Source organism: Lysinibacillus sp. GW247-5R2A, assembly GCF_059424475.1.
Genome location: NZ_JBWKZL010000013.1, coordinates 1 through 115,343, shown reverse-complemented (window position 1 = coordinate 115,343; position 115,343 = coordinate 1). Strand labels below are relative to the sequence as shown.

104 protein-coding genes, 2 pseudogenes, 3 riboswitches and 1 other annotated feature (1 of these 110 running past the window's edge) are annotated in these 115,343 nt (G+C 38.4%); of the genes and pseudogenes, 24 read left to right on the top strand and 82 right to left on the bottom strand.

From position 1 onward, the window contains the following. The 19 genes from AC07YC_RS19130 to AC07YC_RS19040 form a co-directional block, all read right to left on the bottom strand. Positions 1–561, bottom strand: partial view of a stage II sporulation protein R gene (locus tag AC07YC_RS19130; protein WP_494920158.1) — the 5' portion only. 30 nt of this gene lie to the left of the window's left edge; the window shows 561 of its 591 coding nt (coding positions 1–561); it begins with the start codon at positions 559–561; its stop codon lies beyond the left edge, outside the window. A gap of 44 nt (positions 562–605) precedes the next feature. Beyond that, complete coding sequence (gene prmC / locus AC07YC_RS19125; RefSeq protein WP_494920157.1) at positions 606–1,466, bottom strand: peptide chain release factor N(5)-glutamine methyltransferase; 861 nt, start codon at positions 1,464–1,466, stop codon at positions 606–608. Continuing rightward, positions 1,453–2,529 carry a peptide chain release factor 1 gene (gene prfA / locus AC07YC_RS19120; protein ID WP_008180577.1) on the bottom strand — a complete coding sequence of 359 codons (1,077 nt, stop codon included), beginning with the start codon at positions 2,527–2,529 and terminating at the stop codon, positions 1,453–1,455. Before prfA ends, prmC begins: the two co-directional genes overlap by 14 nt. Before the next feature lie 170 nt (positions 2,530–2,699). Next, positions 2,700–3,272, bottom strand: coding sequence for a thymidine kinase (locus tag AC07YC_RS19115; protein WP_025114779.1), 573 nt, complete (start codon positions 3,270–3,272; stop codon positions 2,700–2,702). Between the two features lie 116 nt (positions 3,273–3,388). Beyond that, positions 3,389–3,592: a 50S ribosomal protein L31 gene (gene rpmE, locus AC07YC_RS19110; protein ID WP_004269457.1), complete on the bottom strand. Its 204-nt coding sequence runs from the start codon at positions 3,590–3,592 to the stop codon at positions 3,389–3,391. Positions 3,593–3,774: 182 nt separating this feature from the next. Continuing rightward, positions 3,775–4,824, bottom strand: coding sequence for an NAD(P)/FAD-dependent oxidoreductase (locus tag AC07YC_RS19105; RefSeq protein ID WP_336636975.1), 1,050 nt, complete (start codon positions 4,822–4,824; stop codon positions 3,775–3,777). Between the two features lie 92 nt (positions 4,825–4,916). Continuing rightward, positions 4,917–5,951: a FecCD family ABC transporter permease gene (locus AC07YC_RS19100; protein WP_494920156.1), complete on the bottom strand. Its 1,035-nt coding sequence runs from the start codon at positions 5,949–5,951 to the stop codon at positions 4,917–4,919. Next, on the bottom strand, positions 5,948–7,000 hold the full coding sequence (locus AC07YC_RS19095; RefSeq protein WP_036145242.1) for a FecCD family ABC transporter permease: 1,053 nt from the start codon (positions 6,998–7,000) through the stop codon (positions 5,948–5,950). Before AC07YC_RS19095 ends, AC07YC_RS19100 begins: the two co-directional genes overlap by 4 nt. A 46-nt stretch (positions 7,001–7,046) precedes the next feature. Next, positions 7,047–7,841 carry an ABC transporter ATP-binding protein gene (locus AC07YC_RS19090; protein ID WP_336636973.1) on the bottom strand — a complete coding sequence of 265 codons (795 nt, stop codon included), beginning with the start codon at positions 7,839–7,841 and terminating at the stop codon, positions 7,047–7,049. Between the two features lie 41 nt (positions 7,842–7,882). Continuing rightward, positions 7,883–9,607, bottom strand: a complete 1,725-nt coding sequence (locus AC07YC_RS19085; protein ID WP_336636972.1) for an ABC transporter ATP-binding protein — start codon at positions 9,605–9,607, stop codon at positions 7,883–7,885. A 44-nt stretch (positions 9,608–9,651) separates the two neighbouring features. Further along, a complete protein-coding gene (locus AC07YC_RS19080) occupies positions 9,652–11,553 on the bottom strand; it encodes an AraC family transcriptional regulator (RefSeq protein ID WP_494920155.1) in 1,902 nt (633 codons plus the stop codon). Positions 11,554–11,812: 259 nt separating this feature from the next. Then, positions 11,813–12,619: a hypothetical protein gene (locus tag AC07YC_RS19075; protein ID WP_494920154.1), complete on the bottom strand. Its 807-nt coding sequence runs from the start codon at positions 12,617–12,619 to the stop codon at positions 11,813–11,815. An 11-nt stretch (positions 12,620–12,630) separates the two neighbouring features. Next, positions 12,631–13,983: a TcaA 3rd/4th domain-containing protein gene (locus AC07YC_RS19070; protein WP_494920153.1), complete on the bottom strand. Its 1,353-nt coding sequence runs from the start codon at positions 13,981–13,983 to the stop codon at positions 12,631–12,633. A gap of 226 nt (positions 13,984–14,209) precedes the next feature. Then, positions 14,210–15,493, bottom strand: a complete 1,284-nt coding sequence (rho, locus tag AC07YC_RS19065; protein ID WP_328204728.1) for a transcription termination factor Rho — start codon at positions 15,491–15,493, stop codon at positions 14,210–14,212. A 233-nt stretch (positions 15,494–15,726) separates the two neighbouring features. Then, positions 15,727–16,683: a class II fructose-bisphosphatase gene (gene glpX, locus AC07YC_RS19060; RefSeq protein ID WP_336636633.1), complete on the bottom strand. Its 957-nt coding sequence runs from the start codon at positions 16,681–16,683 to the stop codon at positions 15,727–15,729. 94 nt (positions 16,684–16,777) lie between these two features. Beyond that, positions 16,778–18,064: a UDP-N-acetylglucosamine 1-carboxyvinyltransferase gene (murA, locus tag AC07YC_RS19055; RefSeq protein WP_336636632.1), complete on the bottom strand. Its 1,287-nt coding sequence runs from the start codon at positions 18,062–18,064 to the stop codon at positions 16,778–16,780. A gap of 63 nt (positions 18,065–18,127) precedes the next feature. Continuing rightward, positions 18,128–18,778: a fructose-6-phosphate aldolase gene (gene fsa / locus AC07YC_RS19050; RefSeq protein ID WP_004269447.1), complete on the bottom strand. Its 651-nt coding sequence runs from the start codon at positions 18,776–18,778 to the stop codon at positions 18,128–18,130. 149 nt (positions 18,779–18,927) lie between these two features. Then, the gene (locus AC07YC_RS19045) at positions 18,928–19,782 is read right to left on the bottom strand and encodes a class II fructose-bisphosphate aldolase (protein WP_025114789.1); all 855 of its coding nucleotides are present in this window, start codon (positions 19,780–19,782) and stop codon (positions 18,928–18,930) included. A 229-nt stretch (positions 19,783–20,011) separates the two neighbouring features. Continuing rightward, on the bottom strand, positions 20,012–20,371 hold the full coding sequence (locus tag AC07YC_RS19040) for a response regulator (protein WP_008179021.1): 360 nt from the start codon (positions 20,369–20,371) through the stop codon (positions 20,012–20,014). Between the two features lie 155 nt (positions 20,372–20,526). On the opposite strand from AC07YC_RS19040, the gene AC07YC_RS19035 reads away from it, so the two are divergent. Beyond that, positions 20,527–21,057 carry a DUF2529 family protein gene (locus AC07YC_RS19035; protein ID WP_336636630.1) on the top strand — a complete coding sequence of 177 codons (531 nt, stop codon included), beginning with the start codon at positions 20,527–20,529 and terminating at the stop codon, positions 21,055–21,057. 50 nt (positions 21,058–21,107) lie between these two features. Here the strand turns inward: AC07YC_RS19035 and pyrG are convergent, their stop codons facing one another. The 22 genes from pyrG to speB all read right to left on the bottom strand — a co-directional run bounded on the left by pyrG (position 21,108) and on the right by speB (position 47,702). Then, entirely contained in the window at positions 21,108–22,700 is a 1,593-nt protein-coding gene (pyrG, locus tag AC07YC_RS19030) for a CTP synthase (protein WP_336636629.1), read from the bottom strand. Between the two features lie 442 nt (positions 22,701–23,142). Then, positions 23,143–23,694, bottom strand: coding sequence for a DNA-directed RNA polymerase subunit delta (gene rpoE, locus AC07YC_RS19025; protein WP_196244031.1), 552 nt, complete (start codon positions 23,692–23,694; stop codon positions 23,143–23,145). A 153-nt stretch (positions 23,695–23,847) separates the two neighbouring features. Beyond that, positions 23,848–24,006, bottom strand: coding sequence for a hypothetical protein (locus AC07YC_RS19020; RefSeq protein ID WP_012292732.1), 159 nt, complete (start codon positions 24,004–24,006; stop codon positions 23,848–23,850). A gap of 152 nt (positions 24,007–24,158) precedes the next feature. After that, positions 24,159–27,407: a fused isobutyryl-CoA mutase/GTPase IcmF gene (icmF, locus tag AC07YC_RS19015; protein ID WP_494920152.1), complete on the bottom strand. Its 3,249-nt coding sequence runs from the start codon at positions 27,405–27,407 to the stop codon at positions 24,159–24,161. A 92-nt stretch (positions 27,408–27,499) separates the two neighbouring features. Further along, positions 27,500–28,132 (bottom strand): TetR/AcrR family transcriptional regulator, encoded by a 633-nt coding sequence (locus AC07YC_RS19010; protein WP_480205975.1) that lies wholly within the window; start codon positions 28,130–28,132, stop codon positions 27,500–27,502. Positions 28,133–28,135: 3 nt separating this feature from the next. Further along, the gene (locus AC07YC_RS19005) at positions 28,136–29,272 is read right to left on the bottom strand and encodes an acyl-CoA dehydrogenase (RefSeq protein WP_025114795.1); all 1,137 of its coding nucleotides are present in this window, start codon (positions 29,270–29,272) and stop codon (positions 28,136–28,138) included. A 158-nt stretch (positions 29,273–29,430) separates the two neighbouring features. Then, positions 29,431–30,567 (bottom strand): acyl-CoA dehydrogenase, encoded by a 1,137-nt coding sequence (locus tag AC07YC_RS19000; protein ID WP_494920151.1) that lies wholly within the window; start codon positions 30,565–30,567, stop codon positions 29,431–29,433. A gap of 59 nt (positions 30,568–30,626) precedes the next feature. Next, the gene (locus tag AC07YC_RS18995) at positions 30,627–31,478 is read right to left on the bottom strand and encodes a 3-hydroxybutyryl-CoA dehydrogenase (protein ID WP_025114797.1); all 852 of its coding nucleotides are present in this window, start codon (positions 31,476–31,478) and stop codon (positions 30,627–30,629) included. Next, the gene (locus AC07YC_RS18990) at positions 31,478–32,683 is read right to left on the bottom strand and encodes an acetyl-CoA C-acetyltransferase (RefSeq protein ID WP_025114798.1); all 1,206 of its coding nucleotides are present in this window, start codon (positions 32,681–32,683) and stop codon (positions 31,478–31,480) included. The genes AC07YC_RS18995 and AC07YC_RS18990 overlap by 1 nt, the downstream gene beginning before the upstream one ends. 197 nt (positions 32,684–32,880) lie before the next feature. Then, entirely contained in the window at positions 32,881–35,100 is a 2,220-nt protein-coding gene (locus AC07YC_RS18985; protein ID WP_494920150.1) for a heterodisulfide reductase-related iron-sulfur binding cluster, read from the bottom strand. A gap of 236 nt (positions 35,101–35,336) precedes the next feature. Next, complete coding sequence (locus AC07YC_RS18980) at positions 35,337–35,900, bottom strand: cob(I)yrinic acid a,c-diamide adenosyltransferase (protein WP_043990553.1); 564 nt, start codon at positions 35,898–35,900, stop codon at positions 35,337–35,339. A 12-nt stretch (positions 35,901–35,912) separates the two neighbouring features. Further along, entirely contained in the window at positions 35,913–37,373 is a 1,461-nt protein-coding gene (locus tag AC07YC_RS18975; RefSeq protein WP_494920149.1) for an adenosylcobinamide amidohydrolase, read from the bottom strand. Further along, a complete protein-coding gene (locus AC07YC_RS18970; protein ID WP_336636624.1) occupies positions 37,370–38,371 on the bottom strand; it encodes a FecCD family ABC transporter permease in 1,002 nt (333 codons plus the stop codon). The genes AC07YC_RS18975 and AC07YC_RS18970 overlap by 4 nt, the downstream gene beginning before the upstream one ends. Next, complete coding sequence (locus AC07YC_RS18965; RefSeq protein WP_494920148.1) at positions 38,368–39,339, bottom strand: ABC transporter substrate-binding protein; 972 nt, start codon at positions 39,337–39,339, stop codon at positions 38,368–38,370. The genes AC07YC_RS18970 and AC07YC_RS18965 overlap by 4 nt, the downstream gene beginning before the upstream one ends. A 144-nt stretch (positions 39,340–39,483) precedes the next feature. Further along, positions 39,484–39,666: riboswitch (cobalamin riboswitch) on the bottom strand. A 59-nt stretch (positions 39,667–39,725) separates the two neighbouring features. After that, positions 39,726–41,393, bottom strand: coding sequence for an acyl-CoA dehydrogenase family protein (locus AC07YC_RS18960; protein WP_494920147.1), 1,668 nt, complete (start codon positions 41,391–41,393; stop codon positions 39,726–39,728). A gap of 1 nt (position 41,394) precedes the next feature. Continuing rightward, a complete protein-coding gene (locus tag AC07YC_RS18955; protein WP_494920146.1) occupies positions 41,395–42,897 on the bottom strand; it encodes a class I adenylate-forming enzyme family protein in 1,503 nt (500 codons plus the stop codon). Further along, complete coding sequence (locus AC07YC_RS18950) at positions 42,890–43,279, bottom strand: MerR family transcriptional regulator (protein WP_036122962.1); 390 nt, start codon at positions 43,277–43,279, stop codon at positions 42,890–42,892. The genes AC07YC_RS18955 and AC07YC_RS18950 overlap by 8 nt, the downstream gene beginning before the upstream one ends. Positions 43,280–43,499: 220 nt before the next feature. Beyond that, the gene (gene argS / locus AC07YC_RS18945; protein WP_336636636.1) at positions 43,500–45,167 is read right to left on the bottom strand and encodes an arginine--tRNA ligase; all 1,668 of its coding nucleotides are present in this window, start codon (positions 45,165–45,167) and stop codon (positions 43,500–43,502) included. Then, positions 45,167–45,598: a YwiB family protein gene (locus AC07YC_RS18940; RefSeq protein WP_375105699.1), complete on the bottom strand. Its 432-nt coding sequence runs from the start codon at positions 45,596–45,598 to the stop codon at positions 45,167–45,169. The genes argS and AC07YC_RS18940 overlap by 1 nt, the downstream gene beginning before the upstream one ends. 156 nt (positions 45,599–45,754) lie before the next feature. Then, positions 45,755–46,387, bottom strand: coding sequence for a membrane protein insertase YidC (yidC, locus tag AC07YC_RS18935; RefSeq protein WP_494920145.1), 633 nt, complete (start codon positions 46,385–46,387; stop codon positions 45,755–45,757). Positions 46,388–46,411: 24 nt separating this feature from the next. Then, on the bottom strand, positions 46,412–46,669 hold the full coding sequence (locus AC07YC_RS18930) for a hypothetical protein (protein ID WP_235213682.1): 258 nt from the start codon (positions 46,667–46,669) through the stop codon (positions 46,412–46,414). Between the two features lie 160 nt (positions 46,670–46,829). Continuing rightward, entirely contained in the window at positions 46,830–47,702 is an 873-nt protein-coding gene (gene speB, locus AC07YC_RS18925; RefSeq protein WP_036122947.1) for an agmatinase, read from the bottom strand. 320 nt (positions 47,703–48,022) lie between these two features. Here speB and AC07YC_RS18920 point away from each other — a divergent pair, with 320 nt between their 5' ends. Further along, positions 48,023–50,077 carry a transglycosylase domain-containing protein gene (locus tag AC07YC_RS18920; protein ID WP_336636599.1) on the top strand — a complete coding sequence of 685 codons (2,055 nt, stop codon included), beginning with the start codon at positions 48,023–48,025 and terminating at the stop codon, positions 50,075–50,077. A 351-nt stretch (positions 50,078–50,428) separates the two neighbouring features. Here the strand turns inward: AC07YC_RS18920 and AC07YC_RS18915 are convergent, their stop codons facing one another. After that, positions 50,429–50,947, bottom strand: a complete 519-nt coding sequence (locus AC07YC_RS18915; RefSeq protein WP_336636598.1) for a YwhD family protein — start codon at positions 50,945–50,947, stop codon at positions 50,429–50,431. Positions 50,948–51,092: 145 nt separating this feature from the next. On the opposite strand from AC07YC_RS18915, the gene thmT reads away from it, so the two are divergent. Together thmT and AC07YC_RS18905 are read left to right on the top strand one after the other, a co-directional pair. Then, entirely contained in the window at positions 51,093–51,278 is a 186-nt protein-coding gene (gene thmT / locus AC07YC_RS18910; protein ID WP_012292709.1) for a 2-hydroxymuconate tautomerase, read from the top strand. Positions 51,279–51,406: 128 nt separating this feature from the next. Further along, entirely contained in the window at positions 51,407–52,030 is a 624-nt protein-coding gene (locus AC07YC_RS18905; RefSeq protein WP_494920144.1) for a class A sortase, read from the top strand. Between the two features lie 195 nt (positions 52,031–52,225). Here AC07YC_RS18905 and AC07YC_RS18900 read toward each other — a convergent pair. The 4 genes and pseudogenes from AC07YC_RS18900 to AC07YC_RS18885 form a co-directional block, all read right to left on the bottom strand. Then, positions 52,226–52,399, bottom strand: a pseudogene (locus AC07YC_RS18900) (transposase); the annotation flags it as partial. 325 nt (positions 52,400–52,724) lie between these two features. Further along, on the bottom strand, positions 52,725–57,893 hold the full coding sequence (locus AC07YC_RS18895; RefSeq protein WP_494920143.1) for a collagen binding domain-containing protein: 5,169 nt from the start codon (positions 57,891–57,893) through the stop codon (positions 52,725–52,727). Between the two features lie 371 nt (positions 57,894–58,264). After that, a complete protein-coding gene (locus tag AC07YC_RS18890) occupies positions 58,265–59,572 on the bottom strand; it encodes an HD domain-containing protein (RefSeq protein WP_494920142.1) in 1,308 nt (435 codons plus the stop codon). A gap of 185 nt (positions 59,573–59,757) precedes the next feature. Next, positions 59,758–59,985: a YuzB family protein gene (locus tag AC07YC_RS18885; protein ID WP_008179127.1), complete on the bottom strand. Its 228-nt coding sequence runs from the start codon at positions 59,983–59,985 to the stop codon at positions 59,758–59,760. A 237-nt stretch (positions 59,986–60,222) separates the two neighbouring features. Between AC07YC_RS18885 and AC07YC_RS18880 the strand changes: the two genes are divergently transcribed. Next, complete coding sequence (locus tag AC07YC_RS18880) at positions 60,223–60,873, top strand: RsfA family transcriptional regulator (protein ID WP_025115432.1); 651 nt, start codon at positions 60,223–60,225, stop codon at positions 60,871–60,873. Positions 60,874–60,911: 38 nt separating this feature from the next. Here the strand turns inward: AC07YC_RS18880 and lipL are convergent, their stop codons facing one another. Then, on the bottom strand, positions 60,912–61,748 hold the full coding sequence (lipL, locus tag AC07YC_RS18875; RefSeq protein WP_336636594.1) for an octanoyl-[GcvH]:protein N-octanoyltransferase: 837 nt from the start codon (positions 61,746–61,748) through the stop codon (positions 60,912–60,914). Between the two features lie 155 nt (positions 61,749–61,903). Here lipL and hemQ point away from each other — a divergent pair, with 155 nt between their 5' ends. After that, positions 61,904–62,653 (top strand): hydrogen peroxide-dependent heme synthase, encoded by a 750-nt coding sequence (hemQ, locus tag AC07YC_RS18870; protein WP_031418454.1) that lies wholly within the window; start codon positions 61,904–61,906, stop codon positions 62,651–62,653. Between the two features lie 43 nt (positions 62,654–62,696). On the opposite strand, the gene AC07YC_RS18865 is transcribed toward hemQ, so the two are convergent. Beyond that, positions 62,697–62,879 (bottom strand): hypothetical protein, encoded by a 183-nt coding sequence (locus AC07YC_RS18865; protein WP_008176013.1) that lies wholly within the window; start codon positions 62,877–62,879, stop codon positions 62,697–62,699. Positions 62,880–63,038: 159 nt separating this feature from the next. Continuing rightward, positions 63,039–63,209, bottom strand: coding sequence for a hypothetical protein (locus AC07YC_RS18860; protein ID WP_008176015.1), 171 nt, complete (start codon positions 63,207–63,209; stop codon positions 63,039–63,041). Between the two features lie 246 nt (positions 63,210–63,455). On the opposite strand from AC07YC_RS18860, the gene AC07YC_RS18855 reads away from it, so the two are divergent. Beyond that, on the top strand, positions 63,456–63,881 hold the full coding sequence (locus AC07YC_RS18855) for a cell wall hydrolase (RefSeq protein ID WP_036122931.1): 426 nt from the start codon (positions 63,456–63,458) through the stop codon (positions 63,879–63,881). 22 nt (positions 63,882–63,903) lie between these two features. Next, positions 63,904–64,239 (top strand): spore coat protein GerQ, encoded by a 336-nt coding sequence (gene gerQ, locus AC07YC_RS18850; RefSeq protein ID WP_008176019.1) that lies wholly within the window; start codon positions 63,904–63,906, stop codon positions 64,237–64,239. An 83-nt stretch (positions 64,240–64,322) separates the two neighbouring features. Here the strand turns inward: gerQ and AC07YC_RS18845 are convergent, their stop codons facing one another. The 5 genes from AC07YC_RS18845 to AC07YC_RS18825 form a co-directional block, all read right to left on the bottom strand. After that, positions 64,323–65,498, bottom strand: coding sequence for an amidohydrolase (locus AC07YC_RS18845; protein WP_336636593.1), 1,176 nt, complete (start codon positions 65,496–65,498; stop codon positions 64,323–64,325). Between the two features lie 155 nt (positions 65,499–65,653). Then, positions 65,654–66,034, bottom strand: a complete 381-nt coding sequence (locus AC07YC_RS18840) for a DUF423 domain-containing protein (protein ID WP_336636592.1) — start codon at positions 66,032–66,034, stop codon at positions 65,654–65,656. Between the two features lie 27 nt (positions 66,035–66,061). Continuing rightward, on the bottom strand, positions 66,062–66,331 hold the full coding sequence (locus AC07YC_RS18835) for a YwdI family protein (RefSeq protein WP_008176024.1): 270 nt from the start codon (positions 66,329–66,331) through the stop codon (positions 66,062–66,064). Continuing rightward, on the bottom strand, positions 66,328–66,507 hold the full coding sequence (locus tag AC07YC_RS18830; RefSeq protein ID WP_008176026.1) for a hypothetical protein: 180 nt from the start codon (positions 66,505–66,507) through the stop codon (positions 66,328–66,330). Before AC07YC_RS18830 ends, AC07YC_RS18835 begins: the two co-directional genes overlap by 4 nt. Before the next feature lie 75 nt (positions 66,508–66,582). Then, positions 66,583–67,260, bottom strand: a complete 678-nt coding sequence (locus tag AC07YC_RS18825) for a uracil-DNA glycosylase (protein WP_336636591.1) — start codon at positions 67,258–67,260, stop codon at positions 66,583–66,585. Positions 67,261–67,434: 174 nt separating this feature from the next. Between AC07YC_RS18825 and thiD the strand changes: the two genes are divergently transcribed. From thiD to bshB2, 4 genes are all read left to right on the top strand, one after another. Next, positions 67,435–68,265, top strand: a complete 831-nt coding sequence (gene thiD, locus AC07YC_RS18820) for a bifunctional hydroxymethylpyrimidine kinase/phosphomethylpyrimidine kinase (protein WP_336636590.1) — start codon at positions 67,435–67,437, stop codon at positions 68,263–68,265. Positions 68,266–68,632: 367 nt separating this feature from the next. Next, positions 68,633–68,914, top strand: coding sequence for a hypothetical protein (locus AC07YC_RS18815; protein WP_336636589.1), 282 nt, complete (start codon positions 68,633–68,635; stop codon positions 68,912–68,914). A gap of 624 nt (positions 68,915–69,538) precedes the next feature. Beyond that, positions 69,539–69,889 carry a YojF family protein gene (locus AC07YC_RS18810; protein ID WP_336636588.1) on the top strand — a complete coding sequence of 117 codons (351 nt, stop codon included), beginning with the start codon at positions 69,539–69,541 and terminating at the stop codon, positions 69,887–69,889. A gap of 13 nt (positions 69,890–69,902) precedes the next feature. Beyond that, complete coding sequence (bshB2, locus tag AC07YC_RS18805; protein ID WP_336636587.1) at positions 69,903–70,592, top strand: bacillithiol biosynthesis deacetylase BshB2; 690 nt, start codon at positions 69,903–69,905, stop codon at positions 70,590–70,592. Between the two features lie 111 nt (positions 70,593–70,703). On the opposite strand, the gene AC07YC_RS18800 is transcribed toward bshB2, so the two are convergent. Beyond that, positions 70,704–71,447 (bottom strand): TerC family protein, encoded by a 744-nt coding sequence (locus tag AC07YC_RS18800; RefSeq protein ID WP_025115444.1) that lies wholly within the window; start codon positions 71,445–71,447, stop codon positions 70,704–70,706. A 347-nt stretch (positions 71,448–71,794) separates the two neighbouring features. On the opposite strand from AC07YC_RS18800, the gene ilvA reads away from it, so the two are divergent. After that, the gene (gene ilvA, locus AC07YC_RS18795) at positions 71,795–73,057 is read left to right on the top strand and encodes a threonine ammonia-lyase IlvA (protein WP_336636586.1); all 1,263 of its coding nucleotides are present in this window, start codon (positions 71,795–71,797) and stop codon (positions 73,055–73,057) included. Positions 73,058–73,280: 223 nt separating this feature from the next. Here the strand turns inward: ilvA and AC07YC_RS18790 are convergent, their stop codons facing one another. The 3 genes from AC07YC_RS18790 to AC07YC_RS18780 form a co-directional block, all read right to left on the bottom strand. After that, the gene (locus AC07YC_RS18790; protein WP_336636584.1) at positions 73,281–74,075 is read right to left on the bottom strand and encodes an ABC transporter ATP-binding protein; all 795 of its coding nucleotides are present in this window, start codon (positions 74,073–74,075) and stop codon (positions 73,281–73,283) included. Next, positions 74,068–75,096 carry an ABC transporter permease gene (locus AC07YC_RS18785; RefSeq protein ID WP_336636583.1) on the bottom strand — a complete coding sequence of 343 codons (1,029 nt, stop codon included), beginning with the start codon at positions 75,094–75,096 and terminating at the stop codon, positions 74,068–74,070. Before AC07YC_RS18785 ends, AC07YC_RS18790 begins: the two co-directional genes overlap by 8 nt. Positions 75,097–75,177: 81 nt before the next feature. After that, positions 75,178–76,200 carry an ABC transporter substrate-binding protein gene (locus tag AC07YC_RS18780; RefSeq protein WP_494920141.1) on the bottom strand — a complete coding sequence of 341 codons (1,023 nt, stop codon included), beginning with the start codon at positions 76,198–76,200 and terminating at the stop codon, positions 75,178–75,180. 321 nt (positions 76,201–76,521) lie between these two features. Further along, positions 76,522–76,566: riboswitch (PreQ1 riboswitch) on the top strand. A gap of 6 nt (positions 76,567–76,572) precedes the next feature. Between AC07YC_RS18780 and AC07YC_RS18775 the strand changes: the two genes are divergently transcribed. Together AC07YC_RS18775 and trpB are read left to right on the top strand one after the other, a co-directional pair. Then, positions 76,573–77,058: a QueT transporter family protein gene (locus AC07YC_RS18775; RefSeq protein WP_494920140.1), complete on the top strand. Its 486-nt coding sequence runs from the start codon at positions 76,573–76,575 to the stop codon at positions 77,056–77,058. 66 nt (positions 77,059–77,124) lie between these two features. After that, positions 77,125–77,325, top strand: a binding site (T-box leader). A 58-nt stretch (positions 77,326–77,383) separates the two neighbouring features. After that, positions 77,384–78,547, top strand: a pseudogene (trpB, locus tag AC07YC_RS18770) (tryptophan synthase subunit beta). A 180-nt stretch (positions 78,548–78,727) separates the two neighbouring features. On the opposite strand, the gene AC07YC_RS18765 reads toward trpB, so the two are convergent. Continuing rightward, positions 78,728–79,681: an L-threonine 3-dehydrogenase gene (locus AC07YC_RS18765; protein WP_494920139.1), complete on the bottom strand. Its 954-nt coding sequence runs from the start codon at positions 79,679–79,681 to the stop codon at positions 78,728–78,730. A gap of 348 nt (positions 79,682–80,029) precedes the next feature. Further along, entirely contained in the window at positions 80,030–81,700 is a 1,671-nt protein-coding gene (locus AC07YC_RS18760) for a HAMP domain-containing methyl-accepting chemotaxis protein (protein ID WP_494920138.1), read from the bottom strand. Between the two features lie 262 nt (positions 81,701–81,962). Between AC07YC_RS18760 and AC07YC_RS18755 the strand changes: the two genes are divergently transcribed. Beyond that, the gene (locus AC07YC_RS18755; RefSeq protein WP_494920137.1) at positions 81,963–83,111 is read left to right on the top strand and encodes an FtsW/RodA/SpoVE family cell cycle protein; all 1,149 of its coding nucleotides are present in this window, start codon (positions 81,963–81,965) and stop codon (positions 83,109–83,111) included. A 48-nt stretch (positions 83,112–83,159) separates the two neighbouring features. Here AC07YC_RS18755 and AC07YC_RS18750 read toward each other — a convergent pair whose 3' ends face one another. The 14 genes from AC07YC_RS18750 to AC07YC_RS18685 form a co-directional block, all read right to left on the bottom strand. Beyond that, complete coding sequence (locus AC07YC_RS18750) at positions 83,160–84,137, bottom strand: N-acetylglucosamine kinase (RefSeq protein WP_494920136.1); 978 nt, start codon at positions 84,135–84,137, stop codon at positions 83,160–83,162. A gap of 12 nt (positions 84,138–84,149) precedes the next feature. Further along, on the bottom strand, positions 84,150–85,151 hold the full coding sequence (locus AC07YC_RS18745; RefSeq protein WP_494920135.1) for an asparaginase: 1,002 nt from the start codon (positions 85,149–85,151) through the stop codon (positions 84,150–84,152). Positions 85,152–85,169: 18 nt separating this feature from the next. Continuing rightward, entirely contained in the window at positions 85,170–86,321 is a 1,152-nt protein-coding gene (locus AC07YC_RS18740) for an ROK family transcriptional regulator (RefSeq protein ID WP_494920134.1), read from the bottom strand. 14 nt (positions 86,322–86,335) lie between these two features. Then, positions 86,336–87,217, bottom strand: coding sequence for a sugar phosphate isomerase/epimerase family protein (locus AC07YC_RS18735; protein WP_494920172.1), 882 nt, complete (start codon positions 87,215–87,217; stop codon positions 86,336–86,338). A 1-nt stretch (position 87,218) separates the two neighbouring features. Further along, entirely contained in the window at positions 87,219–88,277 is a 1,059-nt protein-coding gene (locus AC07YC_RS18730) for a Gfo/Idh/MocA family protein (RefSeq protein WP_494920133.1), read from the bottom strand. 12 nt (positions 88,278–88,289) lie between these two features. Further along, the gene (locus AC07YC_RS18725; RefSeq protein WP_494920132.1) at positions 88,290–89,168 is read right to left on the bottom strand and encodes a sugar phosphate isomerase/epimerase family protein; all 879 of its coding nucleotides are present in this window, start codon (positions 89,166–89,168) and stop codon (positions 88,290–88,292) included. Between the two features lie 18 nt (positions 89,169–89,186). Further along, positions 89,187–90,152, bottom strand: coding sequence for an ABC transporter ATP-binding protein (locus AC07YC_RS18720; RefSeq protein WP_494920131.1), 966 nt, complete (start codon positions 90,150–90,152; stop codon positions 89,187–89,189). Continuing rightward, positions 90,145–91,137: an ABC transporter ATP-binding protein gene (locus AC07YC_RS18715; RefSeq protein ID WP_043990077.1), complete on the bottom strand. Its 993-nt coding sequence runs from the start codon at positions 91,135–91,137 to the stop codon at positions 90,145–90,147. Before AC07YC_RS18715 ends, AC07YC_RS18720 begins: the two co-directional genes overlap by 8 nt. Positions 91,138–91,148: 11 nt before the next feature. Next, positions 91,149–92,045 carry an ABC transporter permease gene (locus tag AC07YC_RS18710; protein WP_494920130.1) on the bottom strand — a complete coding sequence of 299 codons (897 nt, stop codon included), beginning with the start codon at positions 92,043–92,045 and terminating at the stop codon, positions 91,149–91,151. A 13-nt stretch (positions 92,046–92,058) separates the two neighbouring features. Further along, positions 92,059–92,982, bottom strand: a complete 924-nt coding sequence (gene nikB / locus AC07YC_RS18705; RefSeq protein ID WP_494920129.1) for a nickel ABC transporter permease — start codon at positions 92,980–92,982, stop codon at positions 92,059–92,061. Positions 92,983–93,050: 68 nt separating this feature from the next. Next, on the bottom strand, positions 93,051–94,634 hold the full coding sequence (locus AC07YC_RS18700; RefSeq protein WP_494920128.1) for a glutathione ABC transporter substrate-binding protein: 1,584 nt from the start codon (positions 94,632–94,634) through the stop codon (positions 93,051–93,053). Positions 94,635–95,097: 463 nt separating this feature from the next. Further along, a complete protein-coding gene (locus tag AC07YC_RS18695) occupies positions 95,098–96,450 on the bottom strand; it encodes an aspartate aminotransferase family protein (RefSeq protein WP_494920127.1) in 1,353 nt (450 codons plus the stop codon). A 33-nt stretch (positions 96,451–96,483) separates the two neighbouring features. Beyond that, positions 96,484–98,013, bottom strand: coding sequence for a CoA-acylating methylmalonate-semialdehyde dehydrogenase (locus AC07YC_RS18690; protein ID WP_494920126.1), 1,530 nt, complete (start codon positions 98,011–98,013; stop codon positions 96,484–96,486). 24 nt (positions 98,014–98,037) lie between these two features. After that, positions 98,038–99,450: an amino acid permease gene (locus AC07YC_RS18685; protein WP_336636566.1), complete on the bottom strand. Its 1,413-nt coding sequence runs from the start codon at positions 99,448–99,450 to the stop codon at positions 98,038–98,040. 234 nt (positions 99,451–99,684) lie between these two features. Between AC07YC_RS18685 and AC07YC_RS18680 the strand changes: the two genes are divergently transcribed. Next, entirely contained in the window at positions 99,685–101,253 is a 1,569-nt protein-coding gene (locus tag AC07YC_RS18680) for a PucR family transcriptional regulator (protein ID WP_494920125.1), read from the top strand. A 46-nt stretch (positions 101,254–101,299) separates the two neighbouring features. Here AC07YC_RS18680 and AC07YC_RS18675 read toward each other — a convergent pair whose 3' ends face one another. Further along, positions 101,300–102,094, bottom strand: a complete 795-nt coding sequence (locus tag AC07YC_RS18675) for a carbon-nitrogen family hydrolase (RefSeq protein WP_494920124.1) — start codon at positions 102,092–102,094, stop codon at positions 101,300–101,302. Positions 102,095–102,190: 96 nt separating this feature from the next. On the opposite strand from AC07YC_RS18675, the gene AC07YC_RS18670 reads away from it, so the two are divergent. After that, complete coding sequence (locus AC07YC_RS18670; protein ID WP_494920123.1) at positions 102,191–103,354, top strand: pyridoxal phosphate-dependent aminotransferase; 1,164 nt, start codon at positions 102,191–102,193, stop codon at positions 103,352–103,354. Between the two features lie 47 nt (positions 103,355–103,401). On the opposite strand, the gene AC07YC_RS18665 is transcribed toward AC07YC_RS18670, so the two are convergent. Beyond that, positions 103,402–103,905, bottom strand: coding sequence for a PPC domain-containing DNA-binding protein (locus AC07YC_RS18665; RefSeq protein WP_336636562.1), 504 nt, complete (start codon positions 103,903–103,905; stop codon positions 103,402–103,404). Positions 103,906–104,027: 122 nt separating this feature from the next. Continuing rightward, positions 104,028–104,134: riboswitch (SAM riboswitch) on the top strand. Between the two features lie 89 nt (positions 104,135–104,223). Between AC07YC_RS18665 and AC07YC_RS18660 the strand changes: the two genes are divergently transcribed. The 6 genes from AC07YC_RS18660 to AC07YC_RS18635 all read left to right on the top strand — a co-directional run bounded on the left by AC07YC_RS18660 (position 104,224) and on the right by AC07YC_RS18635 (position 109,990). After that, the gene (locus AC07YC_RS18660; protein WP_494920122.1) at positions 104,224–105,054 is read left to right on the top strand and encodes a MetQ/NlpA family ABC transporter substrate-binding protein; all 831 of its coding nucleotides are present in this window, start codon (positions 104,224–104,226) and stop codon (positions 105,052–105,054) included. A 94-nt stretch (positions 105,055–105,148) separates the two neighbouring features. After that, complete coding sequence (locus AC07YC_RS18655) at positions 105,149–106,174, top strand: methionine ABC transporter ATP-binding protein (protein ID WP_008176093.1); 1,026 nt, start codon at positions 105,149–105,151, stop codon at positions 106,172–106,174. After that, positions 106,167–106,829 carry a methionine ABC transporter permease gene (locus AC07YC_RS18650; RefSeq protein WP_494920121.1) on the top strand — a complete coding sequence of 221 codons (663 nt, stop codon included), beginning with the start codon at positions 106,167–106,169 and terminating at the stop codon, positions 106,827–106,829. Before AC07YC_RS18655 ends, AC07YC_RS18650 begins: the two co-directional genes overlap by 8 nt. A 13-nt stretch (positions 106,830–106,842) precedes the next feature. Beyond that, positions 106,843–107,622, top strand: a complete 780-nt coding sequence (locus AC07YC_RS18645; RefSeq protein WP_494920120.1) for an enoyl-CoA hydratase/isomerase family protein — start codon at positions 106,843–106,845, stop codon at positions 107,620–107,622. A 14-nt stretch (positions 107,623–107,636) separates the two neighbouring features. Further along, entirely contained in the window at positions 107,637–108,797 is a 1,161-nt protein-coding gene (locus tag AC07YC_RS18640) for an alpha-hydroxy acid oxidase (RefSeq protein ID WP_494920119.1), read from the top strand. Next, the gene (locus tag AC07YC_RS18635) at positions 108,794–109,990 is read left to right on the top strand and encodes a CaiB/BaiF CoA transferase family protein (RefSeq protein WP_494920118.1); all 1,197 of its coding nucleotides are present in this window, start codon (positions 108,794–108,796) and stop codon (positions 109,988–109,990) included. Before AC07YC_RS18640 ends, AC07YC_RS18635 begins: the two co-directional genes overlap by 4 nt. Before the next feature lie 8 nt (positions 109,991–109,998). Here the strand turns inward: AC07YC_RS18635 and AC07YC_RS18630 are convergent, their stop codons facing one another. From AC07YC_RS18630 to AC07YC_RS18605, 6 genes are all read right to left on the bottom strand, one after another. Continuing rightward, positions 109,999–110,334: a hypothetical protein gene (locus AC07YC_RS18630; RefSeq protein ID WP_494920117.1), complete on the bottom strand. Its 336-nt coding sequence runs from the start codon at positions 110,332–110,334 to the stop codon at positions 109,999–110,001. 128 nt (positions 110,335–110,462) lie between these two features. Continuing rightward, complete coding sequence (locus tag AC07YC_RS18625) at positions 110,463–111,662, bottom strand: glycine C-acetyltransferase (protein ID WP_196244029.1); 1,200 nt, start codon at positions 111,660–111,662, stop codon at positions 110,463–110,465. Positions 111,663–111,720: 58 nt separating this feature from the next. Then, positions 111,721–112,797 (bottom strand): nucleotide kinase, encoded by a 1,077-nt coding sequence (locus tag AC07YC_RS18620; protein WP_494920116.1) that lies wholly within the window; start codon positions 112,795–112,797, stop codon positions 111,721–111,723. 101 nt (positions 112,798–112,898) lie between these two features. After that, on the bottom strand, positions 112,899–113,534 hold the full coding sequence (locus tag AC07YC_RS18615; RefSeq protein WP_494920115.1) for a YczE/YyaS/YitT family protein: 636 nt from the start codon (positions 113,532–113,534) through the stop codon (positions 112,899–112,901). Positions 113,535–113,665: 131 nt separating this feature from the next. Then, positions 113,666–114,157, bottom strand: a complete 492-nt coding sequence (ybaK, locus tag AC07YC_RS18610; protein WP_336636551.1) for a Cys-tRNA(Pro) deacylase — start codon at positions 114,155–114,157, stop codon at positions 113,666–113,668. Between the two features lie 24 nt (positions 114,158–114,181). Beyond that, positions 114,182–114,907, bottom strand: coding sequence for a hypothetical protein (locus AC07YC_RS18605; RefSeq protein WP_494920114.1), 726 nt, complete (start codon positions 114,905–114,907; stop codon positions 114,182–114,184). Positions 114,908–115,343 lie beyond the last annotated feature (436 nt).

Below are 115,343 nucleotides of genomic sequence, written 5' to 3'. Positions count from 1 at the left end.
AATAAAGAATGTTACTTGCTCTTCCTCTTCTGGCTCTTCGGCTTTTACTTCTTCTTTTTCAGGCTCGCAAATGGATGGGAATATACTGCACCACCAGTTATCGCCACGCGCATCACCAATTTTCACTACAATGGAGTGATACACATTTTGTGGATATAAGACTGCTCCCTGTCTTTTAGGCGGAAATAAGTTATCCCCAACCACTACCTGTGTATCAATCTGTGGATAATTTTCGCTTAATTCTGTTTCAATTTGTTGCTTTAACGTTTGAATTTGCTCATTCCCGGCAACTCCTGCAGTTACTACTTGCATAAAATAGGGCTTTAACTCTTCCACAAGCTGCTCTTTTTCATACTGATCTTGTGCTGTATTGCTATTAGCAATTACACGAATCCTAAAATCGTTTTCTTGTTCTTGATTAGTAGCCTCTTTTGCAAAACCTACTAATGATGGAATATATAACACACATAGCTGTAAGGCAACAGCCACTACTACTAATCTAGCAAACGCTAAAAAGATATTTTGTTTAGGTAATCTAATAAACTTGTATTCATTTAACATATAAATCCCTCCTTGCTCAACATTGTTGGCAAGATGAAGACACTTTATACATGAATCTCACAAAAAATCATTCGCGGTTTCCCATTAATATCTTTTTCTACCGAAATCGTAGCCTGTGGAAAACTATCTTGAAAGAATTTTGCTACTTTTTCACCTTGTGTATAACCGATTTCTAACCCAATTAATGCGGGTCTATTCATATAGGTTGGCAATTGCTCTGCTAATTGTCGATATAAAATAAGACCATCTTCCTCCGCAAATAGTGCGCTATGGGGCTCATGCTTTAGTACAACATCTGACATAGCCTCAGCCTCATCAAACGCGATATATGGAGGATTCGATAAAATAATATCAAATTTTTCACCCGCAAGCGGAGCAGTTAAATCTCCCAACCTAAAATCAATATCGGCCTCTAATCTCTGTGCATTTTTTTGTGCTGTCGCTAATGCATCCTCAGATACATCAGTTGCTACGACCGTTAACGCAGGACATTCCAGCTTCATTGAAATGGCAATAGCCCCACTACCCGTACCTATATCGGCTACCTTCAATGCTTGATGCTGAAATAGTTTAGTCATACGATTAATAGTGCCAAGAATTAGTTCTTCCGTTTCCGGTCGAGGAATTAAAACTGATTCATCGACGATAAATGAACGACCATAAAACTCCTCACTTCCCACACAATACTGAACTGGGCGACCATTGACATGTTCTTCTATAAGAGCTTTAAATTTTACTTGCTGTTCTTCTGTTAATTGATCCTGTAAATGTAGCATAACCTCTGAATAACTTGTACCAAGTATATGCTGCATAACAATACGTGCCGCAGTTTGCTCCCGACCATTATCCACTAAAAAAGAAGAAGCCCACTCAAGGGCCTCCATCACATTTTTATAAGTCATCATTTAAGCGCTCTAACTTCGATGCTTGTTCTTCTAAAATAAGCGTATCGATAATTTCGTCCAATCTACCTTCGACGATTTGATCTAGCTTTTGAATCGTTAACCCAATACGGTGGTCTGTTACACGGTTTTGTGGATAATTGTATGTGCGAATTCGCTCCGAGCGATCACCAGAACCCACAGCTGACTTACGTGTGGCATCGATCTCTTTTTGCGCTTCTTGCATATACATATCTGCTACACGAGCGCGTAAAATTTTCATTGCCTTTTCACGGTTTTTAATTTGAGAACGCTCATCCTGCATGGAAACTACAACACCCGTTGGTAAATGGGTCATACGAACCGCAGACATCGTTGTATTTACGGATTGACCACCCGCACCAGAAGATGCAAATGTGTCTACACGAATGTCTTTTTCATGAATTTCAACGTCTACTTCCTCTACCTCAGGTAAACATGCTACTGTTGCTGTTGATGTATGGATACGTCCTTGTGATTCGGTAGCAGGTACACGTTGTACACGGTGTGCACCATTTTCAAACTTGAACTTTGAATAAGCACCTTGTCCGTTAATCATAAAGATCACTTCTTTATAGCCGCCCATTGGGTTTGGAGTGGCTTCCATAATATCAATTTTCCAGCCCTGTGTTTCTGCATAACGGGAATACATGCGGAATAAATCACCAGCAAAAATATTTGCCTCGTCTCCACCAGCCGCTCCACGAATTTCCATAATAACGTTCTTATTATCATTAGGATCTTTGGGAATTAATAAAATACGTAAACGCTCCTCAAGTTCTTCCTGCTGTGCTTTTAATAGGTTAAATTCTTCCTTTACCATTTCATGCATATCAGGATCTTTTTCGCTATCTAACATTTCACGTGTATCTACTAATTGCTCTTTGACATTTTTATATTCACGATACGAATCCACAGTTTCTTGGATATCTGATTGTTCCTTCGAATATTCACGTAATTTCTTACTATCATTAACAATATCCGGGTCGCTTAAAAGCTCTGTCAGCCTTTCATAGCGATCCTCCACTGCCTGTAATCGATCAAACATGGATTTCACCTCTATTTAGTTTCTTAAATTGCTCCTATTTACCAAGAGCTCTCCATTAAAATTATGCTAAAGCATAATGGTTATTTACAATGTGTATGTCCACTACTTAGTATAAAAAACTTTTCGCATATACGCCACTTTTTCTTAGTGCTTCATACTGTGATCTTCCATTATAGCGAAGGATGAGCGTGACATTTTCGGCATACTGGATAATAGGAATCATTTCCACCAATTTGAATTTGATCTCCTGTATACACAGGCTGTCCATTTCCATCTACTCGTAAATTCATCGTTGCTTTTTTATGGCAGAACCAACAAATGGTTTTCATTTCTTCAATTTTATCTGCATATGTAAGCATGTATTGGCTGCCTTCAAACAGTTCATTTTGAAAATCATTTTTTAAGCCAAAGCCCATGACTGGAATATCTAATTCATCCACAATGTTAGCTAGTTGTAAAACATGCGCTTTTTTTAAAAATTGAACTTCATCCACAAGTACACAATATGGTTTAACTGAATTGTTTCGCACAAGTTCAAAAATATTTGTATCTTCATAAACAGGGATGGCTTGCTGTCTTAGACCTACTCGACTGGAAACAAAACCAACCTCATCACGTGTATCTAATCCTGATGTAAACATCATTACAGGTTTCTGTTGTTCTTCATAATTATGGGCAACTTTTAAAATTTCTATTGATTTTCCACTATTCATTGCACCATGTTTAAAATATAGCTGCGCCATACTGTCTTCTCCCTTTCTTTTGGTCGATCTGTATTTTGAAAAGACTTGCATCAACGTGTCATATTTACTGAAAAAAATACCTGCCAAGCACATGCTTGGCAGGTATTAAACTAACATTAGTTTTTAAGACCGTATTTTTTGTTGAAACGATCCACGCGACCATCAGCAGACGCGAATTTTTGACGGCCAGTATAGAATGGGTGACATTCGTTGCAGAACTCGACAACGATGTTTTCTTTTACTGAACCAGTTTTGAAAGTGTTCCCACAAGAGCAAGTTACTGTTGCTTCTTTGTAGTCTGGATGAATTCCTTGTTTCATATTCGTTTTCTCCTCTCGCCCTGAACCATCTGGAACAGAGTATTATCGAACTGTACCTTACATAGCCCGAATATGAGTGAAACCATCAGCTATATATGTACACGTTGCATACTTATGAAGTATAGCATAGGCGTTTTATTATTTTCAAGAAAAAAATATCAAAAGAAAGATTTCAATAGTTTTTATCCACGAACCTCACGATAATCATTGTCTTGTAACCCTATTTTTTCATTTCTCTCTTTGAAACGGATATTATGGGAAGAAACATAAGCAACTTTTGGTGCATCAGGTTCTATTAATAGTTTTGCACTATTTAACGCTAATACGCCATCTGTAAAGGCACCTGCTATTAGCCTAACTTTACTTGGATGATCAATAAAATCACCCGCTCCATAGATTCCTTCTATATTAGTTTCTCTCTTTTCATTGACGAGTGCTACACCATCTTCTATATGTAATCCCCATTCTTCTAGTGCACCATAATCACATTTTAAGCCATGGTTCACAATAACGGCATCTACTTCAACTCGCTCTATCTCTTCTGTCTCTTTATTCATAATCGATACAGACTGGATTAAATCTCCATCACTATGTAATTGCACTACTTCATATGGCGTTTTTACACATACGGAGGATTCCTTCATCCGTAAAACGTTCTTTTCATGACCACCGAAGTCCTCTCGACGATGAACGATCGTAACACTCGCTGCAATTGGCTCTAACTCATTCGCCCAATCGACGGCTGAATTACCACCGCCTGAAATTAAAACATGTTTATCTCGGAAAATCTCTAATTCCTGTACAGTGTAGTGTAAATTAGTTACTTCATAGCGATCTGCTCCTTCTATTTCAAGCTTTTGCATCGTTAGAACGCCATAACCCACTGCCAAAATCACTGTTTTAGAATAATGCTTTTCCCCCGTTGAGGAAGTTAATATAAATGTTCCATCTGGTTGTTTTTCTAATCCTTCTACCTTTTGATTTAAAACAATTGTCGGATCAAAAGTTTGAGCTTGTTCAACAAGCTGGTTGATAAGCTGTCCGCCTAAAATAGGTGTAACTCCCCCAACGTCCCAAATCATTTTTTCAGGATAAATTAACATACGACCACCGAGCTGAGAGCTATACTCGATAATTTTCGTTTTTAAATCTCGCATGCCACTATAAAAGGCTGTATAGAGACCTGCTGGACCACCGCCAACAATCGTTACATCATATAGTTCTTTCACCATTATTAGATTCCATCCCCTTCATGCTAATTCCGAGAATTATGATAGGCACTCGGCTACCCCACCTTTATTGTTCACAAAAATACTTTCACTATCTATTCCTTTAATCGTGCTAATAAATACAAGAAATAAGGAGCGCCTATAACGGCTACGACGATCCCCGCTGGAATTTCTGAAGGCTCGAGTATAGAACGACCAATCGTATCAGCCATTAATACGAGAAAACCCCCTAATAATGCCGCCGCAGGAAGTAAAAATTGATGCTTTGCCCCAACCAGTTGGCGAGCTAAATGTGGAGCGATGAGCCCTACGAAGCCAATGCCACCACTTACAGAAACACTAGCGCCTGCTAAGCCTACTGCTGCGGCTAATAACCAACGGCGCTCTTTTTCAATTGAAGCCCCTAATCCGACAGCTGTTAATTCGCCTAAATTCAAAACGTTTAATACCCGCGATTTCGCATAAACAAATGGTAATAAGATTACTAACCATGGTAATAATGAAAGAACAAATCTCCAATTTGAACCCCATATGCTCCCTGCCAGCCATGTTGCCACAAACTGATAATTTTCAGGTGATAGGCGTAGTGTTAGGACAATCATTGCTGAGCTAATCCCTGCTGCTACAGCTACCCCTGTTAAAATTAAACGCATAGGTGTAATACCTTCATGTCGTTTATAAGAAAGTGAATAAATCAGAACTGCTGTTAAGCCCGCTCCTATAAAGGCAAGTACTGGCAGTAAATAGACAGGTGCCGCCTTCGTTGTTGGAAAAAATGAAATATACAGCATAACTGCAAGACCAGCACCCGCATTAATCCCTAAAATGCCCGGGTCTGCTAAAGCATTTTTAGAAACACCTTGTAAAATAGCACCTGATATAGCTAAGCCCATTCCCACTAATACAGCTATCACAATTCGTGGAAGCCTAAATTCAAATAGAATTAATTGTTGCTGTGCATCTCCTTGTCCAAAAAGAGTCTTAAAAACCTCCATTGGTGTTAGCTTAATCACCCCAGTATTCATACTAATCACAAAGGTAATGAAGATTAACACAAGCAATGTAGCAATAATGATAAAATTTTTCTTTTTTGTCTTCTGCTGACTTGGCGTTAAATAGCTGTTACTCATAGCTCTTTCCCTCCTTTACGTGCTAAATACAGGAAGAAAGGAACACCAATAAAGGCAATTAAAGCACCAATCGGCGTTTCATAAGGAGGATTGATAACGCGTGCTACTAAATCAGCTAACACCACAAGCAACGCTCCATATACTAACGAACAAACGATAATCCAGCGATAATCATGACCAACTATGTATCTCGTTAAATGGGGAATTATTAAGCCTACAAAACCAACTGCTCCTACAACAGAAACTGCCGCACCCGCTAAAATTAACACAATGATCATTCCCCATACTTTTACAACACCCGTACGTTGTCCGAGCCCAACAGCAATTTCCTCCCCTAAGCTCAGTACAGTGATTGAACGTGATAAAATAAGAGCTCCTATCATCGCAATAAGTATCCAAGGTGATAATATTTGTAGATGGCTCCATTTTGTTCCCGAAACACCGCCCGCATACCAAAAGGCAAGGTCTTGACCAATACGGTAATAAAGGGCAATCCCTTCTCCTAGCGCTCCAAGCAATGCACTAACAGCTGCACCAGCCAAAACAAGTCGCATAGGTGTTAAACCACCTTTAGACAGCGACCCAATACCATAAACAATGGCTACCCCAAGACCTGCTCCAATAAAGGACCATAAAATTAAAAACATATAAGGCATACCAGGGAAAAAGGCAAAGCACACCGCCAACATAAATGCGGCTCCCGAGTTCAAGCCTAACAACCCCGAATCTGCTAATGGGTTACGTGTCATACCTTGCATAATCGCCCCCGCTACTGCAAAGCTTGCTCCTACTAGAGCTGCCCCGAGTACTCGCGGTAAGCGGATATCATGAATAATTTGATGTGTAGTTAATTCTGGTGAAAAATGGGTAACTGCTGTCCAAACAGTACCCAGTGAAATATCTGCTGCACCAAAAGAGATCGATAAGCCAATAGCTAAAATTAATCCAATAACTCCTACAATTAAAGCTACTACTCCACGGATCGGATGAGATCGTTTCTGTAGCTCCTCTAAATCGTTGAGCTCTCCTACTCCTGTCGACGTAGTCATTTTATTTCCTCCTTATAAACTTCCCAATAAACATACAGACTAAATTTTATTTCTTCATATCGTATAGCTGATAGGATAGGCAGATTGGATTTTTACTATATGGACAAACAGCCATTTCAGCATCAATATTGAACACTCTTTGTAAATTTTCCTTTGTCATCACTTCTTCTGGACTTCCATCCACCATTAAATCCCCGTCTCTCATGGCCATGATAAAGTGGGAGAAGCGTGATGCATGATTTAAATCATGTAATACCATGATTATTGTTCGACCTTCTTCTTTATTTAACTTTTGTAAAAGCAATAAAATATCTAGCTGATGGGCTAAATCTAAATATGTGGTTGGTTCATCCAGTACTAGAATATCAGTACCTTGTGCTAATGCCATGGCAATCCAAACTCTTTGGCGTTGGCCACCTGACAATGCTTCAATCGGTCGATCACTAAATTCCCTTAGTCCCGTTACATCAATAGCCCAATGAATATACTCATAGTCTTCCTTGCGCAATGTACCAAATCCGACTTGGTGAGGAAAGCGACCATATGATACTAGCTCAAAAACAGTTAAGCCTCCTGGAGCTGTTGCCGTTTGAGGCAAAATAGCCATTCTTTTGGCTACTTCCTTGGTCTTCAATTGGTGAATTGCTTTACCATCTAAATAAACCGCCCCATTTTGAGTCTGAAGTACACGGGCCACTGCCTTTAATAAAGTAGACTTCCCGCAACCATTTGGACCGATAATTGTGGAAATCTGCCCTTTTGGAATTTCCACACTTAAATCATTGACTATGAGCGTCGAGGAATAACCAATCGCCACACGATCTATTTCTAGTACTGACATAATTAACTTCCTTTCATTTTTGAGAGTGCTTTGAACCAACCTTATATTTGTAGACCAAATTGAGCTGTATACAACCCATAATAAGCATGTCTTCGTTCCATTAATTGCTCATGTGTTCCTTCTTCAATAATGCCTTTTTTCGATACAACAACAATTCTATCTGCATCCTTGATCGTTGCTAATCGATGGGCAATTACCAACGTCGTACGACCAATAGAAAGCTCGTTTAATGCTTGTTGAATAGCTTGTTCCGTTTCAGTGTCCAATGCCGATGTTGCTTCATCAAGTATTAAAATTTTTGGGTTTTTCAGGAAAATTCGTGCGATGGATAGCCTTTGTTTTTGACCTCCTGATAACTTCACACCTCGCTCACCAATTAATGTATCCATTCCCTCTGGGAGTGCTTTAATGACATCGGTCAGCTGTGCGCGCTGAGCTGCGTACCAAATATCTTCTTCACTAGCATTCAGATTGCCGTAAGCGATATTATCGCGAATAGTGCCATCAAATAAAAAGACATCTTGTTGAACTATCCCAATATGACCACGCAATGATTGCAATTTGTAATCCCTTATATCCACACCATCAATTTTAATGGAACCTTCATTGACATCATAAAAACGCGGCAGCAAACTGCAAATTGTAGATTTTCCTGCTCCTGATGGACCTACTAGTGCCACTGTTTCACCAGGGCGAACCTGTAAATTAATGTGATGTAAAGCACGATTCGCATCTGAGTAGCCAAACGATACATCTGTGAATGTGATTTCGCCATCAATTTCATCGATATCTTTCGCTTCTGGTCGATCCGCTATCTCAGGCTCTGTTTCAAGAAATTCAATATAGCGTCTAAATCCTGCCATACCTTTTGGATAGCTTTCTATAAACATGTTGATTTTATTAATTGGGCCAAGCAGAATCCCTGAAAGTAAAATAAATGCGATAAAGTCTCCATTCGATAGATCGCCATTTAACACAAAATAAGCTCCAACAAATAATGTAAATAATGACAATACCTTTGTTAGAATACCTGAAATGGCTTCATTCCAAGCCATGACCTTATAAGAGAACAATTTAGTCATTCGGAATCTATCATTGTTTACCTTAAAGCGTTTAATTTCATGATCCTCATTTGTAAATGCCTGTACAACACGAATACCGCTGACATTGTTTTCAACGCGAGCATTAAAATCAGCAATATCTCCAAACATTTGACGAAATGCTTTGGACATTAATTTTCCGAAAATAATCGTCAGAACTAGGATGATCGGCACAAGTAGGAAAATAAGAATTGTAAAGGTTGGATCTATGTAGAACATCACACCAAATGTCCCTATAATGGTCATTGCTGCAATAAAAATATCTTCAGGACCGTGGTGGGCAAGCTCACCGATATCCATTAAATCGTTCGTTAATCGGGAAACAAGATGTCCCGTTTTATTATTATCAAAATATCTAAAAGAAAGTTTTTGTACATGGCTAAAGGATTCCTTTCTCATATCCGTTTCAATATTAATCCCTAGCATATGTCCCCAATACGACACAATGAAATGGAGAATGGAGTTAAAAATATATAAGACAAATAACAATAAACTCGCCATAATAATCCACTTTAGTTCGCCATCTGGCAAAATATCATCAATTACTTTATTTAAAACAAGTGGAAACGCTAATTCGATTAATGCTACTAAAATGGCGCAGCTAAAATCTAAAATAAATAAGCGTTTATATGGTTTGTAATATGAGAAAAATCGCTGTAATAACATGGTTGTAGCCTCCTATTGCAATATCAATCTTCATATCTACTAATTTATTTTTGTTGAGTCTTCGTAAACTCTACTATTTTGTCAGCTAGCTCTTCAGCTTGATGGAGACCCGAAAGTGGATCAGAGGCAAAATAATATTCAGAGGGAAGTTCTATAATTTGATTATTTTTTACGACATCTAAGTTTGTCCAAGTCCCTGGCAACTTCCCATCTTTGTTAAAGAAGTTAATCATGAAGTTATAATCAGCTACAAAATCACCTACTACCTCGTAGGAAATCTCATAACGTCCGCCACTCGCCTCTTTTGCATCATATAACTCCTGCACTTTTTCTTGAGGCTTCAGACCCAAAATTTGATAGAGTGCTCTACCACCCGATACGCTTGAATTTCCAACAATCGTTGCATTTTTTTCAAACATTTCATAAATAGTAAATGTTGCTCCGTCTGGAACCACATCATTTATTTTTTCCTTAGCTGTAGCTATCCGATCTTCAAACTCATTAACAAATGTTTCAGCTTCTTTTTGTCTTCCTAAATAACTTCCCATCGCTTTAATTTCCTCTATTGAGGATGAATGAGCATCTTCAGCAAAGACAATTGTAGGTGCAATTTTCTCATATTTCCCTACATCTTCTGGATTCCATGTAATGATTAAATCTGGCTTTAGCTCTAAAATTTTTTCCAATGATACCTTCCCATCAGTACCAATATTCGTAATTTCCCGATCCTTGTAGTGTTGTTTTAAAAACGCAGCATAATCCAGGTTAGCTGTTACCCCTCCTACTGGTACAACATCTAACGCTAAAATTTGGCCAAGATACCAGTCTGTGATAACTCTTTTTGCTCTCACTGGAATTTCTACTTCACGGCCACTGTCATCTGTCACCATTCTTGTCTCTATAGTGTCTGGAGTAGTTTGTTCCTCTACCTTTGATGAGACCGATTCTTCATTACATGCAGCTAATAACACAAACAGGCTCAGAAAAAAAGGCAGTCTTATATGTTGAATCATCTTTTGCATCATGATTTCATTTTCTCCATTCTCAAATCGGTTTGCTTGCGCGAGCTGATTCTCATTGTATTGAAAATGATTCTCATTTGTAATGGCCATTTCGGACATATAAGATGTATATTTCAGCCTAAAATTACTTGGTGCCATATTTGTAGCCTTTTTAAAGGCACGACTAAAATAGTATTCATCTTCATAGCCAAGTGAAATAGCAATTTCCTTTATACCAAATTGATTTTCCACCAAATATTGTTGTGCGTGCTCAATTCTTAATTGCTGTAAATAAATTTGTGGTCCTACCCCGTAGCGTGCTTTAAAAATTCGTAATAAATGACGTGTACTAATATGAAGCGTATCAGCCAATGTTTGTATAGATAATGGTTGATGAAGATGCTGATGAATATATAGCCGTGCTACTTCTGCCTTATCCATTTCATGCGGGTTCCCCTGCCCATCTGCTAATTCTTGAAACACACGATAAACAAATTCATACAAAGAGGCTTTAACTGAAAAATGATCTTGAATAGAGCCAGACATCCATTTGCTATACATATCTTGAAGTATGTTGTAAATGGCTATTGGATTAGCAGGCACACAAGAGAAATTTATTTGAAACGGTTGATATTGCATCTGTAAATGCTGCATAAAGGCATCCTTATAGATAACATCTCCTTCATAACGTATGAGGAAGTAGCTAACGCTATGCTGTGCATTAATTTGTAAACTTTGAGATTTACCAATGTGAAAAATACTGAAACGCTGTACATAATAAGGCTGTTCATCAATGATAATTTGCGCCTCGCCTGCTGTTATGATAAGAAACGAACTATTAGTTACTATCTTTGAAATTTGAACTTTTGATTTATTTATGTAATTAATATGCTTCATTTGAACATAGGCATTTTGCCAAAGCAGCATGTAGGCATCATAATTCATCCGAATCTCCTTCAAAAAGATATTTATTAACTTCATTATATTGATAATGATTATCAATTTCAATAAACTTCGGAACAAAGAAATAAAAATACCTGCTAAGCATATGCCTAACAGGTATTTTCTCAATCATTTTTAAAATTTTTGAGTTGAAATTTGTGTGATTAGTATTAAATTTTAGAGAAAAGATATTTTGTTCTTTTCTTACTTAGCTGGAAAAGTCGCCTACAAATGCACACCTTACTTGCCAAACTTTTTTAGTTTAAAACAAAAAACCTAAATAATCTCCAATTGTAGAATCAATAATAAAGGAAAAAATAATTGTAGATAATATACCTGTTACAACTAAATAGAAAATAAAACTATAAAAATTATCAATAATTTTAGATGTATTACTTAGCAAATTAATCATTACAAAAATAGGTATAATAACAATTGCTAACGAAAAACCAACGTATAGCATAAATATTGAATAGGTATAAGATTTCAACAAGCCTAATAATATACTTAAAACTGTTATAACAATAGGAAGTGCATAATAATTCCCTATTTTACTAATAATATTTGTAAAACTAAGATTCTCAGAAAATAGTTTGGAAGTTAAAAATATAGCTACTACGTTTATTGCTATTAATAGAGTGAGAAATAAAGTCATATAGAAAATCACTTGAATTATAGATGGTCCGTAGTTTTCAAAGAAACCAAAACCTCCAGAAGTGAATCTCTTTAATAACATGAAAACTGATAACGCGGTTATAATCACATAGATTACCATGCTAATAATGTTATTTTTCCAAGCTGCTTCTATATTTAAACTTGCAGATGGATTTTTTAATTGTTCCATAAAATAATTAACGTATAATTTTGATTGCTTTTTTATTGATTCAATTTGATCGCTACTTTGCGAAGTATGAGTAAAGTGTGATTGAGATTGAGACTGATCTTGATAATCATTCATATCATTTATTGTTGCTGCTTGTTCGAAAACAGAACTTTCTAATGGAGCTCCACATTTCCCACAGAAATTCCCTTCCTCTTGTAAATGTCCACATGTTAAACAATTTTTCATATTACACCTCATTAAAATTTTGTTTTTTTCGTATCTAAATCAACAATTTCATCAATAAAATATTCCCCATTTTCAAATGAGAAGATATATTTCTTTTTACGTTCATAGTTAATAAACCCTTCTTTATCTGAAGAATAATTAAAAGTTTCAAATGATTGTAACTCAAATTGATTATCTGATAACTTTGTAAATGAAGTAATATCATTTAACAAAAAATCGTAGTTATAGCCAGGGATGTTATCATGGTCAGTTACAAACTTCGCATAATCTTTTTTTATTTTGCTTCCATCTTTAAAATAGTCATCTATGTAATCAAAATTTGTATATTGAATAGCTGATGCATAGTCTGTTCGGAAATTTTTGTAAATATTTCGGATGAAATCTTCATGTTCTGCTAATTTTTCTTCCACACGAATGTGCTCAAATGCTAAATAGATTGAATTATTATCTAACGGCATTATTTCCGATTTTACAGTCTTACCATCTTTATCTTGACCTTGTGCATAAATTTCAATTTTACTATTAAGTTTTGCTGGAAAAATTTCTCTTAATTCCCTTACTTTTTTCTCTGTAGATTTTCCGTTTATATACAATACTGCATCTTCTAAATCAGAGTCTACAAATACTGTTTGAAAATTCCAATCTACATCAATTTGGGCAATATTCTCAGATTGTGCTTCAAGTATTAGGTTTCCTTCCTCTGCTAAAGGTATATAACCATCTTGATAGCTATAAGACCACACATATTCTCCTGGAATATATTGACCAAATCCAACATTTTCCTCACCATTTTTACTTACAATTTCCTTATCCCCAAACTTTAAAGTCATATTTTTAAAAGGTGCATAGATAAACACCTCCGTCGGAATAACTGTGAATTCTACTCTGTCATAAAGCCCAAACAAAAAAGGCTTACTATTAACGGAAATAAACTCACCACCATTGTATATAATGTCTGGATTTTCATTATTCTTTATACGCTCTACTTCATATGTAAGTTGATTTCGCAAGTTTGTCCAACCATAATCTTTCACAATTGCATACAAATTTTGAGCATTTGCTTCAGTACCTTCTTTTATATTAAATTCTTGAAAAAAGGCATCTTTATCTTGATTATTGTATGCTTCATTCATTGCGCTAATCTGCTTCGTCGGGTCAAATATACTACTTAAAATAAAATGTACACTAGTAAGCAGTAATAGGAGGACACCTGAAATAGATAGAATCCATTTCTGTTTCTTAGATATTTTTTTAAAATTTTTCTCGGCTTTTTGCTCTTGAAATTCCTTAAGACTATTTCCGCAGTTAGTACAATACAATACTTCTTCACTATTTTTTTCCCTGCAATTTGTGCAAAATTTCACTAATAATCACCATTCCCTATGCATTATAACAAAATTATACAATACATTTTTGTATAATAGTAGGTTTTTTTGCCAATTTGCACTATTTATATTTACATAATTTCGGTAAAAAAGTATTAGGTAAATTCACCTTTTTATAATAAAAAAACCACCATTAGCTAATTCAAGCTAATGGTGGTTCTATTCAATTCTTATTCGTGAAAAATAAAATTAATAATTTCTCTCGTTAAAGGAGCCCTTTACCTTTTGTTGCTTTTTTCATATCTTCGTTCAGTTTTTCAAAGAATTCTTCGTTGGAATTTGTTGTACGAAGTTTTTTCAGGAAGCGTTCCGCAAAATCAGGCGCATCTGAGAATGTTTTACGAATCGCCCATAGTTTTTCAAGTTGTTCAGGCTCAAGCAATAGCTCTTCCTTACGTGTACCTGAACGGCGAATATCAAGCGCAGGGAAAATTCGGCGCTCTGCCAACTGACGATCTAAATGAAGCTCTAAATTACCTGTCCCCTTAAATTCTTCGTAAATAACCTCGTCCATACGTGAACCAGTATCTACTAAAGCAGTCGCTAATATCGTTAAGCTACCGCCTTCTTCAATATTTCGAGCCGATCCAAAGAAGCGCTTAGGTCTATGGAAGGCAGCTGGATCGATCCCCCCTGAAAGCGTACGTCCACTTGGAGGAATGACAAGGTTAAATGCACGTGCTAAACGTGTGATGGAATCCATTAAAATAATGACATCACGTTTATGTTCCACTAAACGGCGTGCACGTTCTAAAACGATTTCTGCCACTTTAACATGATTCTCTGGAACTTCATCAAACGTTGAGCTAACAACATCAGCATTTACAGATCGTTCAATATCAGTTACTTCCTCAGGTCGTTCATCTATCAGTAAGACAATAAGCTCTGCTTCTGGATGATTTGTCGTAATTGCGTTTGCGATTTCTTTTAATAAAGATGTTTTCCCCGCTTTCGGCGGTGCAACGATTAATCCACGCTGACCAAAACCTACAGGCGCCACTAAATCCATAATACGTGTTGATAAATTACGCTGAGTTGTTTCCAGTTTAATTTGTCTGTTTGGATATAGTGGTGTTAGTGCAGGGAAATGCACACGTTCCTTTGCAACTTCAGGATCCTCGCCATTAACGGCATCAACTTGTAATAATCCGTAATAACGTTCATTTTCCTTAGGTGGTCGCACCTTCCCAGATACCTTGTCCCCATTACGAAGATCAAAGCGACGAATTTGAGATGCAGAAATATAAATATCCTCTTTACTTGGAGAATAGTTTATTGGTCGAAGGAAGCCAAAGCCCTCTTGCGAAACAATTTCAAGTACGCCTTCCATAAAGAAATAGCCTTCTTGCTCTGAACGCGTTTTCAAAATAGCAAATATTAATTCTTTTTTCGTTAGCTTGCTATAATATGAAATTTTATATTGGCGTGCAAGAGCGTAAAGCTCTTTTAACGTCATGTTTTCTAATTGAGCGATTGTCAATGCAGACATATGCACAACTCCAGTCTTTTTCAAAATATAATACAATTATTGGGGTTATCATCGAAGATTTTTTACGAACGAATGGCTCTGTTCCCACTATACGGTTACCTCAGTAGGTCAATAATACATACATAGTCCACCATATGATGAAACATTGCCTTACAAACTACGGGATGGTTTATTTAAAGAAGAAGGTACCTAGCACAATAGATGTACTAGGTATATTTTAGAAGAAAATATCATTAATATCTAGGTTTTTTCTCAAGTGCGTGACGGCCTTCAACAAAGCGAACCGTACCAGACTTAGCACGCATAACTACTGAGTGTGTTAAAGCGTAAGCACCTTTATATTGAACACCCTTTAAAAGCTCACAATCTGTCACAGCTGTTGCTGCAAAAATAGCATCGTCACCTTTTACTAGATCATCTAAATAAAGAACTTTATCAACATCTACACCCATTTTATGGCAGCGTTCTAATTGCTCTTCATCTTCTGGTACTAATTTTGCTTGGAAGTCCCCACCTAGGCATTTTAAGGCTACAGCCGAAATAACACCCTCTGGTGCGCCACCTGTTCCAAACATAATATCAATACCTGTTTCATCAAAGGCAGTATTAATCGCTGCACCAACATCGCCATCTTGGATAAACTTAATACGTGCACCAGCTTCGCGAATTTCATCAACAATTGCTTGGTGACGTGGACGATCTAATAAAGTAGCAACCACATCTGAAATATCTTTATTTTTTGCTTTTGCTACTTGTAATAAGTTATAAGTGACAGAAGCATTGATATCTACTTTACCCGCTGCTTCTGGCCCTACAGCAATTTTCTCCATGTACATATCTGGTGCATTTAACAGATTACCCTTATCTGCAATTGCAAGGACTGTCATTGCACCATTCGTACCTTTTGCTACAATATTTGTACCTTCTAATGGATCCACAGCAATATCTACTTTTGGACCACCACTTCGTAAGCCAAGTTCTTCACCAATATAAAGCATTGGTGCTTCATCCATTTCGCCTTCACCAATTACTACTGTAGCATGCATTGGAATTGTATCGAACATTCTGCGCATCGCTGTTGTTGCTGCATCATCTGCCTCAATTTTTAAACCGCGTCCCATCCATTTCCCGGATGCAATTGCTGCTGCTTCTGTTACTCGTACTACTTCCATCGATAAACTACGTTCCATTGTTGCTTTGCCTCCCGTTATCGGTCATTTTTCATACCGAAACATTCAAATTACCTCTATTGTAACATAATTGAGTGAAAACTTTTAGCTCTCATTATTCCTTTGTCTCAGCTACGCGTGCCACGATTGTTTCACGTCGAATATCAGCGCCTAAATCACGTAATTTCTCAATAAGTGAGCTATAGCCACGTTCGATATGATAAATTTCTTGCACTTCCGTTTCGCCTTCCGCTAGAAGACCAGCTAAAACTAATGCTGCGCCTGCGCGTAGATCTGTAGCCGTTACCGTTGAGCCATGTAATCTGCTAGGCCCTTTAATAATAGCCGTGTTGCCTTCTACACGAGCATCAGCATTCATACGACGAAGCTCATCAATATGTTTAAATCGAGCTGTATAAATAGTATCTGTTACTTTTGAGGAACCGAATGCCTGTGACATTAACACAGCAAGTGGTTGCTGAATATCGGTTGGGAAACCAGGATACACCAATGTTTTTACATCAACAGCTTGCAAAGTGGAGAAGTCTGTTTTTGGTACATAAATACTTTCTTCACCAATTTCAATCTTCACACCCATTTCACGAAGCTTCGCAATAATAGCTTCTAAATGAAGTGGAATTACATTATCAATTGTAATACCATCACCGACTGCTGCAGCCATGATCATAAATGTCGCAGCTTCAATGCGATCCGGTATAATCGTATGCTCTGTACCATGTAGTTCTTCTACCCCTTCAATACGGATGACACTTGTACCTGCCCCTTTAATATTGGCCCCCATATTTGTTAGAAGTGTAGCTACATCAATAATTTCAGGTTCCTTCGCTGCATTTTCTATAACGGTACGGCCCTTCGCGAGGACAGCAGCTAACATTATGTTAATTGTGGCACCGACACTTGCGACATCTAAATAAATTTTTGCCCCAATTAATTCATCTGCACGTAAATAAATCGCGCCATGCTCATTCGTAATTTTAGCGCCTAATGCTTCAAAGCCCTTTATATGTTGATCTATTGGTCGGGGACCCAAGAAACAGCCACCTGGTAAACCAATGACCGCCTTCTTGAATCGTCCTAGCATTGCCCCCATTAAATAATAGGAAGCGCGTAACTTTTTAACATTGCCGTTCGGTAATGGTAAGGCAATCATGTCTGTTGGATCGATTGTCATCTTCCCATCCTCAAACGATACTTCCCCACCAATTTCCTCTAATAAAGCCTTTAACGTCCATGCATCTGAAATTTCTGGTATCCCTCCAATTGTCACTGGAGAGTTCGCCAAAATTGATGCAGGAATTAAGGCGACTGCACTATTTTTTGCACCACTTACTTTAATTGTACCTTGTAGACGATTTTCGCCAGTAATTTTATAAACATCCATTTTGCGTTCTCCCTCATGATTGGAAAGTAGTATTTTTTGCATTTGGCTCACTGTATATTCTTATTATTCGCCTTTTCTCTTATTCCAATCCGCTAAAAATCCTTCAATTCCTTTTTCCGTTAATGGATGGTGGAAAAGTTGTTTTAAAACTTTAAATGGAGTTGTTGAAATATGCGCGCCAGCTAAAGCTGCAGCCGTAACGTGCTGAGGGTGACGAACAGAGGCAGCAATAATTTGTGTATCAATATTATGAATTGTAAAAATGTCGGCAATTGTTTCAATTAGTTCTACACCATTTTGACCAATGTCATCTAAACGGCCGATAAATGGTGATACATATGTAGCACCTGCACGCGCAGCCATTAATGCTTGGTTTGCACTAAAAATTAATGTTACGTTTGTTTTAATACCTTTGTTTGCAAAGAAACGACAAGCTTCTAATCCCGCTGGTGTCATTGGAAGTTTCACTGTAATGTTAGGAGCAATAGCAGCTAATTCCAAACCTTCTTTAATCATTCCTTCTGCATCCAGTGCAATAACTTCTCCACTTACGGAACCATCGACAAGCTCTGCGATTTCACGAAGACGATCATGGAAAGAAACATTTTCTTCTTTAGCCACTAGTGATGGGTTTGTTGTAACTCCTGATAAAATCCCCCATGCGTGTGCCTCTTTAATCTCTTCAAAATTTGCTGTATCAATAAAAAATTTCATATTATTTCCTCCTGATCATTTTTCTTATATTATTAAATATTTTCCAAAATTTCTTTATTTCAAAAACAAGAGAAGGTCGATTGAAAGCATCAACACTTCTCTTATTATGTGTATTTATCTATGCTTTTGTAACATATTAAATGCAAAAATTATGCTTTTTGTGCACTACCAAATTCGCGAATTTTACCAACAACTGTTGCTTTAATCGCTTCACGTGCAGGACCAAGGAATTTACGAGGATCGTAAACAACTTTGTCGTTGTCAAGAATCTCACGGATTGCTTTTGTTGCTTCAATTTGATTTTCAGTATTAACGTTAATTTTTGCAGTACCTAATGAAATAGAACGTTGGATATCTTTTGTTGGGATACCTGTACCACCATGTAATACTAGTGGAAGATCTGCCAATTTAGAGATTTCCTCCATTTCTTTGAAGCCAAGGTTTGGTTCTCCTTTATAAGGACCATGTACAGAGCCAAGTGCTGGCGCTAAGCAGTCGATATCTGTTAGCTCAACCATTTTACGGCATTCTTCTGGATCAGCGTAAATAATACCACCGATTACACCGTCTTCATCTCCGCCAACTGTTCCTAATTCCGCTTCTACAGAAACGCCTTTAGCATGTGCATATTCTACTACTTCTGAAGTAATTTTCACGTTTTCCTCAAATGAATGGTGTGAAGCATCAATCATCACAGAAGTAAAGCCTGCATCAATTGCCTCTTTACATTTTGCAAAGCTAGAACCATGGTCAAGATGAATGGCTACTGGAACTGTAGTACCATAAGATTCCATTAAACCTTTTACCATGTGAACAACAGAAATAAATCCGCCCATATATTTACCTGCACCTTCAGAAACACCAAGAATCACTGGAGATTTTTCTTCTTCAGCTGCTTGTAAAATTGCTTGTGTCCACTCTAGGTTGTTAATGTTGAATTGACCAACAGCATAACCCTCTGCTTTTGCTTTAATTAACATCTCTTTCATAGATACTAATGCCATACTAAAAATCCTCCTCTTAGGACTATTCTTTCTACATAAATATGCTCCTCAATCATAGCAAAAATAATAGCCCCTGAAAAGCAGGGGCTATTATTTTCTATACGAAAACGCAGTGTAACGTAGCAACAGTGGCGACAAAAGCGCAGGGCAACGTAACGGCGGCGCTAAGAAAATCTGAACTCCTTTTTTAAGCATAAAGAAAACAGGCCGTGTATTCACTGCCTGTTCTTTAAACTTGTAACGCTTTATTAACTTCGTCACGCACTTCAAAAATATCAAAAGGCTTCGTAAAGTAACGGATCGCTCCCAAATTTAAAGCTTCTTGTACAACATCTAGCTCTCCATACGCTGTCATCATAAATACAGGAAGTTTTGGGAACTTTTCTTTTAAACGTCTTAAAATTTCGATACCATCCATTCCGGGTATCTTCATATCTAGTAATACGCAATCCATGTCTTGTTCATCTGCATACTTTAATGCCTCTAAACCATTGGCTGCTAAATATGTAACATATCCTTCCTTTTTCAGCACTTCGTTTAAAAGCAAACGAATTCCCTGCTGATCATCGACAATTAGTAATCGTTTCACATTCCATTCCGCCCTTTTTATTTTTTATTCTTACACAAAAACAATCTTTATTATGTATAATTCTACTTTTTCAGCTTAATACCTTCTAGTATTATAAATTATCTGCTTTTGCTTTCTATCTTTTTCACCCCTATAATATGGGTAGAGGTGGGATCATGTCAAAAATTCTAACAACACAATTAAGTGGATTATTACAAAGAATTACACAAAATGAAGAGGACGCTATCGAGGAGACTGCAAGGTTATTAGCACAAGCTGCAATTGGCGAAGGTAATGTCTATTTTGCTTGCTTTGGGGAAATGCAGACAGTGGAGTTAAATGCACTGCAAGCAGTGGAACCATTTAGCAAGTTAGCACCTTGGACTTCGGATACAAGCTTAACAGAAGCCGATCGAGTTTGCATTTTTACTCGTAGTGCGCACGATGAAGAAGCACTAGCTTTAGCTCAGAAATTAAATACTCAATTTATTCCCTTCGCTGCTGTTGCAAGTGAACCAGCAAGTACAGAAAATCCTCTTGCGGACTTAGCCTATACGTATATTTCTACTCGTATTAAAGGTGGTTTATTGCCAAATGATTTAGGTCAACGGGTAGTTGTACCACATGCACTTGCAGGGCTTTTTGTTTATGAAGCTGTCAAAATGGCCTATGATGATATGCTTGGCTTTGATGAAGAAGAATTGTAATAATCCAATTAAAAAGAGTTGTCTCATATTTCGAGACAACTCTTTTTGTTTTATTTAAATGTTGCGCCGATTAAGTCACGGAACAGTGGTTGTGGACGATTTGGTCGTGACACTAACTCTGGGTGGAATTGACATGCTACAAAGAAATTATTCTCTGGTAGCTCAATAATTTCAACCAGCTTACCGTCAGGACTTGTCCCTGAGAAGACAAGACCAGCTGCTTCCATTGCTTCACGATATTCATTGTTAAATTCATAACGATGACGATGACGCTCATAAACAAGCTCTTTGCCATATGCTTCACTTGCTTTAGAACCGTCTTTTAATTTACATGGGTATAGGCCTAAACGTAATGTCCCGCCAATATCTACGCTATCATTTTGATCTGGTAAGAAGTCGATAATTGGGTACTCTGTGTTTGCATCAAGCTCAGTAGAATGAGCACCTTTTAATCCTAACACATTACGTGCATATTCAATTGTCGCCAGCTGCATACCTAAGCAAATTCCTAAGAAAGGTACATTATTTTCACGCGCAAATTGCGTAGCTAAAATTTTACCTTCCACACCACGATCACCGAAGCCACCTGGTACTAAAATCGCATCAGCATCTTTTAATAGTGCAGTTACATTATCAGCATTGACATGTTCTGCATTAATCCAGTCAATTTCAATATCAGAATTATAAACATAGCCTGCATGCTTTAATGCTTCTACCACTGAAATATAAGCATCTTGAAGTTCTACATATTTCCCTACTAATGCTACTTTTCTTTTGTTTGGTAAGTTTTTCACTTTGTCTACAAGCTCGCGCCATTCTTCCATATCCGCTTCTGGAGCTTCCATACCAAAGTGGTCAAGAACGATATCATCAATATCTTGTGCATGTAGGTTTAATGGTACTTCATATAAATGCTCCGCATCACGAGATTCAATAATTTCATGTGGTTGAACATCACAGAATAAAGCTAATTTCTCTTTCATATCTTGTGGTACCTCTTGTTCAGTACGCACAACGATAATATTTGGTTGAATACCTAAAGAACGTAACTCTTTTACAGAATGCTGAGTTGGTTTTGTTTTTAATTCACCAGCTGCTTTAATATACGGAATCAATGTACAGTGTATATACATGACATTATTATGACCTAAATTAGTTTTCATTTGACGGATAGCTTCAAGGAAAGGTAATGATTCAATATCCCCTACTGTTCCACCTACTTCTGTAATAACAACGTCTGCATTTGTCTCACGACCAGCACGTTGGATACGATCTTTAATTTCATTTGTAATATGAGGAATCACTTGTACTGTACCACCATTGTAATCGCCACGACGTTCCTTCTGTAATACCGATTGATACACACGACCTGAAGTTACTGTAGAATGCTTTCCTAGGTTAATATCAATAAAACGCTCATAATGCCCTAAATCTAAGTCAGCCTCAGCACCATCATCTGTTACAAAAACCTCACCATGCTGATAAGGACTCATTGTACCTGGGTCGATATTAATATATGGGTCAAATTTTTGAATCGTAACTTCTAAACCGCGGTTTTTTAATAAACGGCCTAGAGATGCTGCAACAATCCCTTTTCCAAGTGATGATACAACCCCACCTGTTACAAAAATATACTTCGTCATGAAAAAATTCCTCCTTTAGAATTGCTAGATAAGTTGTTTTGTTAGGGATTAGAACATCTGACAGTCAAACACCCTAAAAAAAGAAAAGCCGAGAATGTCTACAAACTTGTAGTCGATTCGAAGCTGTCATCGTTTCTATCTCTTTTCCACTTTCCTTTAAACCTTAAAACTTTAACATTTATTCAGTCACCGTTTACTATACATCATGAATACTTTAAAACATTTATATTCATATCCGCACAAAAAGTATGGGAGAGCTGGTCTGAATAAAGTTAAAAACAAAAAAACGCTCCTCCTGCATAGGTCTGCAGGGGGAGCGTATTATATACACGGTCTTTCTCCTTCTTTTAAGGAGCCCAAGTAAAAGATTAAACGGAACCGTGATAGAAGTCAAGAATTTTTACATCAAGCGTAAAAGTAAGAAAATTCTAAGAGCGAGGTTTTAGATTTCTTCCTCTTCTTCTTCGAACTCCTCTTCATCTTCGTCTTCATCAATAAACTCTTCATCGATTTCTTCAATGTCTTCTAAATCTTCGTCTTCATCAAAATCAATATCTTCTTTATCTTCATCTTCTTCTTCTATCTCTTCTTCTTCGACGAATTCTTCATAGTCCTCGTCGAAGTCGATATCTTCTTCATCCAAATCGATATCTTCTTCTAGATCATCATCTTCATCTGCAGAAGCTTTAGATTTTTTCTTTTGAGTTTTAACAGAAGGTGCTGTTTCTTCCTCAATCTGCTCTACTTTAAACCATTCACGTAAGCCCCAGCCTGTTTCTTGGTTATATAAGAAGCGGCCATCTACATTAAGATCTGTGTAAAATTGTAGTAGGCGGGATTTAATTTCTTCATCACTGTAGCCTACAAGCTCTTGAATTATTTTTAACAAATCATTAAAAGTTACTGAGGCACGTTTTTCATTTAAAATTGCATACGCTAAGTTAATTAACGACTCTTCAGTTAATTGTTCCTTTGTCATTTCACGAAAATTCAATTCGTGCACTTCCTTTCCCTCATCACAATGGACGTTTTAAAATTACATGGTGCTTTATTTTCCAAGCGCAGCAAAATTGGCCACGCAAAAGGTACTTTCCATACAATAAGCATAATACCCATTATATACAAAGTTTTAGCCCCTTTGCTAGCTTCAATTACTGTTTTTTATATTACGCATTTTTTTTATGCCAAGATAAAACAAATAGACAGATAATAGTAGTAAAGGAATAGCGCCAATTTGCTTATTATACAGGAAAATGGCTCCCAATACTAAAGCTAATACAATTATGTAGTGAATAGCTGATTTCATCCTCTACCGCGCCTCCCCTTTTTTTTACATTTCTATTATAGCGAAAAAAAAAAGAAGTGCCTAATCCTAAGACTAGACACCAAAAACTAGAGAAGCTTGTTACATAAATTAGAAAGAAATGTCGGTAACCTAGTGAGATTGTCTATCTCTGTTTACATATTACGACGATATTGTCCACCAACCTCATATAAAGCCTTCGTAATTTGTCCCAAACTAGCTACTTTAACAGTTTCCATTAATTCAGCAAAGATATTTCCGTTATGGACAGCTACCTCTTGTAAACGGTTAATAGCTGCCTCGCGTTTAGCTTCATTGGCCTTCCAGAAATCTTGTAAATTGTGAATTTGAGTTTCCTTCTCTTCCGTCGATGCACGAGCAATCTCCATATTATCAATATCAGCATCAGAAGCTGGGTTTGGATTCAGGTAAGTATTGACACCAATAATCGGTAACTCCCCTGAATGTTTTAGCATTTCATAATGCATCGATTCCTCTTGAATTTTCCCTCGTTGGTATTGTGTCTCCATCGCTCCTAACACGCCACCACGATCATTGATACGATCAAATTCTTCGAGGACAGCTTCTTCCACAAGATCTGTCAGCTCTTCCACAATAAATGCACCTTGAAGTGGATTTTCATTTTTTGCTAAGCCATGCTCTTTTGTAATAATCATTTGAATAGCCATTGCACGACGTACAGATTCCTCAGTAGGCGTTGTAATTGCCTCATCATAGGCATTTGTATGCAAGGAGTTACAGTTATCCTGTAAGGCCATCAAAGCCTGTAATGTTGTACGAATATCATTAAAATCAATCTCCTGCGCATGTAGACTACGACCTGAAGTTTGAATATGATATTTTAACTTTTGGGCACGCTCATTTGCGCCATATTTATCGCGCATCACAATCGCCCAAATACGACGAGCTACACGTCCGATTACTGTATATTCTGGGTCAAGTCCATTAGAGAAGAAGAATGATAAGTTAGGCGCGAAGTCATTAATATTCATGCCTCGGCTTAAATAATATTCTACATACGTAAAGCCATTCGCTAATGTGAAGGCTAATTGCGAAATAGGATTTGCTCCCGCCTCTGCAATATGATAGCCAGAAATTGAAACAGAGTAGTAATTACGCACCTTCTGGTCAATAAAGTATTGCTGAATATCGCCCATCATACGTAGGGCAAATTCTGTAGAGAAAATACATGTATTTTGACCTTGGTCTTCTTTCAGGATATCCGCTTGTACTGTTCCACGTACGACCTGAAGTGTTTTCTCCCGTGTCTCTGTAAATTCTTCAACTGTCAAAGTACGTCCTAACTCTTGCTCACGTAATTTTATTTGCTGATCAATCGCTGTATTCATGAACATAGCCAAAATGATAGGTGCTGGACCATTAATTGTCATCGATACAGATGTGGAGGGTGCACATAAATCAAAGCCTGCATATAGTTTTTTCATATCCTCTAATGTACAGATAGATACACCTGATTCCCCAACTTTACCATAAATATCTGGTCGATAATCTGGGTCCTCCCCGTACAATGTTACGGAATCAAATGCTGTAGATAAACGTTTCGCATCATCATCCTTCGATAAATAGTGGAAGCGTTTATTTGTACGCTCTGGCGTCCCCTCACCAGCAAATTGGCGCTTTGGATCTTCTCCCTCTCGTTTGAATTGGAAAACACCCGCTGTATACGGGAATTCGCCTGGTACATTTTCTTTATAAACCCAGCGCAAAATTTCACCGTAGTCCTCAAACTTTGGTAATACAACCTTTGGAATTTTTGTACCCGAAAGACTTATTGTCTTTAAAATTGTGCGAATTTCTTTATCGCGGACTTTCGTCACAAATTCATCCCCAGCATACGCTTCCTTTAAAGCTTGCCAATTATCTAATATACGCTTGGATTCAGCCGTTAATTCGTCGCGGACACCTTCTGCTAAAGAATTAAGTGATGTGATAAGTGCATCATCCGGTGCTTTTTCCTTAACTGCAGTGAGAGCCCCTTCTAATTGGAAAAGACGACGAGCAAATGCCACCTGCTGTTCTGACTTTTTATGATAGCCACGAACTGTATCAGTAAGCTCTCGTAAATAATAACGACGATCATTCGGAATAATTACATCTTGTTTTTGCGTTTTAGCAAATTGCTCATAGCTCGTTTCCCAATCGCTACCAGCCTTTTGGTTAATGATTTGCACTAACGCGGCAAATAAAGCATTTGTTCCTTTATCATTAAATTGGCTAGCGATTGTACCGTAAACCGGCATATTATCAAGTGATTCATCCCAAAGTTCGCGCGAGCGCTGATATTGTTTTTGGACTTGACGTAGTGCATCCTCAGAACCTTTACGTTCAAACTTATTAATAGCAATAACATCCGCAAAATCAATCATATCAATCTTCTCAAGCTGCGTTGGTGCACCAAACTCACTTGTCATAACATACATTGATAAATCGGTATATTTGGTAATCTCGGCATCACCCTGACCAATACCACTTGTTTCAACGATAATTAAATCATAGCCAGCTACTCGTACTACATCTATTACGTCCCCAATGGATGCGGTTAATTCCGTACGAGAGCCTCGTGTAGCTAAGCTACGCATATAGACACGGTTATTAAAGATGGCATTCATACGAATTCGATCCCCAAGTAATGCCCCACCCGTTTTTTGCTTTGTTGGATCGACGGACAGAATTGCCACATGCTTTTCTGGGAATTCTTTCAAGAAACGGCGGATTAGTTCATCCGTTAACGAAGATTTCCCCGCGCCACCTGTTCCGGTAATACCCATAACAGGTGTTCCTTTTGAACGCTTCCGTGCTTCCTCCAGCATTTTTTTCGTGTCTTCATCGTCATTTGACTCGGCAGCTGTAATTAAATTAGCTAAAATTTCAGGAGTCTCTGTTGTTAAAGACTCTAATTTTTCTAAGTAGCTACCAGTTGCAGTAGGAAAATCTGTTCCTTTAATTTGCTCATTAATCATTCCCTGAAGCCCTAAAACGCGCCCATCCTCTGGTGAGAATATTCCCGCAATGCCGTAAGAATGCAGCTCTTTAATTTCACGTGGTAAAATTACTCCACCACCACCGCCATATATTTTTATATGTGGTGCCCCTTTTTCACGCAGTAAATCATACATATATTTAAAGTATTCCATATGCCCGCCTTGATAAGAAGAAATAGCAATACCTTGTGCATCCTCTTGTATCGCAGCATTTACGACTTCTTCCACGGAACGATTATGACCTAAATGGATTACTTCCACACCGCTCGATTGCAAAATGCGTCGCATAATATTGACCGAAGCATCATGTCCATCAAAAAGACTCGATGCTGTCACAAAACGTACGTGATTTTTTGGACGATATACTTCTACCTTTGTCATACGAAATCCCCACTCTCTCCCCTTAATGAATAAAAAAAGCCGGCAATTGCAATGTCGCTCTATGCAATTACCGACAAACCCCTAACGAACTATTAAAACCCCTTTATGCCTGAAATGAACAATGTGATTTGCATGTCAATAAACTCATCAATTGAATGTTGGCGATGTAATGCCCATTTGCGGAATGCCCAACTTTGTCCAGACACTACTAAATTATTGGCTGCTAAATGAATCTGCTTGTCTGTCATTGTTATGTCACCAGATTGTACACAGCGATTTAGCAATCTTTCAAACGTAGCAACCATTTCAAACTCTTTACTAAAGACATAACGTTGCGCTTCTTTTGACAATGATTTTGTTTCTTGATACATGATTGTAAGCTCATCAACCATACTATCGATTTGCAGGAAATATTCTCGGATCATTTCCTTTAGCTCTTCGATTGTCCCTGCTTTAATCTCGTAACTTGAAAGTCGCTCCATTGCATGATGATAGATACTATCACATACGAGGTAAAGAACATCTTCTTTTGTTCGAATGTACTCATATAAAGTACCGATACTAAAGCCTGCAGCTTTTGCGATTTCTCTCGTTGTGGCCCGATGGTAGCCTTTTTCCTTAAATAACTTAATTGCTCCCTGAATCATTTGCTCACGACGAATGGCGATTAAATTTTCATCTTTTACAGTTGACTGTACTTGGGGCCTTTTATCTTTTTCTGTCATCAATTATTTAGTTAACATACGCGAGATAACTAGACGTTGAATCTCTTGCGTACCTTCATAAATTTGTGTAATTTTCGCATCACGCATAAAGCGTTCTACTGGATAATCTTTTGTATAACCGTAACCACCAAATACTTGAACCGCCTCCGTCGTTACACTCATCGCCGTATCGCCAGCCATTAATTTCGCCATTGCTGATGCCTTACCATATGGTAGGTTATTAGATTCTAACCAAGCCGCTTGATATGTAAGAAGTCGAGATGCCTCAATTTGAGTGGCCATATCCGCTAGCTTAAAGGATACACCTTGATTTGCAGTAATGGGTTTACCAAATTGTACACGTTCTTTCGCATAGTCAACTGCTGCATCAAGTGCTCCTTGTGCAATTCCTACAGCTTGCGCCGCAATACCATTTCGTCCACCATCTAGTGTCGTCATCGCAATCTTAAAGCCTTCCCCTTCAGCTCCAAGCAAGTTTTCTTTTGGAACACGACAGTTGTCGAAAATAATTTCTGTCGTAGGAGATGAACGAATTCCTAATTTCTTCTCCTTCTTACCTACAGAGAAACCTTCATATCCCGCTTCAACGATAAATGCTGATGTACCGTTTTTAGCTTCAGGATCTGTTACGGCAAATACAATATATGTATCTGCTACTCCACCATTTGTAATGAAGATTTTTGAGCCATTTAAAATATAATCATCGCCATCACGTTTGGCGTAAGTTTTCATGCCACCCGCATCAGAGCCTGATGCTGGTTCTGTTAAGCCGTAAGCCCCAATATGCTTTCCTTCAGCCATTGGACGCAGATACTTTTGTTTCTGTTCTTCTGTACCGAACTTATACAGCGGCCAGCCTGCAAGTGATGTATGCGCAGATAATGTTACACCTGTTGATGCACACACGCGTGATAATTCCTCGACAGCAATGACATATGCAAGATAATCAAATCCAGCTCCACCATATTCCTCTGGCCATGGAATACCTGTTAAACCAAGCTCCGCCATTTTATCGAAAATGGCACGGTCAAATTCTTCATTTTCATCACGTTCTGCCGCTGTTGGAGCCACTTCATTCATAGCGAAATCTCGAATCATTTCACGTAATTGCTCATGCTCTTCTGTTAACTGAAAGTTCATTGTCCATTTCCCCTTTTTATTAGACTCTGTTCTGTGTAATGGTAAGCTGGATTTAGCGTTTCATTAAGTCATTTTCTTACTATATCGAACGATTCCCATCCTCTTTGGAGCTGTTTGATTCATTTCTATTAGCTACAACCAACACCTTACACTAGGTTTTATTTCAGTAAATGTTTACTAATGACTATTCTTTGTATTTCACTTGTTCCTTCATATATTTCAGTTACCTTGGCATCGCGGAAATATCGCTCTACTGGGTAATCTTCTGTATAACCATAGCCACCAAATACTTGAACAGCCTCTATTGCTGTTTGGACAGCCGTTCGTGATGCAAAAAGTTTTGCCATTGAAGCTTCAGCCCCACACGATAAACCTTTTGCACGTAAATCTGCAGCACGGTAGACTAGTAGCTTGGATGATTCAACAGCTGTCGCCATGTCAGCAAGTTTAAAGCTAACACCTTGTTGGGCAACGATCGGTTTGCCAAATTGAACACGTTCTTTAGCATAAGCAGTTGCTGCTTCAAGTGCCGCTTCAGCTATTCCTAAAGATTGTGCAGCAATACCAATGCGTCCCACATCTAAATTAGCCATCGCTATTTTGAAGCCTTCTCCCTCTTCCCCTAAAAGGTTGTCGGCTGGGATGCGGCAATTATCGAATGTTAGCTGAACAGTGCGAGAGCCATGCAAGCCCATTTTATGCTCGTCTTTTCCAATAATTAAGCCAGGTGTTCCCTTTTCCACGATAAAGGCAGAAATACCTTTTGTTTTTTCAGCAGGATTCGTTGATGCGAATACAATGTATATATCCGCCTCCCCACCATTAGTAATAAATACTTTGGAGCCATTAATGACATATTCAGCACCATCACGGACTGCCTTCGATTGAAGAGAGCCAGCATCTGAACCGGCACTTGGTTCTGTTAAACAAAAGGCACCTAAATATTCACCCGCTGCAAGTTTAGGTACATAACGTTTCTTTTGTTCTTCATTCCCAAAGTAAATGATTGGATTCGTTCCAACCGATGTATGCACCGATAAAATAACTCCCATTACAGCGCTTACCTTTGATAATTCATGAATCGCAATAATATACGATGTAAAATCCATGCCAGAGCCTCCAAGCTCTTCAGGTGTTGTGATACCCATTAAACCAAGTTCACCCATCTGCTGAAGCAGCTCACGTGGAAACTCCCCTGCTTCCATTCGCTCTACCCATGGTTGGATTTTTTCTTGAGCAAAATTACGAACCATATCGCGCATCATAATTTGCTCATCTGTAAATTGCAAATGCATCTATTATGTCACCCCTCTAAGTTGTCCTGTAGCACTCCTATAACCCCATCCCCATAGGATTATTCGTAAATGTAAAAGCCTCTTCCAGATTTCTTTCCTAGCCAACCCGCTGCCACATATTTACGAAGCAGTGGACAAGGACGATATTTACTATCCCCTAGGCCCTCATGTAAAATCTCCATAATGGAGAGACATGTATCTAAACCAATGAAATCCGCCAATGTTAACGGTCCCATTGGATGGTTCATCCCTAGCTTCATGACATCGTCAATCGCTTCTTTCGACGCTACCCCTTCATATAAAGCATAAATAGCTTCATTAATCATCGGAAGTAAAATTCGATTTGAAATAAATCCTGGGAAGTCATTCACTTCAACTGGCGTTTTCGCTAACTTGACAGTCATCTCTTCCACCGCTTTGTACACTTCATCAGTTGTAGCTAAACCACGGATAATTTCTACAAGCTTCATGACAGGTACAGGATTCATAAAGTGCATGCCAATAACTTGCTCTGGTCGATTTGTTACAGCAGCAATTTCTGTAATAGGTAGTGAAGAGGTATTCGTAGCTAGAATAGCATGTGCCTGTGCAATTCCATCAAGCTGTTTAAAAATGGATTGCTTCACTTCCATATTTTCTACAGCTGCTTCAATGATAATATCTACATCACTAGCATCCTGTAAATCTAGCGACATCGTAATGCGACCTAGAATTGCAGCCTTTTCTTCTTCTGTTTTACGACCCTTTTCTACATCGCGTGATAAATTTTTAGTCATAACCCCTAATCCACGCTCGTAAAACTCTTGTTTTATATCGTTCAATTTCACGTCAAAGCCTGCTTGTGCGCAAACCTGTGCAATGCCTGAGCCCATTTGCCCTGCACCAATGACCATTACCTTTTGAATTCCCATCAGTTCAGTCCCCCTGTTTTCGGTACTTCAATCATGATTGCATCGCCTTGCCCACCACCTGAACAAATAGCGGCAATGCCGATGCCACCGCCTCGACGCTTTAATTCCTGAGCAAGCGTTAAAATAATTCGTGCTCCAGAAGCTCCGATTGGATGTCCTAAAGCAACTGCGCCACCATTAACATTAACCTTTTCTGCATCTAGATCAGCTAACTGCTTACTCACTAAAGCTACCGCTGCAAAGGCTTCATTAATTTCAAACAAATCAATATCTGCTAATGACTTATTCGTCTTTTTCAGCAGTTTATTAATGACTAGTCCTGGTGTTTGAGGGAAATTTTCTGGCTCAATCGCTAGCTCCTCATGACCTATAATTATTGCCAATGGTTCTCTACCTTCGCGTGTTGCACGTTCCTCATTCATGATTACGAGCGCACATGCTCCGTCATTTACGCCAGGTGCATTACCTGCAGTAATAGTACCGTCCTTATCAAAGGCTGGTTTAAGCTTTGCCAGTATTTCTAAAGAAGTGCCTGCTCTTGGTGCCTCATCCGTATTCACAACTAATGGATCACCTTTGCGTTGAGGAATCTCAACAGGAACGATTTCTTCTGCAAAATATCCTTTGTCCATCGCCGCTAGTGCACGCTCATGGCTACGAACTGACCAAGTATCCTGTTCCTCACGACTTAGCGAGAATTCTTTAGCTGTCGAGTTACCATAGCTGCCCATATGTGGTCTTGCTGAATCAAAAGCACATGTTAAACCGTCATAAAGCATGCCATCAACCATCGTTGAATCACCCATTCGTAAGCCCGTTCGACCATTTAACAAATAGTATGGTGCATTAGACATGGACTCCATTCCACCAGCTACAATTACCTCTTCGTCCCCTAAACGAATCAGTTGATCTGCTAATGTCACTGCACGCATCCCCGACGCACAGACTTTATTAATCGTTTCTGTTTTTACCCCTATTGGCAAATTAGCCTTTATTGCTGCTTGTCGAGAAGGAATTTGTCCCTGTCCCCCTTGTAAAACCGAGCCTAAAATTACCTCATCGACTTCATCAAGTCCCATATTGGCTTTCTCTAATGCACCCTTAATTGCAATGGCACCTAAATCACTTGCATGTACTGTCGATAAAGAACCACCAAATTTACCAAATGCCGTTCTTGCTCCTGCTAAAATTACTGCTCTATTCAAGTAAAACACCCCTTTTGTTTTACGTTCTCGATGAAGTAGCGAAGCATTTTATTGACTGAACGCTCGCTCGACTTCTATCGATGAAAAATGGGAGTTTTCATTTCAACTCCCATTTCCATTTAATCTTATTCTACAAAACAATTTTTTATTGTGCAATTTATATTTTTCAGATAACTAAAATATTTCTACAATAGCAATCATTTTTCTGCGCTTATTTCACTATTCTCGTTTTGTTTTGTATTTTCTACTGTCATCACAACTTCTTCCATAGTTTCTTCTACTTCCTCAGGAGAGTTGTCGACAACCTTTACTTTTTCCCCAAATACTGAACGCTCCAATAACTCTGCTACATCGAATGTGCCAATCGAGTCTTCCACTTCTTTAGCCTTTGTACCATCCTCCAGCATTGTTAAGCAGTAAGGACAGCCAGATGAAATAACTGATGCATTAGTTGCTAAAGCCTGTTCTGTACGAGCTACGTTAATGCGATTGCCGACATGCTCTTCCATCCACATGAGACCGCCACCGGCACCACAGCACATGGCTGATTCTCGATTACGTTCCATTTCAACTAACTTCACTCCTGGAATGCCACGCAAAATTTCTCGTGGTGCATCATAGACATCATTGTAACGACCTAAATAACATGAATCATGGAAAACAATTGTTTCATGTACCTCGTAATTTAATGCTAGACGATTTTCTTCAATTAACTGATTTAATAATTCAGTATGGTGATATACTTCGCCTTTCCAACCAAAATCCTGGTACTCATTTTTAAAGATATTGTATGCATGAGGATCAATTGTAACAATTTTTTTCACGTCATTTTTAACGAACTCATCAATATTTGCTGTAGCAAGCTCTTGGAATAAAAATTCATTTCCTAAACGACGTGGCGTATCCCCAGAGTTCTTCTCTTTATTTCCTAAAATTGCAAACTTCACACCCGCTTCGTTTAATAGACGACAGAATGCTAATGCAATTTTTTGAGAGCGGTTATCAAATGCTCCCATTGACCCAACCCATAAAAGGTATTCCATTTCCTCCCCAGACTTTTTCAATTCTTTTACTGTTGGTATATGGATTGTTGGGTCTAAATCACGCCAATTTTCTTTTTCTTTACGATTTAATCCCCAAGGATTTCCTTGTCTCTCGATATTCGTCATCGCACGTTGCGCATCAGGATTTACTTTCCCCTCTGTCATTGTTAAATAACGACGTAAATCAATAATTTTATCAACATGCTCGTTCATTACTGGACATTGATCTTCACAGTTACGACAAGTCGTACAAGCCCAAATCTCTTCCTCTGTAATCACATCACCAATTAAAGATGGACTGTAGATATCTTCAATCACTGCACCTTCAGCCCCAGCTGCCAGCGCAAGCTGATTACCCTTTGTATTGGCAAAGAATTGATAAGGTACCCAAGGCTTTTGCTTTGTGACAACAGCTCCTGTAAATGTTAAATGATCTCGTAATTTCACGATTAAATCCATAGGAGACAGCATTTTTCCTGTCCCTGTAGCTGGACACATGTTTGTACAACGTCCACATTCTACACAAGAATACAGATCGAGCATTTGTTTTTGTGTGAAGTCCTGTATGCGTCCCACCCCAATAGAAGGCATATCGTCTTCACTTTCAGCATTTTCTAATGCCTCAAAATCAATCGGTGTTAAAGTGCCTGTTCGGTCTAAACGATTCATGTAAACATTAAGCGGGCTTACAATTAAATGGAAATGTTTAGATTGTGGTACATACACAAGGAATGTTAAGAGAATTAATAAATGTGCCCACCACATGACATAAAACACACCAGCAGCTACTGACGCAGGTAGGAAACCAAAAATAGCAGCAATACTAGAAGCTACTGGTTCTGTATAGGTTAATCCCTCTCCATGCCAAATTAATCCCATACCATTCGCAAGTAACGTCGATACCATTAAGCCACCAATGAAAATTAATACAAGACCGTTTTTCCATCCACGCTTTAAACGTACTAGCTTTTCAACATAGCGGCGGTAAAATGCCCAGACAACCGCTACCAAAATCATTAAGACCACAAGTTCTTGGAAGAATGTAAAGACACCATAGAAAATACCAAGCGGTAAATGTGAGCCTGGTGCTAATCCTTTCCAAATTAAATCAATCGCCCCTAGCTGTACCATTAAAAATCCATAGAAAAACATTACATGGATTAAACCACTCTTTGGATCTTTTAATAGCTTGTTTTGGCCAAATACATTGACCATAATATAGCGAAGTCGTTCTTTTACACTTTCATCAAACTCAACCTTTTTCCCCAATTGCACATACTTATAGCGTGTTTTCAACAGATAGAAGAACAATCCTACTGCATAAAGTACAACCACGACTGTTAAGACAATGTTAGCAATTAATAATGGACTCATGGTTGGTCCCCCCTCGTTTGTCGTAATTTTTCTCTCTTTGTGATAAATTTGCTAGCTCATACGGAAATGTTCATCACTTCAATATTATATTCCTATTCTAATAAATGAGTGAGCATTCAGTCAACATAAAACGGAAATATTTCTGATAATTTTATATTCTTACATTTTACAAGAAAAAAAGCCACCCTGAATTTTTTCAAAGTAGCATTTTTTTACTTTCTGTAGAAAACTAAATTTTATTTTTTAAAAACATTTCCACTGCGAATATATTCAACATCCGCAACATGTAATCGAGCATTTACTACACGTGCAGCTGCAAATAAATAATCTGATAATCGATTTAAATATTTTTGTACAACTTTTGGCACATCTTCAACTTCTTTCATAAGTGTCACCATTTCACGCTCTGCTCGCCGAGCAACCGTACGCGCAATGTGTAAAGTTGCAGCTGCTGGTGCCCCTCCTGGCAAAATAAAACGTTGTAATGGTGGCGCTTCATCTGAAAGTGCATCAATACGAGCCTCTAGCACCTCAATTGGTTGTTCAGTTAGCTTATAATGTCGTTCTTTCATCACGTTGGCTAGATCACCACCAGCATCGAATAGTTCATGTTGAATAGTTTCTAAATCCGTTAAAATATCCTTGAATAGTGCTGGATCTAATTCACTTACAGCTTTACCAATAAAAGAATTTAATTCATCAATAGCCCCATACGTTTCAACACGTAAACTATCTTTATCAACGCGTCCTCCTATAAGACTTGTTTTACCCGTATCCCCTGTTTTTGTGTACAGCTTCATTTCGCTCATCTCCTAAAATTGATTTTTGTAATTTCTGATAGCCTGAACCGTAGTTTCAAAAACACCCTTTGCAATCATTTTACCAACTTCCGTAATGGGACCACCATATAACATTTCTGTCCCTTTTTGAGTTGCTGCAATTAAAAGGCTATCTGTAGCAGTACCTGTAGCAATTGTTCCACTACGCTCATCACGAATATTTTCTGATTGCATAGCCTTCGTTTTCGCTTCTGTAGCTGTCATCATGGCCTGAAAAAATGCTTCCTCCGATAAACAGCCGTTGATAATTACCCATGTATTTATAGTACCAATATATGGTTCATCCTGCCTTTCGTGCACACGAGAAACATCTACTGCATTCCCTACACCAGCAGTAACAGCTACTATTACACTGCCAAATGGTGCAGAAAATTCATTGATTGCCACAAGAGCTGTTGGCACTGCTGTCAGCATGACAACTGTATTCGTAGGCGAAAAATGGTTTCTTTGCAAAAATTCATTAACCTCTCTCTTTACATCACTAATCACATAATCACTAGGAACTGAGCGGTTTAACAAACAATTATGCCATCCAATTCCAGGGTTATGGACAGCAGACGATACCGTTTTTATAGGAATCTCTGATTGAAGCTGAATAAAGTGTTCCGTTATTTTAAAATGTTCTTTTTTTATTACAGCTCGCTGTTGATAGTCACTTGCTGCAGGCATCATTGTAATTTGCGGCTTAGGAATTTCTGGATGAGCATAAGTAGCTACTCGTGCTTGATAAATTTCTTCAATCTGAGAAGCAATTAATACTTCATGTGGTGCCCCGAAAGCTCTCATTTGTCCACTTTCCATGAGCAATAATTCATCACAATAGAGAGAGGCTAAATTCATATCATGTAATACCATCACTACCGTTAAACCACACTCTACAGCTTCCTTCCGCACCATATCTAAAATTTGCCGCTGATGGGCAATATCTAAATGATTTGTTGGTTCATCTAGCAGTAAAATTTCCGCAGTTTGAGCAAGGGCCTGTGCAACAAAAACTCGTTGCTGTTCACCACCCGATAAAAATTCCATCGGTGTATGCTCATAACGTTTTATGCCTGTTTGCAGCATTGCATGTTGAACTGCTTGCTCATCTTGCTCAGACCAACTTGAAAAAAACCCTGATTGATGTGGATAACGTCCAAGCGAAATAGCTTCTCTTACACTGTTTGAAAAAGCATTCGCATGGAGCTGTGGTAAAACAGCCATTTTTTTTGCTAAAGCACGGGCATTGTAGGAAAGAATGCTTTGTCCATCAATAGAAATCATGCCCTCAACTGCTGGTAGAATACCACTCATTACCTTTAATAATGTTGATTTCCCACTACCATTTGGCCCTAAAATGCCAAGAATCTTTCCCTTTTCAACTGTAAAGCTTATATCCTTGACGATCGGTACGTCTTCATAACCACCTGATAGATGTTCAACAACAATCACGCCCGTACCCCCTTGCCCCTTCGTTGCTTATAAAAAATATAGGAAAAAACAGGCGCTCCAATAAATGCCGTAATGACACCAATAGGCAGTTCCCTTGGCAAGATAATGGTTCTTGCCACTAAATCACAAATAATAAGTAATGTTGCCCCATTAAAAAATGATAGTGGGAGTAAATGACGGTGATCAGAACCCCAAATCATTCTTGTCATATGCGGTACAACTAACCCTACAAAGCCAATTGTGCCTGAAACAGCAACTGCTGCTCCAGTTAGCATGGAGCCACCTACTAAAATCAAATACTTACTTCGCTTTACATTAACACCTAAATGCTTCGCTCTTTCTTCCCCATATAACAGAACATTAAGCTCACGTCTCTGTGTCCACAGCATAAGGGAACCAACAATGACAAACGGAATAATCATTTGAACATACGGCCAACCACGCATAGAAACAGAACCGAGTAGCCAGCCGATTACTTGGCGCAGCTCCTCTCCCGATAAAGCAATCATTAACGAAATTAACGATCCTAAAAAGGAACTAAAGATAACACCTGTTAAAATCAGTGTTTCCATCTTTAAAGAACGGTCCACTACTCTAGCAAAGCTCATCACAATCACCATTGTAATAATCGCACCTATCATGCTAAAGGTAGGTAAGGCATACAAACCTACAACAGGTATAGAAATATTAAAAAAGATTGTCATGACTGCGCCGACAGAAGCACCCGATGAAATACCTAATGTATATGGATCTGCTAATGGATTTTTGAGCAAGCCTTGGAAAGCCGCTCCCGCAATGGCGAGAGAAGCTCCTACTAGCCCCGCTAAAAGCACACGGGGCAAGCGAATTTTCCAAAAGATATTGGCAGCTGTTTCATCAACTGATTGATTCCACAGTACTTCTATCGGAATATGAACAGAGCCTATAGCGACGCCACACCAGATGCTAATGATAAGAAGCGTACATGTTAATACATAGGCTGTTGCTACTTTTTTCACTTAAATACCTCAGGGTAGATAGCTTTTGCTAATTCCTCAAGGCCATCCGCCAAACGTGGTCCCTGACGGCTTGTTGTGCTTTCATCTACTTGCACAATAGCATTATTTTTTACTGCATTAATTGTCTCGAAACCTGCACGCTTTGGTATTTTTGTTAAAATATCAGGTACATAACTATATGTCACCACGATGACATCTGGATTTTTTGTGATAATTTGTTCTGCACCAATTTCATACCAATTATCACCGTCTGCTGCTACATTTTTTGCATGGATCATCTCCAGCATTGCGTTCATAAATGTGCCTTGACCAGCTGTATAAATATTAGGTTCATCAGAGGCTTCTACAAAAACGTTCTTAGGTTCAACGTCTTTCACTTTCCCTTGAACCTCATCCACTTTCGCCTTCATGTCAGCAATGATTTTTTCAGCTTCTGATAATTTCCCTGTAGCACGCCCAAGCTGTTCAATCGTTGTATAGGTTTCATTAAAATCTTGGGCATTTTTCACAACAAATACTTTCACGCCCGCCGATTCTAGCTGTGCTATGGCCGATTCCGAAAGAGACATGCTAGATTCATGTGCAAAAACGATATCTGGCTCTAAGGCAATAATTTGTTCAATATTGTATTCCATGCCACCAACCTTATCCTTTTCAGCTACCTCTGGTGGATAATCGTCGTTGTCAGTAACCCCTACGATTTCATCCTTTAAACCTAGGCCAAACAATATTTCTGTATTACTTGGAATTAGTGACACTATTTTTTCAGGAGGAGCCTCTAGTGTAATATCCTTCCCAATAGCATCCGTTATAGTCATAGGGAATGTTGCTGCTTCCGTTTTAGATGTCTCTTGTTGTGTTTGCTCTTCTGTAGGTGTGGAATTGTCTTTTTGCGCCTCTTGTCCACAAGCCGCTAGCAACCCTATCGTTAAAAATGCCGATACCCCTATTTTCCAAAATTTCTTCATGTGAATCCTCCTTCGTTGATTTGTGCGTTCATGTGTTAGAAATATTCCTCCATCAAAATAAGACCCCTCATCTTCGAATGATGAGGGGTCAAAATCGCACCAAAAAACTGATACAAAATCCACCATCCTATCCTCGTAGGCTGTCATGTCTATGCTATAAAGGCAGGTCTCCTGGCTTGTGCTCATTACGTTTTTTCAAGCCTTCCCGAAATCTTCAGTGGCATCATTTGAAAAAACTCACACTTACAGTGGCGGGACCGCATCGGAATTACACTGATTTCCCTTTTCACTTTACATAAGTAAAGAACCTTTATACTATTCAGTTGATTTTATTATACATGAAATTAAAAAAAGTCGCCTCTATATCAAGGCGACTCCAAGGGTTATTAGACGATTTCAGCAAAATACTGTACGGTTTTCATCGGAGCACCGATCGTTCGTAATGACCAAGTTTGCTCTAAATAAACATCCGCTAGTTTGTCATATTTCCCACCAAATTTCTGTGCCCACTCAACGGCTACGACACTTTCATATAATTGGGCCATTTTTTTGGCAACATCCTTTGCTTCAAACGTTTTTGTCGCTTCATCGAGAGTACTAAAAATTTGTAAGGTTGCCGATAGTTTAGTTAATTGCTCTTGAACGATTTTCACTAATGAATGGTCTGTTAATACTTCTAATCGCTCGCTCATCTCTTGAACAAACAATTCATGTGCCCTGTATTTATCCACTAAGCGAATAAGCTCCAAAGCTAGTATATTAGCCGTACCCTCCCATACCGTCAGCACTTGCGCATCTCTCAATAAGCGTGGTGTTACAAAGTCCTCAATATAGCCATTCCCGCCATGTAGCTCAATTGCTTCACTTGCATAATGGACCGCCTGCTCTGCCGTTTCCTTTTTCATAATGGCAATATATAAACGGTTCATGATGGTGTCTTGCTCTGTTCCCTGACCACTTGTCACTTTATCGTATAATTGAATAAGATCAAAAATCGTAGCTACTTCTACATGCAGCTTAGCGGCATATTTACCCAATGTATCCTGGATCATAGGATACTGTGTTAAAGGTTTACCAAATGCATATCGATTTGACACATAATGCTTCGCCTCTAAGAAGCCACGGCGCATAATGCCAATAGATGCCACAGCATTACAAATTCTTGATAAATTAAGAGCCTCCAGCATATAATAAATCCCTTTATTGTGATCACCAACTACATACGCGAGTGCTCCATCAAACTCAACCTCACCAGATGGAACGGCTTTCACACCTAATTTATCTTTTAGTCGTCGAATACGAAGATGGTTAGCCGATCCATCTTCATTACGCCATGGAACAGCAAAAAGAGTTAATCCTTTAGAGCCTGCTTGTGCACCCTCTATTCGTGCCAATACCATTGCAACCCCACACATCCCTGCATTGGAGGCGAAATACTTTTCACCATAGAGGCGGTATTCATTCCCCACAAGTTTTGCTTCTACTACATTCGCACCAACATCTGAGCCTCCTTGTCGTTCCGTTAAAAATGTCGCTCCCTCATATAGCTCCCTATCGCCTGTTGCACAAACATGCGGTAAAAAGCGCTTCTTAACTTCTTCCTCTGCATAATGGTCTAATAAATAGGCAGTAGCCATCGTTAATGTCACAGGGCAATAAAAACCGGGCTCCGCATGTGACAGTAAATAACCTTGCGCAAAACTATAGACATAATTCCCTTTGTGACCTAGTTGGGGAATATCTTTATGCACATAGCCAACAATCCCCGTATTATATGTCTCTTCGATTGTTTTTTTGTAGCCGTCATTGACCCATATCTCTGAAACCTCTTCACCGTAGGCATTATATCTTTGAAGGCGAGGCTCTCCTTGTCGATCAGTATGTTTCGCCCTCACGTCTATAGCACCCGCACATAGCTCACCAAAGTCCGTCAATTCCCGATGCGCATAAGATAAAAATTCTTTATCCAGCATCATTTCCAACACCTTTTGAAGCGTATCATTATCTGTAAAAAAATTGCTTGTGCCTGCTATTTCCTGTTGTAAAACTCTCATACTATCTCACCTCTTGTCCTTTCAAAAATTGTTTTAAAATTTTGCCTGACGCATTCCTTGGTAGCGCTTCCACTTTTTCAAAAATACGCGGTATTTTATACTTAGCAAGCTGTCCCTCTAAATAATCTTTTAGAGCCTCTTCATCAATATCCTGTTTAGCGGAATACACAGCCTTCACTGTCTCTCCCCATTGTGGATGTGGAACACCAACCACTGCCGCCTCAAATATTCCCTCAAAGCTTAAAAGGCAATCTTCAATTTCTTTCGGATAAATATTGACCCCACCCGAAATAATCACATCTTTTTTTCGATCAACAATCCAAATAAAGCCATCTTCATCCTTACGAGCTAGATCTCCTGTTTTTAACCAACCGTCTATAAAGGCCGCATTGGTTGCCGCTTCATCTCTGTAGTAGCCAAGCATATTACCCTCACCAAATAAAACGATCTCCCCTACTTCTCCTGCTGGTACATCTTCGCCACTGTCGTTAACAATACGTATCTCTGTACCTAAAGGTGCTCGCTGTCCAATACTCCCAGCCTTTCCTTCATGCTCCTTGCCAAATAACAATGATCCACTTGGTCCCGCCTCTGTTAATCCATATACACATGTTAAATTAGTTGTGCGGAAGGACTGTTGAATGAACCGAACCTCATTTTCAGATAAAGGTGCACCTCCATACACCCACCATTTCATGGAGGACAAATCAGCTGATTGCAATCTTGGCAACTGTGCTGTTAATAAATAAGCAACAGGTGCGCCAAAGAAATGGGTCGTTTTTTCTTTTTCAATGGAATCTATTAATAAGTCTGGTGTAAAAGTTGGCGTTAACACATTTGTAGAGCCTACAAAAACACCTGCCATTAAAAATAAATGCAATGGAGCCGAATGAGTTAATGGCATCATTAGCAATATACGGCTTTCAGGCTTGACCTCCATTTCAACCGCAATCATTTGCGCAACCGTTAAAATATTACGATAGCTAAACAATACGCCCTTTGGATTCCCAGTTGTACCTGATGTGTACAAAATAGTCGAAGCATCATCCTCGTTCAACTGACATTCAATCGTTTGGGCACTGGCACTTTGAATGATTGTTTCAAAATGAAGCCAGCCAGTTACTTGTTGTCCTGTTTTAATTTTTAACGGGATTCCGGCAATATGCTGGACTGCCGCAAAAATGGCTTCATGAGCAATAATCGCCTTTGCCTCAGCATGCTGTGCCACATACTCTACTTCTTGTAATGTAAACTTAGCATTGACTGGGACGACAATAGCACCCATTCGCTGAATAGCAAAATAGCTTACGACAAACTCTACAACGTTAGGCATAAAAATCAGAACTTTATCTCCCTGCCTTACACCCTGTTCTAATAAGGCATGACTAAAACGAGTCGCTTGCTCATCTAAATCATAATAGGTCACTCTTCTACCATGACAAATAACGGCTTCCTTTGTTGGATACTTACGGGCATTACGTGCTAATAAATCGGAACTATTCATCGTGCATCTCTCCCCTTAAAGTCGTTAATTTTTCATTAAACATGCCATGCATTTGTTGTAATTCATTTCTCATTTGCGTAAGCTCAGCTATTTTCCTATCAATCTCCTGAATCTTTTGCTCTCCGTATTCAACGGTTCGCTCCAATTGCTGAATTCCTGAGCGATCAAAATCAAAAAGTAATACCATTTCCTTGATCTCCTCCAGTGAAAAGCCGTAACGCTTTCCTCTAAAAATAAGCTTGAGCTTCGCAAATTCTTTTTTTGAAAAGGTTCGTTGATTCGTAGATGAACGTTGAGGACAAAGAAGCCCAAGCTCCTCATAATAACGAATTGTACGCGTGGACACATCGAACTCCTTAGCCACCTCTTGAATCGTCTTCATAATCGTCTCCCCCTTCCTGATTGGCAACAGTATACCATTGACGTTAACGTAAACTTCAACAAAATTTTCGAAATTAACAGAAAAATATGGTTTGAAGCAGAAATTTTAATGATTAGCCAATAATCCCGTATCACTCACTACCATTTTTTAATGTGTAAACCCGCTTTCTATCCATAAAAAAGCCCCCAACACTTTTCCTGTTAGGGGCTAAGATAGACTATTACATTTTTTCTGGTGCTGACACGCCGATTAAACGAAGCGCATTAGCAATTGTTGTACGAACGGCAGTAATTAATGCTAAGCGAGCTTCTGTTAGCTCTTTGTTTGAAGCATCTAATACTTTTTCTGCATTATAGAAACTATGGAAAGCTGCTGCTGTTTCTTGAATATAATTTGCGATACGGTGTGGTGTACGATGTTTAGCCGCGTCAGCTACCACTTGTGGGAAATCGCCAATTTTTTTCAATAAATCAATTTCCTTTTCAGCTGTTAATAGGTTTAGGTTTTCACTTGTAGCAGCAAAACCTTGTTCATTGGCAGAGCGTAAAATTGATGAAATACGTGCATGTGCATATTGTGCATAATACACTGGGTTTTCATTAGATTGCGATACGGCAAGGTCAAGGTCAAAGTCCATATGAGAATCGCCTGCTGTTTTTACGAAGAAGTAGCGAACTGCATCTAAACCAACTTCTTCTACAAGCTCGCGCATTGTTACCGCATTGCCTGTACGTTTAGACATTTTGAATTTTTCACCGTTTTTATAAAGCTGAACCATTTGAATTACTTCTACTTCTAATGTATCACGATCATAGCCTAATGCTTGAATGGCAGCCTTCATACGTGGAATATAGCCGTGATGGTCCGCTCCCCAAATATTAATTAATTTATCAAAGCCACGGACAATTTTATCCTCATGATAGGCGATATCTGGCGTTAAATATGTGAACGAACCATCGTTTTTAATTAATACACGGTCTTTATCATCACCAAAAGTTGTTGAACGGAACCATGTAGCGCCATCCTCTTCAAACACATGACCATTTGCTTTTAATTTATCTAATGCCACTTCAATTTTTCCGTTTTCATATAGAGATGTTTCAGAATACCAAACATCAAAGTTTACACGGAAGTTTGCTAGGTCTGTTTTTAATTTATCTAATTCTAACGCTAAACCATGCTGACGGAAGAATGCAAAACGTTCTTCATCTGATTTAGTTAGGATTGCATCACCATGCTCTTTTGCTAGCTTTCCAGCAATTTCAATAATATCCGGGCCATGGTAGCCGTCTTCTGGCATTTCGGCATCCATTCCTAATGCCTGCTTATAACGTGCTTCTAATGAGTATGCAAGGTTATTAATTTGGTTCCCTGCATCATTAATATAGTACTCACGAGAGACACTGTAGCCAGCCATATCTAATACATTACATAATGAGTCTCCAACAGATGCCCCACGCGCATGTCCTAAATGAAGATCTCCTGTAGGGTTAGCGGAAACGAATTCTATTTGAATCTTCTCCCCTGCGCCTGCATTTGAACGACCATAGTCTGCGCCTTGCTCCAGAACCTGTGTAACTACCCCTGTTAGGAAATCTTTACGCACTGTGATATTCATGAAACCAGGACCAGCAATATCAATTTTCTCAATATCTGTTCCTTCAGTATCCAGATTTTCTAAAATAGCTTCCGCAATTGCACGAGGTGGCTTCTTCGCTAACTTTGTTAATTGCATAGCAATGTTTGTTGCATAGTCACCATTTGCTTTATCCTTTGGTGTTTCCAGGTGAATTGATAATTCTGTGTCAGCGTCCACTAAGCCTGCCTTTTTCACGGCTTGAGCCAACGCTGCTTTTATAGCCTGTTGTACTTGTTCTACTGCGTTCATCATTGTACCTCCGTAAATGTAATATCTAATGTATAATTGCCAACAGATTGCCCACCCATTAGTAAATCGTACTGTACATGGAAATCTCCGCTTACTGCCCTGTTCGTAAACGACATTTTCTTCGTGTCGATCACGAGTGGCATGGAGCCAAACTCACCTTCATAATGCCCTTTTTGCTGTTCAATTATGTTCAGTGGTAACCGCATACTGACAGCTCCAGCACGCATAATAAGTGCTTTCTCATGGCCTAATTTCATAGTCGTGCGGATGGTTTTATCCTCCTGCACCTCATCATATTTCAAATACAAGCTTCCTGCTTTTTCAAGTAGCTGCCCTTTGAGCCGCATTTCATAGCTTTCGGATTCTCCATCACTTGGGCGAATCGTAGAAATGAGCGTAATGTTTACTTGCGATCTTATTTCGTTCGCCATAACGGACGCTCCCTTTTTAGTCTTTTACTATAACCTTTTTATTATAGGATGAATACCATTGTTTTTTCAAGATAGAAGTCAACTAGAACGTAACTACTACGGATAATTGAGCAATAAAAAAACCCTCCCTTCGAATGAAGAGAGGATTTTTGCCATTTATCTATACCATTTTTTAATAATTAATTGCTGAACCGTTAATAATAAAGCACTTACTGTCCAATATATAGGAATAATCGCTGGATTAAACAAACTAAAAATAAGAATCATTATGGGATTAATGAACATCATAATCTTCATATTTATCGGTTGATTTTTATCTAACGAGAGCCAGCTTTGCATGAAGTACATGACACAAGCGATTATTGAAATCCCGATATCCATTGTACCCAAATTCATCCAAAGGAAATTTTCACTGGCAATCACTGTATCTAGCTTAATCGCATAGTACAGTGAAAATAACACAGGCAATTGAATGATGATTGGTAAACAACCTAATAATGAGCTTTTCAATGAATCTGACGTTAATTCTTGTATTTTTTGTTGCACCATTATTTTTTCAGATTCGTCATGACTATTCTTTAATTTAGCAGTAAGCACATCTAGTTCAGGTTTAATGGATTTCATTAATTCTTTTGAATGTTTTTGGTGCTTGGCCGATTTAATAAAAAGCGGCATAAGTATTGCTCTCACTGCAATCGTGATACTAATAACACCTATTGCATAGCTTCCTGTAAAAGAATGGATAAAATGAATGAAATAAATAATTGGTTGTGTTAAAAAAGTAAACAATGATTCTCCTCCTAGTTTTAAAGTTTACATCAAACTAGGAGACACACTTTCTTCCTCATTGTTTTCTGACGTTCTTATACATAGAACGAACCACGTTAGCAAAGGTGGAGTCCAAGTATTAGTGATGTCATAATCTACTTCAATTTCTTCATCTTGTATGTCTTGAACCATGAATTTATTGGCGAAATATAGCTGTACATTAACACAGAGAACGGTTAAAACGAACGAAGCCAATAGCCAAAAATATTCCATTGTACTCATAAAAATAAATATATCATTCATGAGAAGAGACCAAATCACAATACCCCTCCTTCCCTTTTTATATACAAAAAATTATATTCGTATTGTGAATATTGAGTCAAATAATACCTTACCTTTTTTTAAAAAGACTAAAAAAATGGGGCTAGCCATAGCTACCCCCATCTAATCATGTTTATTAAACTTATTTTACCCAGCCTAGTATCATTTCACGCAATAGCTTAGAAGCTGTGTTAGCTGTCATTTCAGATGTGTCATAAATAGGTGCTACTTCCACTAGATCAAAGCCTACAACATTTACGCCGCTTGCTGCAATGGCATGAATGGAAGCTAATAATTCTTTCGCAGTAATACCACCGCAATCAACTGTGCCAGTTCCCGGTGCGTGAGCTGGATCTAACACGTCGATATCGATCGTTACGTAAACATTACGCCCCTCCAGCGTTGGAAGAACTTCCTTTAACGGCTCTAATACTTCAAATTTAGAAATATGCATACCGTTTTCCTTCGCCCATTCAAATTCCTCTTTCATTCCTGAACGAATACCAAATGAATATACATTTTTAGGTCCGATATGTTCGGCAATTTTTCGAATTGGCGTTGAGTGTGATAGTGGCTCTCCCTCATACTCTACTCGTAAATCTGTGTGAGCATCAAAGTGTATGATAGCTAGGTCATCATATTTAGCAGATACTGCTTTCATGACAGGCCAAGACACTAAATGTTCTCCTCCCATACCAACAGGGATTTTGCCATCAGCTAGTAATTTTTCAATAAATTTTTCAATTTCATCTAATGAACGTTGTGCATTCCCAAATGGTAGTGGAATATCACCTGCATCAAAATACTTTACTTCCTCAAGCTCACGATCTAAATATGGGCTGTACTCTTCGAGACCGATAGATACCTCACGGATACGTTGTGGGCCAAATCGTGAACCTGGACGGTAACTAACTGTCCAATCCATCGGCATACCATAAATAACTGCCTGAGCATCCTCATATGTAGGATGACTTTTTATAAATACATTTCCTGAATACGCTTCATCAAATCTCATTGCTAGACCTCCGCTATAAATAAAATATTATTTTAAAAAACAACATATCTTAAAGTCCATCTATGATGGCTTACAGGATTGTAATGAAACCTGTATCCTTTTATCCTCGTATACATTATTGGAACGTCTAGCAAATTTCGATTAAAATCTACAAAGTATGTTTTTCTTGTCGAATGCCAACGTTTCAAGTAGTACAAAAAAAGTATAGATGTTTTTGAATAAAGTGCAATAGTTTTTAGGTAGAATTTCGATTAAAGATGAATGTTCGAACACATACTAACGGTAAGTTCGAAGTTGTGAGAAAACGAGGTGAAAGTCGGATGAAACGAAAAAGCTATCATCGAAAGCAAAAGCGTGTAAAGCGCACACGGAAATCACTTACTTATTTTGTCGCCTTTGCAACTGCAATTGTCGTAGCATTTGTAGCACTCCGCATCTATGTTCAAGTGGCTGGTGCACCGCCTTTAACCGTACCGAAAGCCTCCATTTTCTTAGATGAAAATGAGAACCAAATTGGAGACCACTTTACAAATCAAAGACGTTATTGGGTTGGTCTCGATGAGATGTCACCTTTTTTAAAAGAAGCAGTAGTAGCTGTTGAAGATAAAGATTTTTATAAACATGGTGGCTTTGACTATTCTCGTATTGCTGGTGCGATTTTAGTGGATATTAAAGCTGGAGGAAAAGTACAAGGAGCTAGTACAATTACTCAGCAATATGCGCGTAACCTTTATCTTTCTCATGAGAAATCTTGGACACGTAAATTAAATGAAGCTCTGTATGCTTATAGATTAGAAGTTTTTTATGATAAGGATGAAATATTAGAAGGTTATTTAAATACGGTTTATTACGGTCATGGCATGTACGGGGTTGAAGCGGCCAGTCGATTTTACTTTGGCAAGTCTGCTCGTGATTTAACGCTTGCAGAGGCAGCCATGTTAACCGGTGTACCAAAGGGTCCAAGTATCTATTCGCCAATTGCTAATTTGGACAAAGCTACAAATCGCCAACACGTTATTTTAAAGCTTATGGCAGATCAAGGAGCTATTTCACAAGAAGAAAAAACACGTGCTGAAAATGAACAACTTGTATTGAAAAATGACAGTTGGGTAGCAACCAAATCTGTTGCCCCTTATTTCCTAGATGTTGCCTGGCAAGAAGCTAGTGAAATTTTAAAATCAAAAAATCTGGATATTAGTGAGGGTGGCTGGACGATTCAAACAACCTTGAATCTTGAACATCAAAAAGCAGCCGAAGAAGCAGTGGCAAAAAACATGCCTGCTGACGATCTTCAAACAGCCTTTGTTAGTATGGAATCTAAAACTGGGGCTGTAACAGCATTAGTAGGTGGTCGTGACTATGCAGTAAGTTCATTTAACCGTGTGACACAGGCAAAACGTCAGCCAGGGTCTACCATCAAGCCTATTTTATATGCAGCGGCTTTAGAAAATGGGTACACTCCGCTTACTTTTTTAGATGTAGGTGAAACAACTTTTACCTATGATAATGGACGAGGAACGTATGCCCCTAAAAATGTAAATGGGCAGTTTGCTGATCATGATATGACTATGGCGCAAGCGATTGCTATCTCAGATAATATTTATGCCGTAAAGACTTTAGAGGACATTGGCTTCAAGGAATTTCACGATATGGCAAACCGTTTTAATGTAGGCATTGGTGCAAAGGATAATTTATCAATTGCACTTGGTACGATTGAAACTACGCTATATGAAATGACAAATGCTTATAATGTTTTAGCATCACAAGGACAGCAAACGACTCCGACAGCAATTGTATCCATAAAAAATGCTAATGGAGACGTCATTTACGAAAACACTGGTGTGACAAAAAAAACGGAGACAGCTATTTCCAAAGAGAATGCATTTATCTTAACAGAAATGATGACAGGTATTTTTGACCCCGTATTCAGCGATTACTCACCTGCCACAGGGATAAGCATTCGCTCACGCATGACCCATACTTATGCAGCAAAATCAGGGTCTACTAATAGTGACCAGTGGCTTATCGGTTTTACACCAAGTCTAACTGCCGGTGTCTGGAACGGCTATGATCAAGGGAAAAACCTAACGACAAAAGAAGATACTGCAGCGACAAAGCAAATATGGATAGACTTTATGGAGACTGTTAATAAAGGGACAAAAAATGAAGATTTCAAAAAGCCTAAAGCTGTTGAAGGCGTTGTTATCGATATCGAAACAGGTAAATTAGCGACTGACGCATGCCCAAAACAACGACTTGTCTATATGGAATCTAAGGATGTACCAACTGAGAAATGTACAAACTTCGACATTCTTGACAGTAATACATGGGGAGAATTTTGGAATATGCTACCGTTCTCCATATTTAAAAACTAAAAAACAAACAAACCATCATCCGGAAACCTTTTTAAACCTAATACGTTTTAAGTTATGAAGGCTCTCGACAAAGTAACAGTATACGAAAAATAAGAAAAGCTTTCTCTTCCCCGGAGACGTGTCCGTGGGAACAGAAAGCTTTTCTTTTTATGGTTTGCGAAGTATGAGCATCATGGGGCATTTGGCTTGGGTTGTTCAAATGCCGCATAGCGCTCATCACTTTCGCGAAACCAAGTGTCCTAGCTTACTAAAATGTAAGCTCTGCCTCAAGTTTACTTTGTTTCAAACTCACTTTCAACCTAATATCGAAAACGATCGCAAAATGTCACAGTTTGTTCAATCATTAAAGGGCTATTCGACAAATAAGTCTTGACGCAATTGCTCGCTACTTCGCTCCCACAAATCTGGATTAAGTTGTTCTAGGAAAGTAGCTAACACTTTTTTAGACGGTGTATCCATATGCTCTACGATAATATGACGCTTCATGGATTTATCCATTTTATTCACATGATCAGCCAAAATTTTATAGCCACGGCGTTTTTCACGGTTCACTACCATTTCACAAGCTGTTATTCCCGCATAGTAAGGTCCATCCTCTTTATGATCAATTGTCGCCCATACTAGCCAATATGGCTTGCCACCCTCTGAATCCGCACGATCCGTTGTAAATTTAATTCCGCGTTCCACATCGCTACGCGCATGCATAGCACCAATCTCAACAGATGCTGTTCCCTCTTCCACATCTATAATGACTGGCGATACATTTTCTAACGAAAGCGAACCAATCCCAAACCCCTTATGTCCATCAGTTGGGTCATTTTTTATAATAGTAAAGCCCATTTTTTGTTTTGGTTTTTCTTCATTTGCCATACTTAATTATCCTCCATTCTGCTATTATAAAAGGAAGCATATAGCCACAATTATCATGGCACGTATGCCTCAACGCAAGTAAGAAGTTTATACTACTTTCTTATAAACTAACTATACAACATTATTCTATAAAGGAGGCAATATTATGCCATACGTAACAGTTAAAATGCTTGAAGGTCGTACAGAGGAACAAAAACGTGCCCTTGTAAAGGAAGTAACAGAAGCCGTTTCTCGCACAGTGAATGCACCTGCAGAAAATGTAACAGTTTTTATTGAAGAAATGTCAAAAAACCATTACGGCGTTGCTGGCGTTCGTTTGAGTGATAAATAAATTAAACTTGGGTAGAGCCGCCTAACGCTCTACCCATTTTTAAACGTTTCAGTATTTCGTTACTATTGCTAGGATGTGATCAAAGATTAATGAAAAAGAATAAACTTAAACTGGCCTTACTTCTATGTGTGCTTATCATCGGCTTGTTACTAATATTTATCACACCTATTCAAAATGCGCTGATTGCACGTATGAGTGACCAATTCAATGCAGTAGAGTACAGCACTGACGATATAAAAAGGAACAACCAACTAGATGCGAATTTTGAGTTCGAAGCCGTGCAATCACTGACCATCGCCGAAGTTCTCCAAGCGCAAATAAAGGCTAGCAAAATGCCTGTTGTCGGCAGTATTGCCGTGCCTAGTGTCCATATGCAGCTTCCTATTTTAAAGGGAGTAGGCAATGCTGTTCTTGCTATTGGAGCGGGTACGATGAAGCCCAATCAGCGGCTCGGTACAGGAAACTATGCTTTGGCAGGTCATTATTTTGAAGAGAAAGATATTTTATTCAGTCCCCTCTATCAAGCACAAATTGGCGATATTATTTATGTCACAGACATGAGTAATGTGTATGAGTATCAATTAGCGACTAAAAAAATCATTGCAGCAACAGATGTTTACATCGTGGATGATATCCCCAATCAGACGACGTTAACCTTAATTACTTGCGCGGAAAAAGGCTCCAAACGACTAGCCTTACAAGCAGATTTTGTGCAAAGCTATTCTTTAGAAAATGCCAAAGGAACCTTTTAAATCACACAAAAAGCGCGATCCCTAAAAGGAGGGCACTGAAAAACTTACGTTTTCATAAAAGCGAACCTTTTTCAGTTGAAAATAAGGCACTTCTTGTTCAATTTTGAACAGGAAGTGCCTTATTTTTGTCTCTATTCCTTATTCATTTTCGTTTAGTAACTTTAATATCCGTTTCAAATTAACAGCGAATATCGTTGGAGGAATGGCATTTCGTCCATTGTCTAAACAATATTTTGTTTTTAACTCTTCTAAAATGAACGAAAAATCAACAAGTTCATTGATTTGGCGAAGTATATTATCTTTTGGCACAACAATATCGTAGATCGCCATATATAGACTTAAATTAAGGGTTTCTTGATTTGAAATCATCGGGGATACCACCTGCACATTCATTCTTTTATTATAAAGGAAAGCGTGACTAAAATAATAGTGTGATACATTGCGTTGTTTGGAGAAGCATCGCTCGACTCCTGCGGGAAAGTGAGACAGACGAGACCCCGCACGAAGCGAAGCGTAGGAGGAGGCTCGGCGCTCACCCGCGGAAAGCGAGCGGAATGCTTCGGAAAACAACAGTAGAGTCACAGTGCAAAATGAAAAAAGCGAGGTATTCAACAATTTACTCGTTAAATACCTCGTGATGTGAGAAGATATAGACTTTTTCAGTGCCCTCCCCTAAAAGATGGCGCTTTTTTGATTATACCTCTGTTGTACGGCGACGCATGAACCATATTGACCCAGCTACAAGAAGTAAACCAACAAATACAAGAGCTGTTTGATTGGCTCCATCTGTTTGTGGTAATTTACCTTGTGCTCGTAGCTGTGCTTCTAAGCGCTCTGCATCCGCTTTGATTTTATTAATATCAATAGCTTGAGCCACCTCAGTCTGCTCATCTTTTGATAGCTTACTATATTTATTCAGGAAATCTTTATAAGCATCAAACGTATCTTTAGTTACGTTCGATGGATTATACGGTGGTAATTGTTTCCCTTGATCAATAACATTTTGTGCTGATGTGCCACCATTACCAGGGGTTGTAGGTTTGTTAATATCTGGCTTTGGTTTGTTTGGATCAACTGGCTTGTTTGGATCTGGATTTGGTTTGTTTGGACCAACTGGTTTCCCCGGCTCCGGATTTGGTTTGTTTGGATCAATTGGCTTCTCTGGATCCGGATTTGGTTTGTTTGGATCAACTGGCTTCTCTGGATCTGGATTTGGTTTGTTTGGATCAACCGGCTGCCCTGGCTCTGATGTAGAATTATCAGGATCAGTTGGATTTGTTACAGGTGGCGTAGGCTGAATTTTAGCCTCACATGTATTACCTACTGTTACTGTACCAAGGATTGTAATACCATTCTCTTTGACAATATATTTACCAGGCCTAATTAATGAATTACTTATAGTAATTTGCCCTATATGATTTGTTGTAAATTCTGTTGAACCATTTTCTTCTATTACTACACCAGCTTCATCTGTGAATGTTACTTTGACACCTTCACGAGGCTGACCATACATATTGTTAATCGTTAATGTAAAGTTTAGACACGCTGGGGCAATTGATAAGTCTACTTTACAAATTTGTTTGTAAGAAACTACAATTTCTCCTAAATAAACTTTATTGTCATAAACGTCATACTTACCTGCGGGTACATCTTTAGAAACAAATGTCATACTACCATCCGCTTCTATCACTGTTGAAATAACGTTACCTTGTTTATCTTTAATAACAACGTCTTTCCCCGCCTTAATTAGGACATTATTTTCATCCTTTAACTCTACTGTAAAGCGCTCGCAGGCTGGTGTTTGTTGAACTTCTGCTTGGCAATTAATATTGCTGGAGAATTCCCCAATTTTATTGCCATCCTTATCAAATACACTATAAACACCTGGCTCTAAATCTTTTAATGCTACTTTACCGTCCTTTGTTTCTTCAGTAGCTACCGTTTTGCCATCTAAATCTTTAATCGTTACTTTCGTTTTATCTTCTATTAATTCTCCATCAACATCTTTGACTGTTAGTTCGAACGTTTCACATTTGGGTGCTTGTATAATTGTAAATTCATAACCACAGTTTTTCTTGTATGTCAGTGTAACTGTACCCAAAAATTGGTTACCCTCGTATATTGTGTATTCACCTGGTTTTACACCAGTAGTAGGATCATTTGAATGAACAATAAACTTACCTTCTGCGTCAGGAGATACCTTTGTCACTACTGTAGTACCTTGTTTTAATGTTAATTCTAAAATATTTGTACGAATATTACCTTGACCATCTTTCACTACAATTGTGTAGTTTTCACATTTTGGCACTGGTTGAACTACAGCTTTACAACCACCCTCATATTTCACTATCACCTTTCCTAATTCACCTTCAACTGAATGAGTGACTGTATACTCACCAGCTGTAAAATGATTAGGTAATGTCACTTTGCCATTTGTTACTTGGTATGGTGCTGTTTCTGTACCATTGGGATCCTTTAATGTAACTGTACCTGTAGTAATGGAATGACCATCAATATCCTTAATCGCTATTTCGAATTGTGTACAACTACCACCAACTATTGGTGTCGTATTGACAAGTTGTGTTAGTAAGTCTGGCTGCTTATTTAGGGTCGTGTTTTCATCCAACTTAAATTTAAAGTCAGACATTTTAGTATACCCAGTTGGTGCTGCTACTTCACGGATGAGATAGTCATTGTACGGCACATTTTCAAAGGTGAACTCACCATTTGCATCTGTAGTAGCTGTTTGTATGATATATTCATTTGGTTTTGCGGTTTTTTTAATTAGTTGGAATTCAACACCAGCTAAGTTTTCTTTAAATTGGCCTGTAGCTGAATCGATACCAATTTTTTTGAATTTGGCACTGCCTCGTGTTGACGAAAAATCTGATTCAGAGCTACTAAAGTTAAATTTACCCTTATAGTCACTCTCAGTTTTTTGATTAGCCTTTGTTTGCCCCGTATAATGCAATGTTGCTGTATTTTCTAATGCATCACCAATTTGACCAAAGCCTATTGTTTTATACTGTACTTGATACCCTTTTCGATTTAAATCAGGGAATTCGAGGCTAAAGCCACCTTGAGTATCAAACTTGACAGTTACCCCTAATTGCAAAGGTGTTTGCCAGTTAGATCCATTTTGAATACCTGTTTTAGATACTGTATATGGTGCTAATAGAATACTACTTTCCAATAGCATTAAATTATTACCTGGTAAATCTGTTAAGATGACATTTTGACCTAAATCAGAATGAGATTTATTCACATCTAATGTCCAAGTAATTGTTTCTTTACTCGCGTTTTGTTGTGGCTTATTTTTTGTCACTAAATTGTTCGCTACATTCTCATCAATTTTTACTGGCGTAGATTCCAGCGTAAATTCTTGCGTACCTTTTGTTTTAAATGTGGCATCATTCGTATATACATTCCCTCTATCAGTAGACGTATCAGAACCAACACCTAAAATATGATCGTCATCCTTTGTGTTATAACGAACAACATATGCCTGGTAGTTGATATCTCCTGATAAGGAATCACTGAATGTTAATGTAAAGCCTTTATCTGTTTCCGCTGAAATTGTGTAATTATTCGAGTCAATCGGTGTAGTACCAATAGTTCCGCCTGTATCACTACCACCTAAATTAGTTAAAGGTAACACTTCAATTGTTCCCGGTAAATATTTATGTCCCTCACCAACTGTATCGATTAAAATAGCTCCATTAATATCCTTTTTATTGATATTCACTTTTACATCCCATGTAAATTGCTGCGTGGAGTAGTTAAACGTTCCCGATTTACTGCCATTATTAACAGTAGTTGATTGTGGAATATAGCTCACAGAAGATGATTTTTCATATAATTTACCGCCACTTGTCCACTCTGTAGCAGCTGTATTTCCATACCCTTGCTTTTGTACAGTACCCTCATCACCAATTGCGAAACTCGTTTGATAAGTGATAGTTGATGTACTACCTGCTGGGACGTTAATACCTGAAATTGTAAAGCCTTTTTTCTTATCTCCGGCAATTAGAGTATAAGGAATTGCTTTATCATTAAGCTGTACAGTGTTATCTATTAACTCATGTACCCCATCTGCAGCACCGGCTGTAAATGTATCTGTTAGTGTTAGGTTGTTAATTGGCTTAGTTGGATTATCAGATACAATGTTGATCGTCCATGTAATTACTTTTTTATCAAAATCAACTGTATATGATTTTTTTAATAGGTTTTCAGTAAGTACATAGTTTATATTCTTCTCTTTACCTGTACCGCTTGTCACACTATTATTAAACTGCCCTGCTTCATCTTCATAAAAATCCTGTTTACTATAGTTCGCATCATACACAATTGTATAGGCATCTGAAATATCATTATCAAAGGTTAATGTGAAGCTTTTAACATTTCCAGTTGTATGATTAATAGTAAATCCATTTGTTACTCTATTAGCTTCCGAAACTGTTGTCGCCACATTGCCAGCTGCATCATTCATTTTATAAACCTTAATGCTTGATGCATCGATTTCGTGAGGACCTTTAATTGTATCTATAATATATGCATCAGTTTGATCGATACTTAACAAATTATGATTGTAATCAATATGCCACTTTGTTTCGTAGTTTGTATTTTTATCTAACTTTTTATCTAGCGCTTTTCCATACGTAATGGTGTGCGTTGCCGTATTAGAAGATTCTATTTGTCCATTATTAGTAAATAGGACCTTGTTATTAAAGTTAACTACACCATCACGTTTATCCGCCTCTAATGTTACAGACGTTTTATACGTAATTTTATATGCATACTTACCAGTCAGCGTACTTTCAATATCGCTCCAACTACCATTTGTCAGAACAATGTTCTCTGTACCTGTTCTCACACCATTAAGACCGACCTCATATTGATAAACATTTACGGAATTAGCCATAATTTCATGAGATGTTGGCTCGTCTGTTAAAGTTGGATTACTTAATAATTTACCTGCTTCATTAACCCATACCTGCCATTCCATCTCATGGTTACCATTTGCGGCAGGTGTAGGAGTCCCTAGCTTCTCCTTACTTACCTTTTTGTTGCTCGTTGAAGGTAAAAAAGTAAATTTAACCTTAATTATCTCACTACCGCCTGTGGCTGCAGGAATTTCCATATCCTGCTCCATGTCGTCAGAAAGATTATTAAAACCAGAATTGAATGTAACGGTTAATTCCTCTGGTTGAGAGCTTCCTGAGCCGGGCTCCATACCACTTAACTCTACACGAACTTTATTATCCGTAGTGACATAATTATATGTGATACCGTTTACTGTTTTGCTACCGGCGAATGCCCCATCAAAATCAATTAACGACTGTGGCAATTGGAATTCAAACCAACTCCCATCTCCCCAAGCTTCTGCTTGACTATCTTGCATTGGCACGGAAAATTTAACCGTGAAGTTAGCTGTTGTATTTGGAGCTAACTCTGTACCAAATTCACCTGCTCCAACTGTTTTTTCACCTATTTTCATTACAAATGATAATAGTGAAGCTGGAATTTCTTGAGGAACCAATGGTGAATTATCCACTGGCAAAGTTTTAGCGGGGTCTTCCTCTACTTTTTCTTCTTCAGGAGCTTGGCTCTCAGGATCTTGCTCCTTGTTTTCATTTTCTTGCGGTGTTGTAGAAAGCTCTTCTTCACCTATGTTATCTTCTGACAAATCTGCATCATTGCTCACTGGTGTAGAAGGATTTTTTTCCATTTCATCATCCGAACCATTGTCATTCACGACTGGTGGTGTCGAAAGGTCTTCAGATGCAAATACTGACAGTGGGCTGAGTAGTGTTTGGAACACTAACAACATGGTCAGCATAGCAATGTTCAATTTTTTTCTCATGACACTCCTCTTTTCTAATAGATAAAGAGCTTGATTGTTTACTACGACGATAGCTTTCTTTCATTTTCAGTTAAGCCTGCCACAAACAATGGTTGCTCTCCTCCCTGAAATTAACTTGTCATTCTTGTGAATAAAAGCCAAATTGTATCCTAACATAGGACATAGGAATTAACAAATTATAGACTTTCCTGTATTTCATTTTAGATGCATTACTTTTGCGATACTTAAAACAACAGACATCACCACCTTTTATCATTTTTGATACATTATAACTACAAGGACTGAACAGATTCTAAACAATCATCTAAACATACAAAAAAAGCAGTAAACATCGCTCTTTTGAACGTGTTTACTGCTTTCTATTTCATATTTTATTTTCCGTCTCTTCTCAACAAAGTTAATATTCTCTGTTTAATGGTTGAATGCGTTGAATCATCTTCTAAAAAATCTAAAGGGAAATATATTTTATGGTCACGCTTCATCCGTCCTGAAATGGAATCAACAATAATTGATTCACGCGAAAGCTCACGTAGTTCACCATTTTTCATTTCTAAAAAAATCGGCACGCGCACTTCCTCTTCACCAGGTCTGTAAAAATCATACGGCAGATCTGCTGTTGTATCATGAACAAGATAATAGTCTGGGTTCAAGTCTGCCATTTTGAAAAGTTCCTGTAGTTTTTGATATTTATCAAGCTCTACTCCAGGATCTAAATCAATGTATTGGAATAGCTTACGATTAACAAAGCGACGACTTAAATCACTTAGAATAGTATCTTCCTCTTGCATCCATAGTTGAAAATATGTAAAAAGAATACTCTCATCTAAGGCAAGATAATCCTCAAGCGTAATTGCGTTACGGAAAAATGCTAGGAAGTGTGTAGGTTCATGCTTAAATGTATAGCCTTCCAAGCTCAATTGTTTTACTCGTTTTAAAATTTTATTTAGAATAACCTCTGCACTTCGTGACACAGGATGGAAGTAAATTTGTAAGTACATCTGATAGCGACTCATAATATAATCTTCTACTGCATGCATTCCAGTAGCTTTTATGACCACTTGGTTTTTTCGAGGACGCATTACTCTTAAAATCCGCTCCATATCAAAGTGACCATAACTAACGCCAGTAAAATAAGCATCACGTTGTAGATAATCCATACGATCCGCATCAATTTGGCTTGAAATTAAGCTAATGACTTGTTTGTTTGGATATGTCTTTTCGATTACTTGTGATACCTTTTCAGGGAAATCAGCTGCCACTTTTTTCAACACAGCATTGACTTCCGTATCACCCAATAAAATTTCTCTCGTATAGTATTCATGATCCAGCTCAAAGACATTTTCAAACGCATGTGAGAATGGCCCATGTCCTAAATCATGTAGGAGTGCCGCACATAGCACTACAAGTCGTTCACCCTCATCCCAATCTGGACGACCAACAAAGATATCATCCACTATACGGCGTACAATTTCATAAACACCAAGCGAATGGCTAAAGCGGCTGTGTTCCGCCCCATGAAAGACTAAAAATGTGGTACCAAGCTGACGAATTCTACGTAAACGCTGAAATTCTCTTGTACCTACTAAATCCCATATCACTTGGTCTCGAACATGCACATAACGGTGAACAGGGTCTTTAAATACCTTTTCTTCTTGTAATTTAGCGTTTGCATATGTCATTTGTATAGCACCCCCATTTTGTTATAGTTCTATTATATGCGATAAATCTAGGACTAGCATACTTATTCACTTTTTTCTATAGATACTAACAACCTTTTTCGATCATATTCACAATTATTCTAAATGTCTATTGAATAAATGAACAAAAAAGCTTTCTCCAACAAGTAGAGACAGCTTTTCTCGTTTTACTTATTCTTTAATTTTGTTAAAACCTTTTCCATTAGTTCTTCTTCTGTTAATGCAGCAACAGGGCGGCTATTTACGAAGGTAAATGTTTTTTTGCGTCCTGGACCACAATAAGAATGACAGCCAATTTCGATGGTTGCATCAGGATCGATTTCCTTTAATTTTGGAATTAACGTTTTTAAGTTAACGGCCTGACATTCATCGCAAACTTTAAACTCGTTTGCCATTTTGTCAACAACCCTTTCTATATAGTATTTTTCAAAACAAAATCCGCCCGCTCTATGGAACGTATGACCTTCACATATTTAAGTATGCAGCATACGTACAAACCTACAACGGGTATTGTATCGTACTTTTCCCCTTCTATTCAAGCATAATTCCTTTCACATGGATGAATAAAAGGTTAAAAGATTGGTCATGCTAGTCTTAAATAATAAGTTCCAAAAAAGGTGGAGGTTTTTAATATGAGTAAAATCAGACAAGATGCTTGGTTAGAAGAAAATGATGAATTATTAGCAGAGGCGGTCATTCGCCACGTAACGGAGGGAAGCACACAGCTAAACGCTTTTGAAGAAGCTGGTGATGCGTTAAATCGTACAGCTGCAGCCTGTGGTTTCCGTTGGAATGCTGTTGTTCGTAAAGAATATGAAGAACAATTAGCAGAGGCTAAAAAAGAAAGAAAAGAAAGAATGCGAGTGTTAGGAGCTCCTGCAAGACGTCGCACTTCTAGTATGTTTACAGTAAATAGTAGTGCAGCAGAAGGAAAATCAATTCCGCTATCTGCTCTTTCTCTTGATATTGTTATAGCTTATTTACTACGTTTACAGCATTCTGGTGAAGTAGGCAATGAATCTTCAAAATGGAGACAGCTTGTTCATGTAACATCAGAGAAAAATAAAAAACTAGAGAAAACAATTACAAAGCTTGAAGAAGAAAACCGAGCAATCCGCAAAGATTACGAACAATTCGTTCAAATTATGAATCGTGCTAGAAGACTTGTTACATTAGATGAAGAGGAAGAACGTGTTGCACCTGTTTTTAAAATGGAGAAAAACGGAAATCTCGTAGTAAGTAGTTCTAATTTCCAGCCTGAAAATGGCGATGCGCTTAATTAGCAGCATCGCCTTTTTTTATGTGTATTAAATAGTAGTCTCTATTCATGCCGTTCTAGCATTTTGGCATTACGCTCAAAAACACGCTTTAAATAGAAGCCGTATAATGTTAACTCTTCGTCATGAAAAGATTCTGGATGTACTTTTCCACCTAAGTGGTGAAGGTATTGCTGTAGACGAATAACGACTGCCTCTACTGTTAAATATGGATCGACAAGCTCCGATAATGATGCCATGACTTCAGGAACGATTTGTGGATATGTAAATTTCGTCTCTTCCTGCTGTAAGCTTTTCTCGTAAAAATCTCGTATAAGGGCAGCACGCTGCGAGCCGCTACCTTCTATACATAAATAGATTTGTACCGCTACACCTTGGCGTAAACGTCTTTGTGAAATCCCTGCAAACTTTTTCCCTTCAATACTTAGATCATAGGAACCGGGGCAATATGAGCCTACTATTTCATAGGCTTCAATCTTCTTAGCTACCTCTGGAAATAAACCTTTGACAAGGTCGACCATTACATCATAGCCGTCATTTATGCTTAATGAATCCATTTGTTCAGATAATACAATGGAAATGTTTAGAACTCCTTCATCAAGGACAACAGCTAATCCACCTGAATTCCGAACGATAGGTTGATAACCTCTCGATTTTAGTAAATCCATTCCCTGCTGTACATATGGTAAACGATGATCTTGGATGCCAAGCACAACCGATGCCTCGTGAACCCATGTCCGAACAGTTGGTGGTGACACTAATTGTCCCACTAGCTGGCACAACGTATCATCAGTTGCAAAGGATTCTAATGGAGATCGCTGCTTTGCGCTAATTGATTGATCATAATAACGCCAAATTGGCTGCTGTAAAATACTTTTCATTTCGGTACTCCTCTAATTCCATCTCTTCTCTTTAGCATACATCATCTATAGTTGGTGTCAAATTCGTGAAAACCATTCATGAACTTAGGGATTTTGCACAAACTATGATAAACTAATTTTGAATAATATTCACTTATAAAGGAGTGTTTTCAATAATGAATGAAGCAGCAATTACGTTAGATGGATGGTACGCTTTACATGATTTTCGCTCAATTGATTGGGCTTCATGGAAGCTCGTTTCTGCAGAAGAACGTCAAGCAGCAGTAGAAGAATTTCTTGCTTATTTAGAGAAATTAAATGAAGCAGATATCGCTAAAACAGGTGCTCATGCCTTCTATGCAATCGTTGGTCAAAAGGCTGACTTTATGATTATGACATTGCGTGAAACAATGGACGAGCTACAAGAGCTTGAAGCAGAATTTAATAAATTAGCCATTGCTGATTTTACAATTCCTACATACTCTTATGTATCTGTTGTTGAGCTTTCAAACTATTTAGCTGGTGAATCAAATGAAGATCCATACCAAAATCCACATGTACGTGCACGTCTATACCCTGAGCTTCCTCGTTCTAAATATGTGTGCTTCTATCCTATGGATAAACGCCGTCAAGGGAATGATAACTGGTACATGCTATCAATGGATGAGCGCAAATCATTAATGCGTTCTCATGGTATGATTGGTCGAGGTTATGCTGGTAAAGTAAAGCAAATTATTACAGGCTCTGTTGGCTTTGATGATCACGAATGGGGCGTAACATTATTTGCTGATGACGTTTTACAATTCAAAAAGTTAGTGTACGAAATGCGCTTTGATGAAGTATCTGCCCGCTATGGTGAGTTTGGAGCATTCTTCGTCGGAAATCTACTTGATAACGATAAATTAGTTACATTCTTAACGGTTTAATACGTACATTAAAAAATGCGGGTCCCTAGTGAGGACTCGCATTTTAAATTTCATTTTCTTCCGCATTCTCAGCTTCAAATATTAAGATGATTGTATGAATAAAAAATCCGGTAAGAATCATCAAAAAGACCAAATACCAATTATACGGCTGATGATAGTATTCTGCTATCCCGACTGCCATAAAGGCACTAATAATTATTGCTACAAACATACTAAAAATACGCATTGTAACGCTCCTTCATGAAAGCAAAAATAAATTCAACCTTAGTATGTCTGTGAATATCGTTACTATACTGGCTAAGCAAAATTATCTATAAAATAAAAAAGTGCCATCCATCTGCGATGACACTTCCTTAATCATTGAATTTATTTTTTTCATATTTCCTCAAGAGCTTTCGTCCTTTACTTTTAAAATTAAGATGATCGTTTGAATAAAAAAACCAATCACTATTATTAAAATAAATAGATACCAATGGAGCGGCTGTCCATAATACTCCCCTAGTAAAAAGGCCAGCACCGCACTTAGTAATATCCCAAACCATACCCCTATTTCCATAAGTAATCACCTCACATGTACGGCCTACACATGCAATTCATTGATCTCCTATTCCCCTATTTATATCTTTTTCTATTTACCCAATATTTCATAAAAGTTATCTAATATGAGTGGCTTTTAGATTATTTTTTACGGACTTGTCGTTATTACTACTATATGCGTAGTACCTTTGTTGTGTGAATTTCTTTCTTCATAAAATTGAACATGTCTACAATACCATCATGCATATACTGACAGCGAGGAGGTATGAAAATCGCTGTTATTAAGACGAATGATGCCCAGACAGCCCTGCTAGCAAGGCTTATGCGTGCCGAGGCAGAGGGCGAAGGTGAGTTAGGCATGCTGATGGTTGGGAATGTTGGCGTTAATCGTGTAAGGGGTGATTGTTTAGATTTTGGTGATATTCGAACAATTGAACAGATGGTTTATCAGCGTCCAGGTGGCTTTGAAGCAACTCAAAAGAGTTATTTTTATCAACGAGCACGTGATCAAGATATCCGGTTAGCCAGAAGGGTGATTCAAGGTGAAAGATTTCACCCAGCTAACCGTTCCTTGTGGTTTTTCATGCCGGCGGGCGATTGTCCTGCACAATGGTATGGCCAATGGAATACAGGCAGATACAAATCTCATTGCTTCTTCTCGCCAACTGAAGAAGATTGTCCTCAAATTTAAAAAGAAAGTAGGTTGATTATTGATGATGCCTTATTATTGGACACCAACAACGCAACAACAAATGACTCCTCCTCCAGTCACAATCCCGACCGGACGACCACCAGGCCGCGAAGAGTCCTATATAGAAAATATTTTACGGTTGAATCGCGGAAAACCAGCTACCTTCCATTTTTCTTTTGAGCATGCAGTGGAACAAGGCAAAAACACAAAAACTGTGCGTGGTGTGGTAGAGGCTGCTGGGCGAGATCATGTTATCATTCGTGAACTTAAATCCAATCACCGCTTCTTATTCCCAATGATTTACTTCGATTTTGCTGAATATGATGAAGAAATGGCTTATTTTAATCAAAATCCATAATCGCTATATTGTATCTTAAAAATCCGCAATACTCTCACTGACAATAGTCGATGAGAGTATGCGGATTTTTAACTTGCGCTACATTAATATTCTTTTAAATATTCCAAGGTAGCTTTTCCTAAAGTTTTAGCAGCTATTAGCATTGCACGTTCATCAAAATTAAAGCGCGCGTGATGATGTGGATAAGCTGTTTCCCATTCTGGACTTTTCGCACCTGTGAAGAAGAATGTACCCGGTACTTTTTCTAAATAATACGCAAAATCCTCTCCAACCATAAACGGTGGACAAGTTTTCACTTGCTCTACACCTGGGACAGTTGACGCTAACTGTGCCACAAACTCCGTTTCTTTCTGATGGTTATACACAGGTGGATAACCTCTTGTATAACGGTATTCATAGCTTGCTCCAAAGGCTAGACAAGTGGCGTTTAGAACGGCTTCTAGCTCCTGCTCCATCTGTGTGCGCACATCTTCCTCAAAGGTGCGAATTGTGCCTGCCAATTTAACACGATCAGCAATCACATTAAACGGATTAATCGCCTCAAAATGACCAATTGTTAAAACGGCTGACTTTAATGGATCAATACGTCTTGAAATAAGTTGTTGTGCGTTGATTACAAACTGCGAGGCAAGAGTAACTGCATCAATGGAGTGATGTGGTTCGGCACCATGTCCACCCTTCCCTTGAATAGCAATTTCTACTTTGTCTGCAGCTGCCATAATGGCGCCATCTTTCACTAAAATTTCCCCTATCGGAGTGGGAGCCCATAGATGTGTACCAAAAATAACATCTACCCCATCTAAACACCCATCCTCTATCATCGGCTTGGCCCCACCTGGCGCCACCTCTTCAGCGTGCTGATGAATAAATATAATATTTCCTGTGATTTCAGATTTCATTTTATTGAGTGCCTTAGCTAATCCTAGTAATGTTGCTGTATGACCATCATGCCCACAAGCATGCATTTTACCCGCGACCTTTGATTTATAAGGTAAATCATTTTCCTCCTGGATCGCCAATGCATCAAAATCAGCCCGTAACGCCACTGTTTTTCCTGGACTCGCACCACGTAGAACGGCAACTACACCTCTTCCACCTACACCCTCACGAACCTCATGACCTAATTCTTTATGATAGGCTGCTATATAGGCTGGCGTCTCCACTTCCTCAAAGGATAATTCAGGATATTCGTGCAAGTGACGACGAATCCCTACCATCTCTTCATAATTCTCATCTATTAATGTAAATAGCTTTTCCATCCTACACAACCTCTCTTTTTGTATTTTCGAAATATTGCAAGTAATAGTAGTAGTGTACTATAAATTCTTACAAAAAGAATAGGATTTAAATCGTAATCTTACAAAATAAAGAAAAAACTCTCCTACAAATCATGTAAGAGAGTCCTAATTTTAAATTAACGAGCATGTTTTAAAGCCGATAAAATAATAAGTATCCATCCAATTATAAATAGTACACCACCAATTGGTGTAATCGCGCCCAATACTTTAATTCCACTAATCGCTAATACGTATAAGCTACCAGAAAAGAAGACAATCCCAAAATTGAAGAAAATCCCTGCCAAATTCAATTGCTTCACTTCACCAAATAATTTAGAACTCATTAATAGTCCGATTACTAACAAACCAGTAGCATGGAACATTTGATATTGAACAGCCGTCTCCCAAATCCCTTGACTATAATCATCTAAAATTTCCTTTAAAGCATGTGCACCAAATGCACCAAAGGCTACTGCTAATAGGCCATGGAGAGCCCCTGTCACGATAAATTTTTTCATTGCGCGTTACCCTACCTTTAATATTGATTAAAAATCAAAAATTGAATCACCATTGGCTCCATCTTCTTCAATTTTGGATGTAGATAAACTAGATGGCTTCATCTCTGATACAAGCATTTGTGGTAAATGCTTAGAAGGTGTTGTAATAGATGGTGTATTACTAGGAGAATCTAACACCACATCACATAGTGCTCGAATTGCTGTAAGAGCTTCGCGGATCTGCTGATCATTCCCTGCATTTTTTGCACCAGATAATTGTTTTTCAAGTTGTTGTATAACGGCTTGATAAGGAATCATTGCATTCTCCTACTTTCTACTTTTGGTACAAATTTCAAACATTCCATACCCGAGGATTGTTTCACGACAACGGATGGAATTTGTTTTGTTTTAAAGCCATATGCGACACAGGCACGTGGAGTTTGAGGGTCCCAGGTTACTTTAAAAAAATGACATTGAAAACAATTCGCCTTCATCGTTGTCCCTCTCTTTCATCTATCTTAACTGTATCACGATTTATGTAGTGTATAAAGTAAACGATTTGTGCCAATCTATGCTAAACACCAATCAATTGGTTGTTTACCCCATTCTACTAATTGTTGATTAATCTTTGAATACGGTTTACTCCCAAAGAAACCTCGATAAGCACTTAATGGGCTAGGATGTGGTGCTTCTAATATGACATGTGGCGTGTCATATTTACGTATCAACTGTTTTTTTCGTTGCGCAGGCTTACCCCACAGTACAAAAATAAGTGGTTCCTCTCTTGCAGCTAGCTTATCGATAACAGCATCAGTGAACTGCTCCCAACCTTGATCTTTATGGGAATTTGCCTGTCCAGCTCGCACAGTAAGAACTGTGTTCAAAAGCATAACCCCTTGTTCTGCCCACTTCGTCAAAGTTCCATCTTTAGGAATTGAACAGCCGAGATCATCTTGTAGCTCTTGTAGCATATTTCGTAAGCTAGGTGGATGCGGAATACCTGGCTTGACAGAAAAGCTTAAGCCATGTGCTTGATTAGGGCCATGATATGGGTCTTGTCCTAAAATAATGACCTTCACATGTTGATAGGCTGTTGTATAAAATGCATTCATTACATCCTGCATAGGAGGATAAATAGTGTGCGTTGAATATTCATTAGCAATAAATTGACGTAATGTGTGATAGTATGGTTTTTCTAACTCTGCTGCAAGTATTTCTTGCCAATCATTCGGGAATACTGGTTTCATCGTAATTTAAGCCCCTTTCTTTTCTTACAACGGTACAAAAAATCATTCATGAATTCAAGCCTCAGCTCAAACTGACCATATAAAAATATCAAATTCTGACTATTTTTATAGAATCAGAATAAGACTATACTAAATGGTAATTTTAACACTCTTAACAATAAAGGAGATCTTTTCATGACTCTAAAAAAAACATTAACAATTGCTGGTTCTGATACATCCGGCGGCGCAGGTATGCAGGCCGATCTTAAAACATTTCAAGAGCACGGTACATACGGTATGGTGGCTTTAACAGTTGTCGTAACAATGGACCCAAATGGTTGGACACATAATGTCACACCATTACCAACTGAACTTCTACAAAAACAAATTGATACTGCCCTTTCCACAGGAATTGATGCTATTAAAACAGGGATGCTATCTACGGAAGAAATTATTCGTCTTGCGGGAGAGGCTATTGCAAAATCCGGGACGACAAATGTTGTCATTGATCCTGTGATGGTTTGTAAAGGGGACGATGAAGTCCTAAATCCTGGCAACACAGATGCTATGGTACAACATCTTTTACCATTAGCAGCAGTCACAACACCTAATCTTTTTGAAGCTGGCCAATTGGCTGGGACAGGTACGCCCAAAACGATTGATGAGATGAAAACAGCCGCACGAAAAATCCACGAGCTTGGGGCTAAGGCTGTAGTCATTAAAGGTGGAAAAGCATTAGCTACAGAAAAAGCAACAGACCTATTCTTCGATGGAGAAGCATTTTACTTATTAGAATCCGAAAAAGTTGCTACCACTAATAACCACGGTGCAGGCTGTACTTTTGCAGCTTCTATCACTGCAAATCTCGCAAATGGATTGTCTGTTATGGATTCTGTTATTGAAGCAAAAGAGTTTGTATCCGCAGCCATTGCACATGGTTGGGCTCTTAACGACTATGTTGGTCCCGTCATGCATGGAGCAAAATCCCACTTTGGTGCTCCACAAATAACAGTCACTGAAATTTAACATTGAAAGGGATGTCTCTTAGATTATGGAGACATCCCTCTTTTACATATCATCCATTGGATGAGTCATGAATATAAGTTTGCCTAGAGCCGCTCCCCTATTGCTGCACAAGGGGGAATCAACGAAGGTTTCTTGTTTTCATCCAATGCTACGAAGGTTACTATCGTGATCACCTCAATTATGTTTACATCAATGCTCCCTCAAAATTATCCCTACCATCCTGAGTAAAAAATGAGTCTAATACCTAAATATTACAAACAAATAATGCGTTAGTTTCTAGAAATCCCGCTGAATACAGATAAAAAAATGGACAAGATACGTTAGGACTTCATCCCCCATATATTAGCTTTAGATGGGAGGGGAAAAGATGAAAAAACAAAAGGCAGAGAACTTAACCGAGGAATCAGGTTTATTGGCTGGAGAAATAACCTCGTCAAAAGTAGAAGTACTCGCTTCCATTGTCTTAACTCTCGGCTACTCATTATCCACCCTCGCCACAATAATGGCACTCCAGGAGGAAGAGGAACTAGCACAAGAAAAAAAGACCGAAAATGAAGATCAAAATCTTTATATGAGACAAATGTTTAAACAATTGCAAAGTGTCAATAATCGTTTAGAAACAATCGAAAGAAAACTAAATCGATACTAACAAATACATAGCCTATCCATAATCTCAATAAAAAACCGCGTTTCTCCGTCATAAAGAGAAACGCGGTTTTTTATTATACTATGATAATGAGCTTCATTCTTCTCCCTTATTCACACAGCACGATGTAAGATGCTGGAGGAACGTCATCTATTGTACCAAGATAGAATTCGTTTTCACCTAGTTATACCATCCTTCAGCATTTAGTGCTGTCTACACACGATTTTGGAAGAAGCTATGGTTACAATATCTTTTCAGGTGTGAAACCGTATACAAAACGACACATTTTGTACATATATTTTCACACCCCTTATATTGATACATTACAATAATTTTTTCAAGAATATTGCTCGCAAAGTCATCATAGATTAATAGTTAATGATTCACCCTCCCTAATTTAGTAGAAGATTTCCCACTCTGGAAGGTGGTGGATGAATCTGAATAAGCCTCTGTTTGAAGACACAGATTTTGAGTAGTCGTGGCGATGAGGCTCTTAAAAATCTTGGTGGCATGATGTGAAGGTATAAGTTTTCCAAATCATTAATTTGTACGTATGAAGCAATCAATTTCCCTTTGCTAATTTTTTTTACTATACTTAAAGGAGAAATGATCGAGAGGAGTGTTAAGATGCAAGAAGTACAAGTAGAGACGTTGCAAGAAGTACTAAATTCTTTCGCCAACAAAGACGTTTATATTCATCTTGAGACGACAAACGGATCTTATGCAGCACACTATGATGAAAAGTTCTTTAATGCAGGTGCCTTTATACGCAACGCAAAAATTAATTATGAACTTGCTAAAGTTGTAGACAAGACACCTCATCGTGTTGGGTTAAAATTACCTCATGGCTGGGTTTATGCACAAGGTATTACTCATTATGAATTAGATGATTTAGGCCGTTTATTAATGGCTGGTTTAGATTACTCTGGAAAATTGGCAATTGCGCTTGAAATAAGTGAAACGCCATTTACTTACTAAGGGGGACGACTCTTTGAATTTACAACCACAACGTCATATTTTAATTGTGTACCCTCACCCAGATGATGAGGCTTTTTCAGTTGCTGGGACGACTGCCTACTATACAAAAAAAATGAATACACCCGTTACATATGCCTGCTTAACATTAGGTGAAATGGGCCGTAATTTAGGTAACCCCCCATTTGCTACACGCGAATCATTACCAGATATACGTCGTAAAGAATTAATTGCAGCCGCAGAAGCAATGGGTATTCAAGATTTACGTATGATGGGTCTTCGTGATAAAACAATCGAATTTGAAGACGATGAGAAGATGGTAAAGCTGGTAGAAGGTTTAATTGAAGAGCTAATGCCTTCATTAATTATTACGTTCCTACCTGGTTTTGCGGTACATCCAGACCATGAAGCAACCGCGCGTGCTGTCGTTGAGGCTGTACGTCGTATGCCTAAGGCTGCACGTCCACAAGTATTTGGCTGTGCCTTCGCAAACGATACTATTGAAAAAAATGGCGAGCCTCATGTGGTCTATGATATTCGCGAAATGCGAATGGATAAATTACAAGCATTACAGGCACACGCATCACAAACTGGTTGGATGATGCAAGAAACAGAAAAACGCATTGATGATGGAGAACCGATGAGCGAAAGCTGGCTAAATGTTGAAAGATTCTACATTGTTGATCCTGATAAATATGTAAAATAAATAAAAGGTTCTGTCCTCTCATGATTGAACTGAACCCCGAATAGGTCCACTTTTTTTAAAGTGTCCACTATTCGGGGTTCAGTGCAAATTGGAGAACAGAGCCTCTTTTAATTAGGTAGATTTTACTTTATTTAGTTTATGCACGATAAACGTGATCGAAAAGGCAATTAATAAAAACAGGAAGAAAAAATAATGAGGTATATGAATATTAACAACACTTACTAACATTTTTAACCCTATAACCCCAATAATGATGAAAGCAGTCGCTTCTAGCTCAGGAATTTTTTCGATCATAATTAAAAATACACCCGCTATTGTTCTCATCATTAGGATTCCTAACATACCTCCAATTAGAAGCACCCATACTTGATCTGAAATAGCAAAGGCGGCAAATATTGAATCAATGGAAAAAGCAATATCCATCAGCTCTACAGAAATAACTGTTGCCCAAAAGGTCCCAAAAAAACGAACCATCAAGCCAGATTTTTTTACCACCTTCACACTATCCTCATTTCCGATTTGAAGGAAATGAGCGATACAGAGCCATCCTAAATACAACGCACCTAATACTTTAATAAACCAAAACTCTACAAGATAAACTCCTATTCCAATAAATAAAAATCTGAAAAAATAGGCTCCTAGCATCCCATACATTAAAGCTCGTTTTCGTTGCTTATCTGGCAAATGTTTGACAAGTACTGCTAATACAAGTGCATTATCCGCTGACAACAATCCTTCTATAATAATTAATGAAAATATTAGTCCCCATGATACAGGATCCACTAATACTTCCTGCCACATTGCCCAATCGAAAAACTGGCTATATGTAGATAGAATTCCTTGAATGATTTCCACTGCTTACCCTCCCACTTGTCCTAAGCTAATCTAGTATATGCTTGACCAATTTTGATATGAAAGTTGTATTTTTTTGATCAGTGGTGCCTCCGTATAATCGCGTCTAGACCTCTAAAAAACGATTTCCTTTACACCTAATTCGTTGGAGGAAATGGTCCATAAAAGTGGGACTTCCCTATGTTTAACGCTTCATTTTCCATACACAAAGTAAGGTGTATAAAGATAAAACGCTTACATTATAAAACAGACACGGAAAATTTAGAATTTACTAAAAATTAAGTCCAAAAAGCAAAAAAAGTATGCTATCATAGATAAATGTTTTAAACGTAAAACGGAGGATGAATACTATGGAAGTTGCTGATACTAGAACCGTGCAAGTGGAGAATGTCCTCATTGCACACCATTTTTTAAAAGACGTAGTTGTGCATACACCTCTACAAAGAAACGACTATTTATCAGAAAAATATGGCTCAAATATTTATTTTAAACGTGAGGATTTACAACATGTACGCTCATTCAAGCTTCGTGGCGCCTATTATAAAATTAAAAAAATCGAGGATGAAGCGCGCAATGTTGGCGTTGTTTGCGCCAGCGCAGGGAACCACGCACAAGGTGTAGCTTATGCCTGTGCCCAATTAAAAATCCAAGCTAGCATTTTTATGCCTCAAACTACACCGAAGCAAAAAATAGACCAAGTGCGTATGTTTGGTCGTGAGTATGTGGAGATTATTTTAGCGGGTGACACGTTCGATGACTCTGCTGAAAGTGCACTAAGTTTCTGTGAAGAACAAGGTAAAATTTTCATTCACCCATTTGATGATTTCGATGTTATTGCTGGGCAAGGAACTGTGGCGGTAGAAATCATGAATGATATGGAAGAGCCCATCGACTACGTATTCGGCAGTATCGGTGGTGGTGGCTTAATGTCTGGTGTTTCTGCCTATATTAAAAACCTTTCCCCATCTAGCAAAATTATAGGTGTAGAGCCTGCCGGTGCTGGCAGTATGAAGGCCGCGTTTGCTGAAGGTGGGACAGTTGCTCTTGATTGGATTGATAAATTCGTCGATGGAGCTGCCGTAAAGTGTGTTGGTCATCATACTTATGATGTTTGTCGCCGTTATTTAGACGACATTATTCTTGTACCTGAGGGAAAAGTATGTACAACCATTTTAGATTTGTACAATAAACATGCGATTATTGCTGAGCCTGCTGGTGCATTGTCAGTCGCAGCTCTTGATTTTTATAAAGAAGAAATCAAAGGAAAGTCTGTTGTCGTTATCATTAGTGGTGGGAATAACGATATTGGACGTATGCAGGAAATTAAAGAAAAGTCTCTTATTCATGAAGGCTTACTTTACTACTTCATCGTCAGCTTCCCTCAACGGGCAGGCGCTCTTCGTCAATTCCTTACTAGCGTGCTTGGACCTAATGATGATATTACAACCTTTGAATATACTAAGAAAAACAATAAGGAAAGCGGTCCTGCTCTAGTCGGCATCGAACTTGGCGATCGATCAGATTACGAGGGGTTACTAGCGAGAATGAACGAATTTGGCTTCAACTATAAAGAAGTTAACAATGATCTTCAGCTATTTGGCCTACTCGTGTAAATGAAAGAGTCTCACTTTTATCTAGTGAGGCTTTTTCTATGTTTAAATATTTGATTTCAGAGTCACCTCAACAGCATCTTTCTCAACCATTTTTACAGATGAACGGTGCAAGGGAGGCAGCTCGACCCTCACATCATTGTAAATGAAAAAACTATAGGCAAACCCAAATGTCATTGAGTTTGCCTACAATCTGATATTCATACGAATGGTGAACGATATACCTCTATCCTAATAAAGCACGGTCCGAATTCATTTTTTCTCCACGAATGCGTTCAAACTCAGCCATTAAATCAGGTATCGTTAATTCATGCTTACGATCTTCCCCAACTTCTAAAATAATTTGACCTTTATCCATCATAATTAGGCGATTCCCTAAATCTAAAGCCTGTTGCATATTATGAGTAACCATCAATGTCGTTAACTGATCTTTTTCTACTAAATACTTTGTAATACGGGTGATCAATTCAGCACGTGATGGATCAAGCGCAGCCGTATGCTCATCTAACAATAATATAGATGGTTTTGTAAAAGTGGCCATTAACAGAGACAAAGCTTGACGTTCCCCTCCGGAAAGTAAGCCAACCTTTGCAGAAAGGCGGTTTTCTAAATTTAATCCAAGCATCTCTAACGATTCAATAAAAAACTCACGACGTTTTTTGTCTACTCCTCTTCGTAATCCTCTACTCTTATTACGGGAATAGGCTAGTGCCAAATTCTCCTCAATCGTCATAGCAGGTGCTGTCCCCGCCATTGGATCCTGGAAAACACGACCTATAAATTGCGAGCGCCTATACTCAGGCAAATAAGTAACATTGTTACCATCAATCGAAACCGTGCCGAAATCAGGTGTTAAGGCGCCAGAAATCATATTCATCATCGTTGACTTACCTGCCCCATTACTCCCAATAATAGTGACAAAATCACCAGGCGTTAAATGTAGGTTAATTTCTGCTAGAGCGATCTTTTCATCCGGTGTCCCTTCATTGAACACCTTATTTATACCGTGTAATTTAAGCAAGGCCTTTACCTCCTTGCTCTACTGGTTTGATTTGCATAAGTTCGGCAGCCCGTTTAGCCTTACGCTTACGTTCCTTACGCTTGTTAATCAATTGAGGCAAGATCAACGCCAAAATGACGATAATAGCTGTAATTAATTTCATATCTCCTGAATCCAGGAAATCTACACGTAATGCTAACGCTAAAATAATACGATAAATAATAGCTCCAGCGATGACTGCAAAAGTGGTACGAATAATGGTCTTTGTACCAAAAATTGCTTCCCCGATAATGACAGATGCAAGCCCGATCACAATCATACCAATTCCCATACTTACATCAGCGAACTTCGAATATTGTGCGATTAAAGCTCCAGAAAATGCGACAAGTGCGTTGGAAAGTCCTAGCCCTAAAATAATGAGTGTATCTGTATTGGCTGAGAAGCTGCGAATCATTCGTTTATTATCACCAGTAGCCCGAATAGCAAGCCCAACCTCTGTTTTTAAGAACCAATCTGCCACTAATTTGATTAAAATGGTAATAATTACGATGACAATTAGTACACTCCAAGTGCCTGGTACTTGCTGAATCCCCATACCTTTTAATAGGCTGTTGAGAGCATCATCTATCCCTAAATTACTCCAAAACGCTTGAAACTTTGAAAATATCGTTTCAGAGTTTAGTAATGGAATATTTGGACGACCTATCGTATTTTCTGCAGTTAACCCCATAATTCGTAGGTTAATCGAATATAAGGCAATCATCATTAAAATCCCTGATAATAGTGGGTTTATCTTCCCTTTTGTGTGAAGGATTCCTGTCATACATCCAGCAATAAATCCAGCAACAATTGCCACTAAAGTCGCTAAGATTGGGTGGTAGCCAAGCAAAACCATTGTTGCCGCTGTTGCCGCCCCTGTTACAAAGCTTCCATCAACCGTTAAATCCGGAAAATCTAACACCCGAAATGTTAAATATACACCGAGTGCCATAATTGCATAGATGATTCCTTGCTCCACTGCGCCAAATAATGCTAAAAACATCGTTGAATCATCTCCTAAATCTCTTTATTATTCTACTGCTGGTAAATGAAGATAAAGCGGGGATGGTTCCCCCGCTTCAAGTTATTTTTCGAGAAGTTCAGCACCCCAAGAATCTTTAATTTCAATCCCTAAATCATCTGCTACTTTTTTATTAATTAATAGCTTTAGATTTTGTGGATATTGCGCTGGCGTTTCAGCAGGTGTTGCTTCACCTTTTAAAATTTTCACTGCCATTTGCCCAGCCTCATACCCAATATCGGAATATTCAAAACCATACGCAGCCAAACCGCCTCGCGCCACAGAGTCAAGCTCCCCTACTATTAAAGGCAATTTATTGGCATTTGCTACATCGATGACAGACTCTAAAGCAGAGACTACTGTATTGTCTGTAATAATATAAAATGCATCGACTTTACCGATTAAAGATTCAGTTGCTTGTTTTACCTCTGCAGAAGTTGCAGCTGATGCCTCTTTAACCACAAGACCTTGCTCAGCCATTACTTTTTTTACTTCTTTCACCTGTGCTACAGAATTTTGCTCACCTGCGTTGTAGACCATACCAACGTTTTTAGCACCTAGCTCTTTTAAAAATGCCACCGTTTTAGAAATCGTTTCAGGATGTAAATCAATAGTACCTGTAACATTTTTCCCTGGCTTCTCCATTGATTCTATGAGCTGAGCACCTACTGCATCTGTTACAGAAGTAAAGATAATTGGAATATCACCTGTTGCTGTTGCCGCGGCCTGTGCAGAAGGTGTAGAGTTAGCAAATATTAAATCTACGTTCGCACTTACTAGATTGTTAGCAATCGTTGTGTTAAGACTATTATCGCCTTGTGCAATTTGTGGATCATACTCAACTTTTAAACCTGCATCTTCAATCGCCTTTTTAAAGCCTTCCGTCGCTGCATTTAACGATGGATGCTCTACAATTTGCGTAATTCCGATTTTATATGTTTTATCATCTGCGTTCCCGCTGTCACTGGCGTTATTCGTTTCGTTCCCCTTTGATTCTGTTGAACTAGTCCCACCACTACCACAAGCAGCAAGTAGTAATACTAATCCAAAGAGTAGGAATGAAAGCTTTTTGACATTGCTCTTCACCATTAATCCCCCCGATTAAGTTCTTGAATAACTGTCACACTTTATCCAAACAAAGTGTGAATGTATCGCTATATTATCGTTATTATTGAGCTCCGTCAACAACATTATGAATGTTCTGACTTTTGTATTTCGCAAAAAATTTTAGCATTTCATTTAATTTGGCGCTTTAAACCGCTAAACTACGCTATTTACGATATTGGATTCCTTTTTAAAAAATAGTAAAAAATATTTATGACAATTTTGCGAATTTAGTCATATTGACAAAAAGTCTGACATTTGACTTCTGCTAGATATGTATAATAAAATATTGACTTGTGTGAAAGCAACGTGGTTCGTAACCATCCCACGAAAAAAAACTAGGGAGAAATGAATATGAAGATAAAATTTTTAGCAGCAAGTGGTATTATTGCAGCTCTTTACATTGCTGTGACGATGCTTGTTGCACCATTTGGCTTTACAGAGGTGCAGTTCCGTGTATCTGAAATTTTCAACCATTTAGTGGCCTTTAATCCACGCTTTGCCGTTGGTATCATAATAGGGGTATTTATTTCTAATATCTTTTCACCACTCGGTATCTACGACTTAATATTTGGTGTTGGACATTCTATAATTACATTGGGTTTGTTCATTTTGATCTGTAAATTTGTTAAAAATATTTGGGCACGTTTAATCATCAATACACTTTTATTTACATGCACCATGTTTATAATCGCGTTTGAATTGAATTTAGCCTTAGAGCTACCATTCTTTTGGACTTGGCTCACTGTGGCAGCAGGTGAATTCGTTGTCTTAGCGGTTGGTGCACCTATAATGTATATACTAAATAAACGCCTTCATTTTAAAGAAATGATTGAATAGACGAGTCTTACGAGATTCGTCTTTTTTTCTTGACAATATTCTGAAAACATTCTACAATTCTTTCTAATAAATGCGAAAAAGAAGAATAGTAGCAAGCATAGTTACTCTAAAGAGAGCTGGTGGTCGGTGTAAACCAGTAGTACGTACTTGTGAATGGACTTCAGAGCAGCCTTATCCAATGTCAGGCCGACTTACTCCCCGTTATCGGAGTTAGAAAGCGCGCATATATTGCGAATAAAGGTGGCACCACGGTTACTCGTCCTTTTCACGAAGGAATGGAGTGCCTTTTTTTATGAAAAAATGAGCATAGAGGAGTCGAGGAAAGATGAGTACAGTAGTAGAGAACAAGGGATATTTTGGAGAATTTGGTGGTAGCTTCGTTCCAAAGGAGCTTCAGCATGTATTAACTATTTTGGATGAAAATTTTCAAAAATATAAAGAGGATGAAGACTTTAATAATGAATTGAATTATTATTTCCATGAATATGTCGGACGCAAATCCCCTCTTTATTTTGCAGAAAATTTAACGCAGCAATTGGCTGGCGCAAAGATTTATTTAAAGCGTGAGGATCTTAACCATACAGGCTCACATAAAATCAATAATGTCTTGGGCCAAATTTTATTGGCAAAACGTATGGGAGCAAATCGTGTTATTGCTGAAACTGGTGCAGGACAACACGGTGTGGCAACCGCTACTGCCTGTGCCATGTTTGGAATAGATTGTACTATTTATATGGGGTTAGAGGATACTAAACGTCAGGCATTAAATGTATTTCGTATGGAGCTCCTTGGTGCAAAGGTTGTAGCTGTTGATAAGGGGCAAGGACGTTTAAAGGATGCTGTTGATGAAGCCTTTGCGGATTTGGTCGAAAACTATGAAACGACATTTTATTAATTGGGCTCTGCTGTTGGGCCACACCCATTCCCTTCAATGGTTAAACATTTCCAATCTGTTATTAGCCGCGAAAGCCGTGAACAAATTTTGGAGAAAGAAGGAAAACTACCAACAGCTGTCTTAGCTTGTGTCGGTGGTGGAAGTAATGCTATAGGGGCATTCGCAGAGTATATTGCTGATGAAAATGTTCGTCTTATCGGAATAGAGCCAGATCAAGCTGCTACACTTAACGAGGGAACTCCTGGAGAGCTTCATGGCTTCAAATGTTTAGTGCTACAGGATGCAGAGGGAAATCCTCTACCAACATACTCCATTGCCGCAGGTTTAGATTACCCAGGTGCAGGACCTGAACACAGTCACTTAAAAACAATTGGTCGTGCAGAGTATGTTACTGTGACAAATGAAGAAGTTCTAGAGGCATTTCAGGTGCTCTCGAAGGTAGAAGGTATTATTCCTGCGCTTGAAAGCTCTCATGCAGTTGCCCATGCACTAAAACTAGCGCCCACTCTTACAGCTGAAGAAATTATTATCATTAATATCTCAGGTCGTGGCGATAAGGACGTTGAGCAAGTTTTTCATATGTTAAATAAATAATTCACACATGAAAGAGCGATTTCCTAAATTGGAAATCGCTCTTAACCTTACACTAATGATGTAATGTCTGCTGATCTTAGAACACAAGTATAAACGAACCTATTCCAATAAGAATATATATCCCCCATGTATTTCATAAAAAAACGGATGAAGTCTATCACTTCATCCGTTCAGTCGCTATTATGAAATTGCTTTTTTATGCAGTTTAATTTTTAGCTTTTCTAACATATCTACCGTCATTTTTGACAAATCGTACTCTGCCTTAAAGCCCCACTCTTTTTGTGCTGCTTCAATATTTATTGAATTTGGCCAGCTATCTGCTATAGCCTGACGAACTGGGTCAACCTGATAGTTCATGGTAAAGTTCGGTAAATGTTTCTTAATTTCAGCTGCAATTTGCGATGGTTCAAAACTCATTGCTGTTATATTAAAAGCATTACGGTGAACAAGCTTACTACCATCTGCTTCCATTAAATCAACAATTGCCTGTAAAGCATCTGGCATGTACATCATATCCATATACGTATCTTCTTGAATATAAGATGTATACTTGCCTTGTTCAATCGCTTCGTAGAAAATTTCTACCGCATAATCAGTTGTTCCACCACCTGGGGGAGTTACATAAGAAATTAAACCTGGGAAACGGACCCCACGTGTGTCTACTCCAAAACGGCTGAAGTAATAATCACATAATAATTCCCCCGCCACCTTATTAACACCATACATAGTTGTCGGGCGTTGCAATGTATCCTGAGGTGTATCTTCCTTCGGTGTAGATGGCCCAAAAGCCCCTATCGAACTGGGTGTGAAGAATTGCATATTTAACTCACGTGAAACTTCCAAAGCATTCATTAATCCACCCATATTTAAATTCCAAGCCAACAAAGGATTTCTTTCAGCTGTAGCTGATAATAATGCTGCTAAATGCATCATTGTATCGGCACCAAAGTCCTTTGCTAGATCATGCATTCTTTGTCCATCTGTAACGTCCAATATCTCAAACGGGCCCTCAGTATGGTCAAGCTTTCTAATGTCAGTAGCGAGTATGTTGTCCTCTCCATAAATACTACGAAGTTTTTCTACAAGCTCAGAACCAATTTGACCAAGTGCTCCGGTAACCATAATTTTTTTCATTTCTCAAAACCTCCACATGTAAACAATTGTACTTCTAGAAAGCACAATAATATATTGATAAACATTGATTTAATAACACTTTCAATGAAATTCATTATAATGTGTTCGTTTTGAAAATACAACAATTATATTAAAAATAATCATAAAAGAAACATACTATCCCTTACTTCTCAGTATATGAACATTTTAAATTATTGTGCTACAAAAATATATTAAATACATTTGTACATCAGGAAAGAACATTTTTTAATACTCCACATCCAACAAGTATTAGAACAAATAAAAAGAATCCTCTTTGCTAACTTTGCAAAGAAGATTCTATAGCTCATTAATTTATGAAGGACTAAATTATATTGAAAAACGTTTAACGGCTATTTGTAGCACTTTCGATACCTTTCGTAATTCTTTAATATAATTGTGGAATTGTTGCTGTGCTGTTAATTGATCGGCTGTTAAAGAAGCAACATGCTTCGTTGATACTGTATTCGTATCAGATAAAGATGTCAGCATAACCGCATCATCACTAACCGTTTTCGTATGATTGGCAATTTCTTGAACTGTAGAAGATACTTCCATAATATAAGGCTTGATTGTATGTACTTTTTCTAAAATCTGATCAAAACTTACTGCCGTTTGTCCTGTCACAGCAACGCCCTTTTCGGTTGCCACTAGCACACCCTCCATCATTTGTACTGCATAGCTTGAATCTAGATGAATGTTTTGTACAATGGACGTAATAGTTTGCGTAGAATGAACGGTTTGCTCTGCAAGCTTTCGTACCTCGTTCGCTACTACCGCAAAACCCTTGCCATGCTCGCCCGCTCTTGCCGCTTCAATCGATGCATTTAACGCTAATAGATTTGTTTGTGCCGTTATTTTTTCAATGACCTCAATCATTTGATCGATTGATGATGCTCGTTCGACTAAATTAAAGATGGCTGTATTGGATTTCTCGACGGCTTGCTTAATTGTCTGCATTTGTGCTAAATTGGCTTGCACAATCTCAGTTCCGCTTTCCGCATCTCGAGCAGTTTTATGAGCAAAATTTTCTACAATTTGAATTTTTTCTAATATGACTTGTACATCGTTTAAAACTTCTTCTAAAGATGATGTATTGGAAGCCAATTTATTTGTAGACGCTGCCGTTGAATCTGAAATAGACTGTACATCTTTTGCTATTTTCAATGTCGTTGTTGAAGATTCCTCTGAGGACTCCTGTAATTTCCCAGTCATTTCCTCCACTTCGTAGGCACTGTCCGTAACTGTATGGAGTAAACTTTTCACTTCCGTGACCATTTGATTGTAAGACAGCACTACCTCACCTAGCTCATCGTGGGCTACATAGCTTGCATTGGCAGTGAAATCACCCTGTTCAGCCTGTTTTAATAATGATTTTAATTGCCGTGTAGGGACATTGACCGCCTTTGTTGCTATAAAACCTATTATAATAACTAGCATCACAACTGTTAAACACACACCACCAAGCAACCAATAACCAAATTGTACATCTTCTTGATAGGACTGTTGTTGGTCTTTTGCTCGTTGAACGAGGTAGTTTTGTGTTTCTTCTAATAATGTATGAACTTCCTGACTTATTGGTAGAAACGTCTGCGAATAAAATTTCTCTTGTTCACTTTGGGTCAATTGCTGGTAGCCCTCAATCAATTCTCTCTGCTTCCCTAGCAAGGACTGATACTTATTAATTTGATGACTCATTTTTTTATCAATTTCTTGGCTTTTTAGATGGTCTAACGGCTTATCCACGTCTTTTAAAATGGCTGCCATTTCCTTATAATCGCCATCGGAATCGACGGTAAAATCTAATTGACGTTGCGATTCTTCCAGCTCATTTAGCCACCCAATTGGAACAAGCCCCTGTTTGTAACTCTCACTTGCATGCCACGACATTTTCCTTAAATAATCCACACTAAATACACCTAGCAATACATTCGATAATACACAAACAATCATAAGTACAAGTAACTTGTCCTTCACCTTTATGAAACGAAAAAAATGCATGATCTCTGGCTCCTCCTCCAACTCTTACCAATAATGATAGTATGAAGATATAAAGCCAGTGTTATGTTTTTGTAAAGATTAGACGAAGAATTAAGAAATTATGCCCATTCACCAGCCCCCAATAGGTAATTTACCGCACAAATCGATCCATACTATTATCCCTTATTTACATCATGTAAATAGTTGCAACCTTCCACACATTACCAGCGTTTATAGTAGTAACTATAGAAAGAAGGTGTTACATTTGTCGCAGCTTAAGAAATTGGATGGAAGTTTAGTTGTGAGCCTCCTTTTACTTGGAGGTTTTAGCTGCCTTTTTGTCCATTCTAGCAGTGTCAATTTCGGACAATATGCCAGTTCCTTCATTGTTAAGCAATTTATCTTTTATCTTATTGGATTTATCATCATGTTTGGGATTTCTTTACTTGATATTGAACAATTAAAAAAGATTGGATGGCCATTTTATGGATTAGCGGTAGCGTTAACTGCTGGACTTATAGTAGCACCAGAGAGTATTGCACGGACGATAAACGAGGCTAAATCTTGGTATCAAATACCCTTTTTAGGTTCTCTTCAGCCATCGGAGTTTTTAAAATTTGCCTTTTTAATTGTTGTGAGTAAAATCATTATCTCTCATCAAGAGAAAAATGCACGTCCTTCCTATCTAGCTGATTTATGGCTATTTGTGAAAATTGGACTTATTGTCCTTCCTCCTTCGCTCCTTGTTTATAAACAACCCGACACAGGCATGGTTATGTTATACATGGCAATGATTCTACCCATGTTATTTTTTTCAGGCATACATAGGAAATTACTGATTGTGTTCACGGCCATACCTCTCGTTTTAATCAGTACAATTGTAGTACTTTATGTCAGATTTAATGATTTTTTTACAGAAAAAATTTTAGGTGCCCTCTCAGGACATCAAGTATCTCGTATTTATGGCTGGCTACAGCCTTATGATTACATAGATTCTTCGTTTCAGGTTCGCCAAGGCTTTTTAGCCATCGGGTCGGGGGAATTTTTTGGGAAGGGCTATCTGAATAATAATGTGTATGTGCCAGAGAAGCATACTGATTTTATTTTTTCTGCAATTGCCGAGGAATTAGGGTTTGCTGGCGGGGCATTTGTCATTGCTTTACTGTTTTTTGTCATCTACAGAATTGTTCTTATTTCTGTTGAAGCCAAAGACCCTTTTATGACATTAATGGGTGCAGGGATATCAAGCTTATTAGCCTTCCAAATTACTCAAAATATTGGCATGACACTTGGACTTTTACCAGTCACTGGAGTTACTTTACCTTTTTTAAGCTATGGAGGTAGTTCACTATTGTCAAATTTCATGCTAATGGGAATTGTCATGATTATTCATAAATCCTATAAGGGGTATATGTTTAAAAGAGGAGATTAACTAAATGCAAGTAGAGAAGGATATTCTCTACTTGCTGGGGGATTCATCTTAATTTAAAAACTCATGAATACTTTCATTATATTGATCTATAAATATTTCAGCTTCCTTACTCGGTAATTTTAATGCGGCTAACGCGGCACCCCCTACCGGTAAGCTGGAAGCACCCATAAAGTCATATTGATTGCTATACTTTTTATCCAGCACAGCCAGTTTTTCAATAAATAATGGCAATTCCTTAAAAACTCCACCCGCTAACACGACTTTTACACGTTCAGCGAAGAATGGATTTTTTTTGTAACAAGCATCGATGCTTTGATAATAAATATGGCACGCTTCATCTATAATCGTATTTGCTACAAGATCGCGACGTTTTGTGCACTCTATTGCTACTTTACTTAAAGGAGCAATTATATCTCGCGGATGCCCTTCACCATATACAATTTCAACAATTTGTGGCACAGATTGTACTTGAAAATAGTCTAATACGGCGCCAGTTAATATCGTTGCTGGACCTCTTTTATCAAATTCTTTAAAAACCGCCTTTAATGTGCGAATACCTATATCATAGCCACTGCCCTCATCATCAAATAGATAACCCCATCCTGCTGTCCGCTCAATTCTTCCAGTTGAATCTATACTTAATGTAATCGCACCTGTACCCGATATTTGAACAATGCCAGGTTGACCTAATGTCCCTGCATACAGTGCATTCAATCCATCATTTGATAAAGTTAATTGACAGCCCTCTGGTAAAAGCGACGTTAATAATGTCTTTGTAATGTCCTCATTATTATTTTCTGTCACACCAGAAAGTCCTGCATGGCATTTTGTTAGTTGATGAAAATGGAGAGGTTGTTGACTCTTCAATCGATTTATAAGCTCTGTTATCGTCTTCGTAAATTGCTCGATGTTCATGGATGTAGGGTTACTTTTACCCGTTTTTGCGAGGGCTTTTACTTGCCCACTGAATGTAGAGATGGTAGCAATTGTCTTCGTTCCACCACCGTCAATTGCCAAAACATACAAGTGCCTTCACCTCTATACGATTTTAATTGTGGAAACGACTTCTCCTACCTCGTGCCCTGCGTCATTTCGCACAAAGGAAGGCGATAATGCTTTTATTCGCTCAATTGTTTCAACATTTGAATACTGAATTTGCTCTAACACAGAAGCAATTACATTTGGCCATGGACTTTCTGAGCCATTCATAATTTTCAGGGCAAAGCTTACCCCTTCGTTTCGTAGAGCAAAACAATATACACCCTGAGCTCCACCCTTTGCTACAATATTTGGATCTTTTAATAATGCTGTACAAATAAAATTTTCAGCTGCGATAATTTGGTTTTCTTGATTCATAACTGTCGTAAGCTTTTTTACCGCCTCACGAACTTGATCATCATCAATCAATTCTGGCCGTGCTAGCTTTAAATAGGCTATCGCCATATTTTTTAGTGGAATCGCAAAAACAGGTGCGCCACAACCGTCTATTCCTGTGCGAATTTTCCCCTCATCATAGTCACTTAAATAAGCAATGTACTTTTTTATCATTTGCTGTAATGGATGATCTGGATGACAATACTGTTGAATATTATAGCCATTCGCCAGACAAGCAGTTAAAAACCCTAAATGCTTACCTGCGCAATTATGAAGTAGCTTCCTTTTTTGGAATCCCTGTTGAATATAGAGCGTTTTTGGTTCTTCGTTAAGCGGATATGACGCTGCACAAATTAGATCATTTTCACCAACAGGAATTTTCTCCAACAAAGAGGTCAATGCCTCTTGATGGTATATTTCACCTCTTTGCGATGCTAAAAATAATGCACTTTCCGTTGAAGTTATCTCATACTTTTCTATAAAATCAGTCATGAAAATTGGAATGGCTTGAAATGGTTTTGCTGCGGAACGAAAATACACAGGCTCATAATCTTGACCAACTGAAACGAATTCTTCCTTCGCTAGATTCACAGCACTCATTTGTCCATAATGCACATTTTCCATTAATCCTGAACGGTATTCTTTCAAAAATTCTGAGTAAGCCACGAATCAACCAACCTTTCTTTAAACAGACAGCAGTTGCTTTTGTGCCTGTAATGCTGCTCCTTTGACCACGCCCTCTTTTAATTGGTTTGAAAACTGTAAAACAAAATGAGGTTGTAGTTCTTTCCATATATATTGTTTGCATTTTTCACTAAGAAGTTTTTGAAATGTTACATTGTGCTCAATAATTTCACCGCTAACAATAACGGCCTCCGGTTCATATAAACACACCAAATTATTGATAGCAATGGCTAGATATGTAGCTACATCTTGTTGAATGTCCACTGCCCATTGTTCGCCTCGATCCACACACTGTAAAATCTCTTCGATTGATTGAATATTTAGATTTTTAGGTGTTCTATTGAGTAAGGTCATTTCTGAAATATACATCGACAAGCACCCTCGTTTTCCACAGTGACACATTTCACCAAAGGGATTAATCGTTATATGACTTATTTCTCCCGCTTTGTTTTGAATGCCACGATACACTTCTCCGTTTAGTAATATCGATGCTCCGACGCCCGTTCCCATCCCTACTAAAATACAATTTGAATAAAGAGGCGTATAGATATCACCAATTTCTGCAATGATTTGCATTTTCAATTCATTATCTACGATGACTTCACAATCAAAAACACCATTTAGGTCCTCTCCTATACGGCAGTTTTCCCACTTTAATTGCTCAGAAGAAACTATAATCCCTTCTTCGTTATTAATGACACCTGGTACCCCTATTCCAATGCCTAATAATTTCTCCTGAGCAATCTGATATTCCGACATAATAGTCGCTATGGAGCTTTTTAATAGATGGATTGCTTCCTCATAACGATGCTTTATGCTGCATTTGATTTCCTGAAAAGCGATCAGTTTTCCTAAAAAATCTAATATACCAAGTCGAATTGTTAAGCAATCTATCTCGATCCCTATAGTATATAAAGCATCTTCACGCATATGAATTAATGTTGGCCGTCTACCAATAGCAGTTTCCTCAGAAACCCCTTCCAGTATAAAACCTTCTACTTCTAGCTCCTGCACAATACGAGTAATAGTCGTAGGACTCATTTTTGTATACTTTGATAATTGAATTCTTGAAATCGGTGCCATCTGCCTAATTGCGTCAAGCACAATATACTTATTTTGTCTTCTCATTTGTACTTGATCTTGCTTTTTCAAATTAGATTCATCCCCTATTTAAACATTTCTATGAATTGTACAGCCTCTCTGATGTCTTTTTCGGGATTTGATCTCACTTCTCGTTCAATAGTTAAATAGCCATTGTATCCGATTTCTTGTAAAGCTGAAAAATAAAGCTCGAAATTGACATCACCCTGACCTAGTGGAAGCTCTCTAAAGAAATCCCCATTTTCCACCATTTCTTCTATCTTATCATGAGATGTTCCAGAATCGTATCCTAAGTACCCATACACGTCTTTTGGATTCGTTTGCTGTAATTGAATGCCATCCTTCACATGTGTATGTACAATATAATTTCTTAAAAGCTTCACTCCCGCCACAGGATCATCCTTGGTTACCATTACCATATTGGCAGGATCAAAATTAACGGATACCCCATCCGTGGATAGTTTATCTAAAAATTTCTTTAATGTTTGACTCGTCTCTGGTCCTGTTTCAATTGCAAAATAAGCATCTAGTGATGTAGCAAATTGCCCTAATTCTTCACATGCTTCTAGCATAGTTTGATAGATTGGATCATTCTCATCTTCAGGAATGATCCCAATATGAGTCGTAACGATGGATGTACCAAGATCTTTTGCCAATTGCATAATATCCTTCGATTTTTTTATTTTCCATTCATTTTCATGTTTATCTTGAAAGCCATGTCCTCCCAAATCTCCACATAGTGCTGAAATTTCGAGCCCTAAATCTACAATATATTGCTTCAATTCAGCTCTTTGTATAGCATTTAAATGGTCCGGATCTAGCTCACCTGAAACTGCGTACATTTGAACACCTTGTGCACCGACCTCTTTCGCTTTTAGCAATCCCTCACGAATAGGCAATCTAAAGCTGTCTACAATCACACCAATTCTATTGTTCAATTTCACCATTTTAATATACGACTTCCTTTCCATGTCTTGCAGAAATATAAATCCCCTCTAAAATCTTCATAATTTCTACCCCATCCTCAACAGGTGCCACTGAATCATATTGGTGAAGACAGCAATCAACAAACGTATTGATTTCATTCTGAAAGGCTGTTACAAAATCAAAGGATAGATCATTAATTTGAGGATGAATATTGACAATGGTATTATGCTCCTCGCTGACAATTTTCAGCTCAGGCTCTAGCTCTGCTCCCCCATTTGTGCCATATAACTTAATGCTCATTTCATCTTTTATAGCATGTAGCGTATAGGAAACATCCACCATTAATGAAGCCCCGTTCTCAAATGTTATAAGGGCGTTCGCTAAGTCCTCAACTGTATTTTTAGTAGCATCATAGTCTGCCGCTTTATAAAATGATAAATGTTCAATATGATTTCTATTTCCTAATTGATTATAGGTGTGACCTGTTACACGCTTCACTTTCGGCCTTCCCATTAAGTACCAACATATATCAATAACATGGACACCTAAATCTATTAATGGGCCACCACCAGATTTATCGATTTCTGCAAACCAACCTCCTGGATTACCTAATCTTCTTAAGCAAGAAGCTTTCGCATAATAAATATCGCCTAATTTATTATCATCTATGAACTGTTTCATCACCTTGGTGTTCGTTGCAAAACGTCTTACATAGCCGACCTGAAATACTTTACGATGTTTCTCGGCAACCTTTTGGATGTTTAATGCCTCCGCATAAGTCATAGATAATGGTTTTTCAATAAGTACATGTAAATCATTTTCTAAAGCGAGAATGGCTAGCTCTGCATGTGTATTATTCCATGTACAAATACTGACAGCTTCTACATTTTTATCTGCAAATAATGCCTCTTTAGAAGAGAAGACATGAGTGGCTCCAAATTGAGCAGCTTTTGCTTTCCCCCTTTCAATAGAAGTATCATACACACCATATAACTCAACTGATGGATTTTTCATATAAGAGCCTAAATGATAATCCGAAATAGAGCCTGTTCCAATTACACAAACTTTTAATTTGTCCATGTTCTTCCCTCCTTAAAGCTTACATTCATCCCATAAACGACGAACATTATCCATTCCTATTTTTGAACCAACCTGACAATCCTCCATACCTTCAAACTCCACCGTAATATAACCATCGTATCCATAGCCTTTGACAAGCTTTATAATTTCTCGAATATTAATATCACCATGTCCGACAATTGCTCCTCGGATGTAATTGTTATGAACTGTACGGAACCATTCGCCATCACCGGGATTTTCAAAATAAGGTCGCATATAAAAATCTTTAAAATGCACGGTAGCTGCATAGGATATATTTTTCATAACACCAATAAGAGGCTCTTCATCTATACATAAAAAATTCCCAATATCTAATGTAGTTTTAAAATTGTCTCTGTTAACGGCTTGAATTAATTGTTGTACACGATCACTTGTTTGAACATTAAAGCCATGATTTTCAATAGTTGTGGTGATATTGAATTGTTGCGCATAATCTGCAATCAATTGACAGCCCCTTACCATTTCATCAAAATGCTCAGTGTAATAATGAATGGTTGTTTGCTCCTTTGGTAAAGTAAAAAGTGTAACGTCATGGCGCATAATTTTAATCCCCATACGATGTACAACATCTACATGTTTCTTTAAGCGCTCCACTTCCTCCAAAAAGGCATCCTCAGTCTCATGAATAAAGTTTGCGGGTAATGAGTAGGCAGATAACTCCAATCCTAGCTCTGCAGCTTTCTCTTTTATTTGAGTGGCGAGCTCATCATTATCTACTATTGTGAATTCATAGGGCACTAACTCTACATGCTGACCACCATTGTCCGCTACCCATTGCAAAACATCCAGAACACTCATTTCCCCCTGCTTCATTTTTTTGACCATACTGTATGTGCTTAAGCCTACTTTCATTTAAAACATCTCTCCTTTTCAATTGACAAAGTGACAAGCAACACTTTGCTCTTCGTTAATTTTTTTCATTTCCGGAATCGTCTGCTTACATATATCTGCTGCAAAGGGACATCTTGTATGGAAGGTACAACCGCTTGGCGGATTTTTAGGATTTGGAATATCACCTATCAACACTTTCTTTTTCTTTCTTAACATTGGGTCTGCAATCGGTACAGAGGCAATAAGCGCTTGTGTATACGGATGCTTAGGATCTTTAAAGATCGCTTCTTTTTTTCCGATTTCCACGATTGTTCCTAAATACATGACACCAATATAATGACTAATATGCTCTACAACACTTAAATCATGTGAAATAAAAAGATAGGATATTTTATATTCTTGCTGCAATTGCTTTAATAGATTCAAAATTTGTGATTGTATAGAAACATCCAATGCAGACACAGGCTCATCAGCAATGATGATTTTAGGTTTTGTAATTAAAGCACGTGCAATCCCTAAACGCTGTCTTTGTCCACCACTAAACTCATGTGCATAACGATCAGCATGATCAGCATTCAAGCCAACTACTTCAAGCATTTCGAGTACTAGCTTTTCGCGTTCGGCTTTTGATAGCTTTGTATGAATTTCTAGCGGTTCACCAACTAATTCTTTTACTTTCATTCTTGGATTTAAGGAGGCATAAGGATCTTGAAAAATCATTTGGACAGTTTGTCTTAGGTGCTTTAACTCAGATTGCTTGGCAGTAGCCACTTCTTTTCCATCGACAACGATACTTCCACCTGACGGCTCTATTAATCGAGTGATTAGCCTACCAGTTGTTGATTTTCCGCAACCACTCTCTCCAACTAAACTAAATGTTGTCCCTTCTTCTATTTCAAAGGAAACATCTATTACAGCATTAACATGTTGTCTTTTTTGAAATAATCCACCCGCAATTTGAAAGCTCTTTTTTAAATTCTCTACTTTTAAAATACTGTTAGGCATTGATTTCCACATCCTTTTTCACATATAGCCAGCAGCTACATTGGCGAGTAGCGGAAATTTCCACTGTCGGTGGACATTCCTGATGACATATAGACATCACTTGATGACAGCGCGGAGCAAATTTACAACCTATCGGCATATGTTGCGGAGATGGTACATGACCACTGATAGAATCTAATACTTCCTTTTTCTCACCAATTTTTGGCACAGATGCAATTAAGCCTTTCGTATAAGGATGCTTAGGGCTTGCAAATAATTCAAAGACATCTGCTTCCTCTACAACCTGCCCTGCGTACATCACGACCACTTTATCGCACATTTCGGCCACAACGCCTAAATCATGTGTGATTAATAAAATAGCTGTTTCATTTTCTTCCTTTAACTTTTTCATTAACTCTAAAATTTGCGCTTGTATCGTAACATCTAGTGCAGTGGTTGGTTCGTCAGCAATAAGTAGATTGGGGTGGCAGGCCATCGCCATAGCAATCATCACTCTCTGCCGCATTCCCCCTGATAGCTGATGTGGATATTCATGAATGATTTCTTCAGCTCTTCCTATTCCTACACTCTTTAACATTTGAATGGCATGATGTTTACTTTCACCTTTTGGCAACTTCAAATGCATCTCAATTGCTTCCATTAACTGCTTACCAATTTTTAAAACGGGATTTAAAGAGGTCATAGGCTCTTGAAAGATCATCGCCATTTGTTTTCCACGAATTTTCCGAATATCGGATTCAGACATTTTGGTCAAATCTTCCCCATTAAAATGAATAGAGCCATTGACAATTTTGCCTGTAGTTCCATGAAATAATTGCATAATAGATAAAGACGTTAAGCTTTTCCCACTGCCTGATTCTCCAACTAAGCCCAATATCTCGCCTTTACGAATCGAAAAATTGACACCTCTTAATATCTTGATCTCTGTTTTATCACGCATAAAGGACGTTTCTAAATCTGTTACTCGTAATACATGTTCTGTCATAGGCATTCTCCTTAATTATTTTTAATTTTCGGATCTAATACATCTCGTAATCCATCGCCTATTAAGTTAAATGCTAGTACGGTTAAAAATATAGCTATTCCTGGCATGATGACTACATGAGAGGAAGTTCCTAAGTAGTCACGCCCACTACTTAACATTACTCCCCACTCGGGCATTTCAGGACTCGCACCTAAGCCTAAAAAACTTAAGCCAGAAGCTGCTAAAATAGCTGTTCCTATACGCATTGTGACAAAAATAATTAGTTCACTAATCGTTTCAGGGAAAATATGCTTCCACAGCACTCTTACATGGGAGGCTCCCATTGATTGTGCGGCTTCTACATATACATTTTCTTTCGCATTCAGTGTAGCGCCACGTACTAAGCGTGCAAAGGATGGCACACTAAAAATCATGACAGCGATGATCACATTATTAATCCCAGGTCCAAGTAATGCAACAATGGCAATAGCTAGCAATAAATCAGGAAATGAAAACAATACATCACAGCTACGCATAATAACTTTGTCTATCCAACCACCAAAGTAACCGCTAATTAAGCCTAAAATAGTCCCTAGTATTAAGCCTAAAAATACCGCGCTAAAGCTTACCATCAAGGAGATTTTTGCCCCTACAATTAAACGACTAAAAATATCCCGACCATATTCGTCTGTTCCCGCTAAATGACTAGCACTCGGTCCTTCTAATAAGGCATCATAGTTTGGTTCAAATGGATCATAGGGTGCAATATAAGGACCCATGATAGCAATTACAATTAGCAACCCTATAAAGATGCTTGCTAACAATGCAGCCTTTTGCTTTTTAAAAGACTTCCAAAATTCCTTAAGAGGAGAGTATTTCCTTTGTGTTTTTTGCACTTGGCTATTTTGCACCGTAGTTGGTGAAGTCATCCTGTTCCCTCCCTTAAGAATCTAATTGAATTTTAGGATTTAACACTGTATAAAGCACATCTACGATTAAATTTACTAAAATAAATTCAAACGCAAATAATAATAGAGCCGACTGAATAACAGGATAGTCTCGGAATGCAATCGAGTCGATTAGAAGACGTCCCATCCCCGGAAAACTAAAAACGGTCTCGACTACCACTGAACCCCCTAGTAGAAAACCAAATTGTAGGCCAGCGACCGTCACTACAGAAATTAAGGAATTCCGTAAAGCATGGGTCACTATGACAGAGTGTTCCTTCAGACCTTTTGCTCTCCCAGTTCTTATAAAATCCGCCTGTAACGTTTCGAGCATAGAAGATCGAGTAAATCGTGCAATCATTGACATAATACCTGCCCCTAAAGTTAGGGAAGGTAAAATATAACTAGAGAAACCATCTAACCCTCCTGTTGGGAAAAGCCCTAGCTGTACTGAAAATAATTGAATTAATAATAGGCCCAGCCAAAATCCAGGAATTGAAATGCCAGATACCGCTGTTACCATTCCGAAATAATCAGGCCATTTATTTTTATTGATGGCAGAAAAAACGCCAATCATTAAACCTATTAATGTAGCCCAAAACATCGAGAGAAAGGTAAGCTGAAGAGAGGGCATAAACCTTGTTTTAAACATATCAATCACGGGTAGACCTGTTGTTAAGGACGTGCCAAGTTCACCCGTCATTAGATTTTTCATATAGTCTACATACTGTTTTAAAATAGGCTTATCAAGACCCAATTCATGACGTACGTTTTCAACATCCTCGATCGTGGCATCCTTACCCGCTACTAATCGCGCAGGATCCCCTGGTATGAAATGAATAAATAAAAACGTTACTATTGAAATAACAATTAAAATCGGAATCATTTCAACAATTCTTCTTGCTGTATATTTCCACATGACGAGCTCCTCCTTTCTAGTTTGTAGAAAAGGAATTGACCTACATCAATTCCTTTTATTGCGTAGCATTACTCAACTTTTGCATTCTTCACATCGAGCCCACCTGTTGGATTTACTAATACACCGCTGACATTTGAACGTACACCATATACAACCTCATCTACCCCTAAGAAAATCCAAGGTGTATCTTGGTAAACGATTTCCTGTAATTTTTCATAGAGCTCAGCTTGGCGGTCTACATCTGAAATGGAGTTAGCCTCATCCATTATTTGATCTGCCTCAGTGTTATGATAATAGGCTGTGTTTGCACCATTTGGCGGGAATGATACACTATGGAAAAGTGGTTTTGTTGCATTTGTTATATCAGAAGCATAGGCTGACCAACTCACATACCACATTTGTAATTTTGCATCATCCGGTGTTTGAGCCCCGTAGATCTCATCTGACAAAGTACCCTCTTCCATAGATTTAATCTCAACTTTGACGCCAATTTGCCCTAACTGCTGTTGGATAAACTGCATTCCCTTCATCGTATCCGAGTTCGTATTTCCCCAGATTTCAATATCGAAGCCATCAGGATATCCAGCCTCAGCCAACAAGGACTTTGCCTTTTCTATATTGTGCTCATACATTTTTTGCTGTTTATAATAAACTGTTTTGGAAGGAATAATGGAGTCTAGTGGTAAGCCTAGACCTGCATTAACTACCTTTAAATACGCTTCTTTGTCCACCGCATAATTAAATGCTTGTCGAACCTTACTATCATTCAACGGTTTTTTATACGTATTTAAGGAAACATAATGAGCGATTGTTGAAGGAACTTTATTAACTTCTACATCTTTATGGCTAGAAAGCTCATCGATATTTTGAGCAGGTACTGGATAGATAACCTGTGCATCCCCAGCTTTTAGCATCGCCACCCGAGATCCGTTTTCTGGGACTGGTTTATACGTAATTTTAGATACACGGTCACCGCCACCCCAATAGCCATCAAATTTTTCAATGGTTAAATGATCTCCTTGCACCCATTCAACAAATTGATAAGGACCTGTTCCGACAGGCTGCTTAGGAATATCCGCTACATTTTCTTTAATCATTTTGGGACTAATCATTTTGGCCACTCCGAATCGTGTAATCATCGGTCCATATGGTTCTTTTAAAGTCACTTTAATGTCATAGTCTCCAAGTATTTCAACATGGCTGATTAAGCTAAAACCACGTGAATAGAGGCGTAAGCTTTCATCATTCATAATTCGTTCAATATTGGCTTTTACAGCTTCTGCATTAAACTGCTCCCCATCATGAAAAGTAACCCCTTCTTGCAGCTTAAATGTATACTCCAGTGCGTCTTCACTGATTGTATAATCTTCTGCTAGCACCTTTATTATTTGTCCATCTGCATCGAAGCCCAATAACCCCTCTAGCATCGTCTCCTGCACTGACCCCGAATTGGTATCTCCTGTGTTATGTGGATCCATAGAAATAAAGTTTTCATTTACAGCGATGACCAATTCATTTTTTGAACTAGCTTTACCTGAATCTGTAGTAGATTTTTCCCCAGTGTTTGATGCGTTAGAATTGTCTTTCTCTGCGCATGCTGCTAAAAGCAACGTACATAGAATTACAAAAACCAATTTTTTAACATAATTCATCTCATCTACTCCCTTTGTAAAAATATATAATAATACCTCCTAATGGCTTCATTAAGAAATATAATTACTAAAATTATTTATTTTCTCCACTGCTGAAAATAAATAGGCAAAAAAATAAACTATACTTTCATTACGATAAGACAATTCAATTAGAGGAAGACATTGCTTTCTCAACTATCACAATTGCTTTTCATCAGAAACTATAGTTCAACCGACAAGATTTATTTATTCCACTGCTGAAAATAAGTAATCAAAAAAATATCCCCTTCCAGAATCAAGGACACTTACAATACATAATTATCAGAAAATTTATTATTTTTTAACAACTATAAACTACAGTTCACTTTTTTTCCAGCATTATTTTTATAAATTTAATAATTATTTTTACCAAACATTCATTTTTAGTTGTTTAAAAAGGTTCTAAAAGCCCTTACTTCAAGGCCTTTAGAACCAACATCATGTATTACAGCTTTTTTATACTCTCTACGACCACATCAAGTATACGCTGAAGATCCTCTTGAATAATATTAAGTGGTGGTGATAGTGTCAGAACATTATTAAAGCCCGCTACTGTTGCCCCATTTTTCCCAATGATTACCCCTTGTTCTTTGCATGCGGCAATAACAGCATTTACCCTCTCCACTGGTAAGGGTTCTTTCGAGACTTTATCTACTACTAATTCAATCCCAATTAATAAACCTCTGCCCCGCACATCTCCTACATTCGGATGATCCTGTAAATTTTCTTGCAATGTTTGTAATGTGCCCTTCCCCATTTCCTTGGAGCGGTCGAACAACGCTTCTTGCTCTAGAATTTCAATATTTTTTAATGCAACTGCACATGCTACTGGAGAACCGCCAAAAGTATTGACATGGCGGAAATAGCTATAGGCATCTGTGCCAGTGAAAGCCTCATAAATCTCACGTTTTACGGCAGTTGCTGATAATGGTAAGTATGCGCTCGTAATCCCTTTAGCCATTGTAATAATATCTGGTTTCACACCATAATTCATAAATCCAAATGGCTTGCCTGTTCGACCAAAGCCACAAATAACTTCATCCACTATCATTAAAGCTCCATGCTTTTTGCACACTTCCTCTATGCCTTTTAAATAGTTTTCGGGAGGCATGATGACACCGCCACCTGTAATAATTGGCTCTAAAATCATGGCTGCAATCGTATCACTCAGTTCCCATGTCATCGTTTTATCGACAGCCCTTACGCTCGCTAAATCTAATGGTGCAACAGTATCATCTTCATGTTCACGGTATTGATCGGGCGGTGCGACATGGATAAAGCCAGGAGACAATGGCTCGTATTTATATTTCCGTTCCGCTTGCCCTGTTGCTGCTAATGCCCCAAATGAATTTCCATGGTAGGCGCGGTAGCGAGAGACAATCTTATAGCGGGAGCTTTGCCCTTTTTGCTGGTGATATTGTCGCGCTATTTTAAAAGCTGTTTCATTCGCTTCTGATCCGCTATTAGAGAAGAAAATAACGTACTCCCCACCAAGCAAGTCATTTAGTTTTTCAGCTAGCTGTACGGCTGGTAAATGTCCCTGCGATAATGGTGCATAAGCATTTTTCATCATTTGCTCATGTGCGGCATCTGCCAGTTCCTTACGTCCATAACCGACATTTACACACCATAGCCCAGCCATGGCATCAATATATTCGACGCCATCCGTATCTATTATTCTTGCACCATCTGATTTTTCCACAACATATGTTGCTTGTGGATTGTAGGGTTTCATTGAATGCCATACATATTGCTCATCCTTTGCTAAAACATCACTTTTAAGATTGGTCTGTGTCATTGCCGAACACCCTCTCATTAATTTTTTAGTCGATTAGCTTTTTGCATCGTTATTACTTGGGAAGGCAAAGGAGCTTGTTGCATCTTCCGTTTCATCCGGCCAACGCTCCGAGATTGTTTTTGCCTTTGTAAAGAATCTCGCTTGATCTGGACCAAACATATGCCCTTCACCAAACTTAGAACGCTTCCATCCACCGAAATTATGGTAGCCGACAGGAATTGGAATTGGTACGTTAACCCCTACCATGCCCACTTCAATCTCTTCTTGGAATTTACGAGCTGCTGCACCACTGCTTGTAAACATCGTTACACCATTACCAAGTTCATGGTCATTAATTAAATCAATGGCTTCTTGTAATGTCTCCACGCGCACTACTATACGTGCTGGACCAAAGACCTCCTCTTTAAAGATGGTCATATCAGGCGTAATATTATTGAGGAGTGTTGGCCCAACATAAAAACCATTAGATGTTTCACATACTTTAGGATTTCGTCCGTCAATGACAAGATTTGCCCCTTCAGTAACAGCCCCATCAATATAGCTGATAATCGTTTCTTTCGATTGTTGGGTAATAACTGGTCCGAAATCGACATCTTCTTCTGTATACGGACCTACCTTTAGCTGTGAAATCTTCTGCTTCAATATGTCTGTAAAACGTTGCTCTGTATCTTCGCCAACAACAAGCGCTCCAGAAATCGCCATACAGCGCTGAGATGCTGCCCCGTACGCCGCACCTAAAAAGGCGTTCGCAGTTTGTTCCAAGTTGGCATCTGGCATAACAATCATAAAGTTCTTACCACCACCAAAAGCAGCCACACGTTTATTATGCTTTGTTCCCGTTTGATAAATATATTCGGCTACTGGCGTAGAGCCTACAAAGGAAATGGCTTGAATCTCTTTGTTTTCTAGAAGCTCATTAACCGCTTCTTTATCCCCATTCACTACTGTCCAAATACCATCCGGCAGTCCCGCCTCTTTCCATAATTGACTTAAAAATAATGCAGAATGAGGAACACGTTCAGATGGCTTTAAAATAACAGCATTCCCTACTGCCACAGCCATACTTGTAATAGCTAAAGGGACCATAACAGGAAAATTAAAAGGCGCAATTGTTGCCACTACACCGAGTGGTGATTTGGCAGAAAAAGCATTAATATTGCCGCCTACATTGACGGAATACTCCCCTTTTAGCAATTGTGGGGCACTAATCGCCATATCTACCGATTCAATCCCTCGAATTATTTCACCCTTCGCATCCTCTTTAGTTTTCCCGCTCTCCTGACAAATCACTGCAATAAGTTCTTCCTGTTTTGTTACTAACAATTGACGGAATCGATGTAAAACCTCAACCCTCTTCCCAATGGACACCTTTTTCCATGCAGGAAAGGCTTCCTTAGCATGCTGAATGGCCTGCTGTACTTCGACTTTTGAAGCAAGTGGGACTCTCGCTATCGTTTCACCTGTTGTTGGATTATACACATCTGAAAATCTTCCACTAGTACCGGCTACCTCTTCCCCTTTGATAAAATGTGTTAGCGTTTTCATTTTTTGTTGTACTGTCATCATTTAACCTCTCCTTACATGGGATTATTGTTCAAAATCAAATTCGTCTTTGTTAAAAATAGAGCTTGATTCATCGACCTGTTTTATCACCTTATTCCTTTGCGTAACTACATAAAAAATCATGACCACGGCGACGACAACACATGTAAATAGAATTTGTGAGCGCATAGACTCAATAAAGAACATAGCTATTAATAAAGCAGTTGTAGCTACTATTGTGAAATACGTTAGATACGGGAATAGCCACATCTTCACCTTTAATAGCTCAGGATTTTCACGTTCAATCTTTCTTCGCATTTTCAATTGTGAAAAGGCGATAATTAAATAAAGAATTAAAGTAATAGCACTACAAGAGCTTAGTAAAAACATAAATACTTTATCTGGTGAAACATAATTCATAATAACGGCAATATAAGAGAAAAATGTTGCGGCTAAAATAGCATTCACAGGTGCACCATTTTTATTTAATTTCAAAAAGGCTTTTGGTGCCTCCCCCTTTTCTGCTAAAGAAAATACCATTCGTGATGTGGCATAAAGTGCAGAATTTAAACACGATAACACAGCTGTTAAAACAACAAAATTCATGATTTGTGCGGCAGCAGGAATACCGATATAATCTAACACTGCTACATAAGGACTTGTTAAAATATCAGAGGAGTGCCAAGGCAATAACGTCACAACGACAGTTATTGAGCCGACATAGAAAATTAAAATGCGCCAAGTAATCGAATTGGTCGCTTTTGTTACAGCTGCTAACGGTTCGTCTGACTCACCAGCAGCGATAGCGACAATCTCTGTCCCCATAAAGGAAAAAATAACAATGACAACACCCATTAGTACAGCGCCAAAGCCGTTTGGTAAAAATCCACCCTGCTCTACTAGATTTGTTAGACCGACAGCGTTAAAGTCTGGGGCTATACCAAAAATAATGAATGCGCCTAAACCTAAAAAAACTACTATACTTGCAACCTTAATAAGAGAGAACCAATATTCAAATTCGCCAAAGGCTTTTACAGAAAGAACATTTGTTAAAGTAAGTGCTACGGTTAAAAGTAAACTTAAGAGCCATAAAGGAATTCCGTCATACCAATATTGAATAATGGCCGCTGCCGCTGTTGCCTCTAATGCAATAGCTATGACCCAGAAAAACCAATATAGCCAGCCAATCATAAAGCCTGCCCATGGACCAATTGCTTCATGGGCATAATGTGCAAACGACCCACTCGTTGGATTGACCGCCGCCATCTCACCTAACATACGCATCACTAAAATGACAATAATTCCTGCAAATATATACGATAAAATTGCTCCTGGACCCGCCAGGTTAATGACTGAGCCACTGCCCATAAATAAGCCAGCCCCAATTACACCCGCTATCGCGATCATCGTCATATGCCGTTTCTTTAATCCTCTTTGTAAATGCGTTTGTTGCTCCATATCTGTCACCTCTTTTATTAGATTGGATTATCGCTTACAAAAATCTTACATGTTTCATATCATTGAAGTAATAGACAAACTGTAAATTTCTATACAATTGTTTTAAACATAATGTAAAATAGACTAAATATTCTTAAAATATAATTCCACCTAAATTTACAGCTATTTAGTAACACGAAAGAGAAATAATAGATATAAAAAAACGTTGAAGATGTTTCAAAAGGAGGAGCTGTATTGAGCCAATTCCAACTTAAGGTACTGCATGTGTTAGAAAATAAATACTTTCAGAATGCAGAGGTAGTTGCAGGTCACGAGGGGCTATTAAGAATCGTTAAGTGGGCACATGTCCTTGAAATAGTCCATGTAGATAATTTTTTAGTTGGAGAAGAGCTGGTGTTAACAACGGGGATCAGTCTTCAACATGGCATCGAAGATTTTATGACGTTTATTAAATCTTTAATCGATAAAAATTGTGCTGCTCTTTGTATTGAGTATGGCTCTTCTATTCAAGCCGTTCCAGAAGCAATACTTGCCATTGCAAATCGTCATCAGTTTCCGATTATTGTTTTTCATGAAGCCGTACCTTTTGTTCGCATTACACAGGATTTACATAGTCAAATTATTAATCAGCAATATTTAATGGTTTCGACACTCGAATCCTACTCACAAACTTTAAATAAAAATACGGTCTTAGGACAAAACACGGATGACATTTTACAAAATATGTATACCGAATTGAAAACACAAATTATGTTTTCCATTAAGGGACGGGAACCTATCTTTTATCCCAACATGACAAAAAGGAACCGTCAGCAATTATTAGCTTTGAATAAATATGCTCAGCCATTTAAACATGAGCCCATCTTTATTTTTGATCAACATTATGCAGATTTAACGATTTTTCGTGAAGATGGTTTATTTTCAGAGTTTGAATTATTAATATTAGACCGTACAGCAACAGCATTAGCACAATTATTAATGCGAGAGTTTTATATTGAGGAGAAAAAGAATATTGAGGACGCTTCGATTTTAGCTGATTGGATCGACCAAAAGCTGAACAAGGAGGAAATCTATAAATTTATCGTCTCTCACTATACCAACTATTCACAATCTAGTGGGGCTGTCTTTATTTTGGCCACTCCCAATACAGTAATGAAAGCGCAGGAGGATATTGTCTATAGTAAACTTTATTATCGTAATCTCTTTGAACAGCATGGCTTTATTCCCTTTTTATTCGAAAGAAAAAGCTATGTTATTTTTATTTTACTTCATACAAAAGATTGTCGAGCGATTCGTGAAATATTAAATAGCATCTTTACCTCACTGCCCAAAACTGAATTTTATAAAAAACAGCAAACTCAAGGGTTTCAAATAGCGGTTGGTAAAGTTGTAGCTGATGTGCAAGAAATCTCCAAAAGCTATCAAACTGCATTAGAAACATTATATATTTGCCGCAAAGTGCAAACTTCCTCGTTCTTTTATGATGATTTGCATTTGTATCATTTAATCTATAAATTACAAATGCAGGTGAATTTAAAGGAAGTTATACATGATTATTTACAGCCAGTTATTGAGTATGATGAAAAATATAACAGCAAGCTTCTTGAAACATTACAAGTCTATTTACAATCAAACGGCTCCAAGCAGCAAACGGCTAACCAACTGTTTATCGTTCGTCAAACACTATATCACCGTTTAAAAAAGCTTGAAAGTTTACTCGGGGAAAATTTCATGAAGGGTCATAATCGCATTACACTGGAATTTATGCTTCTTGCAAACTCCTTAATTGATGACAAGAGTTAAAAATAGGCACGTTCAAGAGGCCTCTCCCCTTTAACGTGCCATCTCATTATCCTTTCACCACAACATCTTGATAAAGTCCTGGTCGACGATCATCGTATACAGGAATTCTTCCACGTACTTCATCAACTATGGAGAAATCCACATCAATTACTGCTACTTCCTCGTCTTCAGCACCAACCCAAAGTACTTCACCCCACGGCTGAATAATCATCGATTGCCCATTAAAGTTTTCTACTTTTCTCGAAATACGGTTAACTGCTATCACAAAGCATTGGTTTTCAATCGCTCGCGCCTGCAGCAATGTTTTCCAATGATCAATTCTAGGCTTCGGCCATTGAGCTGGAACAAAAAGCACCTTCGCTCCTTGCAGGGCATGCGCACGTAACCATTCAGGGAAACGAATATCATAACAAATGACACCAGCCGCCTCAATGTGTCCTAGCGCGAATCGATTCATATCATCTCCAGCTTCTAAGTAAAGATGCTCGTCCATTAAACGGAAAAGATGCGCCTTGCTATATTCCCCAACAAGTAATCCATTGTTATCAAATGTATACATCGTATTGTAAAACTTGTCATCCTTTTTTATCGAAACGGAGCCACCGACAATATGTACACTAAGTTCCTTCGCTAAGTTAGCTAAAAATGCCTTTGTACGCTCACCGTTAACGTCCGCCAATTCTGCTAGCTTTTCTAGTGCGTAGCCGGTATTCCACATTTCCGGTAACACAATAATTTCCGCCCCTAGTTTTGCAGCTTCACGAATCTTGTCCTCTGCCCGTGTAAAATTTTCTTCTACTTTGCCGAAGCCAACGTTTAACTGAATACAACCGATTTTCATATTCATTCCTCCTCTAGACAATTAACAAAAAAAGTACTACTATTTGCTTCATATTCTTCAATAATAATTATTATATTCTGAAAAAGGTGATCATGCATGGAATTCTCTAAAAAACTACAGCAATTACCCACTCAATTTTTTGCGGCGCTTGTCCAAAAAGTAAACAATGCCTTGGAAGAAGGTCGTGATGTAATTAATCTCGGGCAAGGAAATCCCGACCAACCTACGCCTACTCATATCATTCAAGCATTGCAGGAAGCAGCTGAAAATCCTCAAAACCACAAGTATTCGCCTTTTCGTGGTATCGCTGAATTACGTCAAGCGGCTGCCGACTTTTATAAACGGGAATATGATGTGGAGATTGATCCTCACACTGAAGTAGCCATTCTTGGTGGCACAAAGATTGGTCTTGTTGAGCTACCTTTGGCTGTGTTAAATCCAGGCGATACAATGCTATTACCAGACCCGGGCTATCCAGACTACTTATCTGGTGTTGTATTAGGTGATGTTAATTTTGAAGTAATGCCACTTTTTGCTGAGAATAATTTCTTACCTGATTATGATGCCCTACCTAAAGAAGTTATAGAAAAAGCCAAGTTACTTTACTTAAATTACCCAAATAATCCAACGGGTGGTACAGCTACACTTGAATTTTTTGAAGAAACCATTCGTTTTGCTAAGGAGCATAATATCATCGTATCACATGATTTTGCTTATGGTGCGATTGGATTTGATGGCAATAAACCTATTAGTTTCTTACAGGCCAACGGTGCAAAAGAAGTTGGAATCGAAATGTACACATTATCAAAGACTTATAATATGGCAGGTTGGCGTATAGGCTTTGCTGTTGGTAATGCTGATTTGATTGCCGCGATTAATCTTATTCAAGATCATTTGTTTTGTAGTCAATTTCCTGCTATTCAGCAAGCAGCAGCTGTTGCACTGACATCTTCACAGGAATGTGCAGATGAGCTAAGAGCTACCTATGAGCGTCGTCGAAATGTTCTAATCGAAGAAGCTCATAGAATTGGCTGGCAAGTAACGGCACCAAGGGGCTCCTTCTTTGCCTGGCTCCCTGTCCCATTAGGTTTTACTAGCGAACAATTTGCCGATATTTTGCTTGACAAAGCTGATATTGCGGTAGCCGCAGGAAATGGCTTTGGCCAATATGGGGAAGGCTATGTGCGTATTGGCTTGCTTGTAAGCGAGGAACGGTTACGAGAAGCCATGCATAGAATTGAGCAATTAAAATTATTCTAACATGGAACAAAATGGAGTCCTGTAGCTTTCAGTAGCTAGAGGACTTACTATTTTTCAATTTTCCTTGGAAGATCTAACCCATGTTCTAATGGATAAAATTGTACATGACCTGTTTCATCATCCAACTGACGGATATGCTGAATGCCTTGAACTTCTGCCAGTACTACATCTGCTGTTATGACGATATTTCCGCCCTTTATAAAATGACCGCCAGAAACCACTCCCCATTGATCGCTCATGGAACCATGGAAATGCGTTTCATATTGTGCATCACGCTTACAAACAACTCCTGAACCTTGGATAAACTCGAGTGGCCCCTCTTTCTCAACCACATCACTAAATCGAACTTTAATGTGGGAAGTTTCATCAGGTACTAAATAAACAAAGCTACTTTTTTGAAAACTACCAATACAACTAATAATGGTTGCTGATTCAATTTTATTCTCTTCACAAAGTGCCTCAATTCCTTCAATGATGTCTGTTCCCATGAGAAGACGAGCACTAATCACCTTACCAAATGAACCTATGCCATACTTAACTCTAACGGACAATCTTCTCCCTCCTTCGCAACAAAATATTATAACAATATAAAAAATTTTAAAAATATTTATTGACTTACTATACCCTATAAATTATATTAGTTCTATCGGAAATACAAAAATATAATATGAATCTCTTATCAAGAGTAGCTGAGGGACTGGCCCTATGAAGCTCGGCAACCTCCTTTTTATGAAGGAAGGTGCTAAATCCTGCAAACGAAATTCGTTTGATAGATAAGAGAGGACTTTTTTTCATGAGCCTCTCTTAATTTGTAAGAGAGTTTTTTTTATTTTCAAAAACCGATAAAACAATTTTTGGAGGTAGTTTTCATGAAGAAGAAAAATAAATTTTTAGTAGGTTTAGCAAGTCTTACATTAGTCGCAGCACTAGCGGGCTGTGGCTCTAAAGAAGATAGCAAAGGAAAAGGCGAAGCTATCGATGAAAATAAAATTGTTGTGGGTGTCACTTCAGGACCTCATGAGCAAATTGCAGAGATAGCTGCTAAAGTTGCAAAGGAAAAAGGTCTAGAAGTAGAACTAAAATCATTTTCTGATTATGTTTTACCAAATACATCCTTAGCAGAAGGAGATCTTGATGCAAACAGCTATCAGCATAAACCTTTCCTCGATACATTTAATAAAGATCACGATACAGATTTAGTACCGGTTGGCAAAACAATTTTAAATCCAATGGGTATATACTCTGAAAAATATAAATCATTGGATGATGTTCCTGAAGGTGCAACATTTGGCTTACCGAATGACCCAACAAATGGAGCGCGTGCTCTCTTTGTTTTACAAGAGGCAGGCTATATTAAATTAAAAGATGGAGCGGACTTAACAGCATCTGTTCGTGACGTGGAAGAAAACAAAAAGAATTTAAAATTCATAGAATTAGAAGCTGCACAAATTCCTAAGCAGCTTGGTGAAGTAGATGTAGCTGCTATAAATACTAACTTTGCGCTGGAAGCTGGCATTAACCCGCAAGAGGACTCTATTCTTTTAGAATCTACTGACTCTCCATATGTGAACTACATTGTCGTTCGTGCAGAAAATGAAAACGACCCAACGATTAAAAAGTTCATTGAGGCTTATCAATCTGATGAAGTGCGTCAATTCATTGAAGAGGAATTCAAAGGTTCTGTAATCCCTAGCTGGTAATACGTGCGATAAGCTAAAGAATCTGCCCAATTTCCACTATGGAAACCGCGCAGATTCTTGCTTTTTAGAAGTTAAGAAAGGAGCAATCAATCTGATGATTCAATTACAAAATATTTCAAAAGAATATAAGACAAAAAAAGGCAGTATTAAGGCAGTGGATGGAATCAATCTTCATGTAAAAAAAGGGCAAATTCATGGTGTAATTGGGTATAGTGGTGCCGGTAAAAGCACGCTGATTCGTTGTGTTAATTTACTAGAGCGTCCTTCAGCAGGCAAAGTCTTAATTGACAATGTGGATATTACTACCCTTTCACTTCATGACTTACGTCAAACACGACAAAAGATTGGTATGATTTTTCAACATTTTAATCTCTTAAAGACAGCGACAGTTTATAACAATATTGCAGTTCCCTTAAAGCTACTTGGTTATAACGAAACAGAAGTCAAAAATCGTGTGGCTAAATATGCGGAAATTGTAGGTTTAACAGAAAAGCTAGATAGCTACCCTAATCAGCTTTCAGGTGGACAAAAGCAACGTGTCGCTATTGCACGCGCTCTAGCGCAAGAGCCGGAAATTTTACTTAGTGATGAAGCAACAAGTGCGCTTGATCCTGAGACTACAGAGGCCATTCTTGAACTATTGTTAAAAATTAATCGTGAATTAGGAATTACAATCCTACTGATTACACATGAAATGAATGTCATTCAGAAAATTTGTGATGAGGTATCTGTGCTAGAGGCAGGGAAAGTAGTTGAATTTGGTACGGCTATTGAGCTCTTTGCAAAACCACAACACCCTACTACCAGAAAGTTCTTAAGTACCATTTCACAACGTAACTTAACTCCTTCTCTTATTGAGCAGTTAAATGTTTCAGGTAGCGTCATTCGTTTAACATTTCTTGGAGAAAGTACTGGTAAGCCGTTATTGGCTGAAGTCAGCAAAGTATATGATGTACAACCAAACATTTTAACAGCCAATATTATTGAATTAAAAAACGGCATTGTTGGTAATATTGTGGTGCATTTAAACGGAGAGCCCAACATTGTTCAAAAGGCGTTAACCTATTTTGCAGAGAATGGCGTTACTGTGGAAGAGTTAGGAGGAGAGATCCATGAATAATTTCTTTAATGAATGGTCAGAGGTTATTGGCAAAGCAATTATCGAAACATTTCAAATGGTCGGAATTTCATTATTCTTTTCGATTCTAATCGGTATACCTTTAGGACTTTTAATTGTTTTAACACGACCTGGTCAATCCTTTGAAAATAAATTTTTCTATCAATTTTTTAATTTAGTTATCAATATTATCCGTTCAGTCCCATTCATCATCTTACTATTCTTCATTTTACCTTTTACAAAGGTTATCGTCGGTACAACGATTGGCGTGAAAGGCGTTATTGTTCCGCTTGTAGTTTATACCGCTCCTTATATTGCACGACTGATGGAGTCAGCGCTTTTAGAAGTTGATTCGGGCGTTGTCGAAGCCTACACCGCTATGGGTATTAAACGTCGCCATATCATCTGGCATGTATTATTACGCGAAGCACGCCCATCCATTATTTTAGGCTTAACGATCGCTACAATTGGATTGATTGGCGCAACAGCAATGGCAGGAATGGTTGGTGCTGGCGGATTAGGCGACCTAGCTTACCGTTATGGTCATTTACGCTATGAGGTAGATGTCATGTATGCAACGGTGTTTATTTTAATCATCCTTGTACAAAGCATACAATCCATAGGTAACCGCATTTCAGCCAAATTGAAGAAAGACTAGGAGGAGGATATCCATGTCAACTGAGATTTATGTAGAGAAAAACGGCTATATCGCAACGCTAGTGTTAAACCGTCCTGACAAACGAAATTCTTTATCGAGAGCAATGTTCCAAGCAATTATAGACGAGCTAGAACAGCTACGTACAAATACGTCTATCAAGCTATTAATTGTGCGCGGTGTCAATGAAGTCGCCTTTTCCTCGGGTGCTGATATTAGTGAATTTTTAGATATTCGTTATGCTGCGGATAATGCTAAGGCCTATAATGATCTAGCTTTAAAGGCCATTGATGACCTCTATAAATTCCCACATCCTACGATTGCCATGATTCAGGGCTTAGCAATTGGCGGCGGCTTAGAGTTAGCCAATGCTTGTGACTTTAGATTGGCGACACCAAAGAGTAAGCTTGGCATTACCGCTGCGAACATTGGGATTGTCTATAATCTTGAAAGCACTAAACGTCTTATTAATATTGTTGGTGTCGCGAAGGCTAAAGAGATTTTATACACAGCAAACATTTTTACAGCAGAGGAAGGCAAAAGCATCGGTTTGATTACTGCCCTTCATGAGCCGCAGGAAATTGAAAATGCCACTATGCAATTTGCTGAGCATCTTTTAAGTAAATCATCTATTGCCAATGCAGGTAGTAAAAAAATAATTCAAGCTATTGTGGATGGAGAAAATGAAGAGAGTGATGAACTGGCTCAATTAATTCTCGATTCATTTAGTTCTGATGACTATAACGAAGGTATTCAAGCTTTTTTAAATAAAAGAAAGCCTATTTTCAATAAATAAGTGAGGTAGTAACGATGACTAATACAAATGATGGTGACCTACTCTTAAAAAATATCACTGCCCAAGCCCCCTTCCCCATTTGCTTTGCCGATTTAGAAAAAGCAGTAGCGGAAAAAATTCCAGCTGGTCCATTCGGCTACATTCGCTCAGGTGCTGGCGGTGAACAAACATTACGTAATAATCGTTCAGCTTTTGAAAAATACTCCATTGTTCCCCGCTTCTTAAATGATGTTTCAAACGTTCATACATCTATTAATTTGTTCGGGAAAACTTACCCAACGCCATTGCTCTTTGCCCCTGTCGGCATGAACGGAATGGTTCACGAGGAAGGTGAACTTGCCGCTGTACGCGCTGCCCAGCAATTAAATATGCCATATATTCAAAGCACAGTCTCCACCTATGCCCTCGAAGATGTTGCCGAAGCTGCCCCTTCAGCAACAAAATGGTTCCAATTGTATTGGTCTACAAATGAAGAAATTGCATTGAGTATGGCCGCACGAGCAGAGTCAGCAGGCTTTGAAGCAATTGTCTTAACAGTCGATACAGTAATGCTTGGATGGCGAGAAGAAGATGTACGCAATCAATTTTCACCATTAAAGCTAGGCTACGCAAAAGGAAATTACATAAATGATCCTGTCTTTATGGCTTCTTTGCCTAATGATTCATTTGAATCGTATGTACAAGGCGTCCTGCAAAATGTTTTCCACCCTACACTCAATTGGGAGCATGTTCGTGAATTAAAACGACGTACAAATCTTCCTATATTATTAAAGGGAATTTTACATCCTGAAGATGCAAAGCTAGCCCTTGAAAATGGGATTGACGGGATTATCGTATCGAACCATGGCGGCCGACAATTAGATGGTGTTATTAGTTCACTTGATGCCCTCCCCGCCATCGTGAGTGCTGTCAATGGACAAATCCCTATAATTTTAGATAGTGGTGTATATCGCGGGATGGATGCCTTAAAAGCACTTGCTTTAGGAGCTGATGCGGTAGCAATTGGGCGTCCCTTCGTCTATGGCCTAGCCCTTGAAGGACAACAAGGTGCCGAAAAAGTGATGACAAATATTTATGATGAATTAAAGGTTTCCATTGCATTAGCAGGCACAACCTCCATCAAAGGGTTACGTACGATTACATTAGTCAAAAATGATGGGACTGAGGTTAGATGAAACAGGCATTAGAGGGATTAAAAGTTGTTGATTTATCACAAGTATTAGCGGGTCCTTATTGCACAATGGTCTTAGCAGATATGGGCGCAGAAGTTATTAAAATCGAGAAATATCCAAACGGAGACGACACCCGAGCAATGGGTCCGTTCGTTCATGAAGAAAGTCATATGTATATGATGGTTAATCGCAATAAAAAAGGTGTATGTCTAAATTTAAAAACGCCAGAGGGCTTGGCTTTATTCAAAGAGCTTATCCAATCTGTTGATGTGCTTGTGGAAAACTATCGACCAGGTGTTACGAAAAAGCTAGGGATTGATTATGATACTTTAAAAGCCCTTAACCCTGGACTCATTTACTGCTCTATTTCTGGCTATGGACAAACGGGTCCTTATAGCCAAAAAGGTGGCTATGATATTATGGCACAAGGTCTAAGTGGCTTAATGCATATGACTGGTGAACCACAGGGCCGACCTGTAAAAGTTGGCTTCGCTGTCAATGATATTGCCGCTGCCCAAACGGCCTTACAATCTATTTTAATGGCCTATATTTATAAGCTACGCAGTGGTGAGGGGCAATATATCGATGTTTCTTTAGTAGAGTCAGGGCTTGCTTGGACTGTTTGGGAGGCCGCTGCCTACTTTGGTCAGGGCGAATTACCCGAGCGTACAGGAACTGCCCACCGAGTATCCGCACCCTATCAAGGCTTTAAAACACAGGATGACTATATTTTAATAGGTGCTGGCAATCAAAAACTATGGGAAATTTTTGCGACAAAGGTTATCGAACGACCTGATTGGTTAGACAATCCCCTCTTTATTACAAACTATTCACGTGCTCAGCATGTAAAGGCGTTAGAAGCAGAAATTGAAAGTGAATTAGCGAAACATCCAGCAACCTACTGGCTGGAGCTTTTAGATGAACACGGCGTACCATCTAGCCCTATCTATTCCTATGACCAAACCTTAAATGATCCCCATATTTTACAGCGGGATATGGTCTTGTCCTATGAACATCCAACTGCTGGACCAATGAGAACACTAGGTTTCCCAGCAAAATTCTCACGCACGCCGGGTCAATTAACTGGTGCAGCCCCAACTTTAGGACAGCATAATGAAGAAATTTTGCAGGCTTTAAACATCACTGATCATGAAGTACAGCAGCTAAAAAAAGCGAATGTAATACGCTCAAAATAAGAAGCCCTTTATTTTGACGAGCTATTGATCACTTTGAGCGGACTGTCCGTCACTTTTGACGGGCTATCCGCCTCTTTTGGTGAGCTATCCGTCTCTTTTGGTGAGCTATCCGTCACTTTCCCCTCGCTATCCGTCACTTTGCCTTCGCTATCCGTCTCTTTGCCTTCGCTATCCGTCTCTTTCCCCTCGCTATCCGTCTCTTTCCCCTCGCTATCCGTCACTTTCCTCTGGCTATCCGTCACTTTCCTCGCGCTATCCGTCTCTTTCCCCTCGCTATCCGTTACTTTGCTCTGGCTATCCGTCACTCTGCCCTCGCTATCCGTCACTTTACTCAGACTATCCATCTCTTAGCTCAGACTATCCATCTCTTTCCCCGCGCTATCCGTCACTTCATAGAATTTGATTGGAATGAAGCGCCCGTTTTCATTGTAATCAAAAAGGCCACCTCCACAACGAAGGTAGCCTTTTCGTATTATTGAATTACACCTAATTCGCGGCCAACTTTCTCGTAAATGGCTAACGCATCATCAAGCATTTCTTTTGTATGAGCTGCTGTTGGCATATTACGAACGCGACCTGTGCCTTTAGGAACGGTTGGGAATACGATTGATTTTGCATAAACGCCTTCTTCAAATAAGCGTTTTGAAAACTCTTGTGTCAGCTTTTCATCTCCAATAATACAAGGAGTAATTGGTGTTTCTGATTCACCAATATTAAAGCCAAGCTTCTCTAGACCCGCTTTTAAATAGTTACCATTATCCCACAGCTTATCGTGTAGCTCTGTAGAATCGATTAGCATTTGTACGGCAGCTGTAATGGCTGCCACATCACCTGGTGGTAAAGCTGTTGAGAACAAGAATGGACGTGAACGAACTTTTAACCAATCAATTAGGTTCTTCTTCCCAGCTACATAGCCACCCACGACGCCAATTGCTTTTGAGAGTGTACCAATTTGGAAGTCAATCTCCTTTTCTAGTCCAAAGTGCTTCACAGTTCCTTTTCCTTTACCTGTTACACCTGAACCATGTGCATCATCAACATAAGTGATTAAATCAAATTCTTTGGCGATTTCCACAATTTCTGGCAATTTAGCAATATCTCCATCCATTGAGAATACACCATCCGTAATAACCATCACTTTATTGTATAATCCAGATTCTTTTGCCGCTTTCGCCTTAGCACGTAAATCATCCATATCTGAGTGATTAAACGGAATGATTTTCGCCTTTGATAAACGACAACCGTCAATAATAGAGGCATGATTTAATTGATCCGAAAGAATTGCATCGTTTTTATCCATAACAGCAGAAATAGCTGCCATATTACAATTAAAGCCAGATTGATAAGAAATAGCTGCTTCTGTTCCTTTAAATTCAGCAAGCTTTTCCTCTAATTTAACGTGTAGGTCAAGCGTCCCGTTAATAGTACGAACAGCACCTGCTCCAACACCATATTTTTCAATCGTTTCTTTGGCAATACGCTTTAATTCTTCATTAGTTGCTAGGCCTAAATAATTGTTAGAAGATAAGTTAACAAGATTTTTGCCACGTACCTGAATAATCGGGCCATTCGCACCCTCTACTGGATCAATTTCATTGTATAAGCCTTGTTCATGTAAGGCTTGTAGGTTTTCGTCTAAAAATGCATTCAATACTTTTGACAAGCGTATCATCCTTTCCTAGGAAAACAGTTCTAGCTCCTAGTTTAGCACAAGCAAGCCTTTAGCTAAATTATTTTGTTAACCTTTCGAATAATGACGCTGTTTTTTCTCGCCATAAAGAGGCGGATAAGCAATGATCCAATAAACGTCGCACTGTATACTCTGCTTCTGCATAACGCTTTGAATAGCCCATCGCATCTTGCATGGCTTCTTTATAGCGCGCACGTACTTCCGCTATTGCTAATTCCGCCTCTTCCGTAAGCGCACAATGTTGCCCAATATCAAATATCTTATCGCCTAATCGACCATCCTGTGGATCAAAAATATGAGGTTCTGTACTATCAAAAATACAGAAATTTAGTTCTGGGATAATGACCATATCAACCGATCCTGCATCTAAGCCACACCATACAATTTGGGCATCCAGTCCTCTTGCATTCGCCTCATCTGCTAAGCCTTTCATCAAGGAGGATTTGCCCGTACCTGGTTTGCCTTTAATCATTAATCTTGTTGATATATTTTTTGTAATGCTTTCTACTGTATTTTCTGCCCCTCTAGGCGTTAACGTTCCAAGTAAACGATGTGTGCGTTCACCCGTTTTATTTAAAACTATAGACTGGAAGACTTCCGATTTTAAATTTTCCACCTGTTCATTTAATGCCTGCCAATTCATACAGCTTTGCGTCACAACCTCCCAATCATCGTGGAGCTTGATAGCATGGCTTAGCTTGGCAATACATTTATCACGCCAAGCTGTACGTTCCTGCACTGCATTAGCCAGTTGCTCTCCAATTTTCTCAAGCTGAGCATCCTCCAAGCAATCATAAAAAGACATAACGCGATGCTTCGTCCCAAGCAATGTTGGCTCAATATCCCATTCTGATGCCCAGACATACAGTCTATTACATCCCTTTACATAAACAGCCTCGACTACTTCCTCTAATAATGCGTGCTTAAACCATTCGACAGCAAAGCCCTGCTTAACATAAAAATAACCCAGCTCCTTCAACAGCTCTGATCCTTTAGATGTAGAAGCACCTTGTAAAAAATAAACTAGCTCCGCTTCCTCCATCATTTCTTTATATAAATGTTTCACACCTTGCCCAGTCAATGCGTGTCCAAAATAATACGTCACATTTCCGTTCAAATGTCGTTCCTCCTTTTGTTTCTGCCTTGCATTATATGAAGGAACACTAAAAAAGATGAAAAGCTACCCCGATCTTTAACAGATAAAAGTAGCTTTATAGTTTAATAAAAAGGCTTCATGTCTTCTATACGGCCAATACATTTCATTAATACTTGGCGGCAATACGGTAATGAATATTGAACAATATATCCTGAGGTTAATGCAATTAATACTGTTCCTACTCCAACAGGCCCACCTAGTAGCCACCCTACAATGGTCACTAGAACTTCGATACCCATCCTCACAGTTTTAATAGATCCGCCAAATTTTTCGACGAGTATCATCATTAATGTATCACGAGGGCCTGCTCCCATATTTGGAGCAATATACATACCGCAGCCAAAGCTTAGGACGAATAAACCAATAATAAAATATGTAATTTGTAGACCATATACATCTGTTGACGGCAATAACCAGTTAAATACATCGATGAATGAACCGATTAGTAGCATGTTCAGCCATGTACCAATTTTGGGCCATGTTCGTAAAACAATCGATGTTGATACGACAATGAAAAGACCTGTTAATATAGACCATGTACCAATCGTTAATCCGAAGTTTTGAAATAATCCTACATGCAAGACATCCCAAGGACTTGTTCCAACTATTTTCCCTTTAATGGACATCGTAATACCCAGTGACATCACAATCAAGCCACCAATAAAAAATGTCCAGCGCCACCCCATTATTTTGCGCATTTCCTATCCCTCTCTTTATGTTCGATAATGCTCTTACTGTATCATATTTTCTGCAAATATCGTGAAATCGTGTTTATGAATGGAAGGATAAATGACCGTATTCTATGAAAATAAAAAACTACCCGATTTTACTAATGGGTAGTTGTAATTGGCGCAAGCTGGGCCTTTGTAATATTCTTCAAATCATTAAGCTGAACATGGATTTGCATGCCTATTTTTCCTGCACTTACAATGATACTGCCTTGCTGTTGAGCAGTTTCATGGATTACCGTAGGATATAATTTTTTCATGCCTACCGGCGAGCATCCACCACGGACATATCCTGTATAACTAAGCAAATCTTTTACAGGTAGCATATCAATCTTCTTTTCTCCAACTACCTTTGCGGCAGCCTTTAAATCCAGTTCCTCAGCCACGGGGATAACAAATACAAAGAGCTTTTGTGCACTTGCCCTTGCTACTAATGTTTTAAAAACACGAGCAGCCGGCTGACCAATTTTTTCGGCAACAGAAACACCGTCCACTTGACCGTCGCCAATTTCATACTCAATCACATCGAATTCGATTTTTTGCTGCTCTAATAATCTTATCGCATTTGTTTTGGCATGCTTTGCCTTCGCCATAACCATAATCTCCTATCTACAACATTAGGCTATCAAAGAAAACATAGAATCATTGCCTGGACGATAGCCATTTTTCGTCATTTGAACATGAGCCGCATACTTTTCAGTTGCCTGTTTGAAGGCTCTCAATTTGAAAGCAGCGTCGTGGCTCTTACCGAAAATTGTATCCGCAAATGGGTCCAATTTCAATTCCTTCGAGAAACGTTCAGGAACCTTTACTGTAGTCACTTTATTGTCAAAAGGTTGGTTCTGCTCCTCTATTGCGTCGACGGTAGTGTTGGCTTCATGTAAAATATGCTGAATTTGAGCATCCACGTTTTCTGCTAAACGTATATCTTGAGCAGAAGGCTTTGACGGCGATAATGCTGCATTTCGCACCTGCTCTAAAACCTGTAATGTATCATTCATATCTGGATTATTTACAACAGGGGATCCGTCATGATGACCACTTGCCCACTTATAAGCTTGCTCATGTGCATGAACATTCTTTGAAGTTTGCTGTAAATCCTCCATAATGGCCTGCTGTTGGGGTGTTACTACTTCTGCATCTTCCTGTTGTTGCTCATATAAATCTTGATCTGTGCGTCCTAATAGTAGGTTTTCAAGCTCAAGCAATAATGGATTTTTCTTTGGTTGAAAATACATTGCATTTTTTCGATAAGCATCTCCCGCTTCTTTGCGCTGCAAGAACTTTTTTCGATTAAATGGTGATGATAATCTCTCTTGCTCCATTGAATTATATGTTTTCATAGTTTTCACCTCATCCTTCTATCTTCATATGCTATTTTGTTACTAGATATGAACATTTTTTATCACTATATCTATTCCTTCGAAACAGCTTCTGTACTCTTATTATCGGAATTTTCATTATTAAATTCAAGCATAAATGACTACTAACCACCTAAAGGGGTACAAATTAAAAACGTTTTTAGATATAAATACCTAACTACAAAGAATATATGCCTCAGTCCTTTAGTACTTTCATTTCGATTTCAATATAAATTATTACCATTCGCACAAAATAAATAGTGTTAATAAATAAAAAAAAAACAGCCTCTATATAAACTGATATTATCCCCTTTAAGTAGACAATGTAAAAAAAACTACATTAAACTGTAGTTAACATTCTACTTAAAGGGGATTTTCTATGGCTCGAAAAAATCAGGTTTATTCAAATGAATTGAAA

What these genes read in the sequence shown, in the direction of transcription:
- AC07YC_RS18885 (WP_008179127.1), bottom strand. Translation starts at nt 59,985, where the DNA reads ATGGCAAACGAGTTTAAAGTTTGCGATGAATGTCAGGCCGTTAACTTA.
- AC07YC_RS18855 (WP_036122931.1), top strand. Translation starts at nt 63,456, where the DNA reads ATGAAAATCGCTGTTATTAAGACGAATGATGCCCAGACAGCCCTGCTA.
- AC07YC_RS19085 (WP_336636972.1), bottom strand. Translation starts at nt 9,607, where the DNA reads ATGTTATTACAGCGATTTTTCTCATATTACAAACCATATAAACGCTTA.
- AC07YC_RS18645 (WP_494920120.1), top strand. Translation starts at nt 106,843, where the DNA reads ATGTCAACTGAGATTTATGTAGAGAAAAACGGCTATATCGCAACGCTA.
- argS (WP_336636636.1), bottom strand. Translation starts at nt 45,167, where the DNA reads ATGAACGCAGTAGAACAAGTACAACAGGCTATAAAAGCAGCGTTGGCT.
- hemQ (WP_031418454.1), top strand. Translation starts at nt 61,904, where the DNA reads ATGAATGAAGCAGCAATTACGTTAGATGGATGGTACGCTTTACATGAT.
- AC07YC_RS18650 (WP_494920121.1), top strand. Translation starts at nt 106,167, where the DNA reads ATGAATAATTTCTTTAATGAATGGTCAGAGGTTATTGGCAAAGCAATT.
- AC07YC_RS18670 (WP_494920123.1), top strand. Translation starts at nt 102,191, where the DNA reads ATGGAATTCTCTAAAAAACTACAGCAATTACCCACTCAATTTTTTGCG.
- AC07YC_RS18640 (WP_494920119.1), top strand. Translation starts at nt 107,637, where the DNA reads ATGACTAATACAAATGATGGTGACCTACTCTTAAAAAATATCACTGCC.
- AC07YC_RS18930 (WP_235213682.1), bottom strand. Translation starts at nt 46,669, where the DNA reads ATGAATGATATATTTATTTTTATGAGTACAATGGAATATTTTTGGCTA.
- AC07YC_RS18830 (WP_008176026.1), bottom strand. Translation starts at nt 66,507, where the DNA reads ATGAAGGCGAATTGTTTTCAATGTCATTTTTTTAAAGTAACCTGGGAC.
- AC07YC_RS18785 (WP_336636583.1), bottom strand. Translation starts at nt 75,096, where the DNA reads ATGTTTTTAGCATTATTTGGCGCAGTGGAGCAAGGAATCATCTATGCA.
- AC07YC_RS18765 (WP_494920139.1), bottom strand. Translation starts at nt 79,681, where the DNA reads ATGAAAAAAATTATGGTTACCGGAGCACTTGGTCAAATTGGTTCTGAG.
- AC07YC_RS18895 (WP_494920143.1), bottom strand. Translation starts at nt 57,893, where the DNA reads ATGAGAAAAAAATTGAACATTGCTATGCTGACCATGTTGTTAGTGTTC.
- AC07YC_RS18660 (WP_494920122.1), top strand. Translation starts at nt 104,224, where the DNA reads ATGAAGAAGAAAAATAAATTTTTAGTAGGTTTAGCAAGTCTTACATTA.
- AC07YC_RS19095 (WP_036145242.1), bottom strand. Translation starts at nt 7,000, where the DNA reads ATGACTACGTCGACAGGAGTAGGAGAGCTCAACGATTTAGAGGAGCTA.
- AC07YC_RS19080 (WP_494920155.1), bottom strand. Translation starts at nt 11,553, where the DNA reads ATGAATTATGATGCCTACATGCTGCTTTGGCAAAATGCCTATGTTCAA.
- AC07YC_RS18690 (WP_494920126.1), bottom strand. Translation starts at nt 98,013, where the DNA reads ATGACAGTACAACAAAAAATGAAAACGCTAACACATTTTATCAAAGGG.
- AC07YC_RS18625 (WP_196244029.1), bottom strand. Translation starts at nt 111,662, where the DNA reads ATGATACGCTTGTCAAAAGTATTGAATGCATTTTTAGACGAAAACCTA.
- AC07YC_RS18760 (WP_494920138.1), bottom strand. Translation starts at nt 81,700, where the DNA reads ATGCATTTTTTTCGTTTCATAAAGGTGAAGGACAAGTTACTTGTACTT.
- AC07YC_RS18710 (WP_494920130.1), bottom strand. Translation starts at nt 92,045, where the DNA reads ATGACTTCACCAACTACGGTGCAAAATAGCCAAGTGCAAAAAACACAA.
- AC07YC_RS18845 (WP_336636593.1), bottom strand. Translation starts at nt 65,498, where the DNA reads ATGGAAAAGCTATTTACATTAATAGATGAGAATTATGAAGAGATGGTA.
- AC07YC_RS18715 (WP_043990077.1), bottom strand. Translation starts at nt 91,137, where the DNA reads ATGACAGAACATGTATTACGAGTAACAGATTTAGAAACGTCCTTTATG.
- AC07YC_RS18685 (WP_336636566.1), bottom strand. Translation starts at nt 99,450, where the DNA reads ATGGAGCAACAAACGCATTTACAAAGAGGATTAAAGAAACGGCATATG.
- AC07YC_RS18890 (WP_494920142.1), bottom strand. Translation starts at nt 59,572, where the DNA reads ATGACATATGCAAACGCTAAATTACAAGAAGAAAAGGTATTTAAAGAC.
- AC07YC_RS18725 (WP_494920132.1), bottom strand. Translation starts at nt 89,168, where the DNA reads ATGAAAGTAGGCTTAAGCACATACAGTATGGTCAAAAAAATGAAGCAG.
- AC07YC_RS18655 (WP_008176093.1), top strand. Translation starts at nt 105,149, where the DNA reads ATGATTCAATTACAAAATATTTCAAAAGAATATAAGACAAAAAAAGGC.
- AC07YC_RS19115 (WP_025114779.1), bottom strand. Translation starts at nt 3,272, where the DNA reads ATGGCGCAGCTATATTTTAAACATGGTGCAATGAATAGTGGAAAATCA.
- AC07YC_RS18995 (WP_025114797.1), bottom strand. Translation starts at nt 31,478, where the DNA reads ATGGGAATTCAAAAGGTAATGGTCATTGGTGCAGGGCAAATGGGCTCA.
- AC07YC_RS18950 (WP_036122962.1), bottom strand. Translation starts at nt 43,279, where the DNA reads ATGAAGACGATTCAAGAGGTGGCTAAGGAGTTCGATGTGTCCACGCGT.
- AC07YC_RS18880 (WP_025115432.1), top strand. Translation starts at nt 60,223, where the DNA reads ATGAGTAAAATCAGACAAGATGCTTGGTTAGAAGAAAATGATGAATTA.
- prfA (WP_008180577.1), bottom strand. Translation starts at nt 2,529, where the DNA reads ATGTTTGATCGATTACAGGCAGTGGAGGATCGCTATGAAAGGCTGACA.
- ilvA (WP_336636586.1), top strand. Translation starts at nt 71,795, where the DNA reads ATGGAAGTTGCTGATACTAGAACCGTGCAAGTGGAGAATGTCCTCATT.
- AC07YC_RS18675 (WP_494920124.1), bottom strand. Translation starts at nt 102,094, where the DNA reads ATGAAAATCGGTTGTATTCAGTTAAACGTTGGCTTCGGCAAAGTAGAA.
- AC07YC_RS18860 (WP_008176015.1), bottom strand. Translation starts at nt 63,209, where the DNA reads ATGGAAATAGGGGTATGGTTTGGGATATTACTAAGTGCGGTGCTGGCC.
- AC07YC_RS18955 (WP_494920146.1), bottom strand. Translation starts at nt 42,897, where the DNA reads ATGAATAGTTCCGATTTATTAGCACGTAATGCCCGTAAGTATCCAACA.
- AC07YC_RS18940 (WP_375105699.1), bottom strand. Translation starts at nt 45,598, where the DNA reads ATGGCGAACGAAATAAGATCGCAAGTAAACATTACGCTCATTTCTACG.
- fsa (WP_004269447.1), bottom strand. Translation starts at nt 18,778, where the DNA reads ATGAAATTTTTTATTGATACAGCAAATTTTGAAGAGATTAAAGAGGCA.
- thiD (WP_336636590.1), top strand. Translation starts at nt 67,435, where the DNA reads ATGACTCTAAAAAAAACATTAACAATTGCTGGTTCTGATACATCCGGC.
- rpmE (WP_004269457.1), bottom strand. Translation starts at nt 3,592, where the DNA reads ATGAAACAAGGAATTCATCCAGACTACAAAGAAGCAACAGTAACTTGC.
- AC07YC_RS18630 (WP_494920117.1), bottom strand. Translation starts at nt 110,334, where the DNA reads ATGGATAGTCTGAGTAAAGTGACGGATAGCGAGGGCAGAGTGACGGAT.
- AC07YC_RS18615 (WP_494920115.1), bottom strand. Translation starts at nt 113,534, where the DNA reads ATGCGCAAAATAATGGGGTGGCGCTGGACATTTTTTATTGGTGGCTTG.
- AC07YC_RS19090 (WP_336636973.1), bottom strand. Translation starts at nt 7,841, where the DNA reads ATGTCAGTACTAGAAATAGATCGTGTGGCGATTGGTTATTCCTCGACG.
- AC07YC_RS19005 (WP_025114795.1), bottom strand. Translation starts at nt 29,272, where the DNA reads ATGAACTTTCAGTTAACAGAAGAGCATGAGCAATTACGTGAAATGATT.
- AC07YC_RS18695 (WP_494920127.1), bottom strand. Translation starts at nt 96,450, where the DNA reads ATGACACAGACCAATCTTAAAAGTGATGTTTTAGCAAAGGATGAGCAA.
- AC07YC_RS19045 (WP_025114789.1), bottom strand. Translation starts at nt 19,782, where the DNA reads ATGGCATTAGTATCTATGAAAGAGATGTTAATTAAAGCAAAAGCAGAG.
- AC07YC_RS18920 (WP_336636599.1), top strand. Translation starts at nt 48,023, where the DNA reads ATGAAACGAAAAAGCTATCATCGAAAGCAAAAGCGTGTAAAGCGCACA.
- thmT (WP_012292709.1), top strand. Translation starts at nt 51,093, where the DNA reads ATGCCATACGTAACAGTTAAAATGCTTGAAGGTCGTACAGAGGAACAA.
- gerQ (WP_008176019.1), top strand. Translation starts at nt 63,904, where the DNA reads ATGATGCCTTATTATTGGACACCAACAACGCAACAACAAATGACTCCT.
- AC07YC_RS18960 (WP_494920147.1), bottom strand. Translation starts at nt 41,393, where the DNA reads ATGAGAGTTTTACAACAGGAAATAGCAGGCACAAGCAATTTTTTTACA.
- AC07YC_RS19020 (WP_012292732.1), bottom strand. Translation starts at nt 24,006, where the DNA reads ATGAAATCAGCTATTCACTACATAATTGTATTAGCTTTAGTATTGGGA.
- AC07YC_RS18810 (WP_336636588.1), top strand. Translation starts at nt 69,539, where the DNA reads ATGCAAGAAGTACAAGTAGAGACGTTGCAAGAAGTACTAAATTCTTTC.
- AC07YC_RS19035 (WP_336636630.1), top strand. Translation starts at nt 20,527, where the DNA reads ATGTCAAAAATTCTAACAACACAATTAAGTGGATTATTACAAAGAATT.
- AC07YC_RS18915 (WP_336636598.1), bottom strand. Translation starts at nt 50,947, where the DNA reads ATGGCAAATGAAGAAAAACCAAAACAAAAAATGGGCTTTACTATTATA.
- rho (WP_328204728.1), bottom strand. Translation starts at nt 15,493, where the DNA reads ATGTCTGCATTGACAATCGCTCAATTAGAAAACATGACGTTAAAAGAG.
- AC07YC_RS18825 (WP_336636591.1), bottom strand. Translation starts at nt 67,260, where the DNA reads ATGAAACCAGTATTCCCGAATGATTGGCAAGAAATACTTGCAGCAGAG.
- AC07YC_RS18840 (WP_336636592.1), bottom strand. Translation starts at nt 66,034, where the DNA reads ATGAAAAAATTTATCGTGACAGGGGCTCTCCATGGCCTATTAGCAGTA.
- AC07YC_RS18985 (WP_494920150.1), bottom strand. Translation starts at nt 35,100, where the DNA reads ATGAGTCCATTATTAATTGCTAACATTGTCTTAACAGTCGTGGTTGTA.
- AC07YC_RS19105 (WP_336636975.1), bottom strand. Translation starts at nt 4,824, where the DNA reads ATGGTGAAAGAACTATATGATGTAACGATTGTTGGCGGTGGTCCAGCA.
- AC07YC_RS18605 (WP_494920114.1), bottom strand. Translation starts at nt 114,907, where the DNA reads ATGAAAACATATAATTCAATGGAGCAAGAGAGATTATCATCACCATTT.
- speB (WP_036122947.1), bottom strand. Translation starts at nt 47,702, where the DNA reads ATGAGATTTGATGAAGCGTATTCAGGAAATGTATTTATAAAAAGTCAT.
- AC07YC_RS18730 (WP_494920133.1), bottom strand. Translation starts at nt 88,277, where the DNA reads ATGGACAAATTAAAAGTTTGTGTAATTGGAACAGGCTCTATTTCGGAT.
- AC07YC_RS18835 (WP_008176024.1), bottom strand. Translation starts at nt 66,331, where the DNA reads ATGATTCCTTATCAAGCCGTTATACAACAACTTGAAAAACAATTATCT.
- AC07YC_RS18815 (WP_336636589.1), top strand. Translation starts at nt 68,633, where the DNA reads ATGAAAAAACAAAAGGCAGAGAACTTAACCGAGGAATCAGGTTTATTG.
- AC07YC_RS19010 (WP_480205975.1), bottom strand. Translation starts at nt 28,132, where the DNA reads ATGACAGAAAAAGATAAAAGGCCCCAAGTACAGTCAACTGTAAAAGAT.
- AC07YC_RS18735 (WP_494920172.1), bottom strand. Translation starts at nt 87,217, where the DNA reads ATGGTGAAATTGAACAATAGAATTGGTGTGATTGTAGACAGCTTTAGA.
- AC07YC_RS18720 (WP_494920131.1), bottom strand. Translation starts at nt 90,152, where the DNA reads ATGCCTAACAGTATTTTAAAAGTAGAGAATTTAAAAAAGAGCTTTCAA.
- AC07YC_RS18980 (WP_043990553.1), bottom strand. Translation starts at nt 35,900, where the DNA reads ATGAAGCTGTACACAAAAACAGGGGATACGGGTAAAACAAGTCTTATA.
- icmF (WP_494920152.1), bottom strand. Translation starts at nt 27,407, where the DNA reads ATGACAAAGGTAGAAGTATATCGTCCAAAAAATCACGTACGTTTTGTG.
- AC07YC_RS18965 (WP_494920148.1), bottom strand. Translation starts at nt 39,339, where the DNA reads ATGAAGAAATTTTGGAAAATAGGGGTATCGGCATTTTTAACGATAGGG.
- AC07YC_RS18865 (WP_008176013.1), bottom strand. Translation starts at nt 62,879, where the DNA reads ATGCGTATTTTTAGTATGTTTGTAGCAATAATTATTAGTGCCTTTATG.
- AC07YC_RS19100 (WP_494920156.1), bottom strand. Translation starts at nt 5,951, where the DNA reads ATGAGTAACAGCTATTTAACGCCAAGTCAGCAGAAGACAAAAAAGAAA.
- AC07YC_RS19000 (WP_494920151.1), bottom strand. Translation starts at nt 30,567, where the DNA reads ATGCATTTGCAATTTACAGATGAGCAAATTATGATGCGCGATATGGTT.
- glpX (WP_336636633.1), bottom strand. Translation starts at nt 16,683, where the DNA reads ATGGAACGTAGTTTATCGATGGAAGTAGTACGAGTAACAGAAGCAGCA.
- lipL (WP_336636594.1), bottom strand. Translation starts at nt 61,748, where the DNA reads ATGAAAAGTATTTTACAGCAGCCAATTTGGCGTTATTATGATCAATCA.
- AC07YC_RS18775 (WP_494920140.1), top strand. Translation starts at nt 76,573, where the DNA reads ATGAAGATAAAATTTTTAGCAGCAAGTGGTATTATTGCAGCTCTTTAC.
- murA (WP_336636632.1), bottom strand. Translation starts at nt 18,064, where the DNA reads ATGGATGTTTATAAAATTACTGGCGAAAATCGTCTACAAGGTACAATT.
- AC07YC_RS18700 (WP_494920128.1), bottom strand. Translation starts at nt 94,634, where the DNA reads ATGAATTATGTTAAAAAATTGGTTTTTGTAATTCTATGTACGTTGCTT.
- AC07YC_RS19075 (WP_494920154.1), bottom strand. Translation starts at nt 12,619, where the DNA reads ATGAAAAATTGTTTAACATGTGGACATTTACAAGAGGAAGGGAATTTC.
- ybaK (WP_336636551.1), bottom strand. Translation starts at nt 114,157, where the DNA reads ATGGCGAAGGCAAAGCATGCCAAAACAAATGCGATAAGATTATTAGAG.
- nikB (WP_494920129.1), bottom strand. Translation starts at nt 92,982, where the DNA reads ATGTGGAAATATACAGCAAGAAGAATTGTTGAAATGATTCCGATTTTA.
- pyrG (WP_336636629.1), bottom strand. Translation starts at nt 22,700, where the DNA reads ATGACGAAGTATATTTTTGTAACAGGTGGGGTTGTATCATCACTTGGA.
- prmC (WP_494920157.1), bottom strand. Translation starts at nt 1,466, where the DNA reads ATGATGACTTATAAAAATGTGATGGAGGCCCTTGAGTGGGCTTCTTCT.
- AC07YC_RS18635 (WP_494920118.1), top strand. Translation starts at nt 108,794, where the DNA reads ATGAAACAGGCATTAGAGGGATTAAAAGTTGTTGATTTATCACAAGTA.